Below are 115,343 nucleotides of genomic sequence, written 5' to 3' on the forward strand. Positions count from 1 at the left end.
CGAATGTTTCCTTTAGGGTCTTTCAATCCCCAAGGATTTTCGAAATCGTGGCGCAACATGATCACACCACCACGAGGACCGCGTAATGTTTTATGGGTAGTAGAAGTTACGATGTGGCAATGATCGAACGGATCGCTTAACAAACCAGCGGCAATTAAACCGGCCGGGTGTGCGATATCAGCCAATACCAAGGCGCCAATTTCATCGGCAACGGCACGGATGCGTTTGTAATCCCAATCGCGGCTATAAGCAGAAGCTCCGCAGATGATCATTTTTGGTTTTTCTTTTCTAGCTACTTCCTCGAGTTGCTCGTAGTTAACCAATCCGGTATCTTGGTGAACACCATAGAAAAGAGCGCGATACGTTTTACCACTGAAGTTGGCAGGGCTACCGTGTGTTAAGTGACCGCCCATGCTAAGATCCAATCCTAAGATGGCATCGCCGGGTTTCAAACAAGCGAGAAATACAGCTGTATTGGCTTGCGCTCCACTGTGGGGTTGCACATTAGCCCAAGTAGCATTGAAAACTTTTTTCAAACGTTCGATGGCCAGGGTTTCAATTTGATCCACAATTTCACATCCACCATAATAGCGTTTACCGGGATATCCTTCTGCATATTTATTGGTTGCAACGGTTCCCATAGCTTGCATCACTTGATAGGAAGTAAAGTTTTCAGAAGCAATGAGTTCAATACCATTGCGTTGACGGGTTAATTCTTGTTCAATGAGATCGAAAATCTGACTGTCTTTTTGCATTTGATTGAGTTTTTTGCCACAAAGGCCATTCGGGCGCAAAATTAAAGTCCATTCATGAAAACACCTTTTTTTGAAGCAGGTATTTAGTAACCATAAATTCACTATTTTCACTCGCGTTTTTGATGCAGCACGGAGTGATTAACTCCGGTAAGATTTGAGATTTAAGGTAAAAACAGCATTCATGAAGGCTATCATTCCCGTAGCAGGCGCAGGTACGAAATTACGCCCCCACACTTATACACAACCTAAGGCTTTGATTCCTTTGGCAGGAAAAACGGTTTTGAGCATCATAATCGACCAATTGGAAGAAGCCGGCATTACCGAATACATTTTCATCATCGGGTATCTAGGAGAAAAAATCCAAGATTATGTGCGTCAAAAATACCCGCATTTAACCTCTCATTTTGTACAACAGACTGAACGTCATGGCATTGGACACGCCATTCAGCTCACCCGTGAAATTGTAAACAACGACGAAATCTTCATTGTTTTGGGTGACACCATTTGTGAGTATGATGTAAAAGCTATGTTGGCTGTGCCTCAATCGGCATTGGCAGTTAAAAAAGTAGACGATCCTCGTAGTTTTGGGGTCGCCGAAATAGCCGACGATGGTTTAATAACCCGAGTAGTGGAAAAACCTCAGATTCCGAAGAGCAATATGGCTTTGGTAGGCATTTACAAAGTACGTGAAGCAGAAACGCTGTTTCAGTGTATTGAAGCGAATATTAAGAATCAGGTGAAGACCCTCGGAGAATTCAGCATTACCGATGCCTTGGAGTGCATGATTGAAAAAGGGGTTCGATTCCAGAGCTTTAAAGTTCAAAACTGGTTCGATTGCGGTAAAAAGGACACTTTATTGGAATCCAATGCCACTTTGTTAAAAAAGTTTGGCGGTACCATGGCCATCGATCACCATTTTGAGAACACCATTATTGTTCAACCCGTGAGCATTGCGCCGGGCTGTGAAATCAAGAATTCGATCATTGGTCCGAATGTAACAGTTGGTGAACAAACTTCTATTAGCTATTCAATTGTAAAAGATTCAATTATAGGCTCTTATGCCGATTTGCACGACATTGTACTAACCCACTCTTTGATTGGTAGTGATACAGAAGTGAAGGGTGAAACTCGCAGTTTAAACATTGGCGATAATACTGAGATCGACCTCGGTGAATCGTAAAAAATTATATATGTTAAAATTGATGAGCAGAGAATTTTGTGTTGTACCTTTCCATACTTAATGCAACATTTTGTTATACTTAGTTGTCATTAAATGGTTCCAACCAACCGTAGCTTTTCAGTGATCTTAAAAAACTTATTATTATGAGATTGCCAAAAAAAATGCTGCTCTTCGTTTTCTTCGCTGGAGCGTTCTCGGCTGCACATGCAACCGGGGGTAATGGCACTGGCGGTGACGACAAGAAAGGAGAACCTACTATCGCAGGCGTTGTCAATGATTCTGAATCGAAGAAACCTATATCAGGTGTAACCGTTTCCATCACAGGCAAAGGTCTAGATAAGAAGGAACTCGTTACCGATGCAACCGGAAACTTCAAAGCCTATCAACTGGCTTCAGGAGAAGTAACCATTGTATTGGAGAAAAAAGGATACCGTACCTATAAAAAGGAAAATGTAGCCGTGAAAGAAGGCGCTACACTAAAAATCACCCTAGAAATAGACGAGTATGAAGACGATGGATTTTTTCATCCATTGTTGAGAATGCTTGATTTCTAAAATAGAATGAAACAAGAAAAAAGGAGCGGTAACGCTCCTTTTTTTTGTGCCGGAAGGAAATTAATAATTAAGAAGTAATAATTAAACAGCGTGAGAACAGGAACGAGGATGAGAGAAAGGAGGCTGGTTTTGTGCAGCAAAAGCAGTCCCGCAGGCGAAGCCGTTGCGGGAAGCGAGAAAATACAGTGTGACAGCCAGCGCTGCGTTATCGCTGCGGCCGCTGCGTCGCTGCGGTGAAAATAAAGAAAATCACTTTGCGAATTCTTGGCATTCTTCGCGGTCTTTTGCGGTGAACAGTTGAAAATCAGAAAATAAAAAAGGGCGAACCGAATAATCACTCAGGTTCGCCCTTTTTATATCTAGGATTGATTATCCCTTCTTAAAAGCCCATTTCAACATTTCTTTCCAACTTGCTTTCTTTCCATACATCAAGATACCGGTACGGTAAATTTTTCCGGCTAACCAGGTAGTGAACATGAAACCCAGCACCAACAACAACATGGAGCTCGCCAGTTCATACCAAGGCACTCCTGATGGAAGTCGTCCCATCATAATAATGGGGGAAGAGAATGGAATCATACTTGCCCAGAACATCATAGGACTGTTCGTGTCTTGCAGACCTGAACTTAAAATAATGAATGAGAAGATGATCGGCATTGTAATAGGCAACATCAAGCTCTGCGCTTCTTGAGGATCTTCATTGATCACACTTCCTACTGCAGCAAACAAGGCTGAATAGAACAAGTAACCACCCAAGAAATAGAACAGAAAACAACCGATGATCAATGGCCAGTTCGTATCTCCTAAAATAGCATCCAATGCACCCGACTGTTGCGCCAGCGCTGCATTCTGTGCCATTCCCGGATTTTGAGCACTTACGTTTTGTACGTCTTGCATCGTATCGGGGGTTAAGAAGTTTGCAGCAGCTAGCCCAATACCGATGATAAGGATAATCCAAAGAATGAATTGTGTAAGTCCAACGCCTGCTATACCAATGATCTTACCAATCATTAATTGAAATGGTTTCACACTGGAGATAATCACTTCAGCAATACGGTTGGTTTTTTCTTCCATTACTCCTCTCATTACCATGGCACCAAAAATGAACATGGTGATATAAATGAGGATACCACTTCCAAATCCAATAGCATAGGCTTTTCCTGCATTGGCTGTTTTGGATTTGCCGTTTTCTTCGTTTACAATATTGGTGAGTTTGACTGCTTTTTCGGATACTTTTGAGATGGAATCCAAAACTGATTTCTGAATTCCTTTTTCCAATAGTAGATGGGCTTCAACAGCCTTGTTGAGCTTTCTTTCCAAATAGCCATTGGCTTCTAAACCAAGTTGTTTTTTGGAATGTACAATGAAGTTTGTTGAAGAATCAGCCGGAATATAAAGCACTCCATCGAATCCTTTTTTCTCATAGTTTAAACTATCAACCCCTTTTTCAAAACTCAATCGTACAGATTTAGAGCTATCGGTTTTGATGTTTTGTTGATAAAAACCGGGATCGTTCACTACTGCCAATTTCAATTCCTGACGTCCCTTAACGGTAAAATAAACGGAGCCTGCAATGAACACCACCATTACCACCGGTAATAGGAAGGTTGACAATAGAAATGTTTTATTGCGAACACGTGTGATGTATTCTCTTTTTATGATGAGCCATACTTTGTTCATAGCGAAGAAGTTTAAGCGTTAGTTTTTTCGAATTGACGAGATACCGGAGTTCCGTGTACCAGTTTGATGAAGATATCATTCAAACTAGGTAAGATCTCTTGAAATTGATTAACAGGAGCATCTTGGTTAATAAAGTGCTTTAAAACATCATTTGTTTTGAAACCTTCATTTACTTTTAAAATCAATCGCTGTTTTTCTTCTGCAATTTTCACAAAGCTGGACGCTTCTTTTTGCAGGTTATTCAATTCCGATTCGAAACCGATGCTGAATAAATTCTCTTTGAATTGTTGCTTCACTCCTGAAACAGTTCCGTCAAGAATTTTTTTACCCTTGTTCACTAGAACAATATGGTCGCATATTTCTTCTACCTGCTCCATACGGTGCGTACTAAAAATGATACTTGCTCCGCCTTTTGCTAGATTATAAATTTCATCTTTGATGAGATTTGAGTTCACCGGATCTAGACCGCTGAATGGTTCATCGAGAATGATCAATTTTGGTTTGTGTAATACAGTGGTTACGAATTGAAGCTTTTGTCCCATCCCTTTAGAAAGGTCTTCCATTTTCTTATTCCACCACGATTCCATGTTGAATTTGATGAACCATTCTTTTACACCAGCCACTGCCTGACTGTAGGTGAGTCCTTTTAATTGTGCGAGGTAAACCGCTTGTTCGCCAATTTTCATTTTTTTGTAGAGACCTCTTTCTTCGGGCATGTAGCCAATGAGTCCTACATCATTAAGGGGGTCAAATTTTTTTCCGTTGAAGAGAATTTGTCCTTCATCGGGGTAGAAAATTCCGGTGATCATTCGGATCAAGGTGGTTTTACCGGCACCGTTGGGTCCCAGCAATCCGAAGATGCTTCCTTCCGCCAATTCAAAGCTGATATCGTCTACCGCTTTCTGACTGGCATAGTACTTCTTCAGGTTTTTGATTTCCAGTACGTTCATGAATTCAGGTTTTGGTGCATCGTTTGGAGCGACACAGGTTGAATAAAGTTGGATAAACCGATTCTAAGCCTAAGGTACGTGAAACTGCCTAGGCAAGCAGGGACTTATTACTAATAAAGCCACTATATTGGTAGCCGAGCGGCCTAAATTGTTACAGTAGCTGTAATAAATTCGTTGAACGGCAGTTATAAATTATGCAAGCCTGTAAAAAATCTGCATTTTCGCACCTCAATATTTTGCTATGCGCACGTATCTATTTAGAGCCTTGGCCCTTGCTTGTTTGATCGGATTCTCCTCCTGGGGATTTTTAGTGCACAGAACCGTGAATCAGTTGGCGGTGTATGAATTACCCAACCGTATGCAGCCCTTCTTCTTTAAGAATATGGATTATATCGTGAAGCAGTCGGTACGGCCCGACCAACGTAGAAACGATGATCCAACGGAAGCAACCAAGCATTTCATCGATTTTGAAGCCTATGGCGATAGCGCTGCTTGGAAAATGCCGATGCATTGGCCGGATGCAATTCGCCAGTATCAATTGGATACATTATTGAAATATGGATATGTGCCCTATCAAGTGATGCACACCTATCGTCAATTGATCCATGCGTTTCGCATGCAAATGAAAGACAGCATCTTGTTTTATGCCGCCGACTTGGCGCATTATATTGGTGATGCGCATGTGCCTTTGCATACATCTATCAATTACGATGGACAACTCACCAATCAAAAAGGTTTGCATGCCCTGTGGGAAACTGTGGTGCCTGAAATTGAATTAGCGAACTACAATTTAAGTTCACGACACAGTGCACGTTATTTAAAACATCCGGAGCGCGAAATTTGGACGGCTTGCAGAAGTGCCTTTGTATTGTTGACCGATGTATTCCAGCAGGAATTGGAGGCAACAAAAGAATTCACAGAGGAAACAAAGTTTCGCATTCAAATCAGAAATGGAAAAGAAGTAAAATACTATACCTCTGAATTTGCAAAAGCCTATGCTCAGCGCTTGGGCACTACCATTAATGATCAATTGATAAAGTCTGCCGACTTAATCGCCGATTTTTGGTTCACTGCCTGGGTGAACGGCGGTCGCCCCGACTTAAACGGTTTATTACACACTCCTCTTACCATTGAACAGGCTCAGCAATTGGAAGACCAAGAAAGAGCCTTTCGGAAAAATGAGTTGTTGAAGAATGGGTGGTTGATGGCGAAAGAAGGGGGTAATTAAGAATTGGGGTGTTCACCGCAAAGATCGCGAAGCCCGCAAAGGAGTCGCAAAGTGATTTTCTTTATTTTCACCGCAGCGTCCTTCGACTGAACCTTCGGTTCGCTCAGGACAAGCTCGCAGCGGTAACGCAGCGTTGGAAGTTATTCTGTATTTCTTCGTTTCCCGCAACGGCTATCGCCTTCGGGACTGTTTTTGCTTCGCAAAACCAGCCTCCTTCCTCTATCCTCTATCTTCCCTCCTCCTTCCTGTATTCCGGCTGTTTAATTATTAATTCTTAATTATTAATTATTACTTATTAATTATTAATTACCCCCGGCTGTTTCATTATTAATTATTAATTATTAATTATTAATTGATTATTGCTTCCGCTACTCGCTCCCCATCCATCGCTGCACTTACAATTCCTCCTGCATATCCGGCGCCTTCGCCGCACGGGAAGAGATTGGGTATTTGCGGGTGTTGCAAGCTGTTAGGATCTCTTGGGATGCGAACAGGTGAGGAGGTGCGCGATTCGGTGGCTACCACAATTGCCTCATTGGTATAATAGCCACGCATTTTTCTTCCAAATGCCTTGAAACCTTCTCCTAATGCTTGGGCTACAAAAGGGGGCAATACTTCTTTTAAAGGAGCTGATTTAACCCCCGGGTGATAAGAACATTCCGGAAGGGTAGTAGAAAGTTTATTTTCACTGAAGTCGACCATGCGGAGTGCAGGTGCAACTAAATTTCCTCCGCCATATTGAAATGCTTTTTGCTCTACTTCTTTTTGAAATTGAAGGGCTGCAAGTGGACCGAATTTCTTTACCAAGTGTTCGTAATCGGGTGCGTTCACTGCGGCTACTATTCCGGAATTCGCGAAAGGATTGTTGCGCTTAGAGGGCGACCATCCATTTACTACAATTTCATTGGGGGCAGTGGCTGCCGCAGCAATAATTCCACCCGGGCACATACAAAAACTGAATACCCCTCTACCGTTTACTTGTTCTACTAAACTATACGATGCAGGAGGAAGGTATTCTCCTCTTGATAAGCAATGGTATTGTACCTGATCAATCAGTTCTTGTGGATGCTCGATGCGCACACCGAGTGCGAAGGGCTTTGCTTCTATTGCAATGTTTTGTTTTGCTAACAACTCGAATACATCTCGTGCTGAGTGTCCGGTAGCGAGAATCACAGCCTCTCCATCAATAGTGCCGTTATTGGTTTCGATGCCGGTGATCAATGAATTGGAAAGATGGAATTCCGTGAGTTTGGTGTTAAAATGAACTTCGCCACCGTGTTGAATAATGGCTTCACGAATGGCGGTAATGATGTGTGGGAGTTTGTTGGTCCCAATATGCGGATGTGCTTCGTATAAAATTCTAGGGTCGGCGCCGTATTGAACTAAAATCGATAGGATTCGGCTGATGTCTCCTCTTTTGCTGCTTCTGGTATAGAGTTTCCCATCGCTATAGGTACCTGCGCCCCCTTCTCCAAAGCAATAATTGCTATCGGGGTTTACGATTCCTTCTTTATTGAGTAGGGCGAGATCGCGGCGGCGTGCTCTTACTTCTTTCCCCCGTTCAATTACAATTGGTTTGATTCCTTTTTCTAAAAGCTTTAATGCCGCAAATAGCCCTGCGGGCCCTGCACCAACTACAATCACTCTTTTTGCCTGCGGGCTTAGTTTAGGGAACTCCAAGCTTTGAAGCGGACGTTCATGGAAAGGTTCGTTCACGAATACATTTACTGTGAGCAGGAACCAGATTTGTTTGCTTCTCGCGTCGAGCGATTGTCGTATTTTCTGAAATCCGGTTATCTGACTGGCGGGAACGCCCATTTCTGCGGCGGCCAGCTTAATGATGGCTGAGGAAGAAGCGGCTTCTTGCGGCTTCAGTTTAAGGCTGAGTTGTTTTTGCATGATGTCAGGGAGTTTGCCTGAAAATTCAGTGCAAAGATAGGAGGGGGGATAATTAATAAGTAAGAATTAAGAATTAATAATTAGACAGGAGAGTACTGGAGCGAGGATAAGAGGAAACGAGGAGCGAGGAAATACAGAAGAGTAACTGGCTTTGCGAAGTCTTTGCGTTCTTCGCGGGCTTTGCGGTGAACAATAATAAAAAGAAAGAACAAGAAGAGGAACAGGGGGAATTATTTAATAATAAATCAATTAATAATTAATAATGGAACAGCCGGAATACAGAAGGGAGGAGGGAAGATGGAGGAAATACAGAGAAACTTTCGGCGCTGCGAAAACGCTGCGAGCCTGTCCTGAGCCAACCGAAGGTTGATTCGAAGGGCGCTGCGCCGCTGCAGTGAAGGAAATGAAAATGCAAGAACAGAAAGTTGACAGCTGTTATAAACAAAAAAGCCCCTCAGCATTGCTAAAGGGCTTTTTTGAAAATATTCTTAAGTATTAGAAACGATAGCCTAGAGAGATGCTGAAAACATTGTTTCTGCTTCTGGTTCCATTGTCGTAAGTAGCTTTGAATACATTGGTAAGACCATTGTACATGCGAAAATCTACACTGAAACCTGATTTAGAAGGCAGGGTAGCTACGCCCCAAGCAGCACCGAAATCGGTTTGGTTGAAATCGCCATTTCGGGAGATGGCTTTTTGGCCATCTTTTTTATAAACACCTTTTTGAAGGAAACCCACTTGAGGGCCTGCATAAAACTTCACTTTGGCATTCTTTGGGGTGAATTGCGCCAAAACCGGAACCTGAAGGTAGGTAAGACGTAAATCGGAGCCGTAATAGTTTTCGCGAGAGGATTGGTAATTGTATACCAGCTCTGTTTGAAATCCAAAGGAAGCTGAAATAGGTAATTGATATGTTAAGCCTGCTTGAAATCCGGCTTTCACTAAAGAATAGTCACTTGTTTTGACATTTGAGGAGGGCGTTTGGGACAAATTGACACCTAACTTAAAACCCAAGGGTTTTTGAGCATGGGCGAAGTTAGCGGCCAATAGCAGTGCCACGGCAAACAATAGTTTTCTCATAATAGTAGTTTTGCAGTACAAAGAAAATTCTTGACCGTTAAAGTAGCAAAAATATTTTAAATGGATGAAACTGGGGTAAATGGGGAGTAGAAACACGTAAAAAAGTGGTAGTTAGGGGTTAACAAAATAAGACTTCCAAAACCTAATTTTCGTTAGTTGAAAACTTCAAAAACTAGGAGAAAAAAATATTTCAAAAAAGGTTCTTGAATCGATTTGTTTGTTACCTTGAGCGCGATGGTATATCAATCCGAAAATGTGGATGGTTCGAATAATGGATTGAGTTGTATAAGGAAAAATTCCGAAATACAATAGTTGAATATTTTTTTTGATGAAGATTTTTTTCGGATTCAATCTTTACCCCTATTCAAGGCTTCCTTTCTTTAGTAGCAAACCTGGTTAAATGCAGAGTGGTGGCGGTTTCTGTCGTGGAAAAATTTTATTTTTCGTGGAACAAGAAATCGAATTTGTTCAAAAAAAGGTCGAAAGACTGAATGAAACAAAGCGATTGATTTTTTCAAAAAAATGTTTTTCACAAACAGTCAAAATAAGGTGAATAAAAAATTTTTTTTTCGAATAAAAATTTTGATATTCGCCCCCCTGCAACATTTTTTTGCAATGTTTCAAGCAGTAGAAAATCCTTTGGAAAATCCGTAAATACACAACCTTAATAAAGAGCATTTTAAACTGCTTATAGAATAATGGCTAAGACACTAGAAAAAGTTTGGAGTAATTGTTTGGATGTTATTAAAGACATTGTGGAATGGCAGCATTTCAAGACATGGTTCGAACCAATTAAGCCGGTTGAATTAAAAAGTAATGTTTTAGTAATTCAGGTACCCAGTCAGTTCTTTTATGAGTACTTGGAAGAGCATTATGTAAATTTATTGGCAAAGACTTTGCGGAGAGTATTGGGTAAAGAGGCGCGTTTGGAATATCGGATCATGGTAGACAGTGGAAATCATCAGAACAAGCCTTTAACGATGGACGTACCTGCATATGGGTACAAAACTTTTGCAAATAACGAAATGGACTTTCCTTTAATAATAAATAATCCGGTTAAGAATCCGTTTGTGATTCCGGGCTTGAAAAAGATGCAGATCGATTCTCAGTTGAATCCGATCTACACTTTCGATCATTTTATTGAGGGAGATTGTAACCGCGTGGCTCGCAGAGCCGGAAAAACGGTAGCAGAGAAGCCGGGTGCCAGTTCATTCAATCCACTCGTGATATATGGTGGTGTTGGTTTGGGCAAAACCCACTTGGCGCAGGCCATTGGGAATGAAACCAAGCGTTTGCACCCGAATAAAGTGGTATTGTATGTGAGTTCTGAGAAATTCATCAATCAATTCCAAGATCATAGTAGAAACAATGCTATCAATGATTTTATTCATTTTTACCAGTTGGTAGATGTGTTGATCATTGACGATGTACAGTTCTTCAACAGAGCTGAAAAGTCGCAAGATGCATTGTTCGCTATCTTCAACCACTTGCATCAGAGTGGTAAGCAATTGATTTTGACTTCTGATAAAAGTCCAAAAGATTTAGAAGGTGTTCAGGAGCGTTTGCTCAGTCGTTTCCGTTGGGGTTTAAGTGCTGACTTGCAATTGCCCGATTACGAAACCAGAATTGAGATTTTGGAGCGTAAGATGAAAAACGACGGCTTGGACATGCCTAAGGAAGTAGTAAAATACCTGGCTTATAATATCAGTTCGAATGTACGCGAATTGGAAGGCGCATTGATCTCATTGTTGGCACAATCTTCGCTTAATAAGAGAGAAATAGACCTTGATTTGGCAAAACGCGTGCTTAGAAATTTTGTAAAAACCAGTAGTAAAGAGATCACCATCGAAACGATTCAAAAGATGGTGTGCGAGTACTTTGATGTACCGTACGACAAGTTATTGCAGAAGACCAGGAAGAGAGAGATTGTACAGGCGCGTCAGATTACAATGTATTTGGCAAAAGCGTTCACAAAGAATTCCTTGAAAACTATTGGCGAACACTTTGGCGGAAGAGACCATACTACGGTAATTCACTCTTGTCAAACGGTAAAAGATTTGATGGATACCGACAGTACGTTTAGAGAGAGTGTGATGGAATTGCAACAAAAAGTTCAATTGGCCGCTATGTAAGGCCTAAAGAAATAGAGGAATCCCGATCACAAAAGTGGATCGGGATTTTTTTTAAGAATAGTTCAAAAAAGGATTGGCGATTTGTAAGAGATGGCTTATTTTTGCCGTCCCTTAAACGGGGCTTGGTTGATTATCAACCATTTCAGCAAAAACACTCAGACGGTGAGGTGGATGAGTGGCTGAAATCAACGGTTTGCTAAACCGTCGTACGGCCTTAAAGCCGTACCGAGGGTTCGAATCCCTCCCTCACCGCCAGTTTTTGATTAGGTACGGGAAGTAGCGCAGGCCGGTAGCGCATCTGGTTTGGGACCAGGGGGTCGCAGGTTCGAATCCTGTCTTCCCGACAACGTACAGAGCGCCTCTTCGAAAGAAGAGGCGCTTTCTTATTGGCTAGGATTAGAAGGAGGAGGTTGATTAGGGCTAGGATTAGAAGGAAGAGGTTGATTAGGGATAGGATTACCATTGTGGGCTGGAATGGATTTATTTGAACAGAAGTCACTCTACTTTAAAATAGGGTATGATTGAATTTTAGGTCCGCCGTCGATTAATTGTCTAGGATTAGAAGGAGAGGAACTTGATTAGGGATAGGATTACGTTTGTGGATTGAAATGAGTTAATTGGAATATTAGCCACTCTCCGTTAATATAGGGAATGATTGAATTTTAGGTCCGCCGTCGATTTATTGGCTAGGATTAGAAGGAAGAGGTTGATTAGGGATAGGATTACCTGTGTGGGTTGGAATAAGAAAATTGGAATACTAGCAACTATCCTTAAAAATGAGGAATGATTGAATTTTAGGTCCGCCGTCGATTTATTGGCTAGGATTAGAAGGAGGAGGTTGATTAGGAATAGGATTACCATAGTGGGGTGGAATAAACTTATCGGGAATTGATCGCCTTATTCAATTTCTACATATAGAAGTATTGACCTTCAGGTCCACAGGAAAGGTTTGGAGAGAGGGGATTTGTAGAGGAGCACTTTGGTGGCGATTGTATACTGACTTTTGTATTCAAACAGATTTTGTTGGTGCACTGAAATTTAGTCAACACAATCAAGCATAATCAAGAGAATTCTTATTCATCCTAGAAGAAAAAAATTAATTTTAATGCATTAAGATGCATGAAGTCGTGTGCTTCCATGATCGATTTTTTTGATATGATAGCAGCGTTGAATACGATCATTCCAAAAGAAAGAATTCGAGATCGATATATTGATTTGGTGTCGTTTGCGGCGGATGCCGGATTTTATTACTTGCTTCCAAAGGCAGTGGTGCTGCCGGTTTCCGAAGAAGAAATCATACAGTTGTTTCAGTTCTCTTCTGAGAAAAATATTCCCATCGTGTTTCGTGCAGGAGGAACTTCGCTTTCAGGGCAGTGTATTACGGATGGTATTTTGGTTGACTTAAGTCAGTATTGGAAAAAATGTACCATTGAAAACCAATCTCAATTGGTTCGTGTGCAACCAGGTATCACCGGCGCAATGGTAAATGCCTATCTTAAAAAGTATCAACGAAAAATCGGTCCCGATCCGGCGAGTATCAATGCTGCTATGATGGGTGGCATTCTCTCCAACAATGCCAGCGGAATGTGCTGTGGTGTTGCTCAGAATTCGTATCATACCACACAATACATTCGCTTTGTTTTACCCGATGGTAAACGTTTCTCAACGGAACTAAAGGACGATTACACACGTTTTGAACAAGATTGTTCCGAGATCGCGCAAACACTGCTTGATATTAAAGCGCAGATTCATTCAAACACCGCCCTCTTCGATAAAATCAGAAAGAAATACCAAACCAAAACCACCGTTGGGTATTCATTGAATGCTTTTGTTGATTTTGAACATCCACTCGATATTCTTGCGCACTTGTTGATAGGAGCGGAAGGTACCCTTGCTTTCATTGCTGAAGCAGTGATGCAAACGGTTCCCGACTATCCCCATAAAGCTACTGCATTGTTTTACTTCCCCGATATCTACGAAGCATGTAAAGCAATTCTGCCTTTGAAAGATGCCGGAGCCATGACGGTTGAATTGATGGACCGAGCTTCACTTCGCTCAGTAGAAGCAATGGAAGGAATTCCTCCCATCATAAAAACACTTCCCGATACTGCTGCGGCTTTATTAGTAGAATTTCAAGAGTCCTCAAATCAAGTTTTGGAAGAGCGCGTATCGAACTGCCTGCAAGTAGCCTCGGCATTTCAATTAGTGCAAACTCCTGAATTCACAACAGATACTGCAATTCAACAATTCTATTGGAAAATTCGTAAGGGAATGTTTCCCGCAGTAGGTGCAGTTCGGGCGAAAGGAACCACCGTAGTATTGGAAGATGTGGCTTTTCCTGTTGAAAGCTTAGGCGCTGCCATTCACGATCTGCACCACTTATTCAAAACATACGAATACCATAATGCTATTATTTTCGGACATGCCAAAGATGGAAACATCCATTTTGTGGTAACCCAAAGTTTCAATACACCGGAGGAAATTGACCGATACGATCGATTTATTCAAGATGTTGTATCACTGGTAGTAAACAAACACAATGGTACTTTGAAAGCCGAACATGGTACCGGTAGAAACATGGCACCATTCGTTGAAACTGAATGGGGTGAAGAAGCTTACGAGATCATGAAGCGATTGAAACAAGTGATCGACCCCCGTAACTTATTGAACCCCGGCGTAATCATAAATGAAAGTAAAGATGCACATATACAGCATTTAAAAAAACTTCCCGTTGTAGAGGAAGAAGTAGATCGATGCATTGAGTGCGGGTTTTGTGAACATGTTTGTCCGAGTAGAGATTTAACAGCTACACCTAGACGAAGAATTGTGATCAGACGTGTGTTGGAAAATTTGCGCCAAGAAGGTAAAACAAGAGAGTACGAGACTTTGCTCCAGCAATATCAATACGATGGAACGGATACTTGTGCGGTAGATGGAATGTGCGCCACGGCTTGTCCGGTAGATATCAATACGGGCGATTTGGTAAAGCGCCTTCGCAGAGAGAATCATTCGGCTGCGGCCAATAAATGGGCGCTTCGAGTGGCCAAGCATTTTGGAAAGGTTGAATCAGTTGTAAGAATAGGTTTGAAATTGGGATCCGGTGTCAATGCCGTTTTTGGAAAAAAAGCCATGGTGAGTTTGACCAAGGGGATGAAGAAGATGGTTCCAGCAATGCCTTTATGGTCGGAGCAATTGCAAGCTCCTCCTTCGAAGTTGAGAACAGGAACAGTTGTAAAACATTTAGAGCGAAGAGGCAGTATTGTTTATTTCCCCGCCTGCATTTCTAGGGTGATGGGAAAGTATTCGGGTAAGGATAAAAACTTAATGGAGACTTTCTTGAGTATCTGTAAAAAAGTGGGAATTGACGTAGTGATACCCGAGAACATTCACGGTTCTTGCTGTGGTCAGATCTTTTCCTCTAAAGGATTTGGTGCTGCTTATCAATATACAGCTAATAAAACCGTTTCACAATTATGGGAGGTGAGCAAAGAGGGTGTTTTGCCAATTGTAATGGACGTGAGCTCCTGTACCTATACCTTAAAGCACTTGCGTTCTGTATTGAATGCGGAAGACCAAGAAAAGTTTGATAAGCTGACAATTTTAGACAGCGTTGAATTTTTAAACAACAGTGTATTGCCTATTACAGGTCCGAAACCTTTGAATCGCTCAGTAGTACTGCACCCGGTTTGTAGTTTGAAAAAGATGAAAACGGATGGAATGTTTTTGAATATCGCCCAACATTATGCAACACAGGTAACAGTTCCGCTGACTGCCGGTTGTTGTGGTATGGCGGGAGACCGAGGCTTTTTGATCCCCGAATTAACGGAAGCTGCTACCATGGCTGAATCAATGGAAGTGAAGCAGCGCAAGTATGATGGTTATTATTCCTCAACTAAAACTTGCGAAATCGCAATGTCGGAAGCGGTTCAACAGAATTACGAATCGATTTTGTTTTTGGTGGATGAAGCGATATAGTGAGTTGTAGGTTTTTAATTGGTAAGTTATAAGTTGGTCTCGCATTGCGAGACTTTTTTTTGAGTAAACGAGAAAAGATTTATTGTGGTGAGCGGTAGGTACCGCTGATATGCTGCTTTATTTTGGTTTGGAATATGCAGCACATTGCCAAGATGAAATGATTTCAATAGTGAATGAAAAAACTACATACATCTCAATTATCAATATTTGATTTTTTGATCATAAAATGGGAGAAATTAGACAAAAAAGTACAAGAACCAAGGCCAAAAATACAACACTACTCCTTCTGAATGCAGTTCAATGAACATTGAACATCCTATCAAATTCTTTTGAAATTATTGTTGGTATTGGATTTCAGCGTTATGTTTTAAAATTGGCGAACTCCTTTGATCGATTGTTCAACATGCGATTTGCATTTTTTTTCGCAAAAAATACAAATGTTAAAAAAGTATACAAAGTCATTTGATTATTGAATTTTTATAGAAAATGACATTGATAAATTTGAATCAGTAAGTGCTCTTGTTGTTTTTGTCAGACATAATCCGTGCTTCTAAATTGAAAGCAACACAACCCATTTAACAGCGGAGTGAATCTCTGTTAACCGTTTAAACAATCAAATACTAATGCTTATGGCTCAGAACAAGCAGGTCAGATTTCCGGTTACGAAACTGAACAGAAATCTACTCTTTTCCTGTTTTCTTTTCACCAGAAAATTGAGTTTGGGATTGCTCTTATTATTGAGCACAACACTTTTATTCCCAGTTCAAACTTTGATGGCCCAAAGTGGCAAGACCATTTCAGGTAAAGTTATTGACAAAACAACAGGACAAGGAATTGCCCGTGTTTCTGTTGTAGTAAAAGGTGAGAAGAAAGGAGTAACCTCCGGCGAAGACGGAAGTTTTTCAATCAGTGTAACTTCAAGCACTTCAACGCTCGTTATTACATCAGTTGGTTATGAAACCATAGAATGGAAATTGGACGGCACTAATGCAAACCTTACGATTTCATTGGTTCGTCAGAGCAAAGAGTTAGGAGAGGTGGTTGTTACGGCCTTGGGTATCCAGCGGACAGCTAAATCCCTTTCTTATTCTACCCAAAGAATAGCAGGTGATCAAATCAATGAAGTTCGTGATGCAAACTTCGCCAATACCTTAAGCGGCAAAGTGGCGGGATTGAACATTACTTCTAGTGCGAATGGCCCCGGTGGAGCTACCCGCATTGTTTTAAGAGGTAACAGATCAATTCAAGGAAACAACAATGCGTTAGTAGTGGTAGATGGTGTTGCTATTGATAACTCTACGCCTGCAGGTCAAGTTCGTGATGACGCGGGCAGTGGATTTGGCGGACAAAGCGGTACTGATGGTTTGTCGAGTATCAACCCCGACGATATTGAAAGTATCAACGTGTTGAAAGGTGCAGCAGGTGCTGCTTTGTATGGTAGTCGTGCAAACAACGGTGTAATCATAATTACTACTAAAAAAGGCAAGGCGGGCAAAATGTCGGTTAATGTGAATTCCGGTATTACGATGGAAACTCCAATGTCGCTACAGGAATTGCAGAACACTTATAGTCAAGGTGCCGGTGGAGTTTATTCTACTTTAACGAGCACGAGCTATGGCGCAAAGATTGCCGGGCAGCAGGTTACAGATTACCATGGTAATTCAGTTTCGTTGCAAGCCTATCCAAACAACGTAAAGGACTTCTTTAAGACAGGTATGAGTACAAATAACTCAGTGGGTGTAACTGCAGGAAATGAAAAGGTACAGTCTTATTTTTCTTATGCAAATAGTTTCATTAATGGACTAGTACCTGCCAATAGTTTGTCGCGCCATACTTTCAACGCGAGAATGAATTTCAATATCAGCGATCGTTTGAGCGCTGATGCGAAAGTGACCTATGTATTACAGAATATTTATAACAAACCCGGTGTGGGTGGAGATGGTTTGGTAGCGGCCAACCTTTACCGTATCCCACGCAGTGTTAATTTGAGCGAGTATCAAAATTATAAGACAGTTATTGGGGCTGTTGAAAAACCATACTATTGGACTAGTTCAGATCCGGTGTACACCAATCCTTATTGGACTGTTTACAATGGTCATCACAATGAAGAACGTAGTCGCGTAACAGGATTGGTAACTGTTAAATACAAATTAACCAATTGGTTGACGGCACAAGCTCGATTTAGTAATGATAGTTATAACGACTTTATTACTCAGTCGTACGCAAACAATACCCCCAACTATGCGAGAAAGGCCGGTGGTTACTTCTCTGAAGAGAATGACTTTGTTGCAGAACGTAATATGGATTTCTTGTTAAGTGGTAACAACGATATTACTAAGGATCTGAAAATTACGTATAACATTGGTGCATCCGACTTGGTTCGCAAATTCAGGGTTAGAAAGAGTATTGCCGACGGGTTGAACATTAACAATAAGTACGATCTTCGTTTTGCATCTGCATTAACATCCAATACTTCGAATGCAAACAGAGAGTTGCAGTCAGTATATGGAACTGCTCAATTGAATTTCAAAGACTATTTGTACTTAGATGTAACGGCTAGAAATGATTGGTCGAGTACATTGCCTTCTCCTTATTCTTTCTTTTATCCATCAGTTGGTATTACTTCGATCTTGAGTGATATGATGAAGATGCCAAGTTTTGTTGACATGGCTAAAGTGAGAGCTTCCTATGCCCAAGTAGGTAACGATGCGGATCCGTATTTGATCAATCAAACGTATAATTATGTAACCGGGAACTATGGAGGCTACATCACTAGCAGCTCTATCAAATCAATTTCAGATTTGAAACCGGAATTGACAACATCATTCGAGATTGGTACTGAGTGGAGATTGTTTAACAAGTTGGGTATTGACCTTACTTTTTATAAATCGAACTCTAAGAATCAATTGTTGAAAGTAGCGACACCTGCGTCTTCCGGATTTTCGAGCGCATACATCAATGCCGGTAACATTCAAAACACGGGTGTAGAAGTGATGTTAAACTACAAAGCTATTTCTACAAATAAGTTTACTTGGGATTTAGGGCTCAACTATGCGTATAACCAAAGTAAAGTGATTACACTTGATCCTTCAATTCGTTATATCTATTTGGGGTCTACTTCGAATGTTCGCACCGCTACACCTGTAATTAGAGAAGGCGGGGAATTTGGTGATTTGTATGGATATAAATGGAAGCGCCTGAACGGTTCTTATGTTGTGAATGATAATGGTGTTCCTGTACGAGAAGACACTGTTTCTAAATTAGGGAACTACAATCCTAAAGTGAGCATCGGGTTTACAAATACTTTTAAATATGGCAATTGGACTTTAGGTCTTTTAATTGATGGCAAGTTTGGTGGTGTTATTACTTCAGGAACGGCAGCACAGTTTGCTTATGCGGGTACTTCGAAAGTTACCGATCAATATAGAGATGCCAGTTCATGGACATTGCCTGCTGTAAAGGCAGACGGAAGTAAAAGCACTACTGCTATTAATGCAGAGAAATTCTGGCAAACTGTAGCGCAAGGCGATTATAGTTGGGGTGAGTTTTTCACATATGACGCTACCAATGTTCGTTTGCGTGAATTATCGTTGGGCTATGAATTTAAAAGCCTCCCCGCTTTTATTAAGTCAGCGCGATTGAGTTTGGTAGGAAGAAACTTGTTCTTTATTTATCGTGGAAGCTCGATTCTTGATATCCCTGGTATTGGTAAAAGGAAGATGGACTTCGATCCTGAGGTTAGTTTTGGTAACAGTAACTACCAGGGGATTGAATACTACAATCTTCCTTCTTCGAGAAGTCTTGGCTTGAATCTTAAATTATCATTCTAAAACAACTAGCATATGCTTCGTATAAAAAGTATAAAAATGAATCTATTGAATACCGGCATTGCGGTGATATTGGCCTCCTCTTTACTAGTGGGCTGTACAAAGAACTTCGACAAGGTAAATACTGATTCCAATTCTTTGAGTAGTGTTGGAAGCAATGAATTTCCTTATATGTTTTCTTATGCATTGCAAGCTCCAACTCTTAGTCCAGACAACTTTGAAATTGGAGAAGGGACAATTGCGTCAGTGTATTCACAATTCTTTTCACAAGCAGCACATTCTTTTCCTACCGACAGGTATGTGGTAGTTCAACCTTGGATGCCAGCTTGTTGGAATCCGGTTTACATTTCTGCAGCACCGCAGTTGAAAACAATTATGGCGAATACTGATGTGAATTCTGCGGAAAACGCATTGGCAAATGTATGGTGGGTATGGATGTTTCATAGGGTAACTGACTACTTCGGACCAATCCCCTATTTTGAAGCAGCTTCTGGTAAAACGTCAATTGCTTATACACCTCAAGATTCGGTTTACTATGATTTCTTCAAACGTTTGAGCAGTGCTGTAACAGTACTGAAATCGCATACAGGTGAGAAACCATTTGGAACCTATGATTTGGTGTATGGTAAAAAAAGTGATCCGGTTTCAGCGTGGATCAAGTTTGCCAACACACTCCGTTTGCGTTTAGCATTGAGAATTTCTAAGGTGAATCCTACATTGGCAAAATCAGAAGCAGAAGCCGCTGTTGCCGCAGGAACCATGGATACCAATGGAGATGATGCTTATATGCCTAAGAACAAAGTGTTTTACAATGAGTTCAATGGGCTAGCTGTAACTGCAGGTTGGGACGATATTCGCATGAGTGCTGCAATGGAGTCAATTTTAAAAGGCTATAATGACCCACGGTTGGCTATCTACTTTCAACCGGCAGTAGCCACAGGTGAATATGCAGGGGTAAGAAATGGCTTGTATACTTCTGAAAAAATCATCGATGCGAATTCCCGTTTGTTCAATTCGAATTTGGGTACTCGTTGGACTTATTGGGATCAAAATATCAGTGATTGGAAAACCAATTACGATGTTCCGTTTGATTTAATGCATCCGGCAGAAGCCTATTTCTTAAAAGCAGAAGGAGCGTTGAATGGGTGGAATATGGGCGGAACTGCGCAGGCATTTTATGAGCAAGGAATTCGAGTATCGATGGCCCAATGGGGAATAACAGATGGTACTGCAATCAGTAATTATGTTGCTAGCACTGCTACTCCGGTTGCTCCAAACGACTACTTCAATTCTCCTGCAGTAAACAATTATCCAATTAAGTGGAGCGCGGATGCTAATATGAACCGAAAACAAGTTGCACAACAAAAGTGGCTGGCCTTATTCCCTGATGGTATGGAAGGTTGGGCTGAAGTTCGCAGATCCGGTTTTCCTGAGTTGTATCACATTATTCATAGCGATAATACAGATATCACTCCCGATAAATTTATCAGAAGAATGCCTTTCCTTACCACTGAGGCACAAACCAATACTGCAGCTGTTCAAAAAGCAGTTAGTTTGTTGGGTGGACCTGATAATGTATTAACACCATTGTGGTGGGATAAAAATTAAGAGCACTATTCCAATGACCGAAATAGCCTTGCTTTGAATGGATACTTCGTTTTCTTTCTTATAATGGCTAATTACGGACTTAAAGGGCAAATAAAAAGACGTGACAATAAAAACAATGGTTGGTTAAAAATCAAAACAAGCGTCGATTTTTTGCAGGCTATGGTCTGGGATAGTATACATATGTAACTTGTATTTTTTAAGTGTTGTGAGCGGATGTTTCTTCAATGAGTACAGTCCGCTCATTTTTTTTGATCAGATTGCAAAAAAAGAAAGAGATTTGGAAGAACGGCAATCAGTTTCTAGCACTAATCTATTAGCTTCCATTATTCAATTCAGTTGTTTCAGTTATGAAGTATTTGATTTTAGTAACGCTGTTTTTATTGTGTGCTTCAGGTGTGATGGCTCAAGGGCATTCTCTGATATTTCCTACACCTCAAAAGCTGAGCTATAGAGAAGGGAAGCTGTTTTTGAAAAATATAACTATTTACACTAATCCCAAATGGAGTGCCGAAGAGAGATTTGCAGTAGAAGCCCTAAAAACGAACTTGGTCACTGCATCTGGCTTACCCTTGAAGAAGGCTCTGAATCCAACACAGTCAACGCTTTCAATACTTGTGAAAGCAGGTGGTGGTTTGCTTCCCACTCCGAACGAAAATGTAAAAGGGGATCGGGAGGGATATTCTCTTGAGATCACGGAAAAGGGAATTTCGATTACCGCAACTACGAGTACCGGTTTGTTTTATGCAGCACAAACCATTTCACAATTGGTGGAGGCGTGGGGGCAGGAGGCTTTTTTGCCCTTTGTTTCAATTCAAGATCAGCCTGTATTGCCTTATCGAGGGGTAATGATGGATATGGCACACGGTGGTTTGCCAACCGTTGATGAAATAAAAAAACAAATAGATTTTTTATCGAGGTGGAAAACCAACCAATATTATTTCTACAATGAGGTAAGTATTGAAATGAATGGGTTTGACGATCTAAACTATAAGCAGGGATATAGTCAGGCTCAAATGAAGGAGATTATCGAATATGGGAAGCTGCGCCATATGGACGTTGTGCCATTCGTAGCTTTTTATGGTCATTTGCATGATTTATTAAAAAAGGAGCGGTATTCAAAATTGGCTATCGGCAATTTTGGTCACGAACTAGATCCTAGGAACCCGGAAGTAGGGAGAATTTTAAAAAACTGGATCAAGCAATATGTTGAGTTGTTTCCGAGTGCATTCGTTCATATTGGATTTGACGAAACATGGGAGACAAACAGATTGCGAATTGAATCTGATTCCTCTATTCATTCAGAAGAACTTTGGTTGCAGCATTTGCGCGTTATAACTGATGAGTTTAAGAGTTATGGAAAAACTGTAATGGCATGGACCGATATGACCAGTTATTACCCTGAGCTCATGAATAAATTCCCGGAAGATGTAATTCCTGTTATTTGGGAGTATTCTCCCGATACAGCTGCCTTGCACCATTATTTAGATCCCATTTTGAAAGCAGGAAAGAAATTCATCATTCAACCGGCTGTTTCCGGATGGGGGCATATTTATCCGGCTGCAGCGTACACATATGATAATATTGATTTGTGTATTCAAGAAGGTATGAAGAATAAAACAAAAGGCTTCATTACTTCGGTGTGGACGGATGCAGTAGAGCCATTCGTCCGGCCATCTTGGAGCTTTATGGCTTATGGTTGTGCTACTGCGTGGAGCGGAAAAGAGGCCAATAGGAATCAGTTTGAATCTTGTTTTGGGAAGGTATTGGTGCCCAACGCCGGAGAGGCGTTGGTAAAAGCCAATGCTTTGATGGCAGAATCTGTTGATCTGTTGTATACCTGTTTAGGAAAAAATACCGGCAATATGCCCGGCGGAACCATTATTGAGAGTTGGTCGAATCCATTCAATGAATACTACCTTAGTATTACAAAAGAGAAGGAAGCTGTTTTTCGGTTGGTTCGTTCAAAAACCGAGGAGGCCAGTGATTTATTGATTGGTGCAATAAAAAAGAGTAATGGTTGGCAGCAATCTTACCTTGAAAGTATGCGTGTAACGGCAAATCTACTTCATTATGAAGCCAGCCGTTTTTTATGGGCCCATGTAATGTGTACTAGATGGGACAAGGCAATGTTAGAGACCAAGCGCAATAGTTTTGTATTCTATGATTTGGGGTACATCTGTCATGGACTTGTGCAAGACATGATGGATGAATTGGGAACCTTAAAAGAAGACTATAAGAATGCTTGGCTTTCTGAAAACATGAACTATCGCTTGAATACTATGATGGGTCGGTTTGACGTGGAAATGGGGCTTTGGCAAAAGTTATTATTGAAAATGATCGATCATAGAATTAAACATGCAGCAGATGAAGTAAGTACGAAACCGTTTGCGCAATTGTTTAATCCCGATTTTTAACAGTTTTAAGAAGTTTCATTTCAGTGAAACCCAATGAATGCGTAAATTAGATAAGATTCAAAACTACAACTACTTAGATTGATATGAAGCCGCAGTTACATAAGTTGGTAGCAGAACCTGACTCTTCCTTCGTTTATAAAAGATGGGAATGTAATTATTTTGACAAACCTTGGCATTTTCATAAAGAATACGAGCTGACTTTAATAAAAAGATCTGAGGGAACTCGGTTTGTTGGAGATCAAGTAAGTTTATTTCAACCCAATGATCTTGTGCTTATTGGCCCCAATATTCCACACTTATATAGAAACAACGAAGAGTACCATAAAGATCCTCAGTTGGTTGCAAAGTCGATCTTTATACATTTTACAGAGGAGTTTTTAGGAAAGAATTTCTTTGATTTACCTGAGTTTAAGTTAGTAAAGCGTTTGTTGAATCGCTCCAATTTGGGATTGGTGATTCAAGGAAGTACTGCAGATTATGTAGGCGATAAATTAGAAGAAATGCAGTACGATGAGCCGGTAAAAAGATTGATGAAATTGTTGGATATTTTGATCACAATGTCTACAAGTAAAAATTTAACCAATATTTTATCGCAAGAGTTTACCGTGAATAATAACAAAGATGCGGCGAGAATAGATGTAGTATTTCAATTTATTATGAAGAATTTTAGGAATGAAATTTACATAGAGGAGATTGCTTCAAAATTGAACATGAGCGTAGGCTCTTTCTCGCGTTATTTTAAACACCATACTCGTAAAACATTTTCCAATTTTGTTACAGAGATTCGGATCAGTCACGCATGTCAAATGTTGATCGAAGATCGGCACAGTGTTTCTGAAATCAGTTATCTAACCGGATTTGAAAACCAATCAAATTTTTATCGCCATTTTAAAAAGTACACTTCTATTACTCCGAAAGAGTACAAAGCTCGGTTCTTTGGTGAAGTATAGGAATGGAAGGGGTAGACAACAGAAACGTAGAGGAGATTGAAGTTTGGGAAAGATAAAGTAGTATAAAAAAGCGGCACTTCAATTTGGCCGCTTTCTTATTAAAGGAAAAGGATTAGATCATGGTGTTAACAGTAGACCCAATATTTTCGATGGATACTTCTACTACATCGTTTGGTTTTAACCAGGGTTGTCCTGTAATTCCCATAGCAACTCCTTCGGGTGTTCCGGTGAGTATCAAGTCACCGGGTTCTAATGTAAAATGCTTAGACAGATCTTCAATGATTTCGGCCACATTAAAAATCATGTCCGCAGTATTAGAATTTTGACGCAGCTCACCGTTCACTTTCGACTGTAAAGCCAGTTGTTGGGGATCCCCAACTTCATCTGATGTAACTACATATTTTCCCAAGGGTAGAAAGTGATCCAAAGATTTGCCCATCAGCCATTGACTGGTTCTGAACTGCAGGTCACGACATGACAGGTCATTTGACACGCAATACCCTAATACATATGACAGCGCTTCTTCTTTTGAAACATTTTTCGCCTTTTTCCCGATCACAACTCCGAGTTCTACCTCATAGTCGAATTGCACGCCAACTTTGCCAAGCTCTACATCCTTGCCATAATCGACCAAGGTATTATTATATTTGGTGAATACAACAGGAATGGTTGGAATGGCCATGCCGCTTTCAATTGCATGCTTTCTATAATTGAGTCCGATGCAAATAATTTTTTGCGGGTTCGGGGTGCAGGGACCAATGGCTAGAGAAAGTTCAGTTTTGTAGAATTGTATTGGTGCATTTTGCAGCGCATAGTTCAAGGCCTCCAAGTGATGAACTGTTATCGGATTTGTAGCAAATGGTTTAAAACCATTTGCTGTGCGGTACAAGTCAATATCAAGCACTCCTTTATCTGTGGCAATACCAAGCTTCAAGGCTCCATTTTCTCTGAAATATAAAATCTTCATGAATGAAAGTTAATTAATAAGTGGCTCTTCCTCCCGACAAGTCGAATGTGAAGCCTGTAGTAAAACTGTTTTCCGGAGAAACGATGTAGGTGGCGAGATTGGCTGCTTCATCTAAAGAACCGCATCGTTTCATTGGAATTTTATCGGTCATGTATTTTACTTGAGCATCGGGCATTTTATCTACCAAAGGAGTGCGAATAACGGCAGGGGCCATGGCATTTACCGTAATGCCGGTTTCTGCGTATTCTGACCCCTGTACTTTTGCCATGCAAATTACCGCAGCTTTAGAAGTAGAATAAGCCAACATACCTGCATTGCCTTCTTTACCAGCAATGGATGCAAGATGAAGTACTCGACCATATTTTTTATCGACCATTGATGGTAATACTGCTTTCGATGTAAAGAAGCAACTCATGAAGTTTACATCAAATACTGTTTTTAGGTTGCTATAGTCAACTTCATGACTTTTAATATTTGTAATACCGGTTATGCCTACACAGTTTACCAATATTTCGATACTCCCTTCAGCTTGAAGGATGTTAGCAACTGCTTTGTTCACTGCTTCTTGATCGGTCACATCTACTCGAATAGCGGTTGCATTTGATATTGATCCAAAAAGCCCTGTTAAGTTGTCGCCATCTAAATCGAAGGCATATAATTTAACGCCTTTTTCCAGCAATTTAAAAGCGATTGCTTTGCCGATACCGGAAGCAGCTCCGGTTACGATAGCGGTTTGGTTGTTGAAAGTAACAGACATATTTGTTATATTTCTTAAAGTCAAAAAGATTATAATTCCTTGGCAAGCGCCACCACTCGTTTGTTCAGTTCAGCGATGTAGCTTTTAGAAGATGGGTCGGGATTATAACTTGCTTTACGTGCAACACTGTTTTTGAGGATGCCTCGGGCCATTAATAATTCTTTTTCGGCATAGTGGAACAGTTCCATATTTTGCAAGGAGAAAAATATCTGTGGCATTACTCTTTCAAATAAAGTGAATGCCTTATCGTGTTCATTGTTTTTTCTTAATTCAAACACCCGTTGCAAAATATCTGCAACTCCCAAACCCGGCATTACACCTGCAATTCCGAGTGGTGTAAGTTCCAACATATACAAACCACCCCATCCTTCAAATAGGCCTATTTTGCCACCTGTGAGTTTGATGATTTCTTCAAATTTAGGCGCACACAATGGCTCTTCCAGTTTCAAGTATTTGAAGTTGGGATGTTTGTCCATTAGCTTCTTTATTAATGAAGGGCTTAGCGAAGCGCCGCCGGGATTAAAGTCTTGAATCAAAACAGGCGTTTCAGGAATGGAGGAGAAGAACCCCGATAGATATTCCATTATAGATTCTTCGGGTAAGCTGAATATTCTGGGAACAGCAAGAGAAATGATGTCGGCGCCATTTCGAACATTGGCCTGTGCTAATCGGATCGCTGATTTTAACGAGGGATGGTTCGATTGGGCAACAATTTTAATTCTTCCTTTTGCTTGGTCTACCGCTATTTTAACAACTTGCAATTTCTCTTCATCGGTAAGTTTATAGAATTCACTTGCATAGGCGGGAAGGCAGGCAGCTTGAATACCGCAAGTGCAGGCAAAATCAACCAATCGTCTTAAAGCTTCTTCATCTATTTCTTCATTTTCAGTGAAAGGAGTGGGGATAATGGGAATCACTCCTGTTAACAACTCGTCTTGTAAATTCATATTTCTTATTTTATTTTATTCAAATGCTATGCTGGTTTCTTTTTATTTTCTACAATGGTTAATAAAAGCATGCTTGCTAGAACCAATATACCTCCAATGATAGCTTGCGAGCCTAGTTTTTCATGTAGCCAGATAGCGGCAATAGGCAATCCAAAAAACGTTATGAGGTAATTAGATAGGGCAACTTCGGTAGCTTCTAAGTTTTTCAGTGCAATAAAGAAAAGTACCATCGACAAGAAATTCTGGAAAAGGGTGAGTGAGCCCATTCCAATCCAGGTTTCTGTGGTGAAGGATCCAATATTTTTAAGCGTATCGTTTTCATAATACGCTACAAAAGGTGTTAGCAGTATCACTACAAACAAATAAGTATAGAACACCATTTCCATTCCGGTAAACTTAACTGCAATTTTCTTGCAACCTACATTATAATAGGCGTTCCCAATTAGGGCAAGAATGATGATTAAATTTCCCAGTGCAAACTCTGAACCTAAGTTCATTTGTTTGATGTCATTAGTTGAACAGAGCACTACTCCTATGATTGAGATGCCAAAGCAGATCCAACGAATTTTAGTCATTTTTTCTTTCAAGAGTATGAAAGCCAATACAGCCGTTAAAACGGGTAAGATCAATACCAAGATCGCTGCATTACTAGCTAAGGACATTCGAGTACCGATGGTCATCAATACTTGTGAAGGGAAGGCACCTAAAGCTGCTAATGGGAGAAAGGCTAAGATATCTTTAAGAGTACGATTGTTTTGTTTAAAGTCTTTAACAACAAAAGGAGCCAACAAAAACAGTGATAACAACATAGGCCCCCAAACAGTCATGTATGGGCCTACTTGAGCTTGCGTTAATTTGATGCTTGTGAATTGCAATGCCCACATGAGATTGCAACTAAACAACATTATCCAGGCTAGTATTCTTTTATTCATAATGGCATTTAGCTGGTGATGATGGTTCCGGTTTTAAATTGTTCCAATGCCTGCGTATCAAGTGTTACACCCAAGCCGGGTAGTTGAGGAACCATGATAGCATCGTTAATAAATTCGAGCGGTTTAACTATTAAATCGTTTACACGTACCAGTTCTCCAAATAAATCTGATGGAATTGTACAATTGATGCTTGCGGCGGCAATATGAACGCCCATGGCTTCTGAAATTCCTAAATCTACTTCTGATCCTCTCCAACAAGATTTTCCTTCCAAATAAGCAATCTCTGCCAGTAGTACCGAATTGAAGGCCGATCCATTAAAATTGTACCCGTCTACCGCATCTTCTTTTACAAAGGCAATGATGTCTCGAATATCTTGCGTATATGGTAGTGAAATATGGCGAAACAAGGGTACGTTAAGAGTTGCTTTCAAGGTTTTAAATCCCCGAAGGTCTTCGTGTAGAATTGGATCTTCCAATCCGTACATTACTTCGGGGTCAACACCTTCCATTAACCTGAGAGTAGTTTCAACATCGGTCCAACGTTGGTTGGGGTCGAGTATGATGCGAATGCCGGTACCACATTTTTCTCGAATGGCTTTGGTCCATAGTCGAACCGGGTCTTCGTCAGAGCATTTGAATTTGAAAATCTTATGGCCCTTTAACATAGCTTCGTAAGCCTTTTGGGCCGCGTCTTCGGGGTTTCTTCTTCCCGTCCAGCCATTGCAGTCTACACGATCTCGATAGGCCCCACCCAATAATTGGTGAATAGGAACATTCAATAATTTTCCAACGATATCAAGGATTGCGGTTTCAAAGGATTCGTAAATGCGTTGGTCATCAATTGGTAATCTTCTCCAGTTGAGTTTTAAAATGTCTTTTCCCGATAATGTTTGAATGGCTTCTTTAATTGTTTCAGCACTGGCAGAGCGATAAGTTTCCCCAATTCCCTGAACACCGTTTTCTAGCGTGATTCTAATAATCCATTTAGGTTGATTTGCAAATTCCGTCCAACTTTCACCGGTTAAGAATTTCTTGGCGAATGCACTGTCTTTGTCATGCACATCACTTGAGTTCAAACTTCCCGGACGAGCAGGAACCACTACTTCAATGGCTTCAATATGTTTGATGTGAGTACTCATAGGTCTCCAATGTTTTGAGGGTATTTTTCTGCCAACTTTCGGATATCGAAACTGAATTGTACAAAGAGCTCTTCCCATTTTTGAGCGGATTCTTCAGAATAAGGGTAGAAACCTTTTGCATTGGCCACGCCTTTTGCACCGCTTTCTACTAAATTGCTCATCGTTTTTGGGATATCAGAGCTATTGCAGAGTTCCGGATTTAAGTCTTTCATTACAGCCATATAAGCCGGAATGCCTGTTAGGTCCATGAAGCGGAAAGGTCCTGCGAAAGTGATCCAATAGCCCAAGTCGTTGCGCAAGGATCGATCTACATCGGCCATTGTAGCATAGCCGTTTTCAACCAGGTAGAAGGCTTCTCTAAGCATTGCGTACATGATTCTATTGGTGATAAATCCTCTGATATCTTTTCTCAGAAGCGAAGGTTCTTTGCCCCATGTTTCAGCAAGTGCTACTATTTTTTCGGCCAACATCAGATTTGAACGCTCTCCACAAATAACTTCCATGAAACGGGTAATGTGCGCAGGTTCAGCCCAATGAATGCCAAACATTCTTTCGGGATGTTTCAATCCATCTTGTAAAAAGCTTACCGGAATGGCTGATGTATTACTTCCAATAATGGCATCGGGGCTTAATACAGTTTCCAGATCTTGGTATACTTTCTTCTTTTCTGTGATGTTTTCTATGATTGACTCAATAACGATTCCATGATCTTTTAGATCTGCTACTTTATCAGTAATGGTTAATCTACTCAATACAGTTACTACAGATTCTTTTAGAATTCCCTCTTCTAGCAACTGCTCTAAAAATTCCTCGATACGCTTTTTAGCTTCTGCGGCTTTCTCTATATGGTTGGTGAGGGCGGTAACTGGGTGACCGGCAGCTAATATACAAGTGGCAATACTGCATCCCATTAATCCAAGTCCAACTGTTCCTATTTTTTGTTTAGTACTCATTTGTTCTGATAGTTCTTATTTTTTCAAAACAGCAATCGCATCAATTTCTACTTTTATTCCATCGGCTAACACCGATTGAACGGTGGTTCTAGCTGGAAGTATTCCGTTAAAGAAAGATGCGTAAGCTTTGTCGTAACGGTCGAATAAATTGATGTCTTCAAGGTGAACAGTGCATTTTACAATATCGTCGATTGTGCCTCCGGCAGCCTCCACTATTTTTTTTACATGCGAAAGCGTAAGCAAGGTTTCTTCTTCTATGGTTCCGGTGATAACAGTTCCGGTTGCGAGGTCAATAGGCCCCTGCCCACTTATGAATAGCATGTTTCCGGCTAATACCCCGGCTGAGTACGAGCCTGTATGTGATCTTTTATCGGGATGTTTGATTTCTTTTTTCATGTTATTTGCTTAGTGGTTCGTTGAACGGCCAGTTTTTAAAGGAGGATAAAAATGCAATAGTGGCTTCAATTGCTTTGTCTATTAAAAACTGCCCTTTTTCGGCTGTTCCTAGCTGAGGTTCTCCACTGCTGCCATTGCTTGAAATGAAAGCAGTTTGCTTGAATAGGGTAACTCCTTTATAAGATATATCGTCCTCCCAAGGGATGTATCCGTTTTGTTCAGGTCTATCTGCTCTTTGTACTTCATTCATGAAAACGGAACCGGGTTGCACAAATAACATCATGCTGGTTTCGTATTCGCATGCGTGGCTCAACGCAGGGCTTTCCATCGGTGCCTCTCCTGCAAAAGCCTTCCCACCCAGTTCCCAATAGGTAACCAACGCAATGTTTGGACGATGACTGGTATCGTATTTCTTGCTTAACAATGCCAATGCTTGTTTCGCCGGTGTAATATTTCCACCATGACCGTTCAAAAGAACGATTCTTGTAAACCCTGAATCAACTAAAGAACTTACAAGGTTTACCAAGACCTGCGTGTATAGGTCTGCAGTAATACTTATTGTTCCTCCAAAAGAAAGGTGATGATCACTAGAGCCATAGGGGAGTGAAGGAGCAAGAACTATATGTTCAGATAAGACTTTTTCAACTGCCTTTGCGATATGCGTTACAATGATGGTGTCTGTACCTGTTGCAAGATGAGGGCCATGTTGTTCGGTGGCACCAATAGGAATTACCACAACTTTGTTGCGCGCTTCATTCAGTGCTTTATAAGTGTTGCCGTTAAACAGCATAGTTTTGATTCTTTTAGGTCACTACATAAGACTGCTTAGCTGAAAATACTTTCATCTAAAAATGCCGGTTTGTAATGATGATCTGTAGCCCATTTAACCGCTGTTTCAATTCTTTCGAAATAGTCGGGTTGATAAGCTGCATAATCAGGATAGAAATATTGTTCATGGATCAGGAAATCGGCATAAGGTGGCGGTGTTCCTGCTTCCCGGTATGCATCGAGAAAGGGGACAATTTCATGATTCTCTTTACGGTCTAATACAATACTGCTGCGAATGAAAATGATGTCTTCGGCTTCATCTTTCCAGATGAAGCGTTTCTTCATGTGTCGACGTTTTTCAACATCGAGGTAATATGAAACCGGAGGTAGGTCATCGTCTACATTGAAATAGCCCAATTGTCCTTTATATCCAGCTGCGCGAAGTGCTCTCGAACCTTCGATGGTAACCTCTCCCCAATGCACCGTAGTTACCGGTCCCATTAGTTGGTGGCCGGCAAAACGTTTGATTTCACCCATTACGAGATCACAATCATCTTTTACGGTTTGGAAAGAAGCGTTCTTGTAAGGGGCATCAGGAAATTCTTTGTAAGCATGGAAGCTCAAGCGCAACCAATTGGAATTACGTTGCCATTCCTCTTTGAACATATCCGGAAATGCTGATAAAGTGAAGGCTGCATCTACCGATTGGTAGAACAAGTTCAAATGCACTTTAGTTCCATATCGTTTGTGAATGTTTAAAAGCCCGTTTAAGAAAGGGTTTTCAAAAATGGAATTGTAAACATTGGCATTTTGTGCGATGTCTTGTAAGAAGCGTATATTATCATCGATGGATAATCGATAGCCGCCTGCAAATTTTTTCGACCAATATACATTGACAGTTGCTTCTTCACCGGTTCTATGGTTTTTTACTGTTACCGTATTATGATAGTTGGTAAGCAACAACGGCGCCGTGAAGATGCCATCTTTCTGATCCGCTGATTGTCCGTTTACAGTGATTTGGTCGCTTGGGTCTGCCGCTATTTTTGCAAACACTTGCAGCCCTTCATTTGTGATGGTACCATCGAGTACATGCAGTATATCACCGTTTATTGGGAAAAGAAGATTCATCGATTTATAGTTGTTTTAATACTAGCTTCAAAAATACCATCGAACAGTGTCTATGATATTTTCACTAGATAAAAATATTGAATGACCTAAATGGAATAGTGTAATAATCCTCTGAAAGTGTATACTTTTTTAACATGTGATTTTTTCGCCGATTTTACTGTAGTGAATAGCGGGAGAAATATCGATGATTAGATAATTTATTCAAAAGTCGCTTCATCATAGAACCCGCTCCCGTTAAGCTTTTATGAATTTTAAGGCGAACGATTGTTCTTGTTTTTAAATAAGAATGTTTGAACGAACATTGAGTATTCTTTCTCCATAAGATAGGCAATCTTCACCTTTATTCCATTTTAAATATGTTGGAATATTGGAGTAAATACAGTGTTGACTTCTATAATGAACAATGGAGGCAGCATATCTTCAAATCGATCTTTTCGTAGATAAAGTACAAACGGCTATTTTTTATGAAGTATGGCGGTTATGATTTTTTGATACGCTATTGCATAATGCATCATACCCAAATCATTTGGATGAATTTGATCAACAATGGAATCTTCGGTTAAATTGAGGCCTTTTTTTGTGAGTAAATAGAGGTGGGTAATTCCTTGTTGTTGTAGCATTTTAAACGTTTGATGCAATACTGAATTGATCCGTTTTTGAGTGATATGGTTTGCGGCATTTGAAGTTTCGTCTCCAAATCCTAAATGATCTACCAAAAGAATCGGAGTATGGGGTTTCTTGAGCTTCAGAAGCTTTACTGCTTTGAAGATTTTAGCTTTAAGTTCTTCGTTTTTGACTGCCGCTAAATTTGGCATGCAGTCTAAAATGTAGAGCGCAGCGTCTTTTTCCGCCATCAATTCAATGATCTCCGGTTCAAGTTTGCCATTTCCTGAAAAGCCAAGATTAATGATTTCTTTGCCCAATTTTCTGCCGAGTATGGCAGTCCATGCCATGCCTGCTCTGCTGGCACAGGCTCCTTGTGCAATGGATGTACCAAATACAACAATTGGATTGCTTGCTGTATTCATATGTGGTAACAACGAATATGACTTAGGAATTCCAATTTGCAACCATTGGATGCTATTGTAAAGTGGCAAATAAAGCTTGTACTTTTTTATTGCCTTGCCTTCATTTAGATTGGTAAAATTAAATTGAATCGTATCAGCAAAGCTGTATTTCGCTACAACCCTTGTCCATGCTCCGTTTAAGGCAATTTCATATAGATCTATTCCGCTCACACCCATCGCAGGCATATGAGGAAATTGTAATTGATCTTTTACGGTGTACTGTATTTTAATTGAAGGAGCATTGGTGCTGAAATTTAGAATGATTCCGGCATTTTGTTGCCCTAAAAAGTATACATCCGAATTAGTAATCGATTGCATGCGCTCCGGCAATCGAGCATAGAAGTTTTTACTTTCATTAGGCCAGGCCTGCCCCTCGGGTGTATAAGCAGGAGTTCTAGCCGGATTCCACCATTGGAGGCTGTCGGAAGACTGGGCCCAGGTGTTCATTTGAGGTAAAAAAAGCAGTAGTAAAATGGCAAACTTTGCTCGTTTCATTTTATTGAATTGGTGGTTGAATGGGTGGTGCAGCAATAATTTACTTGAATTGAAGTCAATACACAAATCTATTGTGATATTGATAAACGAAATGTGACTAAATTCTCCACTTTTATATTCTTTTTATACTTGCTCTAGCTTATGGTTTGTTCAGTAGAATGCATTTGTTTCTATGATTTGAACACAAGTTAGAAAACCTCTTTTTCATAAGTAAAGTACTGAGTGAATGAAACAGCTACTAACGCCAGGAAACTGTTGCCATCATTGAATTTCATGCGAGAAACTTTAATGATAATGGAAGTAGAACAGGTATCAACTTTGTTGCGAGCGATCTGATTGAATAGGTAGCGCTTCTTTCCTTTTTTAACCTTTATGGTTTAAGGCTTTTTCTATTATGTTAAAAAAGTACACAAATTCAGCGGATTTATGAAAAAACTGCATTTTATTGGTTGGTAGATTTGACCAATACCAACCAGATAACGTACGGCTATATGAAAAAACTGTTTCTTACCTCCGGAATAGTGTCATTGATTTTTTTGAGTGCTGTGATGCTATCGTGGAATACAGCCAGCAACAAACCAAAAGCACTATTTGATGGTAAGACCTTGAAAGGCTGGAAGCAAATAGTAGGCAGCGCTCAGTTTAAAGTGGAAGATGGAGCAATTGTGGGCACATCTGTTGTTGACACGGCCAATTCATTTCTTGTAACGGAAAAGGAATATGCAGATTTTATTTTAGAATTGGAGGTTAAGATAGAAAGCAATTTGAGCAATTCAGGAATTCAAACACGCAGCCATTTCGGCGGTGTGGCTCATGTGAATAAAGTATACGGGAGGCAATGTGAGATCGACCCTTCGGGGCGTTCGTGGACAGGGGGCATTTACGATGAAGATAGAAGGGAGTGGCTTTATTCTTTGGAACGGAATCCTGCCGCCAAAAAAGCATTCAAAGTGGGAGTTTACAATCATATTAAAATTGAGTGCATAGGTAATGAGACCAAAACATGGGTGAATAATGTACCGGTTGCAATTGTAATTGATAGTTTGGATCGTCAAGGCTTTATTGGCTTGCAAGTTCACGCTGTACATAAAAAAGAAGAAGCCGGTTTGAGGGTTTGGTTCAAGAACATTCAATTGTACACTACGGATTTGAAGAAGCAATCATTTCCTTCAAACATTCCTGTGGTGAATTTGATAAACGGGCATGGTAAGTAGTGAATAAAGCTGAAATTGAAAGCGTACTTAACGATTGAACACAATGATATGACTACTTCAAGAAGAAAATTTGTAAGAAATACAGCAATGACAGCCGCCGCAACTTGGGCTGGTGCATGGTCGCTTAACGCCTCAAGCTATCGTCGCATCCTTGGAGCGAATGATCGCGTTCGAGTTGGCGTAGTAGGCTATTCAGACCGGTTTAGGTATGCTCATTTACCGAGCTTCATGCAGCATTGTAAAGACTTAAATTTTGAGATAGTAGGAGTATCGGACCTTTGGAAGTTGCGGCGCGAGGAAGGGGTAGCGTTCTTGAAGTCAAAATTTAATACACCTATTACAGGCTATCGAAATAACGATGAGTTGTATTCTACTAAATTGGTAGATGCTGTATTTATTAGTACCCCCGATTTTCAGCATGCTCTTCATACAGTTGAAGCCGTTCATGCGGGCTGCGATGTGTATTGTGAAAAACCATTTGCAGAAACCATGGAAGACGCACGGCTGGCACTGAAAACAGTAAAAGCATCGGATCGAGTAATTCAAATTGGTTCGCAGCGAAGAAGCGGTAAAAATTATATTGCTGCAGAACGATACATAAAATCGGGAAAATTTGGCGCCATCAATATGGTGGAATTGAATTGGAATGTTAATCAGCCGGGCAGATGGCGACGACCTGCTTTAGTTGCCAAGTGTAAGCAGGAAGATTTAGACTGGAAACGTTTCTTGCTCAATCGTCCTTATGTAAATTTCGACCCACGTAAATATTTAGAGTATCGATTGTTCTGGCCCTATTCTTCCGGTCAGCCCGGTCAATGGATGAGTCATCAAATTGATACGGTACATTGGTACAGTGGATTCAATCATCCAAGATCTGTTATCGCAAATGGGGGAATTTATAATTGGAATGATGGAAGAACAAATTGGGATACTACAACCGCAGTATTCGATTACGGACCTTCTGATGGTAAAGGTGGATTTCAAGTAGTGTTCTCTTCACGTATGGGAAATGGAGATGAAATTACCACAGAAATTTACTATTCTCAAGGGGGGGAATTGAATTTAAACACCAATAAAATATCGCCGAGAGGTGGCCTTACAGCCGCTTTTGCAAAAGAAATGGATATGAAGCCTTTCTTACTACCTGAGGAAGATTTAGTAGACAGCTCTGCAAAAATAGAAGTGAGTGCAATGGCAGGTGGCGACGAATATACTTCTGCGCATGTAAGAAATTGGATGGAATGTATTAGAAGTAGAAGGCAAACCAATGCACCGGTAGAAGTTGGCTATTATCATTCTATCGCTAATATAATGGTGAATGCTTCAGTGCATACAGGCCAAAAAGCAACTTTCGATGAACGTACACAAGAAGTGATGGTTGGTGGAAAACCGTTTAAATATTAGTTCGAGTGACCGCTTAATAAAAGATGTATGAGTAATTCAAGAAGATCGTTTTTAAAAAAATCCGGACTCACTGGAATGGGATTAACTGCCGGAATGTTCGCTGCATTTGCCAGCGATGAGGATGCATTGGATCAAATAAAAGAACAAGCGCAAAGAAATCCTGCTCCAATTTTTAACATGAGTGGCTACGCAGCTCCAAAATTGGAAAAAGTACGGTTAGGTGTTGTAGGCGTGGGCAACCGAGGATTTGATGCCGTAGCGAGAATGAGTAAAATTGAAGGGGTCGAAATTAAAGCACTCTGTGACCTTCGTCCAGAACGATTAAAACTAGCCAAAGACCTGGTTACTCCATTGGGTCACAAACCCGATCTGTACCATACAGATCCGGAAGCCTGGAAGAAATTATGCGAACGTAAAGATCTAGACTTGATCTATATATTAACACCATGGGCCCTGCATACGCCTATCGCCGTTTTTTCAATGGAACACAATAAACACGTATGTGTAGAAGTACCTGCGGGTAAATCGCTGGAGGAGTTGTGGAGTTTAGTGCTCACTTCAGAGCGTACGCAAAAGCACTGCATGATGGTGGAGAACTGTTGTTATGATTTTTTTGAAATGACCACTTTGAACATGGCACGTCAAGGTTTTTTTGGTGATATCATTCATTGCGAGGGCTCTTATATACACAATCTAACAGAATACATGTTCTCAAAAGAGCATTTTTATCAAATGTGGGAGCTGAAAGAAGCCTTTCAACGAAAAGGCAATTTGTATCCAACGCACGGACTCGGCCCTTTATGCCAAGTGATGAATATCAATAGAGGCGATGCCATGGATTTTCTGGTTTCTGTATCCTCCAATGATTTTGTGTTAGGTCCAATGGCAAAGAGCTTGGCTTCAAAGGACTCGTTTTATAAGCCATTTGAAGGGAAATCCTACAATGGAAACATGAATACCAGTACAATTAAAACCAAAAAGGGAAAGACCTTAATGGTTCAATTTGATGTTTCTTCGCCACGTCCTTACACGCGTATTCAATTGGTAAGTGGTACAAAGGCTGTGGCATTGAAGTATCCCGAGCCTGGTCGTTATGCAACGTCACATGAATGGATGACCGAAAACGAAGTCAAAGAATTGGAAGAAAAATACAAGCCTGCAATTGTGAAGAAAATAGGTGAGGTAGCGAAACAAGTAGGAGGGCATGGCGGAATGGATTTCTTTATGGATTGGAGAACCATAGATTGTTTGCGAAATGGATTGCCGCTTGATCAAGATGTATACGATGCTGCACTTTGGTCTTCAATTTCACCATTGTCTGTTTGGTCGGTTGCCAATCAATCTACCTCTATTAAAGTCCCCGATTTTACCAGGGGACATTGGAAAAGCAATTCTCCGGTTGATATCTCACTTTCAAAAGGAGGCACTACAGGGGTGCTTGTGTAATCAAAAAAATAAATGGCATGAGTAGCTTTTATAATAGAAGAGGTTTTTTCAAAACTGCTGTAGCAGGTACTTCGGCATTGGGCATTTTGCAACATGCAAATGGAATGGTAGAGAAGAAGCCTGCTGCCCAGCATATGTTGGAGGGAATTCCCGCCGGAGGCCGAGTGGGTATCATTGGATTGGATACTTCTCACAGCACAGCATTTGTGGAAGAGTTAAATGCTGCTCAACCCGACCCAGCATATGGCGGTTACAGAATTGTAGCAGCTTTCCCGCAAGGAAGTAAAACCATCAAAAGTAGTTACGAACGCATTCCATCCTATATTGAAGAAGTAAAAAAATACGGAGTAGAAATAGTGGGTTCCATAGACGAGCTCCTTTCTAAAGTGGATGTAGTAATGCTTGAAACAAATGATGGGAAACCCCATTTGGAACAGGCATTGAAAGTATTCAAATCGGGTAAAAAAGTGTTCATCGATAAGCCGGTGGCGGCTTCTCTATCCGATGTACTGTCTGTTTACGAGGCGGCCCAGCATTATAAAGTACCTGTTTTTTCTTCGTCCTCATTGCGCTACAATGAATTTGTTCAGGAAACAGCTTCCGGCGAACGTGTGGGTAAAGTATTAGGAGCAGACACTTTTAGCCCAAGCACTCTTGAGCCCAGTCATCCCGATTTTTTTTGGTATGGCATTCATGGTATTGAAATGATGTTTTCCCTTTTAGGCAAAGGATGCGCTTCTGTTTCCAGAACCTATACCGAAAATACCGATTTAGTGGTTGGTGTTTGGAACGATGGAAGAATCGGTTCCTTTAGAGGAACAAGAAACGGAGCCAACGAATATGGTGCAATTGCATTTGGCGAAAAGGGTATACAAAAAATTGGTCCTTATTCAGGATATGAAGCTTTGCTTAAAAAAATAATTCAGTTTTTCCAAACCGGTATTGCTCCTGTAACAGCGGAGGAAACGATTGAGATTTACGCGTTCATGGAGGCCGCCCATGAAAGTAGAAGAAAGGGAGGAATAGCTGTTTCGCCGCGTACCGTGTTAGACAAAGCAAAAAAAACGATCAAAAGAAATTGGTAAGAATATATCTCTCATCCGAAAACAACGACTATGGATCAGGAACAAGCTTTCAATGCAAGAAGACATTTTATCAAACTGACCGGGCTTACTACCGCCGGAATATTATTGAGTCCCTCTAATACCTTTTCGATGAATATTGGGAGTGATGATGCTTTTAAACCGGCAATCTTGGGAGGTGCACCAATTCGAAGTAAGCCTTGGCCTGAATGGCCCATATGGAATGTTGAAACCGATGAGAAATTAGTTGTCGACAATCTTCGCAGCGGAGTTTGGTCGAGAGCTGCTTTAGTGAAGGAGTTTGAAGAGAAATGGGCGAAGGAAATTGGTACTAAAAGAAGTTTAAGTGTAGTAAATGGTACCAATGCGCTTATTGTTTCTTTAATGCAGTCAAATATTGGTGCCGGTGATGAGGTGATTATTCCTGTTTACACTTTTATTGCGACAGCGGCAGCTGTATTAGCCACCGGTGCAATCCCCATTTTTGTAGATGTGGATCCCGAAACTTTTCAGATTGATCCGAAAAAGATTGAGGCGAAAATCACTTCTAAAACAAAAGCCATCGTTCCGGTGCATATTTTAGGAATGCCTGCAGATATGGCAAGTATCATGAAAATTGCCAAGAAGCATCAATTATTGGTGATAGAAGACGCTTGTCAAGCGCATTTGGCAGAAATCAATCATCAAAGGGTTGGAAGTTTTGGAGATGCAGGGTGCTTTAGTTTTCAAAATTCCAAAAATTTAGCCATTGGTGAGGGCGGAGCCATTACAAGTAATAATGACGCTTTGATGGATCGTTGTTATTCTTACCACAACTATGGAAATCCTTATGGAGCCATGGTGGGAAATGTAAGCGCAGGTACGCTGATCCCAGGAAACAAACTTCGCTGGACGGAGTACCAAGCGGCTATTGGGTTAGTTCAATTAAAGCGCTTGCAAGCTCAAACGGATAAGCGTCATGAAAATGCCACTTATCTCCGCTCTAAAATTATGAGTATACCCGGAATTACACCCTATCGACTGTACGAGAATGTTACTAAAGCCGCTTTTCACTTGTTTGCGTTTCGATATAATAAAAACGAGTTTAAAGGGTTGTCGCGCCCCGATTTTGTGAAAGCTATGAAAGCTGAAGGAATTCCGGTAATGGAAGGCTATGCCCCACTTAACAAAATGCCTTATCTGGCGAATGCTTTCCAGTCGAAGAACTATCGTAAAATGTATACAGCTAAAGAACTGGATATAAATGTGTATAACAAGCGAAACGAATGTCCTGTTAATGATAAGCTATGCAACGAAGAAGCATTATGGATATTCCATTCCACTTTGTTAACAGAGAAAGAAGATATGAATGATATCTACAACGCTTTGGAGAAAGTTCATGCCAACGCTGAGGCAATTAAAAAATCAATTAAATAGAAATTTCTGAATAGATGAAAAAGACGATCGTATTAATGGCTCTTGGTCTGGTTCTAAGTGTAGGTAGTATGGCGCAAGGTAAATTGCCTGCAAAAACGTATAATTCCGGATTCTCTATCGCACACGATACTTACAATGCCATTTCAGTTGCCAGTGATGGGAATGTTTACTATGTACTGAGCTCTCAGTCGATCGATACAGGGGGTATTATGTACAGCTTTAATCCGAAGACCGGAAAAGTGAAGCTAGTAGGAGATTTAACGGAGGCTTGTGGTGAAAAAGGGCTTAAAACCATTTCGCAGGGCAAGAGCCATGTTAAGTTTGTAGAGTCGAAAGGTAAATTGTATTTCGGTACACACGTAGGATATTACAGTATGGTAGACGGGATGGAGAAAATGGGTATCCCTCCTGCAGGATACAAAGAATATCCCGGAGGTCATTTTCTTTCGTACGATCTAAAAACTGCAAAATTCGAAGATTTAGGCTTGGCTCCGAGGAAAGAAGGAATTCTTACCATGAGTATGGATACCGCTAGGGGTATGATGTATGCTATTACGTGGCCTACAGGTTATTTTATTACTTGCGACGTAAAGAGCAAAATAGTTCGTGAAATTGAGCCTGTTTCAGGTGAAGGGGAAGATGGGAGAGGCGCTGCATTCAGAACGCTCTGTAGAGCAATTGCCATTGATCCTACTACCGGTAATGCTTACATGACGAATTCGGAGGGTGCGATCTTAAAGTACACTCCGGGAGCATCACGTTTAGTAAGAATAGATGAAGACATGAAGAAAGATTACTTTGGCCTATACGATCCATCGTCACCGGGGCATATGGGTTACAATTGGCGCCAGATTGTTTGGAGCCCTGTAGCAAAAGCCTTTTTCGGAGTACACGGAAACTCCGGTTATTTGTTCAAGTTTGATCCCAAAGATGAACGCATCACCGTACTAGATCGAATCACTTCTCAGCCTTCCAAAGAAACGGGAATGTTCGACCAGTTCAGCTACGGATATCTGGGCTTTATTTTCGGACCCGATAATAAAACACTGCACTACCTAACCGGTGGGCCGGTAATTGTGAATGGTAAGCGTGTAAAAGGAAAAGACAAAACCGCCATGGGTGAAGCGAAAGGGCTGGAAGATTTACATTTGGTAACCTACAATGTGATGACCCATCATTACGTAGACAATGGAGCTATTTTTTATTCCAATGGAGATCGTCCCCTTTATGTTAACTCCATAGCGGTAGGGAAAGATGGTACAATTTATACTTTGGCAAGAATAACTGAAAATGGACATACTCGTACCGATTTGGTCAGCATCGCTTCTCCTTTAAAAAAATAAATCGACTGAAATGACTCAGTTTCGTAGACTATTTTGTGTTTTATTTTTTGCACTCTTGCTACAATCGGCAGTAGCAAATGCCGGATTGAAGGCAGGCGTTGCAAAAGTGGACATTACTCCGCAAGTGCCGGCATGGATCAATGGCTATGCCAGTCGTACATCACCGGCAACGGGCGTTTTACAGCCCATTTGGGCGAAAGCGCTGGTGATTGAAGAAAGTAACGATGCAAGAATCATTATTGTAACAGTTGATATTCTCGGATTGTCGAAAGAAATTGTTCAGGACGTATTCTCAGCGGCCCAGAAAAAATATGGAATTCGACGTTCACAGTTATTGCTTAATTCTTCGCATACGCATTCGGCACCCATTGTTTGGCCTTGTGTTGATGCTATTTATGATTTTGGGTTGGAAGACCAAGCCAAAATTGCATCGTATGATCAAGAGCTGACTCAGAAAATAGTGTCGGTAATTGATGCAGCCATGAAAGATCTAAGTGAAGTGCAGTTGTTTAGTGGACATGGTTCAGCTGATTTTGCTATTAATAGAAGAAAAGAATTCAACCCAAACGGCCCGGTAGATCATGATGTTCCGGTTTTAAAGGTGATGGATCGAAAAGGATTGATGAAAGCTGTACTTTTTGGGTATGCATGCCACAATACAACATTGGTAGACGATAATTTTCGGATAAACGGTGATTATGCAGGCTTTGCACAGGCAAAACTAGAAAAAGACAACCCCGGTACTACTGCTCTTTTTTTGATGGGTTGCGGGGGGGATCAAAATCCATCGCCACGCGGGAAAGTGGAATATGTGAATCAGCATGGTACTACACTAGCAACAGCAGTCCAAAAAGTGCTGACAACAACATTAAAGAAAGTAGAAGCTCCCATAAGGACTGATTTTAATCCCGTGTATCTCGCCTTTCAAAATTTTGATTTGGCTTCGTACCAGAAAGATATCAAAGGAAGCAATCCTTTTCTACAACGTCGTGCTAAGTTGATGTTAGAAGCATATAATAAGGGATGGTCAGTCGACAGATTGCAGTACTCTATTCAAGTGGTTCGATTCAATACAGACTTAACTATTATTGGACTTGCAGATGAAGTGGTTGTGGATTATTCCCTTTTATTTAAGAAAATGTTTCCCAAAGAAAATCTATATGTGGCAGGATACTGCAGTGAAGTTACTTGCTATATACCTTCTAAGCGTGTGTTAAAAGAAGGTGGATACGAAGGAGGGGAGAGTATGATATATTATGGTATGCCTGGGCCTTTCGCCGATGATGTTGAAGACCGCATCGTAAAAGCAGTAAGCATAGCGATGAAGAATGTGGGTGTAGTAGCTTCCCAGGTTACTACGAAGTCTGAGGCTAATATAGAGCAGGGTTTAAAAGGGACCCTTGCTACCTATGCTTTTCCGCCAAAAACAAAAACAGGTGCAGTAGACTATGTAACCTTGATTCAACAATTGAAAGACATCAAAGCAAACACCTATCATTGGTTGAGTTGGGGCTCCGGTTCCGATTTGAACGCTTTCAAAAAATTCCTGCCTCTTGCAAAAACAGCGAATATTAAAGTATGGATTACGCTTATTCCGCCTTCGGAGGCACCCCCATTTCAAAAGGATTTTTCTGAACCCTTTAAACTAGATTTTGAAAAATGGGGAACAACATTGGCTCAGCTTAGTAAGCAATACTCCAATTTTGTGGCTTGGAGTATCGACGACTTTGTTCACAATTTGAGCTTTTTTACACCATCCTATATGGAGAATGTTATTGCTAAAACGAAAGCTATCAATCCAAATTTCGCTTTTATACCTTGCGCCTATTATGATCAGGTAACGGCTCAGTTTGCGAATGATTATGGTAAATATTTGGATGGAATCTTGTTTCCCTATCGAAATGAATCGGTGGCGTATAATTTAGATAATGCGTCTTTTGTTGAGAAAGAAATTACTGAAATGCGCCAACTATTTCGTCCGGGCTTCCTAATATTCTTAGATGTATATGCAACCGGGCATAGCGGGATAGGAGAGTCAACACCCGCTTATGTAAAAGAAGTGATTGATCGGGGTAGAAGATCAGCGGATGGTGTATTGATTTACTGTCATCAAGATCCGGTTAAATTTCCTGAGAAATATTTAGTAGTGAAAGAAGCGTTTTCAGCTGCTAGAAAATAACAAACTTACCATATGTTGCAGGCGAGTGCCTTAAGTAAAAAAGATACGATTGTTTCGATGATCCTCATTGGGGTCTTATTTTTCGTTTTTGGTTTCGTAACATGGGTAAATGCAATTCTCATTCCTTATTTTAAAATTGCTTGTGAACTCAATAATCTTGAATCCTATTTTGTTGCCTTCGCTTTTTACATTTCTTATCTAGTACTTGCAATACCCGCTTCTTTTGTATTAAGAAAATACGGATTTAAAAAAGGCATGATGCTCGGCTTTTTCTTTATGGCAGCAGGCGCGTTTACTTTTATTGTTGCGGCAATAGACAGACAATATTCAGTTTTTTTAGCGGGGCTTTTTTTAATAGGAACCGGATTAACCATTTTGCAAACTGCTGCCAATCCTTATGTAACAGTGTTAGGCGCGAAGGAACGTGCTGCGCAACGAATCAGTATTGTTGGGATATGCAATAAAGGCGCAGGAATTATTGCACCATTACTATTTGCAGCAGTCATCCTGCGTTCTGATGATGCAAGTTTATTCGCCAGAATCCCACAAATGGGAGCGGAAGAACGTGAGATTGTTTTAGACGGCTTAATTCGAAGAGTGATGGTTCCGTATGCCTTGGTAGGAACCGTGTTGGTAATATTGGGCTTGATGGTTCGGTTTTCGCCATTGCCTGAAATAGATACGGAGAAAGAAGATGAAACCGAGGCTGCTGTGAATGCTGATAAAAAGAGTATTGTGGAATTTCCGCATTTGATTTTGGGTGCTATTGCAATTTTTTTGCATGTTGGAACTCAGGTAGTTGCGGTGGATACGGTGATCGGATATGCGGCCTCCATGAATATTCAATTAACTGAAGCTAAAGTTTTTCCTTCTTATATTTTAACTACTACCATAGTAGGATATATCACAGGTATCATTTGTATTCCGAGATTTTTTTCTCAAACGAGTGCCTTGAAAATATGTACAAGTTTGGGAACAGTATTAAGTGTTCTAATTGTATTGGCAGAAGGTACAGTTACTTGGTTGGGTCATACCAGTGATATTAGTTTGATTTTTTTGGTGCTATTAGGCTTGGCCAATTCATTGATTTGGGCAGGCATCTGGCCATTGGCCTTGAACGGATTAGGGCGATTTACAAAGGTAGGGGCCTCCTTATTAGTTATGGGGCTTTGTGGTAATGCCATGTTGCCTTTGGTTTATGGTTACTTCGCAGATCAGTCGAGTCACCGATTAGCTTATTGGGTTCTCCTACCTTGTTACTTGTATTTGCTTTTTTATGCATTCAAAGGACATAAGATTCGAACTTGGAAGCATCGCTCCCTTCCACTAGAATTAGTCAATAAATAATTTGAAATGATTGGAACAACGTTAGCGGGTATGATGAAAGTTAAAATATATGGAACTCGTAAAAAAATGGGTTATGCTGCTGCATCCATGGTTGCAGAACGTATTAGAAACTTACTGCAACAACAAGAAGTGGTGAACATCGTTTTTGCAGCCGCTCCTTCGCAATTGGAAATGCTAGAGGCTTTGAGGAAAGAAGTTGTTGACTGGGAACGAGTGAATGCATTTCACATGGATGAATACATTGGATTGCCTGCGGGTGCGGTTCAAAGTTTTGGATTTTTTTTGAAGAAGGAGCTTTTTTCTCAGCTGCCCTTTAGAAATGTTTTTTATATTAATGGCGCATGCAGTGATCCGCAATCAGAATGTGAACGATATTCGCAGTTGTTGGAAGCTTTTCCAACAGACATCGTATGCATGGGCATTGGAGAGAATGGACATTTGGCCTTTAATGATCCTCCCGTAGCGAATTTTAAGGACCCTGTTAGGGTGAAGATTGTTACATTAGACAATGAATGCCGCCAGCAACAAGTTAATGATGGTTGTTTTCCTAGTTTAGATACGGTACCCGAAAAAGCGATCACACTCACAATTCCGGCTTTAATGGCGGCTGCATATATTAGTTGTGTTGTACCGGGAGAGCGGAAAGCGCAAGCTGTTTACAATACGATGTACGAAAATATTGATACTAGATTTCCTTCAACTGTATTGAGGGAGCACGCCAAGGTAATTTTGTTTTTAGACGAGGCCTCTGCAGCTAAAACAACTTTTATTAAAACAGTTTAAAATTGATTTTAGGTGAAAAACTGGTTCGGAACTTTTAAATGGAGCTTTTGCTTACTAATTGGGGTCATTTCATTTTGTACGAATGCAATGTCCCAAGGTAAAACAAGAATTGTGAAATTGATTACGCTGGATCCAGCACATTTTCATGCGGCATTGATTCAAAAGTCGGCGTACCCAGGGGTAGACTCTACCGTTTATGTTTATGCGCCAGCCAATAGCCAGGCCTTGAAGAATCATCTTTCCCTAATTGAAGGATACAATAAACGTGACAATCGACCAACAAACTGGAATGAAATCGTATACACCGGAAGCGATTATTTTGAGCGAATGTTGAATGAGCGAAAAGGAAATGTAGTTGTGCTCGCGGGAAACAATAAGCTTAAAACCACATATATTTCAAAGGCGGTTGAGGCGAGGATTAATGTGTTTTCCGACAAACCGATGGCCATAAATTCAGCCGGTTTTGAATTGTTAAAAAAGACCTTTGTTCAAGCCGAGCAAAAATCAGTTCTGTTACTGGATATTATGACGGAACGCTACCAGGCCAGTAATGCTTTGCAAAAGGAATTAATGCAATTTCCGGAGTTGTTTGGCACCCTTCTGAAAGGGAGTATTGATCAACCGGCGGTTGAAATGGAAAGTGTTCATCACTTTTTCAAAACTGTTTCAGGGAAACCACTCCAGCGTCCGGAATGGTATTTTGATGTGGAACAGCAAGGAGAAGGGATCGTTGATGTAAGTACACATTTAGTTGATTTGGTTCAATGGCAATGCTTCTACAATCAGCCCCTGGAATACAAAAAAGATATTCAAATACTTAATGCAAAAAGATGGCCTACCGTAATCTCAAAGGAACAATTCACCAAAGTAACAGGAGAAAATTCCTTTCCTGATTATTTGCAAAAAGATATTAAAGCAGGGGCATTGAATGTTTATTCGAATGGTGAAATGATCTATAAAATTAAAGGAGTAGTGGTGAAACTCGCTGCTATCTGGAATTATGAGGCACCTACAGGAGCCGGGGATACTCACTACTCGATCATTAGAGGAACCAAAGCAAATTTAGTGATTCGACAAGGAGCCGAACAAAACTTCCAACCCGAGTTATTCATTGAACCAATAACGATAAGCGAAAGCTATAGAAAGAACTTGGAACTCGTGATAGAAAAATTGGCAAGCAAGTATCCGGGAATAGGATTGGAAAAAACAGACAAAGGATGGCGCATTTTAATTCCATCATCTTTGCAATTAGATCATGAAACCACTTTTTCGAAAGTTGTATTGAAGTATATAGATTATTTGAACAAGAATTCTGTTCCTAAGTGGGAAAAGCAAGCGCTGTTGGCTAAGTATTTTACTACCACTGAAGCGCTGAAATGGGCACTCAAATTGAATCCTTAGTCATGTCGAAAATCAACATCATCAATGGTACCGTAATTTCTGAGCACGGATTGATTCCTGGAGGTCAAGTAATTGTCGACAATGGTAAAATCAGCGCGGTAAACTCAATTGCAGAACCTGTTTTGGATGCGCAAACAATTGATGCAAGTGGATTGTACGTAAGTCCTGGGTTTATCGATATTCATGTTCACGGTGGCGCAGGATTCGATTTTATGGATGGAACCGAAGAGGCATTTTTAGCCATTGCAGAATTGCACGCTCAGTTTGGAACAACTGCGATGCTTCCTACCACATTGTCAGGGTCTAAAGAAGAGTTATTGGACACGCTCAACGCTTATCGGAATGCATCAAAAATGAACAAGAAAGGAGCTTCTTTTATCGGATTGCACTTGGAAGGCCCCTATTTTGCGATGAGTCAGCGCGGAGCACAAGATCCCCAATTCATACGTGATCCGAATCCGATCGAGTACAAAGAAATACTAGCGTTGGGGCCCTTTATTAAACGTTGGAGTGCAGCACCTGAATTGGAAGGCGCTTTAGAATTTGGCCGGTTTTTAGTGTCAAAAGGTGTTTTACCCTCTATGGCGCATACTGATGCCATATATGAAGAAGCAGTTGAAGCATTTAAGAATGGGTATTCGCTTGCTACACATTTTTATTCAGCCATGTCGGGTGTTACAAGAAGAAATGCATTTCGTTATGCAGGTGTAATTGAAGCCGGATATATGATTGATGAAATGGATGTAGAAATCATTGCCGATGGTGTTCATTTGCCGGAGCCATTACTCAGAATGGTTGTTAAATTCAAAGATCCATCGAGAATAATTTTGATTACCGATGCCATGCGAGCTGCAGGATTGAATACTACCGAATCTATTCTTGGTAGTATTAAAAATGGGATGCATGTATTAATAGAAGACGGTGTTGCCAAACTGCCAGATCGTTCAGCATTTGCAGGAAGTGTAGCTACTGCAGATCGATTGGTGCGAACCATGCTATCTAAAACAAGTCTTGATCTTGTGTCTGTTGTAAAGATGATAACAGAGAACCCTGCTCGTGTAATGAATGTTTTGCACTCCAAAGGCAGTTTAAAGGAAGGAAAAGATGCCGATATTGTACTTTTCGATGACACAATTTCGATAAAAGCTACCTTCGTTGAAGGGAGATTGATCTACTCCAAATAAGCTAATTAAATTGATTGAACATGTCTGAATTGTTTTCACTTAAGGGAAAACTTATTGTAGTGACCGGAGCTACCGGAATTTTGGGAAAAGAGTTTGTGAAATCCATTGCTGAGGCCGGTGGCATCGTTGGTGTTTTGGGTAGGAACAAGGAAGTGGCGGAGCAACGGGTTGCTGAAGTTAAATCCCGTGGGGGAGAAGCTTTTACACTTGTTGCTGATGTTCTAAAAGAAGAGCAACTGAAAGACGCAAGAGATTTTGTGATAGATAATTATGGCCGTATCGACGGACTCGTGAACGCTGCCGGTGGGAATCAACCCGCAGCAGTTGTTCAACCACAGCAAGATGTTTTTCAATTAAACATGGAAGCCTTGCAACAAGTAATGCAGTTGAATTTGTTTGGGACATTATTGCCTACTCAAATATTTGGAGAGTCCATCAAAAATTCGGGAGGAGGAAGTATAGTAAATATCTCTTCGGTATCTGCACATCAAGCCTTAACACGGGTATTGGGGTATAGTTTGTCGAAGGCAGCGATTGATTGTTATACCCGTTGGTTTGCAACTGAACTTGCGGCTCGATATGGAGATGCTATACGAATGAATGCCATCATGCCGGGTTTCTTTTTGACTGAACAAAATAAAACTCTTCTAACCAATACAGATGGAAGTTATACCGAACGAGCCAATAAGATCATTGCCAATACTCCTTTTAATAGATTAGGGAATCCAACAGAATTGGTTGGTGCGCTGATCTGGTTATTGAGTGATGCCTCAAAATTCGTAACTGGGACCGTAGTTGCGGTAGATGGAGGTTTTACTGCTTTTACAGGAGTATAAAAAAAAAGAGGGAAGAATCCCTCCTTTTACGTATAGAATATATATGAGAAAACTACTTGGGTTGCACAACTGCATAGATTTCCACTCCAGTTAAATCTACATTTAAGGTTGTTTTGTTCGCAGCATATTGGGCTACACGCACAGTTCTTTTCTCTGCTTTTAGCTCAGGGCTCATCGCGGTCATTTCCGGTATAGAAAAGCGACTCGTATTGATTTCGTATTGAAGCTGATTATTAGTTATTGGACTTTTCAGGTCTTTCATAAGCGGTATGTCCGACAAATCTTTTACATTGTCTGCAACAGCTTCCAGCGAAGTATTCATGAAATGCAGAACCGGTTTTTTATTGAAGAAACGCAGTTTTACTGACCATCTTGGATCACCTGACACCTGTTTTATAACCGGGTGAAAGATGCCGGCTTGAATCATTTTTTTCAAAGGCTCACCATTTATTGACGAGTCAATGATGCGAAGGTTTTTGTATTTTGCTCCGATCAATTCTTTTGACAGGGGAGATTTTCTAACGAATCCTTTTTCATCATGTGTTCCAAAAGGCAATGCCATCCAAGCTTTTCCACCTTTACTTAAATAGGATTTTAGTGCAATGAATTGTTGATCGGAAACACATCCCACTCCGTCCAATACCATGGGAGTATCAGATTGCTGCAGTTGATTGGCATCAGCCAATTCTTCGGATCTTACAAAGCGATAGCCAACATTGTTTCTAACAAGTTGTATGCTCCAGTTTTTGGAACGGTCCCAATGCTCATTCCCTTTTTCATCTCGCCAACCATTTTCTCTGCAGTAATAATTGTTTACGACTCTAATTTCAACTAAATCAGATCCTTCTCTAAAGTACCAATCGCTGTGCTTTTTTTCCCAATTGTTAGAAGCACTGATCGCATCTTCTGCTTCTAAGGCATTTTTAGGATCTTCCTCCAAACGTCCATTCAGGGTACTGCTCCAATTCGAAACTCCCCAAAATCTTCCTAAAGCCCAACCCATATACGCACCTTTTTCAAACAGTGCATAACTCAAGGCGATGGCAGGTGCATTGTTCCTTTTTTCCGCAATGTCCTTTTGATGCATAGCTTCCGCATCCATTTGCACCCAATCGGCATTAAGAATATTGGTTCCTACATTTTCCAACATGAAAATATCTAAATAGGGCGCCATTTTTTCTAGATCTAATGCTACAGCATTTAAGACGATTGGGCCTGTGTTCGAGCAACAAGTCATCAACGGCTTTTCTCCCAAAATTTCTTTGATCATTTTAATGTGATCGCGGACTGAATCGGATTTCATTCTCAGCCAATCGCGGTAGGCGGGATTGGCGTAGTTGCCCCATTCGAGATTGGTCTTATTAGTCATATCACCAAAGAAGGCTTTGTCCCCAAATGAAGGGATTTCGTGTCCATAATCCCTTTTAAATCGCTCTCTACAGTACTGACAACCACAAGTAGTGTTTCCCGGATACGAGCACATATCGTCTACTTCCACTCCATCGAATGGAACATCCGAAAAGAGTCTTCGCAAATATTTTGCGTGCATCTCAAGAAACTTGGGATTGTTATGACAGAAAGCTTCGTATTGGTATTGACTTGCATAACCTCTGCTGCCGTCTCTTAGATCAACTTCACAAATTTCTTGAAAATACACCCCTTCGTATTGTGCGAATTTTGCCGCTTTTTGATCGGGGAATAGCAATACAGCCAAACGCTCATATTTATGGATGAATTTGAAATCGGCTTCAGAACGTGGTCTTGAAACATGATTACACGAATAGTGATCCATAAACCGAACTCCATTTTTGTGTAGTTCTTCTATTACTGTTGAATAATACCCATGCAATTGAGAGAAATAGTTGGAAAAATCGAATCGGTTATGAAATCCAAAATTGATTGCAGTATCAATTCCTGCTTTTGCAAATGCTTCTGCTCTTCTTTTTATTTTATCGATTACCTGTTTTTGTGGCCATTGAATATCCTCCAATGCACACCACCAGCTCGCTGCTCTATTCGGTACAAAACCGGCAGTTGTGAATGCATTTGTATTTTGAATGGGCTGTGGATCTAATGGAGGGTAATACATTGCAGACAACGTATTTGATAGACTGAGTCCGGTGCCTGCCAGCGCGGTCAACTTTAAAAACTGTCTTCTGTTAGAAGCTTCACTCATAGCAAGTTTTTTGAATCGGTTTACCCAAATCTAACCGATCAAATCATGCATGTTCTCCAATATTAAGCTCAATGTGTATATTTTTTTAACCAATTTCGAAATTTGCTGTCGGTAATTTGGTGCTTAAAGTAGACTACCCAAGAATAAGCTCTGGGAGCTTGCTTAAATCAATCTCCAACAAACAACCAAACTCTCTCGCGAAATCTACCGATACACGTGCATGCACAGCTCCTTGCTTGTCGAGAAAGCGCTGTTTGCCTTTGATTGCAAAAACGCCTTCGTGCCAGATATTGGCATGAATGTAAAGTCCTTTATTGGCCGGTACTAGAAAACAGATGAAGTTTTCCGGTTGAATATCGTCGCCGGGTAATGCTACCGGTACTAAATAGGGTTGATCTTGAAGTGGAAAAAACAATTGTCCTCCATCGGGGTGGTAGTTCGCATGCCAAAGTAAAATGGATTGGGGTGTTTCAGAATGATCTTCTTTGCATGCTTCCGGTAACTTCGCATAGCCAAGTATGTAATGTCCGCCTACTGCTTCATTTTTTCCATACAATAAATCGCCTTTCCATTCACTACTGAAAATACCTTCTTTGGTGCCACCTTCATCCCCCGAATCTGTGTCCACCGGGCGCCAGCCTTGTGCCGGCCATCGAGTAATCTCAATTTTACAAGCATTTGCTTCTGAAATAAGTTGACCATAGCCTTTTACGCTTTCCTCAGTAGCTACAACTATTGGAATTTGAAACTTTTGTAGGTTGTGAGGCAAATTAGGTTGTAAGTAGTTTGGGTTGGCGTTCATTTTTAATGCAAACTACCAATTAGTGATAACCGCTAGATGATCAATTTATTAAGAAATTGTTTTCAAATTATTGGATTTAATGGTTGAGCATTGAAAATGTAGGGACAACTTTATTAAAAAATTTAAAAATGCCGCGGTTTACAAGGGATATATAAAGACCTTATTGATACAATCTTAACCTGTTATTGTCTTATTTGGACCTTTATATACTTACTAAGGGTAAATTCCTGTTTCTTGTAATTGCAATTATTAAACCAACGGAGTACTTTTCGGTCTCAAGAACGAACGGTACTTTTTAAACTGATCCCTTACCTATGAAACAAGTATTTACCTGCTTATTTCTTATTGTTTCCTCCTTCGTTTTCGGACAAACTTCGCCGAATAGTACCTGGTCTGTGAAATTTTCCAATGCCATGGTTGCTCGTTATCAGCCAAACATCAATAATTTAACCAGCAAAGGATGGGAGTATTCCAATACCATTATCACACATGGTATGGAGAAAGTGTACAATCAAGTCACCGATTCTACCAAGTATCTCAACTACATTCAAACATACGTAGATGCCTATGTGAATTCATCGGGTGTGATCAGTGCTACCGTCAATAGTTTAGACAGAACACATCCGGGTATTTCATTATTGTTTTTGTATGAGAAGACCGGTGCTACAAAATATAGAACAGCAGCGCAAACACTTCGCAATATGTATGTGGGCGCTTCTGCAACTTATCCCAAAACCGCTACCGGAGGTATTTTCTGGCATAAGAACAATGGTTCTTACAATAATATTATTTTGATCGATGGTATTTATATGTTGCATCCTTTTCTTGCCAAGTACGGCTCTCTGTTTAGTGATGCCGCCGCTATTGATACCGCCGTTAATCAAACACTTTATATCTACAATCAGCTCTACGATCCAACTACAAAACTGATCAAGCATGCGTGGAATTCTACCAAAACAGAAACTTGGGCGAACGCCACTACCGGAAATTCACCGAGCGTTTGGTCTAGAGGCATGGGATGGTTTTGCATGGCTTTGGTAGATATTATGAAGTATGTTCCTAGTGGTCACTCAAAGAGAGCACAATTAATTACTGCTATTTCGAACCTGGCACAAGGCATTCAAACCTATCAAGATGCAACAACCGGAATGTGGTACCAAGTTGTTGATAAGGGAAGTAGTTTGTCTGGCAACTATTTGGAAACCACCGGATCAGCCATGTTTGTGTACATGTTGAAAGTGGCATCCGATAGTGGCTGGATCAGCAATTCCTACAATACAGTAGCTACAAAGGCATGGAATTATATGAAGAACACCTCTAACGGAGTGATCGATGTTTATTCGGATACTTATCCGCGTATCAATGATTTTGCTCCTGCCATGAGTGTACAAAGTTCAGATGCCAATTATGTGCAAGCTTCATTACAAGGAGTTTCTACACCGGGTACAACGCATCCACATGGATATGCTGCTATTTTAATGGCGGCTTCTGTTATGGAGTTTCCATTGAGTTCATCCTTGCCCATCCATTTTGTAAGTTTTACTGCGCAACAAAAGTCAGGGTCTGTAAAACTGTCCTGGGAAAATGGCGATGATTCGCAAGTAGAATACTACGAAATACAACGTTCAAACAATGCTATTAAGTTTGAAACCATTGGAAGCCTTCCATCTAATAAAGGATCGATCTACCAATTTGCAGATCCGAATCCGCTTAAGGGTACCGTTTATTATCGAATTAGAACGGTTGGGTTGGTAGAAAAAGAGGTTTATAGTAAAACCATTAGTGTACGCGCAACTACAAGTGGTTCCGGAGCTTTGGCCGTGTATCCGAATCCAACACAAAATGGTCAATTGCAGTTTGTTTGGTCGCCCGAAACAGAAGGAACCTATCAAATTGTATTGGTAAATGCACTTGGACTAGCAGTGAAGCAAGAATGGGTTTCCGGAGCAGAAGGAGTGAAGTCGGAATTGTGGGATGTATCGCGTTTGGCAAAAGGTGCTTATTTTTTAACCGTAAGAAAGAATCATTCAACTATAGATCGTAAGACCGTAATTATTTCAAGATGATGAAGTGAAGAAAGGAATCGTTACACTTCTAATCAACAACCCTATGAAGTCGATTATTAAAAAAGTCGTTTATGTGATTGCTCTAGTGGCGGTCCAGAAAGCGCAAGCTCAAATTTGTACGAACAATACAGATACCCTGTATAGTTTGAATTCCATTTCGGGTAGTGGATCCGGACAAATTATAGCGATCAATAAAAACAACGCAGGCACAGCTACTATAGGTTCTCCGGCGTCGTCTTCTGCCAATGCTAATGGCTTGGGCTATAGTACCTTGGACGGGAAGTTTTATTTCTTCAATCAAACCGGGTCTGGTACAACCGAGTTTATTTCCTACAACCCGATATCAGGAACAAAAGTAAGTTTAGCAATACCTAGCTCGCCTGCTATTCCTACCGGTCAAAAAATACGGTCCGGAGCGGTAAGTAATAATGGCTTGGGATACTATACTATTTATCCGGGAGCCACCACTGCGCAAGGATATCCTACTACCAATCCGGCTTTTTATTACTATAGTATTGGTGGGAACACGTGGACTTTATTAACGCAATCCTTTAAGGACGCATCCGGCAATACTGTTGCCGAGATCAAAAATCTCAACTCGGGGGATATGGCATTTGATGGAAGCGGAAATTTGTGGATGCTGGTTTCGAACTCCGCAAACTATGCACTCTACAGAATTAAAGCTCCTTTGCCTACTACTGCTGTTGCCAGTGTTACTGTTGATACAATTCTGTCATCAAGAGCAACACCGGGCGGTGTAAGTTTTACAGGAATTGCCTTTAACTCTGTTGGAGATTTGTTTCTTTCAACCGGTTCCTATACAGTAGCACCGGGCGTGGCCGGTAATAACCAATTGTATCGAATGGTAACGCCCTCTACCCCGTTAACAACTATAGGTACCCTTCCAAACGGCTACGGCGATGATCTCACTTCCTGCGCTTTACCACTGGGTGTATTAAGCGGAAACTATATTCAATTGAAACTACAAGCAAGTTCCGATGCCATCAATGTGCAATGGAATGTGGGTGACGAAAGCTTGATAAGCCGCTATGAACTTGAATACAGTAATGATGGGATCAACTGGAATAAAATATACAGCACATCAAAAGCAGAAGGATACTATACTTATAAACATGTTGGATTCAAATCGGGATACGATTTCTACCGCGTGAAAGAAGTGCTGGTTTCGGGTAATGCAGTTTATTCTGAAATACAAAAAGTGTATTTGCCATTGGTGAAGTCTATTACTGTTGGACCCAACCCTGTTCATGATCTTTTGCAAGTAAATACTGAAGGCTATTCGGATATTCGATCTTATAAAATTCTCAATCAAACCGGACAAACGATTAAGTCTGGAAGATTGCAAGAAGGCAGCACTCAGATCAATTGCTCGTCTTTAACGAAAGGTATGTATTTTGTTCAAATTATTAATACTGATGGACTGTCTATAGGTTCATATAAAATTGTGAAACTATAGATAGGATACAGAAAGTCTTCGATGGGTAGTCTGGAGTATAAGTTTTAGTTTTGAAGCACTAAATACCAGACTCACTCACTTGAAGAAATTTGATGCACTTACGGGAATCAGAGCCATAGCAGCCTGCATGGTTTTCTTGTATCACAATCGAAAGTATTGGCGCGATCAGTTGCATCCGGAACTGTTGCGTTTGATCAACGAAATGAATACTGGGGTAAGCTTATTTTTTGTATTGAGCGGTTTTTTAATTGCTTATACCTATCAATCGAAACCGGCAGCATCTCTCAAAGACTACTCTCGCTATTTACTTCAACGCGTTGCTCGAATTTACCTCATTTATGTTTTGATCTTGATTGCCTACTATTGTGATCCTGGCTTTGGAAAGGGAGAAGCCACTTGGCTTACGTTTAGTTTGGTGCACGGACTTTCGAGTCAGTATAATTTGTATGGATTAGGACAGGCCTGGTCGTTGACTGTTGAAATGTGTTTTTATATAATGGCTCCATTTATGGTGCTATGGTTGCAAAAGAGCCGTTGGCTTTTTGTTCTTGGAATTGTATTGATTGTGCTAACCATGGCAGGAATAGGGTATTCATTGGATCATACCAGCTTACGAAAAGATCATTTTCTATGGCCGCTCGATTTTCTAGCCAATGGAACCTTAGCCGGATATATAGCTGAGTTCTCTATCGGGATTCTATTGGCTGCTTATTTGAGAAGCGTTGAAACTCCAAAGCCATTGAAGTTGAAAAACAGTTCTATTCTACTTTTTCTTGCTTTGTTTGCTTGGCTCTATTTTATTGGGTTGTTTCAATCCAATGTGTATGATCATGGCACAGCACATTGGCCAGGTAAATTGATGTTGAGTATTGGCTTTAGTTCAACTGCGGCCTTACTGTTCTACAGTTTGATTACAACCGATTCGTGGTTTTCTCGTTTTCTTTCAAGTAAACCGATGATTCTATTGGGAAATGCTTCGTTTGTATTTTATCTGGTTCATATCAGCTATGTCAACCTAAAGATCAGATCATGGTTCTTGCTTCCTGATCGAAACTTTGTAGTACTCTGGCTGCTTTCGATCGTATTGTATCTTTTTATTGAAAAGCCGTTTTATGGTTTTGTGCGGAAGCGGATTAAGAATGAAACAGCCGGGAGTAATTAATAATTAACAATTAATAATTAATAATTAATAATGAAACAGCCGGCAGTCAGGTTGATTGGAAATCGGGTTTTAATCTGTGGCAATCTGTTATAATCTGCGGGATTTGTGGTCAAGAAAGGAAGGTTGCTACAGCCTCTCTTTGTGTACCTTTTCTCTCTTCTCTAACCTTTGCGAATTCCAAGCAGCGCAGCTGCACAAAACTTAAAAACTTAAAAACTCAAAAACTCAAAACTTGATCTAAAGGTTATCTGTGGTTTCAAAAACCCTTCGCGACATCTCCGCACGCTTTGCGGTGAACTTCGAAACTTAAACACGAAGCAATGATAATACATCGATATCAAAAATCATTCTTCATAACGAACTACAATCACTTCCCCATAACCAACCGAATACAAACTAAAAGCCTCCGCCAATGCAGTACCATTCACTGCCGTCAGTATCGAACGAATGACACCGGCATGTGTGAATACCGCAATTTTATTGGCTGACTCAGGCAAATCATCCAGAAACGACAAAGCCCTTACATGCAGGTCCATATTGCTTTCCCCATTCGGAGTTCGCTTGTTCACAAAATCTTCCATCCAAGGTTGTAAGTCGGCTTGATTGATCTCATTCCAGGCTATCAATTCCCAATCTCCAAAATGCAATTCTTTCAGTCGTTGCTCAAGTCGCACTTGCAACAACGGGTATTGCAAACTTTGGATATGATCGGCTAAGTGGCGACAACGTTTTAAGGGGCTACTGTAAATAATGTCAATATCATCCGGTAATTGATCAATGATACCGGATACGCTCATTCGAAATTCTTCCGGTTTAATATCGATATCGGCTTGCCCATAGCAAATTCCTTTTTCTATTGCAGGTTCTGTATGTCGTACTAAATAAATTTCCATAGCATAAAGGCATTGAGGTAAAAGCAAAGCTCTGCCACTTGTTGAATGGCGCCTAGGCAATCGCCGGTGTATCCACCGATCCATTTAATAAAGTATCGACGCAAATACAAGGTTGATAAAATTGGTAGGAGTACAGATAGCAGTAAAGCAGGACGATTAAACAAAGCCAAAGGTAGCACCCCAAAAATCACTGCTTTCCAAATCTCACTCTTCGTAATACTCTTTGCTAAGGGTTTTGCCTTTGCAACTTCATTTTCTCGAACATATTGCGAAGTACTGACCATAATAATGGGGCATAGCCTTGAGAACACATGACCGGTGAAAATTAGGATCAGTATCGAAGGATAATTAACCGAATTGAGAACAGAAAATTTTAAGAGAAACAAACAGATCAGTCCAATAGTGCCATAAGCCCCCATTCTACTGTCTTTCATGATGTCCAGTATCTTCTCTTTGGTCCAACCTCCACCAAAACCATCACACATATCTGCAAAACCGTCTTCATGGAAAGCGCCTGTTGTTAAAATAGAAGCGATGAAACTAATGGCGACTGCAATGCTGTGATTGAACAAATTATTTGCAATATAGAAACTGAGGACTGCAATTCCCCCTACAATCCAGCCTACAAAAGGAAAATAGCCGGTGGCCTTGTTAAGTAGCTCGGGGTTGTGATCGATGTTTTTCGGCACCGGTATTCGGGTGTAAAACATCAAAGCAGTGAAGAAAATTTGCAACTCTCTTTTAAGCATGGTATTGATTTTATAGAGCCAAACTATTGGTTTATGCTCCCAAAGCCATCACATCTTCTAAGCTCGCCATTTCATTTAACATGATTACTGCAGACTTAATCAACGGCATAGCAAGAGCGGCCCCGGTTCCTTCACCCAAACGCATTCCCAAGTTCAGTAAAGCTTGTTGATCTAAATAATTCAACATCTTTCCATGCCCTTTTTCTCCGCTGCAATGGGCGAATATACAGGATTCAAGAATAGCCGGATTGATAGCATGTGCCAATAATAAGGCTGCGGTGCTGATGAACCCATCAACAACAATGGTGGCTTTTCGATCGTAAGCTTCGAGATAGGCGCCTGTCATCATGGCTATTTCAAAACCACCCACTGCCGACAGTATTTGATATGCGTCTTTAGACTGCAATGCCTCTCGATGCATTGCAGCTACTTGTGTTAAAATAGTTTTCTTAATAGCCAACTGTTCCTCGCTGCTCCCTGTTCCTTTACCAATACATTCGTCTAATGGTATTTCGGTAACGGCGTTCATGATCAATGCAGCACTCGAGCTATTTGAAATCCCCATTTCTCCAAAACCTATCAAATTGCATCCGCTCTTAATGATGGATGCGGTTATTTGCTGACCTGTTTTGATGGCTTGATTTACTTCCAATAGGCTCATAGCCGGGGCCTCTAGATAACAAGCTGTACCGAAGCCAATTTTAGCATCGATAAAGAGAGAAGAAGATTTTAAGTTGCTTAGATCTGCATTTACACCGGCATCTACCACAACCAAAGTGATTTGATTGCTTTTGCAGAAACTGTTGATAGCGGCACCTCCTTGACTAAAATTGCGCACCATAAGAGCCGTGATTGACTGTGGATAGGGATTGACCAATCCTTTGGTGGCAATGCCATGATCTCCTGCAAACACTACAATCGTAGGATTCTGAATTACCGGATGCTCAGTACCTTGTACCATCGCTACTTTATGTGCGATGGATTCCAGCATTCCAAGAGAACCCGGCGGTTTGGCTTTGTTGTCTATTTTTCTTTGAACGCGATTCAATAATGTTGACATGCTCATTTCTTTTTTTCAATTTCGATAAACCAAAACCCCTTGGTACCTATATCGGGAATAGGAGTAGGGTGATCATTGGCGCGAAGTTCCAATGCCTTATAGGTTTTCTCTTTTGATTCAATAGGGATTAGCTGACTAAAAATCGGGCCTTTAAAACAGAAGCTATGAAATTCGCCATTTTCGCCACAGGGATCTACGTTTTCGGGAAGGTCTTCTATGAATTGGTGATCGATTGTTCTTCCAACCCACGATTCATTCAAATACCCGTCGTTGATACAACAGATCATTGTTTCGAATCCTGAACTTAGAAAATCTTGCACCAATTGATGCGTATCTTTTTTCCACAAAGGGAAAAGACAACTCATGCCAATGCTTGCCATTTTTTCTTCCCTATAACTGCGAAGGTCTTCCAAAAAAATATCTCCAAAGGCGATGGTGTTAATTCCTCTTGCTTTCAGCAACAAGAGTGCTTCGTTCATAGCTTTTTCATAGGATTGATTGTCGGCTTCGTATACATACACTTTTATCAATGGAAGTCCAATGGCAGCAGCCTGTGCTTCAATCAATTCTTCTTTTACGCCGTGCATCGACAAGCGTTTGAAATTGCCATTGATAGTGCTTAATAAATAGGCAACTTCGTATTGTTCGCTTTGTTGCAATTGATACAAGGCATAGGAGCTGTCCTTCCCTCCACTCCAAGCTAATGCGATTTTTTCTTTTTGAAGGTTGGTTGAAGCTATGGTCATGTTTACTATAGATTTCACTAGTAGATTATAAAATGTTGTTCACTGCAGAGTGCGCCAAGACCGCTGAGAAGTCGCGAAGCCCTCATCTTCACCTATCCTTTAATCTTTTAATCCTGATCCTTTTTTTACCGCAGCGTCCTTCGACAAGCTCAGGAACCAGCGCAGCGATCGCAGCGAAAACGCAGCGAAAAACTCAAACCTCTGTGCCTCCTTGGTTTTTATTCCACTGCGGTGTGGCTTTTCGTCCATAAGTAAACAACTTTTCGGAAATCGATCCCTTTCAAAAAAGAAGCACAGTTGATCACTGTGCTCTTTCTTAGAATTTATTGTGCTAATGCGTTTGCTTGCTTTGTTTCACGTTTGCTGTACCATTCGAAGATGCCGAACATAATACCGCTACAGGCCAATGTGCCCATCAAGAAGTTCTTCATAAAGGGAAATCCTTGCACATAGGTTTGAAGCAAACCGGCCCAATCTCTCGATAATGGTTGCATGGTACGTAAGTCGATACCACCGCCTAACCATACACTAAAATCTGCGATGGCCCAATGCGTAAGGCTGGCAACAATTGCTGCTGAGAGAACGCGGGTTATTGTTACTTTAGTGATCATCCATTTGCCAATAAAGCTGATGAGTAAAAATCCCGCGTAGATATAATACCATCCGCCATACAGAATTCCGTATTTGCCATGAAACACAAAATACTGAATCAACAGATCACTGATTAGCAGCGTAAGCAAAGGAAAAAGCATAGCTTTCCACGATTTACTGAAATAAGCGCCACCAAACAATCCCATAGCTCCAATAGGGGTGAAATTGCTGATCGGAGTCATTTGAGCTGAATTCGGAATTCTAATTGCAGCTACGGCCAACATAATTATGACTAGCACTACGAGTTTTGGGTTTATTTTTTGAATCGACATACACGAACGTTTTATATTAGAAATTTACTTGAATACCGGTCATGAAATTACGGGCACGGGTATTATATCCTACCACATCAAAATAGGTTTGATTGGTAAGGTTCTTCAGGTCTACAAATAGCTGTCCGTATTTGAAGATTTTATAGGATGCGTATAGGTCTACTGTGTAGTAAGCGGGCATGGTATTGGGTCCTAGATCGTATGGACCTTTTAAGCGAGTGCCTACAAAACGAACACTAGCCATGGTAGTTAGGTTCTTTATTGGCATCACTGTAACTTGCGAATTCAAACTTAAATTAGGACGACGGTAGAGATTCTTTGTTTTGGTTCCTTCGCTTACACCTTCACCATCTACATAGGTGATATTGGTGGTCCAAAATCCTTTCTTTCCAAAACTGATGGTGCTTTCTACTTCTACTCCATAATCGTGCTGTTTGTCGCGATTGATATAATAGCTAGCATAGGTATTTGGATCTGTATAGAAAATGATCAAGTTCTTAATGTCTCTAACGAAACCGATCATTCGGAAACTTGCTTTTCTATTGGCTTCTCTGTATTGAAAACCAAATTCATAGTTGTTACTGGTTTCCGGCTTCAAATTTTTATTGCCGTATTCGCTGTAAAGTTGGTAGAGCGAAGGGGTTTTGAATCCGGAGCTGATGTTCACCAAAGCCGTTACTTCATCGGTTAATTTGAAAGAAGGGTTGATGCTAAAAGTGGTATTGTTTCCATAGATAGAATGATTGTTAAAACGGAGCCCGGCTTCTAAGTTGAAACCTGTTTTGGTGTTCCAGATTGCTGAAGCATACACTGCGGTATTGCTCATTTTCGTAGAATCTTTTCCTAGAGGCACACTGTTATACGGACCGAAGCTACTGATGCTTTTGTAGTATTGGTCGGTATTTTGGGCGAGGTATTGGACACCGGAAACCAAGGTAAGACTTGGAGCCAATTTCAGTGAACCAAACAAGTCGGTGATGCTGCTATGGCTCTTGTACGATTGTTCTGCCCATTTCGCAAAGCCGCCAATGTTTGCACTATCATCGAGCATAAAGCGCGAAGTATAGTTGAAGCTTTGTTGAAATTGCAAAGAACCTTTTTTACCGGTGTATTGAGAGGAAAGGGTATTCAACCAGTTGGTAGCAGTTAGATTGTAATCTTTGTCGTCTTTGAAGGCCCCTGCGTCTAGTCCAGCTTTGTATTTACTGTAGTTGCTGGTATACTTGATGCTCCAGTTGGGATTGATTTGATAGCCAACGGAGGCGATGAGGTTGTGTTGATCGAATCCATCTTTATCAAAGTTCTTAGTGCCTGTGCTGTCGTAAGCAGAGGAAAAGCCTTTGCTATTGGTGAAGCTGTATTGTGCACTGTACAAGAATTTATTGGCAGCGCCTTGAACACCGACATTAGCACGGAAGGTATTGTAGGAGCCGTATTGGAGTCCGGCGTTACCTCCCAATTTTTTGCCTCCTGCTTTTTTAGTAATGATATTGATCACTCCGGCAACGGCATCGCTTCCCCATAAAGTGGATTGGGCTCCTTTAAGAATTTCTATGCGTTCAATTTGATAGGCATTCAAGGAGTTGATGTCGAAACTATTGTTTATGAGAGAAGCATCACCTACAGGTACACCATCGATAAGGAATAAAACATTCCCGGTAGAAGAGCCTCTGAAATAGAGATCCTGATTGGTTCCCATGGCATTGTTGGCTCCAACGATGAAGATACCTGTTTGTTGATTGAGAATTTCGCCAACGGTTTTGTCGGCATTGCGTTCCAAAGTAGCGCGATCGATAACGGAGATCACTTTTCCGGTTTGCGATTGTTTTTGTTCGATGCGAGCGGCGGTAACTACTACTTCATCGAGGCTTTTGGTTCGGCTACTGTCTTGTGCCGAGAGGTGACTGCAATACAAGAGCGCAGCCACTAAAAACGCATTTTTTTTCATGTAGAAAAAGATGTTTTGAGTGACTGCTTCCGAGAAATAAAAAGATAGAAATATAATGCGAGACGGAGCCATTACACTTCCTGCCTTTCACCCGAAAGCAATGAAAATTGTTAACTGAGTTTGGCAGGTCTTCTGGCTTGCCGCCTTTTAAACGTCCTTCCCATTCTATTCAGAACAGTGGATGCAGTGTTTAAAAGTGTGTACGAAGTACAGCGGTTTTACAGCTACGGGGATAGCGCCGGATTTACACCGGACTTCCCTTTTAATTCCGGACATGAGATCCGGAAACCAAATTCGGTACAAAACTATACGAATTGTTCGATGAATGGCGCAGGAGTTTTCAACAGCTTCCTGTATGTTTGTTGAAAGCGGCTGAAAATCAAGCCAATTCAAGGTATGGAGTTTACAAATTTTTGGAATAATTATTCATTTGCAGTTGATTATTATGTAGGGGCACCCCTTACGCAAGCCATGGTAGATCAGGTTGAATCTGAAACGGGATACAAACTACCGGCATCGTATATCAATTTATTGCAATCTCAAAATGGAGGTGCTCCGTTTAAATGTAATATTCGAACAAAGGAGCCCAATTCTTGGTCGCACAATCGAGTGAGCATCGTAGGTATCTTAGGTATTGATCCCGAGCAATCGAACTCAGTAATTGGACAAACAGGTACTGCGTTCATGGTAGAGGAGTGGGGCTATCCGGAAATTGGTTTGTATATCTGCGACACGCCAACGGCGGGCCATCACATTGTAATGTTGGATTACAGAGAATGCGGAAAGCAAGGCGAACCTAAAGTTGTTTTTGTAGATCAAGAAATCGATTATAAAGTAACCGTAATTGCAAATGACTTTGCAAGTTTTCTCGCTGCATTGGAGCCGGATGAAGCATTTGAAGAAGGCGATAAAGTAATTGACGAGGCATTGGCAAAATTGGAAACATTGAGCTATGCTGTTCCTTGGAAGAACTTGTTATCGGCGGCTCAATTTGAATTTGCGGGAGTATTGTTTAAGAAGATCATTGCATCCTCGATAGTAGCGAATGATGGAAAAGTGATAGTAGAGGGTGGTTCATTTGTTTTATTTGATTTTTGTGCACAGGTTGTTTTCGATTCTCACAAAGTAAAATCTTCCGAAGAACTCATCTCCCTTTTAAGAGCCGCTGCCATTGAAGATTGGACCGGCCCTGAATTTTTCGAAGCCATTCTCAACTGGTGGAATCAAATGATAACCGAGAAGAAGATCATAAAGGGATTTTGGGGTGGGTATAGGTTTAGTGAGCTTGCAATTTCCGAACTTAAAAAACAACTTCATTATTACTAATGCTATTTCTTATGAATACTAGACTCATTTTTTTTAGTTTTCTTTTTCTTGTCTCTATAGCTACAAGAGCACAGTCTTCTCAATCCAAACCCCTCACCATCGGTTCTACTGAAACTTTCAACTCCTCTTTCCTCAAAGAACCTCGCTCCATCAACGTCTATGTACCCGTTGGATACAACCCAAAGGATACCGTTACTTATCCGGTTGTATACGTTTTAGACGGCGGACTCGATGAAGATTTCCTGCACATCGCAGGCATCTATCAGTTCAATAGTTTTGAATGGATCAATTTGGTGCCGAAATCAATTGTTGTGGGGATTGTGAATACCGCCCGTCGCCGCGATATGACTTTTCCCGTTTCAAATAAAGAAGCCTACAAACGCTTTGAACCCCTCGGTGGCTCCGAGGCCTTCATGAACTATATCGAGAAAGAAGTGATCCCTTTTGTAGGGTCTCACTATAAGACCAATAGCTACAAAACAATCGTTGGGCAATCATTGGCCGGACTCTTTGCGACAGAAGTATTGCTAAAACGACCCACTCTTTTTAATGAATACATCATTGTGAGTCCCAGCATTTGGTGGAATGATGGTTCTTTGTTGAATGAGTCGATAGAAGCTTTTTCAAAAGCCAATCAATTAAAGATCTATATCGGAGTAGGGAAAGAAGGACTGGCTCCCATCAAAGAACCGCATGTGATGGAAGTGGATGCCAATCTCTTAGTAGAGAAATTAAAAGCTGCAAAAAATTCAACACATAAAATTGTATTCGATTACCTGCCGAATGAAACTCATGCTACTGTTACGCATCAGGCGGTTTTTAATGCATTGCGATTATTACATTGATTACGTAAATTGATCTTACTTTAACTTAAATCTAGTTGTATGCGATTTACTGTTTTATTCGCGCTAATATTAATCAACGTTTCATCTGTTGCTCAACCAAGTTCTTTCCCTGAAAGATGTATCGGTCTGTGGAAGGGTGCCATAGATATTTATTCAAAGGGAGTATTAAAGCAACAAATTCCGGTGACTTTTACTGTGGCATATATCAATGATTCGTTAGGATATACTTGGAAAATGGAGTACCAAACAGGGGAGAAGCCTATGGCCAAAGACTACCGATTGGTGTATGAAAAATCATCCAATCGATTTGTGGTGGATGAAGGTGATGGCATCAAGCTTTATGAATATCCGGTTCAAAATAAAATGTATTCGATGTTTGAAGTGTCGGGATCAGTGCTTACTGCGTCATATGAATTGGTTGGAGAGCAGTTGATCTTTGAAGTTACTTCGGGGAAGAAATTTGAAACGGTGAACGGAGTATCGAATTACTCGGTAGATGGGGTGCAGCGGGTGGTACTGAAGAGAGTTAAGTAGGTTCATCGCGGAGGGAAATGAGGGCTGAAGTTCTTGAAGTCGTCATTTTTTTGATGTTGCTGCTTATTCGAGTTTTTACTCTACCGCAAAGTAAAGAAGAACGCAACGGCGCGCAACGGTTTATAAAGGCTATTACGTTATGCATCTTTGCGAACTTTGTTTCGTTGCGGTAGCGTAAACTTTCACACCTTAAGACTTTTGATAAAAACAAAACAATCAATCTTTCAAAAGTCACAACCAATAACACTCTCCGCGTCTCTCATTCACTCCTTCCCTCCGCGATGATCTGTCCCTCCAATAAAAACTGCTATTCATTTCTTTGCGTACCGTTGCGCTCTTCGTTACTTTGCGGTAGCGTAAACTGTTCGATTATCAGCGTAATCAAAATCTACAAGTACTCTCCGAATTAAAAGTTCCAATATTCTCCGCGTTTCTCATTCTCTCCTTCCCTCCGCGATGAACCTTCCCTCCTCGATGATCAACTTTTATAATTTTTTATTAATAAATTCTTTCCACCAGATGCCCTAACTTTCCGCTTCAATTCTACATCATGAAGCGTTTATTGATTGCATTGGCAAGTACATTCATTGCATTTTATGGAAACTCTCAATCCGGTATTTCCATCATTCCGCAACCCAATACCCTTACTCCGGGCACCGGAACCTTTGTATCAAATGCATCCACTACCATTTACTTCGATCCCGCTTTCGAAACCGAAGCGCAACTGCTCAAGCAATGGTTTCCGAAATCAAAATTGGTTCAGTCTTCCAAGTCCGATGATGCCACCAACGCCATCGTTCTTAAATTGATTTATACTATCAGAGCCGATAATGGCTATTCCCTCCTCATCAACCCCAAACAAATAAAGATCACTGCAAGCTCTTCAGAAGGAGTATTCTATGCCCTTCAATCGCTTCGACAACTACTGCCTTCCACCATCGAAAACAAACCCGGCGGCAGCTATAAAATACCTGCAGTTTCTATACAAGACGCCCCTCAATACAATTGGCGCGGATTACATCTCGACGTATCACGACATTTCTTCACCATGGACTACCTCTACAAATTGGTAGACCGCATGAGCCTCTATAAATTCAATAAACTTCATTTGCACCTGACCGACGATCAAGGTTGGAGAATCGAAATCAAAAAATATCCATTACTCACCTCTCAAGGTGCATGGCGCAGCCTCAATAACCAAGATTCCGGTTGTATGAAACTCGCCAAAGACAATCCTGATTTTACGATCGACCCACGCTTCATTCATACAAAAGAGGGTAAAACCACCTACGGTGGATTCTATACACAGGCAGAAATGAAAGCCTTTGTTGCCTATGCTGCAAAGAAGCATATTGATATCATCCCTGAAATTGACATGCCCGGTCACATGATGGCCGCCATTCATGCGTATCCTTATCTGAGTTGTTCAGGTGGAAGCACCTGGGGCGAGCTCTTCAGTACCCCTATTTGTCCGGGTAAAGAATCGACCTACCAATTCGCGCAAGATGTGTTTTCCGAGATCATGGATATTTTTCCTTCAGAATACATTCACTTAGGTGCCGATGAAGTAGATCGGAAAGCGTGGGCCAATTCACCCGATTGCCAAGAATTAATGAAACGCGAAGGCATCAAAACCCTTCCTGAATTGCAGAGTTATTTTGTAAGAAGAATGGAGCAGTTCTTTATTAGCAATGGAAGAAAGTTGATAGGATGGGATGAAATTTTAGAAGGCGGTGTTACCCCCACTGCAAACGTTATGTACTGGCGCTCCTGGGTACCTGATGCTCCCATTCATGCAGCTAAGCTGGGTAATAAAGTGATCATGAGTCCGGGCAATCCTTTGTATTTCGACAATGCCCCCGATCCGCAATCACTTTACAATATCTATCATTTCGATGTAGTACCAAAAGCGCTTACCGCCGAAGAAGGCAAAGCTATCATTGGCGCACAAGCGAACTTGTGGAGTGAATACGTGCCTTCGGAAGCCCGAGCCGATTACTTGTATTTCCCTAGAATGATTTCCTTGTCGGAAAGACTCTGGTCTGCCAATAGAGACTATGCTTCGTTTCAGCAACGTTTGGCTACTCAGTTTGGCCGACTCGATAATATGGGCGTAAAATACCGATTGCCGGATGTGTTGATTCCAGCAGAATCATTGGTATTTGTAGACAGTGCCAAGCTTCAAATAAAAACACCGGCTCCCGGACTCACCATTCGCTTTACTACCGATGGCAGTATTCCCAATAAGACGTCTAAACTGTTACCGGCAACTTATGTGGTGAAGAAAGAACAAGTCGTGAAATTAGCAGCCTTTAATGCCAATGGAAGAAAAGGTGATGTATACACATTAACATACAAAAAGCAATCTTTGGCCACTTCAATTGAAGCTTCAGCGAAAAAAGGATTGAAAGTAGATTATTTCAAAAAGTTCTATAAAACGGTTACCGTATTGCCCAACGAAAAGCCTGATAGTAGTTTTGTAGTAGCAGGCATTACAGTACCTTCTTATGTAAATGCTCCTTCTTTCGGTCTTGTTTATCAAGGCACCATCACTGTTCCTGAATCGGGTATTTATACTTTTTACTTCACTTGCGATGATGGGGGGATTCTTACTATTGCCAATCGATTGGTAGTAGACAATGATGGCTTGCATGCTCCTAAAGAAAAGTCCGGTCAAATTGCCCTCGCCAAAGGCGCTCACCCATTCAATTTAGCATTCATTGAAGGCGGCGGCGGTTATACATTGAAGTTAAAGTATAGTTTCAATGGGGGAGAAGCGAAGGAGGTGCCGGAATCGTGGTTCGGGAAAAATTAATAATTAAGAATGAAGAATTAAGAATTGGGGCAGCTTGATTAATTTGAGAGTTTGAATACTTGACCACGGATAGCTCAGATAATAAATACAAGATTTACACAGATTAGACCCTGAGTAAACGAAAGACTGATAGTAGTTTCAGTCTCTAATCTGTGTAAATCTATTCTAATCTGAGCTATCTGTGGTCGAAGAAAACTAGCTCTCTATTTTATTTCAGTCAACAAGATTCTTCAATCAGTCTACTCTACCGCAACGTAACAAAGAGCGCAAAGGTGCGCAACGAGGGTTGCAGCGCAGCTGCGCAAAACTTAACTACTAAATAACTACAAACTAAAGAACTTCTATTTTACTTCTAGTACGTACGCTACTTCCTCCATTGCATCCACTGGCCAAATAACCTCCAACCCCGCATTCGTTTGCTTCCACTTCAAAGATTTATTATATCCCAATAATCGCACCGATTTAATGACAGTTGGTTTGGTTCCTGCTTTTGTTCCCAACATTGTCAATACTGCCTTCTCTTCAGGCTTTCCCAAGATAAACGCATAGGTAGTGGCACCTTTCTTTGTATAACGAATGTCTTTATTTGTGAACTTCACATCGTTTTCATTGAACATTCCCTCTTTAATAACAGTGGGGCCTTCGCCAAAAACTTTCCATGGTCTTGTTCCGAAAATAGCAGTACCATTCACTTGCATCCATTTTGCCAGATCTTCCAAAAATGCCAATTCCAATTCATCGATACTGCCATCACCTCTTACAGGAATACTCAGTAAAAGGTTTCCATTCTTACTAACGATATCGATCAACTGATGTACTACTTGTTTTACTGATTTGTACCCCTTTCTATTATATACATCTCTATTATAGTGCCAATCGCCAATGCAGGTGCAGGTTTGCCAAGGAAAGGGTTTGATGGATTCGGTGTATCCTCTTTCGAAATCTTCTACCACACCTTTGTTTTGATTGCCTTGCAAATATTTGGCTGTTACCACTACATTTGTTTTGCCGGCATGATTTTTCAAGTCTTGATTGTAGATATCGGCTACGACGTCAACACCTGTTTGACCCAAGGGCAAACCGAAATTATCGAAGTACACCAAGTCGGGTTTGTATTGTTGCACCAAATCTTGACAACGCAGGTACCAGTTGTTTACAAATTTCAAATTGGTAGGAGGAGCAAATTCATTCCAAGGACGGGTATTCGCTTCGTGCCATTTTTGCAAGGAATCAATGGTAGTAATGCCGTCGGGCATTTTAATGGTAGGACCGGTATACAAATCTTGAGGATCCAAACCTTCCCACCATTTGCCTTTTCCATCAGCTTTGGTAAGCACTGCTGCGTCGTACCGAACGCCGGCTTTGGGTCCTTCTGCATCGTATCCATAAGCCGATTGCAACCAATGCCATGCATGCGCCGAGTGATTGCTTACGCCAAAATAAAGACCGTTTTTACGTGCAAGTTTCTCCCAGATACCAACAATGTCTTTTTTCGGACCCACATTCACTGAGTTCCAAGGATGGTATTTGGAATTGTACGCATCGAAATTATCGTGGTGATTGGCGAGTGCTACAAAATACTTGGCACCTGCCTTTTTATAAAGGGCCATCAGTTTTTCCGGATCCCAATTTTCCGCTTTCCACAAATTGTCGAATTCCATAAAACCAAATTCAGATGGGTGTCCGTAATTCTTAACATGAAACTTGTTCTGGCCATAGCCTTGAATGTACATATGACGGGCATACCAATCGCCTGCTTCGGGAACACATTGTGCCGACCAGTGTGCCCAGATTCCAAATTTCGCATCTTGGAACCATTCCGGACATTGGTACTGCGCTATAAAGGATTCCCAAATGGCTTTGTATTTTCCGGGTGTAATTTTGTAGGTGAGGCTGTCTTGAGCAAGACTGAATTTTCCCAAAAAAAGGAGTATAACAAAAAGAATGCGTTTCATGATTTTAAGGACTTATATTCCTCGAATATACTACAATAACGCATTCTTTTTTTTAGAAGTGTATAAATGACACTTTAATTACTTATAAAGACATAGAGGAACAAACCGGTGCACCAGATCCAAAAACCTGTAAATACGATGTGGATGATTGTTTCAAATGACTTGCCCTTCCACAAATAGGGGCTGTACCAGAACAATTGGATGAGGAGTCGAAGGAACCAGAAGATGCTAAGTGCCGCTGCAATTGATTTTCCAAGTGAAGTGGAATGAAGCTCGGAAGGAAAGAATAAACACAATAGTCCCATTAGCAATACAGTAAGTGCAATGAAAAATGTGTGCACTTCCATCATTTGTTTATTGATCAAACTTAGTTTCGACAAGTCTTTTTTCCAATTAAAATACTTGGGGAAAATTACATGCATTAGAGCCAATAGCACGAAAGTAGATCCGGTTAGTTGAAGGGCTGTGTTCATTTGTTCAAAATAAAGCAATGTACAAATGGGGTGATGTTTTGAATACGTTCGATTTTCAATCCCGCTTCCGCAAAATTCTGCTTCCATGTTTGAAGAGAGTGAAAATGGAAAAATCCTATGGTATAAGCCAAGAAGTTCCAGGGATCTCGTAGATGTTCAATGATATAAATTCGGCCTTCACTTTTGAGTACTCTGCTGCATTCGTTTAGAAAAACACTGCGTTCCTCATGGTTGCGTATTTCATGAGCAGCAAACATGAGATGCACGATTTCGGTGGAAGCATCCGCTAAAGGAATATGACGGTAACTTATTGAAATGGTGTTTGGTGAAGGAGGATATTTTTGTCGCGCTTTTTTAATGGAAGGTTCGGTTTGATTTTTTTCATTAAAGAAATCAAATTCAACAATGGTCGCATTAGGAAAAAGTTGCTTTAGTTGCGGGGTACATTCATCAAAGCCGGCATGAATTTGGGCCAATTGGAACCTCTTTTCTGAAGATTCCAACCAAGGAAGTTGATAGAGGTTACTTCGATCGTAGATCAAATGAGTGATGATCAAAGAAACGACGGTCGGCACCAAACTGCTGCCACAGGCGATCCATGCAACGATTCGAAGCAATGGATCTGCAGAAAACACTGCCAATAACGCTAGAGCAGTACAGGTGATCAATGCTAAGAGGTAGAAACGCAGGTTGAACTGCACCACATTCACTACACCTTGGAAAGGGGAACGCGTTACCATTTTTCAACCCTCCCTTTTTCCCAACGATAGGGGATGTTTTGAATGGTAAAGGCATTAGCTAAAATGGCTCCTTCAAAAGGCGGCGACTTTAGAAGATCTATGGAGCAATGATGAATCTCGATGGATTGCGGATGCCAGTCTTCTCTATTCCCCTGAACGATCAAGAGTTCTTTTCGCTCCGGAAATACCGAGAAGGTAAAGGGTAGGGGGCCTGCAAAGCGACGCGCTTCAGTCCAATTATTAAAAGGTGATCCCTTCGGTAACGGTACGGTTGCTGCATCTTTTGTATAGGAAATATCAATACCAATTTCTTTTGATTGAATAGTACAATGATTCTCTCGTTTGGAGAAATTGATATCAATGGTTTGGTATTTATAAGAAGTAAAAATAGAACCCAGAATCTCCATTTTTTTCCGATCGGTGTAGGAGCGAATGATGTAGAGTCCTCTCTTTCTTTTTTGTTCAAGACTTACATGATCCACAAAAATTCGAAAACCTATTAAGTTGAAATTGTTTCCGAGAAAGGAAGGAAACAGTGCCGGTCGTAGTTTTGAGGTTTTAACAAATGCAAGGGTGATGAATCCCCATGCATCTTTCCAGGTTTCCAAAACAAGCGGTTCCGGTACCAATGGGGTTAGTTTTTCTTTTGGCAGGGCAAAGCTCAGTACCACTGTTTCTTCTAATACTGCTTCTACTGCAAAAGGATGATATGATAATCGAATGGACAATTATTAATACTTTTTAAACCGATGTACAAAATAGTACCATAGGAAAATACAAAATATAAATGCAAAAACAATGTTTCCGTAGCCCCATAGTAAAAGGTCGGGGGCTAAAACTGTTTCGAGAATGTTCATCGTTAAGATCAACAGCATCTGAAACAGAGCTGTTTGCTTAGGATACTTATTAAGAACTATCCAAATACCGATTGCCACTTCACCGATACCTATTAGTTGAGTTAGCGTGTGAGCATAATTGTTACCAAGTATGCGAGCAACGATGGCCTCATGTCGGGGTACTTGGGCGCTTATTTTGCACCAAGCACCATTAATGATCCATACGGAAGCGACCAACAATCGAACTGCAAAATCAATGCGTAATTTGTACATATTAATTAAAATTTCCCCCAACTGCCGTTGTTGATTTAATATGATTGACAATAGTATGACAAAAACTTAAAATGATTTTCTAACTAAATAAAAATATTACGAAGATGGTGTAATAAATAAAAAAGTGAAACATGCTTTTTGTTAGTTTTTTGCGCAGTTTTTTTCCAATATTATCCATTTGTGTGAATATTTTAACCATACGCAGCAGGTAATACCTTTAAGTGTCTATTTTACATTTATATTAAGGATTTGTTAAGAAGAATATATTAGAATATTCATATGTGTTAGAAAGAACTGGAATCCGAGATGTAGAAAAATACGATGTGCTTGTCTTCCTTATCTTGCTTCACTGTTGCCTTAGAGAATAAGACCGCACTTCGATTAGAGAGAAATCAAATAATTACACTAACAAACTAAAATATTTAATAAGTTTTGATATAATTAAATAAGTGTAAAAATTACATTTATTTATAATATCTGAGAACTAAAGCTAAAAGTTTGCTTATGACAATGGGACTGGTTTCAAAGAAGACTGACTTGTACCGAAAGGAGATTTTCAAAACGCTCTATTTTGAAAAGGCAGCTTCTTGTGCTGATATTAGTGCAAAGATTGGCAAGAGCATTCCCTTGATCACAAAGGTGTTGAATGATCTTATTAAAGAAGGGGTGGTTATTGAAACGGGTTATGCATCCTCTACGGGTGGTCGTCGTGCCTTGCTCTATTCTTTGAAAGAAGACACCATCAACATTGTGGCAGTGGCGGTAGAGCAGTATGTTACGCGCATCGCCATTATGAACTTCAAAAATGAACTGGTGGGTTCAGTTTACGAAATGGATCTCCACCTTCAAAAAAACGACGACTCTCTCAATATTATTACTGCTAAAATTGAAGAAATCATTACGGCATCGGGTATCGACAAAACGAAGATTGCGGGAATAGGAATTGGGATGCCCGGATTCATCAATGTGAACGACGGAATTAACTACAGTTATTTACAAACCGGTACAAAAGAAAACATTCCAACCTACATGTCGAATAAGTTGGGATTGCCGGTATACATCGATAACGACTCTACCCTCATGGGACTGGCCGAACTGAAGTTTGGTTCTTTGTATGGAAAGAAGAATGCCATGGTAATCAACATTGGCTGGGGAATTGGGCTGGGCGTTATTTTAAACGGACAAGTATATAGGGGGATGAATGGTTTTGCGGGAGAGTTTAGTCATATTCCATTGTTCGCCAGTGATCGTTTGTGCACTTGTGGCAAGAGCGGTTGTTTGGATACCGAAGCACCCTTGGCGGTGATTTTGGAAAGAGCATTGGAAGGATTGAAAGACGGTCAATTAAGTAAGCTAAAAGAAAAGGAATTAAAAGGTCGTCCGGAAGATGCGGTAGATGCATTAATAGAAGCAGCGAAAACGGGTGATATGTTCACGGTGAAGTTGTTTTCTGAATCAGCCTACAGCATTGGGAGAGGGATTGCGGTATTGATTCACCTTTTGAATCCTGAAATATTCATTCTAACGGGGAGAGGTGCTGCGTTGGGAAAGATCTGGTTAGCGCCCATGTATCATTCTTTGAACGAGCATTGCATTCCAAGCCTGTCTGTGAATACTCAACTGAAGATTTCTTCTTTGGGTATAGATGCTGAGTTGATTGGTGCGGCAGCTTTGGTGATGGAGAATTATGCAGAAGATCATTTATTAAAATCACACACAAACTAATTGCGTGAGGCGAAGCGGTCTCATGTAATACTAATCAACCATTATTTAACCCAAAAAAGCTGCTATGTTCAGAATTATCTCGGCTTGTATGTTGCTGCTCTGCAGTTTCGTAGCAACAGCGCAAACGCGACAGCTGTCAGGTGTCGTGTCCGATGACGCAGGCGGTGCTGCAATCGCATCCGCAACAGTAAAAGTAAAAGGGAAGTCCATCGCAACTACCACAAATGCGAATGGTCAATTCTCTTTAGCAGTTCCCACAGGGAACATTGTTCTCGAAATTTCTTCTGTAGGTTACACTGCATTGGAAGTTTCTGTAAAAGAAGGTGAAAACAACATCACCGTTTCTCTCTCTAAAAATGCCGCTACACTTGATCAAGTGGTAGTTACAGCCTTGGGTATCACGAAAGAACAAAAGAAACTTGGTTATTCTGTTACTACCGTTGGTGGTGAGCAGTTGAACAAGGCTCGTGAAACCAACGTTGCATTATCATTGGCCGGTAGAGTAGCCGGTTTGAACGTTAAAGGATCTAGTGGTGGTCCTGGTTCAACAGCACGCGTTTTATTGCGTGGTATGCCTAGTATGAACTCTGGTGGTTCTCCTTTGTATGTTATTAATGGTATTCCCATCGATAACACTCAAAGAGGTTCTTCAGGCGAGTGGGGCGGTTCTGATAACGGCGACGGTATCGGAAACATCAACCCAGATGATATCGAGAGCATGACCGTTCTGAAAGGTCAGTCAGCTTCTGCATTGTACGGTGCTCGTGCATCAAACGGTGTTATCTTGATTACTACTAAAAGTGGTAAAAAAGGCGACTTGAACGTTGAGTACAATGTTAACTATGTTGCCGACAAATCTTGGAACATCACTGATTTCCAATATCAGTATGGTCAAGGAGTAGGTGGTTTGAAACCAACTACTGCCAACGAAGCTTTGCAAACGGCTCGTATGAGCTGGGGTGCAAAACTCGACGGTTCTCAAGTAATTCAGTTCGACGGTAAGCAATATGCATACTCTGCAGTTAAAGACAATTTGGATCGTTTCTACAGAACAGGTGCTTCTTTAACCAACACCGTTTCGGTGTCTAAAGGTAGCGACCAAGGTTCTTTCCGTTTATCTCTTTCAAACCTCGACAACAACTCTGTTGTTCGTAATAGCGGTTTGGATAGAAAAACAGTGAACTTGAACATCGAGCAAAAAGTTACCGATAAGTTGAAGATCAACATCATGGCTAACTACGTGAACGAAGAATCTAAAAATCGTTCTCAGTTGAGTGATGGTCCAATGAACCCTAACAACGGATTGTTCTTGGCTACCAACATCGACCAAGCTATTTTGGCTCCGGGTTACAACCCAACAACCGGTGTTGAAACTCGTTGGAGCGATGATGAGTACGTAACTAACCCATGGTTTGTAGTAAATCAATACAAAAACGACTTAAGCAGAAAACGTTTCATTACGTCTGTTTCTGCTCGTTATAACTTCACTAGCTGATTGTATGCACAAGGTCGTGTTGGTTATGACTTATTGAACGACCGCGTATTCAAAGTCACTCCTTGGGGTACTGCTTATTCAAACAGCTTCAAAGGTGGTTTGGATGAGTTGAGCAACCGTCAAACCTACGAATTGAACGTAGAAGGTTTTGTAGGTGCTACTCATAAGTTAACAAAAGATATCGGATTGGATGCGGTAGTTGGTGCGAACCTTCGCAAAAACCAAAGTGAATACATCAGTGTAAATGGTGGTCCTTTCGTTCTTCCTTATTTGTATACTCCTTCTAACGTAGTAAACTACGGAAGAGGTTACAGCTTCTGGAAAACTGAAGTACAGTCTGCTTACTACACTTTGGATTTCAGCTACAAGAACTTCTTAACACTCGGTACTACCGGTCGTTACGATAAATACTCTACTTTACCTGAAAGCAACAACAGTGTATTCACTCCATCTTTCAACGCAGCATTTATTTTCTCTGAGTTAGTGGATGTTCCACAATTGAGCTTCGGTAAATTAAGAGCGTCTTATGCAATTACCAGCGGTGAGCCTGCAAATGCTTATCAAACAGCGGTTTACTACTCTCCCGGTAATGCAATCAACGGTACTCCTACCGGAAACTTCAGCAACAGCTTACCTAACTTGTTCCTCAAGCCATTTACTTTGAGTGAGGTGGAAGTTGGTACTGAGTTGAAATTCTTCGGTAACCGTTTAGGTTTCGATATCGCTTATTTCAGCAGAAAAACCAAAAACGAAATCATGCCTGCTAGCTACAGCGTAGCAACTGGTTATACCAGTGGTGTGATTGGTACTGGTGCTACTGAAAACAAGGGTATTGAAATTTTGGTTACAGGTACTCCGGTTCAAACGAAGAACTTCACTTGGAATGTTAGCTTCAATGCAACTAGCGTTAACAACAAAATCGTTAACACTGATGCGAACAACAATCCAATTGGTCTTGGTGTAAACCGTGCTACTTTGGGTAACGCTCAAACTTTCTTCATCCCTGGTATGAGTGGTCCTCAAATTAAAGCATACGACTATAAGTATGATTCTAAAGGTCAAATCGTAGTGGATGCCTCTGGTTATCCTTTGCGTGGCGACTTCAAAACATACGGTAGCGTATTGCCTACTTTCTATGGTGGTTTGAACAACGAATTCACTTATAAAGGAGTTACTTTATCTTTCTTGATTGACTACAACTATGGTAACAAAATCATGTCTGCAACTAAATACTATTCATTGTTCAGAGGTTTAGACAAAGAAACCCTCAATGGACGTGATGGTATTACAACTGGTGTAACTGAATCTGGTGCTACCAATACAGTGAAAGCAGATGCACAAGGTTACTATCGTTCATTGGCTCAACGTGTAACTGGTGTTACTGTATTGAGCGGTGATTTCATCAAGTTCAGACAGTTAACAATTGGCTATACATTAGGAGAAAAAGTATTTGCTAAAGTTCCGGCTATTCGTTCTATCAACCTTTCGTTGGTGGGAAGAAACCTCTTCATCATTATGAAGAAGAGCGACAACATCGATCCAGAAAGCAACTTCCGTGCGGATGTTCGCTATGCAGGTATCGAAGGAACCAGCTTACCTCCTGTTAGAAGCTTTGGTTTAAATGCCAACATTAAATTCAAAAAATAAGCTTTATGAAAAGAATCCTTTATATATTCACCGCTTGCACCGCTTTAATGGTGGGATGTACAAAAGACATCAGCAAGGTGAACATCGACCCGTCTCAAGCGAGTGCGGAGAACTTCGATGCAAACCTGTTGTTGCCCTCTTTGCAATACAACTATTGCACAGGTATCAGTGGATACAATGGTCCTGTTCTCTTCCAAAGTATGTGGGCTCAGGTATTGGCATCTACAACCACAGGCGCTGCTAACTATTATTCAAACGCTGATAAATACGTTCAAAGTGGTAACACTTTCGACTACGCTCAGCGTACTTGGAGCATCAACTACGGTGCTGCTAGTTATGCATACGAAATTCAACAATTGGTGGCAAGCAAGCCTGAACTTTCTAACTTGGCTGCCGCTGCGCAGATCATGAAAGTTTTAAGCTTGTCTGCTGTTACCGATATCTATGGTGATATCCCTTACACAGAAGCTTTGAAAGCTAAATCTGACGGAATCACTACTCCTAAGTATGACAAACAATTAGATGTTTACAAATCAATGCTCAGCGAATTAGATGCTGCAGTTAGCGCTTTGTCTACTTCTAAAGCAGGTCCTACAAACGATGCCTTTACTTACAAGGGCGACGTTGCAAAATGGAAAAAATTCGGTTATTCTTTAATGTTGAAATTGGCGATGCGTTTGGCTAAAGGTGATGCTGCTACAGCTAAAACCTATGCTGAAAAAGCTGCTGCTGGTGGTACTTTTGCTAGCAATGCAGACAATGCATTGTTGTATGCTCAAAATGCTACCGGTTTCGGAAGCAATACCGCTCAGCCTTTCAACGTTCCTGCCGATTTCTATCAAGTTCGTTGGAGCAAAACCTTCATCGATTTACTGAAAGCTACTAACGACCCTCGTTTGGCCGTTATCGCTGAAGTACCTCCTGCTGGTTTAACTGCTAACCAAGACCTGACATTGACCGGTGACAATACCATCGCAAATCAACGTGGTTTACCCAATGGTTATGATATGAATGGTGGACCCACTGATATTACTACATCTGCCGGTTACCCCGGTGGTACTGGTTCAGGCTCTGATTTAACTCCAATTGGTAAGTACTCTCGTCCAACTGCTATGTACAGAAACAGAGATAATCCTTATTTCGTTCTTACATATGCTGAAACAGAGTTCTTATTGGCTGAAGCTGCTGTTAGAGGTTTCAATGTTGGCGGAACTGCATCTGCACACTATGCAAATGGTTTGACTGGTGCGTTAACAATGTTCTCTGCTTACACAACTGCCGCAACTAGCGTTAGCAGTGGTACTGCTACTACTTTTGCTGCAGCTAACCCTCTTAACACTTCTTCTACTGCTGCTTCATTGAAACAAATCAATGAACAACTCTGGGCTGCTACAGGTAGCGTAATGAACTTCCTTGAAAGCTGGAATAACTGGAAACGCTCTGGTTACCCTTCTTTAACGGCTGTTAATTACTCTGGTAACTTCTCGAATGGTCAAATTCCAAGAAGACAACCATACCCAAGCTCAGAATCAAGCCTCAACTCTGCTAACTATGCAACAGGTGTTGCTAGCTTAAGCGGTGGTGACAACTGGACTTCTAAAGTTTGGTGGGATCAATAAATATGGCTAATTATTAAATGAAAAAAGGACTGTCTTTTTTAAGACGGTCCTTTTTTAATTAATAATTATAAAATTAATAATTAATAATTGGGCCTCCGGTTTTACCGCAACGTTGCTTCCTCTCTTCTCGTTCTTCGTTTCCCCTCATCCTCGCTCCTCATCTCCTCCCATCCTGTATTCCGGCTGTTTCATTATTAATTGTTAATTATTAATTATTAATTAAATCGTATTTTGTGAAACAATTTATTTGCTATGATACAGAGGTGTTTTTCTGCTCTGGTGCTGAGTTTCGCAATGCTTGCTAGTTTCAAAACATTTGCGCAAAACCCACTCTTTAAATTGCTCCCTTCTGCTAAAACGGGTATCAGTTTTCGCAATGATATTAATGAAACGGAGAACCTAAATGTTCTTGCATATGAATACTTCTATAATGGAGGTGGTGTAGCCGTAGGCGATATCAACAACGATGGATGGGAAGACCTCTTCTTCACCGCAAACATGGGTGAAAACAAACTCTATTTGAATTTGGGAAACATGCAGTTCAAAGACATTACAAAAGCTGCTCATCCCTTACTTGCCGGTAAGCCCGGCTCGTGGAAAACAGGCGTTACCATGGCAGATGTAAACGGCGATGGTCTTCTCGATATCTATATCTGTTACTCCGGTAAACTTTCCGATGACTTAAGAAGAAATCAACTTTTCATCAATAAAGGAAATCTTCAGTTCGAAGAGAAAGCCGCCGAATACGGATTGGATGCTATCAACTACAGTACGCAAGCCAGCTTCTTCGATTATGATAATGATGGTGATTTGGATATGTTCTTACTGAATCACAGTACGAAGAAGATCGACAATATGGAATTGGCCAAATACAGAACAGAAGCCGATACTTTGGCCGGCGATAGACTTTACCGTAACAACAATAACAAATTTGAAGATGTATCTGCCAAAGCAGGAATCAATCAATTTCCCAGCACATTCGGGTTAGGTATTGCAATATCTGATATCAATTTAGATGGCTGGCAAGATATTTATGTAACCAACGATTACAACGAACAAGATTATATCTACATCAATAACAAAAACGGCACATTCACTGAGAAATCAAAAGACTATCTGCGTCATCTCTCTCATTTTTCTATGGGAGTAGACATTGCCGATTTTAACAACGATGGCTACCCTGATATCTACACGCTTGATATGTTGCCGGAAGACAATCGTCGTCAAAAACTTTTACAACTCCAAGAAAACTACGAAGCCTTCTCGTTAATGCAGTCGCAAGACCTGCACAAACAATACATGCGCAACATGCTTCATTTGAACAACGGAGATGGCAGCTTCAGCGAAATTGCACAGCTTGCCGGAGTTTCCAATACCGATTGGAGTTGGTGTCCTCTTTTCGCCGATTTTGATGATGATGGCTACAAAGATCTTTTTATCACAAACGGTTATTTCCGTGATTATACGAATAAAGATTTTTTACGCTACTGGGGCGATTTTAAAATAAAAAAGGCCATGGATCGTCAACCGGTACTGCTCATGGATTTGATCAAGGCCATGCCGGTTACGTATTTGTCTAATTATATCTATAAAAACAACGGGGACCTCAGTTTCACCAATAAGAAAACCGATTGGGGCATTACACAAATGGGGCATTCCAATGGAGCCGTGTACGCTGATTTAGATAAAGACGGTGACCTCGATTTAGTGGCCAATAATTTAAATGGTGAAGCCCTCATATACGAAAACACGAGAACCAATGCCAACGCCATTACATTTTCCGTAAAATATACGGGTAAAAATAGTTTCGGTGTTGGAACAAAATTATATGTATATACGAAGAAGGGATTGCAATACCAGGAAGTAAATCCTAACAGAGGTTATTTATCTGCAACCTCTTTGAATCTGCATTTTGGGTTGGGGGCAAACGATAAAATTGATTCCGTTGTGGTGATCTGGCCCAACAATCAAAAAAGAACGTTGAAAGATTTCGAACCCAACAAACCTTATCTTATTGAATACAATCCGAATCTTACAACTACTTCTACTACTGCAGCGCTTAAACCGGGAATTTTTGAAAAGAAGAACCCTCTGATTTTGTATCCGCATGAAGATTTTATTGAGAATGACTTCAAGCGACAAGCGCTCATGCTCTTTATGTATTCAAAAGTAGGGCCGGTGCTTGCAAAAGGAGATGTAAACAAAGATGGATTGGAAGATTTGTTCATTAGCGGCGATAAGAATAGAGTTGGAACCATTTACCAACAGACACCGGGTGGCGGGTTTAGAATGCGCGACGACTTAAATCTTGGCGATGAGAATGTTTCAATTACCAGCGCTGCTGCTTTTGCAGATGTAAACGGCGATGGTTTTCAAGATATATATATCGCCAAAGGCGGTTACTCGGTGGTAGAACCCGGAACACCGAACCTGCAAGATGAATTGTATATCAACGATGGGAAAGGTGGATTCACACTCGGTAAGTTACCCATTATGCAAGAAAGTAGTAAGTCTTGCGTAGTACCCGGCGATTATGATGGTGATGGTGATATTGATTTTTTTGTAGGCGGTCGCGTTATTCCTGGTCAGTATCCACGCGTACCTCGTTCCTATTTGTTGAACAATGATGGAAAAGGGAATTTCACCATTGTAGATGCGGCGTTTAATAATATTGGAATGATCACTAATGCCAAATGGTTCGATTTCAATAAAGATGGAAAATTAGATCTTGTTTTATCGGGTGAATACTTGCCTATTACCGTATTCATAAATACCGGTAAAGGCTTTGATAACAAAACACAAGACTATTTTAAAGATCAACCAAAAGGATTCTGGTTCAATTTTGAAATAGCAGATCTGGATAAAGATGGGGAGGTAGAGATTATTGCAGGAAACCTTGGTAACAACTCGCAAATTAAAGCAAGCGATAAAGAACCGGCGGAAATGTATTATGGTGATTTTGACAACAACGGCTCTGTAGATCCAATTCTGAATTTCTACATTCAAGGGGTGAGTTATCCTTATGTGAGTAGAGATGAATTGAATGATCAGATCTTTCCCATGAGAAGAAAATTCTCAAGTTATAAGAACTATGCCGATGCTACCATTCATTCGATGTTTACCGATGCTGAGCTAAAAGCTGCTAATAAATGGGAAATCACTTCTACTCAATCAACTCTGTTTAAAAAGATTGAAGGTAAGTACACTGCAGTACCCCTGCCCATGCAGGCTCAATTTTCCATTATTACGGAAATAGTGGTGGATGATTTTGATAAAGATGGTAATAAGGATATCTTGCTTTTGGGGAATAAAACAGACAATCGACTTAAGATTGGAGCCATTGATGCCAATTATGGTTGTTTGTTGAAAGGAGATGGTAAAAGCGGATTCAGCTATGTGCCCCAAATAGTTTCCGGCTTGTCGATTAGAGGAGATGTGAAATCCGTTATTCAGATAAATGTAAAAGGAAATCAATATTGGGTGGTGGCAGTAGCAGACCATCCAATTCAATTCTATCAAGTGAAATAAGTATGAGAGTTTTAGTAATCATAGCCTTGCTTTCAATGGGTGTTTCAGCAGAAGCTCAAAAGAAAGGAAATCCGTTGACAGTTCAACAAGCTACTTTAGCGATCTCTAAAGTAATGATGCACGATGTGGTGAATCCTCCTGCCGCGAGTCGCTTTTATTCGTATAGTTTGATGGGTGCCTATCATTTGGTAACAGTTAAAAATAAGTCTTATAAACCCCTAGAGCAACTATTAACGAATCGGCCAACACTTTCTGTATTAGCAACCAAACAGAAATACGACTACGAAGTTGCTGCTGTTTATTGCATCTTGGAATCAGGCCGTTTGTTATTGCCTTCCGGATTTAGTTTGGAAGAAGACATTGCCGCATATGAACAGGCTTTGAAGAAATCGGGATTGAACCAAGAAACAGTAAAAACTTCGATAGAAGTAGCGAAAGATTTGGCAAAACAAGTTGTGGTTTGGTCGCGGGGCGACGGCTACTTCAAACTAAGTACACTTAGAAGATATACACCTGTAAAAGGCGATCAATACTGGTATCCAACTCCGCCCGCCTATATGGAAGCCGTGGAACCCAATTGGAGAACCATACGCACCTTGTTCTTAGACTCGGCTCAACAATACAAGCCGGTTCCTCCAACGCCTTTCAGTAAAGACACAACTAGTAAATTCTTTGAAATGGCGAAAGAAGTATACCAACTCACCAAGCCGATGACTGAAGAACATGCTGCTATTGCTGCTTTTTGGGATTGCAATCCTTTTGCCATTGCAACGTCGGGACATATGATGTTGGGATTCAAGAAATTTAGTCCCGGTACCCATTGGATCAATATAACCGGTATTGCATGTAATAAGGTAAAAGCAAATTTCGATAAAACAGTGTTTGCGCATTTCATGGTAGCTGCTACCTTGCGTGATGCTTTTATTAGCTGTTGGGATGAGAAGTACCGTTCGAATCGTGTTCGTCCTGAAACCTTTATCATCAAAAACATTGACCCCAAATGGGAGCCATTATTGCAAACACCTCCATTCCCTGAATATACAAGTGGGCACAGTGTGATCTCCTCTGCTTCAGCGGAAGTGTTGACTTATATCTTTGGTGATAATTTCTCTTTTACAGATGATTCAGAAATGATGTTTGAATTACCTGCACGCAATTTCAAGTCATTTCGCGCAGCTGCCCAAGAAGCATCCGTATCTCGCATTTATGGCGGCATCCACTACCGTGATGCGGTAGATGCAGGAGTGGAGCAAGGGAAGAAGATTGGGGAGTATGTGGTGAGGAGAATTAGTAATTAAGAAGTAGTAATTAATAATGGAACAGCAGCGAAGCAGGAACGAGGATAAGAGGAGACGAGGAAAGGCAGCGACACTGCCAGCGCTGCGAAAACGCTGCGTTCGCTGCGCCGCCGCGGTGAAAAGAAAAAACAACTAAATGTTTATCAGCCGGCAGTCAGGCTGATTTGAATTCGGAGGCTAATCTGTGGGAATCTGTTGTAATTTGTGTGTTCTGTGGTCGAAAAAACTTTATAAGGACAAACGCTTTGCGCTTCTTTTTAAACTTTTTCTCCTTTGCGACTTCTCTGCGGTCTTCGCGATCGTTGCGGTGAATATATCAGGCAGCACAGCTGCGCAGAAACTGATTCCTATCTCGAAAACAAAAACCGTATCTCTTCCTCACTCAAATTCTTCACAAACCCATTCTCTTCTCCAATCAAGTCTTCCGATAGTTTTTGTTTCTTTCCTTGCAACTGTAGAATTTTCTCTTCAATACTATCTTTACAAATCATTTTGTACGCAAATACTTTTTTCGTTTGTCCGATACGATGCGTTCGGTCAATAGCTTGTTGTTCCACGGCCGTGTTCCACCAGGGGTCGAATAAGAATACATATTCGGCGGCTGTTAGGTTCAATCCAGCATTACCGGCCTTCAAACTAATCAATAATATACCGGTGGCATCGTCTTCAGCCTGAAACTGATTTACGATTTCTTGTCGTTTAGCACCACTCACTGTTCCATCTATGCGATAAAATTTCAATTCAGCCTTTTCGAGTGCGGGTTCTAATAGATCAAGCATGCTGGTGTACTGAGAGAACACGAGCGATTTACTTTTTCCTTTCAATTGAGTTAGTTCTTCTATCAGCAAGTCTGTTTTGATAGAATCAGAAACCGAATTTTCTTCGTCTTTTAGAAGGGCAGGAGAGTTGCAGATTTGTCGCAGTTTTGTTAAGCCGGCGAGAATACTCATCTTCGCTTGATTCATACCCTTCGTTTTGATATCACTCCAAATATCCGCTTCTACGGAAGATCGGATTTCTTCATAAACAATACGTTGGGCCGATTCCATTTCACACCAAATTACCGATTCGGTTTTATCGGGTAGATCTTTAGCCACTTGCTCTTTCGTTCTTCTCAAGATGAAGGGTGCAGTGAGTAGTTTTAAGGCTTGTATTTTTTCGGTATCCTGCCAACGGTCGATGGGATCTGCATATTCACGCTTAAAGAATTCTCTATTACCAAAAAGACCCGGCAATAAAAATTCAAGTTGAGAATACAAATCGAAGGTGTTGTTCAAGATGGGAGTACCGCTCAACGCAATTCTGAATTTACAAGGAACCTGCATGAGTGCGCGTGTAACCAAAGCCGTTGGGTTTTTAACCTGGTGACTTTCATCCACCACCACTGTGTGAAATCCGACGGAAGCCAACTGTTGAGCATCGGTTCTTAAGGTGCCATAGCTGGTAATAAATATCGAAGCTTCCGATTGCTCAAGCGCAGTGGCCGAGCGATTGGAGCCATAGTATAAGTCAAAGGCAATTTCAGGTGCAAACTTTTTCAGTTCCTGCATCCAGTTGTACATTAGTCCCATGGGGGCAATGATCAAATGCTTGCTGCCCGGATTGCGGTGAATGATATGGCACAGTGCTGAAATGGTTTGCAAGGTTTTACCCAAACCCATATCATCGGCCAAGCAAGCGCCGGCCCCTGCTTCTTCTAATAATAGCATCCAATCCGATCCTTTTTGCTGGTAGGGTCTTAACGTAGCATTCAAGAGTGGATTGATATTGAAAAGCGATTCGTTACTTGTTTGCCACTGCTTCCACTTTTGCCACCAATCTTGATTGAAGCTCAAACTTAAATTGATACCTTCTTTGTTATCAGGTTGGTGGGCGATACCCATCCATCTCGCTATGGTCAATTCATCTTTTTGTACTTTACCGTGTTTGATGATAGGGCCATAATAAGCCAACCATTCAATAGGCAATGCACCAAAACTTCCATTGTTTAGGACCACTGCATGTTGACCTGCCCATAGCATTTTTTGCAATGCTGCCAATCCAACCGTTTCTTTTCCAAAACGTATCGACATTTTATAGGTCAAGCTGCCCGCATCTTCCCGAACCAGATCCATTTGAGTTACGGGTAATTCAGAAGCATAACGGAAATGTTTGAGCAGATCCATTCCCACAATTTCAATTTGCTGCTCCAGTAAGAAGGTCCAAGTTTTGAGGAACCAACCTTTTTTCTGTGCATCAGCGAAAGAGAGGTAGTACCTGCCATTCATCTGTTTCGCGAAATTAGGATGTAGTCCTTCAATTAATTCTATGAATGCTTGTTCCAATTCTTTGTTGCGTTTGATTTGAACAGGTTGCCCTCGATCGAGGAATTCCACCGGATCAGGACTGTCGCGTTCTACTACAAATCCATCGTACAACCATTGTGGAGTAAGTAGTAAGAAAGAATTACTTATTTCTTGCAACATCATACGATTGACCGGCAATAGTATTTCCTTCTGGGTAGCTTCAATGCCTGTTTTTCGAATGGTATAATGTTCTTGAAGTTCTTGGAGTAGTTCATCTTCCCAGGAAACGATGGCTCCTGCCTTGCTCAATTTTTGCAAGTACAAAGCATCTTTCAGAGTGAGAATGTAGTAGGTTTTGTCTTTGCAGAGAAAGAACTCTTGCACTGAAAAATCGGACAAGGGTGCTGTAACACCATTCAGTGAAACGAGGGTATGCAGGCTAGGGCCTTCTTGTTTCAGTTCCCATTCAAATTGAAGTTCCGGACGGGCATCGCTCAGGGTGCAGGCTTGAAGCACGGCATTTTTCTGTGCGGTCCAGATATAGTGATACCAGTTAAAGCTCGTAAAATACGGTTTAAGTTTTAGGAAGAACTCGTGCCAGGCTTTAAGGATCTGTTGTTTTTTATAGCTGTCGAAATCTTGTTTACCGGAGCCAATTTTATAGCTCATTTTGATGGCATCGTTTCGGCGGTTCAGTTGTTTTTGGGTTGCTTGTTTCAGCAGTTTACGAAGCTCATCGGGCAATTTGGGAAAACTATGATCGATGATAGGTTCAGAGAGGTGATCTTTTTCAAAACTGGGAATGTTTCCTTTTTTTGAGATGAACAGCAGCTCAAAAATGGTCTGATCTTCTGACAATTTATTGGGGTGAAAAACAAGTGCCGTTTTCTTCTGAATCGCTTCGCTCATAGGCGGGCAAAGATAAGCGAAAAGCAATTTAACAGGAAAGGTAATAGAGATCGTTGAACTTGTAATTCCGATCCTTTCTGCTATTATGCTAAGTGCTTATGTTTTTGGTTTAGGATAGTTGCTTGGGAGTTCACCGCAGAGAGCGCTGAGTCCTTCGGCAGATCCTTCGGTTCGCTCAGGAACTGCGCAAAGAAGTCGCAAAGTAGTTTTTGCTATTTTTTGACCGTATGCAGCCTTGTATATTAACGCTTGAGTCAAGTAAGCGCAATCTAGCGGTTAATCTCTGATAATTTGTATTAAAAATCTGTGCTTTCTGTGGTCAAAAAAGAACTTTAGCGGGACAATCCCTTTGCGCTACTTTTTTAACTTCTTCCCCTTTGTGAATTCCAAGCAGCGCAGCTGCACAAAACTTAGAAACAAAAAACTCAATAACTCAAAACTTGATCTATTGGGAATTTACACTAAATAGAAGCTTTGTCAATCAATCAAAGCTCCCTCCCCCCGACAGCCCATGACAGCCTTCCCCCTTTTTTCCGTAACTTTCCTGTATAGTTTTCTATTCAAAATGTTTGTCATATGAAACGTCTCTCTCTTTTCACACTGTTTCTTTCTTTTGCCTTTGCCTCCTTCGCGCAGCTTTCAGCGGTTAATTTAAAAATTGAAAACCTTACCAATCCACTCGGCATTGATGTTCAAAAGCCCCAATTGAGTTGGCAGCTGAGTTCTAAACAGAACAATAGTGCCCAATCGGCCTATGAAATCAAAGTGATGAAAGGAAAAGAAACCGTTTGGGCAACGGGAAAAGTAAATTCCGATCAGTCCATTCTTATTCCTTATAATGGTACAGCACTGCAATCTGCAGCTTCCTATACTTGGCAAGTACGCGTATGGGATCAATCCGGTAAACCGGGCGCGTTCTCTAAGCCGGCCAGCTTTCAAATGGCCTTGCTCTCTGCATCCGATTGGAAAGCCTCTTGGATCGAAGCACCCTTTCTCGATTCCACTAAAAGAGCGCCTCAATATTTTAGAAAGAACTTCTCACTCAATAAACCGGTAAAAAAGGCAACCGCCTTCATCACCGCTCACGGTATCTATGAAGCCTTTATCAATGGTAAAAGAGTAGGAGATGCTTACCTAACTCCGGGTTGGACTTCCTACAACAAACGCCTTCAATACCAACAATACGATGTTACTTCTTTGCTTCAAACCGGTGGCAATGCTATTGGCGCCATGATTGGCAACGGTTGGTATCGCTCTTATTTGGCTTGGGAAAACAATAGAGATGTTTATGGTAAGAAAGTAGGACTGATCTGCCAAATACAAGTAGAATATGTGGACGGAAGTGTAGATTATATTCTTTCAGATAACTCTTGGAAATTATCATCCGGAGCGGTTATCATGGGTGAAATTTATCACGGTGAAACCATCGACGCTCGATTGGAACAAACCGGCTGGGCCACTGCTTCTTTCAATGATCAGTCTTGGACCCCAGTTACTACAGCTTCTTACAAAGACCCCTTAATTGCAACCTATAATGAGCCCATCAGAAAGCACGAACAGTTTCAACCCATTAAATCCTTTACCACTCCGAAAGGAGAACGAGTAATGGATTTTGGTCAGAACCTGGTAGGCTGGGTGCGCATTGTTGTAAAAGGAAAAGCCGGCGACACCGTTCGCATCAAACACGCCGAAGTATTGGACAAAGAGGGAAATTTTTATACGGAAAATTTAAGAGCTGCGAAAGCAACAGCTACCTATATCCTAAAAGGTGATGGAGAAGAGATTTTTGAACCACATTTCACCTTCTTTGGTTTCCGTTACATTCAAGTGGAAGGCCCTATGCCTACAACTACAACTGCAATTGCTTTGTATTCCGATATGGCGCGTACCGGCACTTTCAGCACCAGCAATAAATTACTCAATCAACTACAACACAATATTCAATGGGGACAAAGAGGGAACTTCCTTGATGTACCTACCGATTGTCCGCAACGCGATGAACGTTTAGGTTGGACCGGCGATGCGCAGGCCTTCTCTCGCACTGCTATGTTCAATTTCGACGTGAAGAATTTCTTCTCGAAATGGTTGAAAGATGTAGCAGCCGATCAACTTCCTAATGGTTCCGTACCTTTTGTTGTTCCCAATGTATTAGGACCTGGCGCCAGTGGAAGTACCGGTTGGGCTGATGTAGCTACCATCATTCCTTGGAATCAATACCTCGCTTTCGGCGATGTGCGTATTCTCGAAGATCAATATGCCAGCATGAAAGCTTGGGTGAGTTTTATGGAGAAGAACAGCAAGAACGATTTGTGGAATGTTGGTTTCCATTTTGGCGATTGGTTGTTTTATCGTCCCTTCGATGATAACGACGGTTCCTCTGCAGTTACCGATAAATACCTGATCGCACAGTGTTTCTATGCTCATTCAACACAATTGATGATCAATGCAGCAAAAGTTTTAGGCAAAGCGGGTGATCTAAACTATTATACCAATTTGCTCGGTAGAATCAAGGCTGCATTCATGAAGGAATATGTTACTCCCAATGGACGCTTGGTTTCTTCTACCCAAACAGCCTATGTTCTGGCCTTGAATTTTGATATGTTGCCGGAATCAATGCGTGCCGAGGCAGCGGATCGCTTAGAACAGAATGTGAAAAGATATGGCGATCATTTAACCACAGGATTCTTAGGAACACCTTATCTCTGTCATGTGTTGAGTCGTTTCGGAAAAACTGAAACAGCCTTTAAGCTATTATTACAAGAATCCTATCCCTCATGGTTGTATCCGGTGAAAATGGGTGCTACTACTATTTGGGAACGTTGGAATGGCATACGTACCGATGGTACGTTCGAACCCGCTTCCATGAACTCCTTCAATCACTATGCTTACGGCGCAATTGGCGATTGGATGTACCGTGTAGTAGCCGGTTTAGATACCGATCCTTCTGCGCCTGGTTATAAGAAAATAATCGTTAAACCATTGATCGGTGGAGGGCTTACTCAAGTGGCGGCGAATTTGGAGACACCCTATGGCAAAGCTTCCAGTGAATGGACCGTTAGCGGTAAACAAGTGACCCTCAATGTATCTATTCCGGTAAATACCACTGCAACCATTTACATCCCCGCTTCAGCCGCTACTGATGTTCTACAGAACGGTGCACCTTTGAAAGATTTAAATGGTCTTTCAGTTTTAGGAATGGAAGGAAAATATTTGAAAGTTTCCATAGGATCAGGTAACTATGTATTCAATTCAATTTTGCCATAATGAACACAAATCATTCATTTTTCAAAATACAATCAAATAATAAAAGCGCAGTACTGATTACTGCGCTTTTGATGTTTTTAGGTCTGACCGTTGTTGCGCAACCCGTAAAAGGAACCGGGGGAATGGTGCAAGGGGTAAAGCAAAACGGAATAACAGTGTACAAAGGGATTCCATTTGCAGCACCTCCTGTAGGGGATCTGCGCTGGAAAGCCCCTCAGCCCGTGAAACCTTGGAAAGGTGTGCTCAAAGCAACTAAGTTTTCTGCGAGTCCTTATCAATCGAAGCCTATTCCCTTTGCCTGCTGGACTGAAGAATTCATTGCACCACCCGAACCCTTAAGCGAAGATTGTTTGTATTTGAATATTTGGACCGGTGCGAAATCACCCAAAGAAAAAAGACCGGTATTGGTTTGGATCTACGGCGGCGGTTTTGTATCAGGTTCTGCAGCTTGTTCTGTGTACGATGGGATGGAAATGGCGAAAAGAGGAATTGTAGTAGTGAGCATCAATTATAGAGTTGGCATTTTCGGATTCATGGCGCATCCTGAGTTGAGCAAAGAATCACCGAATGGTGTTTCCGGAAATTACGGCATCATGGATCAAATTGCTGCCTTGAAATGGGTGCGTGCGAATATTGCAAAGTTTGGTGGCGATATCAATAACGTAGCCATTGCAGGCCAATCTGCAGGCTCTATGAGTGTAAGTGCTTTGGTTGCTTCTCCCTTAACAAAAACATTGTTCCAAAAAGCCATCGCGCAAAGTGGTGGATTGTTGGGAAGTCGCTTTATTGCCGATTTAAAGACAGCCGAAAAAGAAGGCACTCAAATTCAAGAAAAAGCAAAATTAACTTCTATAGCCGATTTGCGAAAATTGAGTTCAGACGAAGTATTGAAATTAACCGGACGATTCTCGCCCAACTTAGATGGTTATGTACTTCCGAAAAATATTAAAGAAGCATTCGAAAAGCATGAACACCAAGATGTTCCTGTACTAACAGGATGGGTTACCGGAGATGGGGCGCTTTTTGGAAATCAATTGGTGAAAGCAAGTGATTTTAAGAAGAATGTAGAAACGCAATTCGGCGACAAAGCAGCCGAGTTCTTGCAACTCTTCCCTGCTGAAACGGATTCACAAGCTACCGCCTCTCAACAAAAATGGACCTTAATGGGATTTGCCGGTGCTCCATCTATTAATTGGGCGAAGTATAATCGCGCGCCCGTGTATGTGTATGAATACACCCATGTGCCTGCACCTTTGGAAAATTTCCCCGACTACGGAGCTTTCCACACCTCTGAAGTGCCTTTCGCCTTTCACAATCTTCATCTTTGGAAACGGAAATGGAGAGAGGTAGACTACAAAGTGCAGGAAGTGGTGAATCAAAGCTGGGTTAATTTTTTAACGAGCTACAATCCCAATGGCTTGCTTGTTAAAGGATGGTATCCTTATAATAGCAACACCGCCATTGTATACATTCTCAACGAAAACCCGCATCCGGAAAATGGGTTGTATAAGAAGGAAGTAGAAATGGTGAGTGGAATTAATAATTAAGAATGAATAATTAATAATTGAACAGCCCGGAGCACAGGAGCGAGGAAAACAGGAGACGAGGAACGAGGAAATACAAAAAAGAAGAGGGAGGAGGGAAGAGGGAAGAGGGAAGAGGCAGACTATCCATCCTGTAAATCCTGATCGCAGTGAGGTAAATTGAAATTCGGAGGCTAATCTGTGAGAATCTGTTTTAATCTGATGAATCTGTGGTGAAAATATTGGTGATGAATAAAAGCCGCTTTGCGAGATCTCTGCGGTCTTGGCGGTCTTCGCGGTGAATACAGTTCTCAGCGAAGCCGCATAAAACTTAAAAACTCAACAACTAAAAACTTATAACTTCTAACTACTCCCTCACCTCATTCGCCCTCACAACCCAATCTGCTGTTTGCTTCACTTTCTTCATCAATAAATCCGGAACATCAGGATGCGGCTTGCTAAAATAGTCCTTTAAAAGTTTCACTGTTTCGTCATCTTGATAATTGTCAAGCAAAGCACTCAACCAAGTAGGCGCGAAGAACAAGTCATTCGTTGTTAGTATATCTGGCAAAACCTTTAGTGCCTCCGGAATATACTTTCTGCTTTCTTCTTGTCGTAAAGGATGCGTTAAGAACCGCAGGGCAGTAGCCACATCTGATTCATTTTTTCGTCCCTCGGGTTTTAAGAAACTATTGAATAAACTATCTCTGGTTGCTTGATTTTCCGATAAAGCAATCATCGCCATTGCAAAGGTTTTGCGAATATTCGGATTGGTGATACTGTCTAACTGTTGTTTCAATATTTCAGGTCCTTTATAGTTTCTCAAAGCCAACTCTTGTGCAACCCAGTTCCAATCGTCAGCACTCATAGTTACTTCTGCCGGAACGGTTCTAGTTTGCCAATAGTGATACATGCTATCAATAGCAGCAGCGCTGCTTGCCATTCTCAAGTAAGATTTGAATATCGCAGTTCTATTTATTTTACTGTGTTCTTTCATCGCTTCTAACAATGAATTTTCGAGCGATGCAGCAACAGTTGATCTGGTCTCTTTTTTCAAAAGCCTCCAGTAAATGCCTTCCATTATTCTCAACTCACGATCTAATAGTTGTTGGTCTTTTTCATCTCTGATCAACACACTTAACTGCTTGAGGAATTGCAAAGGCCCCATTCCGTTTTGATACTTAATTGCTGGAGTTTTCAACAGTGCTTGTTCGTAGGCATTGATCACCAATAACGCTCTCGTTTCAACCGGCAGTTTCTTGAACAATGGATCTTGTATACTATTTGCTGAATTCGGGAACACACCATAACCCTCGCCACTCGAATTGTATACAATGAATTCAGGAGCTGTTCTTCCTTTCAATTCACTTAGTTCCATTTGATAGTCCTTTATACGAACCGGGATCTTCGAAATACTGTCTTTGTATACCAATAGTACTTCAAAATATTGTGTCCATTTCAGTGTAGGATTGAATTCTCCTTTCTGTGTAAGAACCAATTTTGATATTTTGCCTTGATGCGTTTCCAATTGGGCATCAATGATAGGGCGGCCCGGATTACGCAACCATATCGTACTCCACTCTTTCAAATTCGCCTTGGTATACTTTTGAAATTCATTCAGTAAGTCGAATACATCTGCATTGCCACCCTGATATTTTTTGATGTAATCCTGAACCCCTTTTTGAAATGCTTCTTCCCCAATCAACAATTCCAATTGATGCATCATGATGGGGGCTTTGTTGTATGTAAGTGGACCGTATACCAATCCGGCTTGATTCAAATTCGGTAGGGTTCTGTAAATAGGCTCCGAACTGGGAAAGCGATCAACTGAGTAAGCGCCTGCAAAATTGGCCAACAGGAATTTCTTATTGAAATCGGTTACAGGCGTTAAACTAGATGCAAACTTATCGCCAATATAACTGGCAAACACTTCTTTCAACCACACTTCATTGAACCATTTCATGGTCACCCAATCGCCGAACCACATATGACTCACTTCATGTCCAATCAGCGCATTCCTAGAATAAATTCGGGTATCATTGGTTTGATCCATGAACAAAGAATTGCCATTATAGAAAACCGCCCCTGGATGTTCCATTCCTCCAATGCTAAATCGTGGGATTTCTACAAAATCGAATTTTTCATAAGGGTAGTAACTGTTCAGGTATTTCGCATCGAATGCCAATGCCTTGAAATTGATATCGACAGCAGCGGTTAAGCTGGTGTCTAATTTCTTCTTATTGTTTTCAACATAATAGAAGTTGATCGTCTTTCCTTCTCTTGTTTCGGAATATCGATTCATCTTCCCCGCCGCGAACGAAAACTGATAGGTACTCAAAGGAGCCGTTTTTTTGAACGACCAAGTAAGCCAATCTCCATTTACAGTAGAGTCGATTATGCTTCCATTGCTTACCGCTTTCCATTCTTTTGAAACCGTTAACTTCAATGTTACCGATGCTTTTAAATTGGGCTGGTCGAAACAAGGAAATACATCACGTGCTTTTGCCGGCACAAACAAACAATACACAAACTCCGTGGCTTCCCGTTTCAATGAATTCCCTGCTGCTATAAATTCAATCCCTATTTCATTGCCTTTTGTTTTGAAAGAAGGAGCGCTTACGATGATGTGTTCGTTCTTGAATTGGTAGTTGGCTTTTTGTCCGTTGAGGGTTACCGATTTTAAATTTGCGGCAACCGTATTGAAATCAATGACGATTTCTTTTACCGGCTTTTTCAAATCAAATGAAATGACTTCCGTTGCATGTATTGGTTCAGAAGTAATTGGTGGAATGGTAAAATGTAAAGTGTAGTGTGGATTTGCAATGCTCGAAACTCTTTCTGTTGCAAGTTGATAAGAGACGCCTTTTTCTTGTGCAGTTATTTTCGATGCAAATAGTAAAGTGGAAACGAGAATTATGTAAAATTTTCTCATGATGTATTTTTTGCGGAAGGATGAAGGAATTATAAGAGGTAATCTTTAAATCAAATGTTGTGTTATTGAGTTTTATGCAGCTTTGTTGATTGATAATTCACCGCGGAGATCGCAAAGCCCGCAGAGCTGTCGCAAAGGCCTCTTCTGTATAACCATAGTATGCACAGATTCAAATACAAATTATTCTTTAGATTAGAGTGTTCTTGAATCGTCAATCTATTCGAATAACAAGAGCAAATCTGTGATAATCTGCAGCTTTAATCTGGGCTATCTGTGGTCAAAAAAAGCCTAATGCCTAACACCTAAAGCCTAATGACTAAAGCCTAACACCTAACACCTATTCCCCCACTTTCTCCAAATACTTCCTCCTAATAACCCCCTGTACCGGCTCTCCATTGATCTTGCTTTCTAACCACGATATAATATCCAAATACACAAATGCCCTAGTTTCAAATTGATTCCGTTCCTGCTTCTTCAATTTCTCCAATAATTTTTGGAATTCGGGTTGCAGTGATCTTGGCGACAAACTGAACGATCTCCTCAAGAATTTAAAGATCTCTTCTTCCACTATACTCAAACTGTCCATCTTCGCCATGAAACGATAGACCGATTTAAACAAGAATTCCAATAATTCAAAATTCCCCAATTCATAATGCGCGATCAAATGCAGAAGTCTTGAATAACACTGCAAATCAGTCCGCAGGTCCATCTTCCAGTTGATGATCTTGTTCAAATAGTCAATGGTAGTTCCGTAGTCTCCACTTCCAAAGTATAGAGAAGCAAATTTATAATAGAACACCAAAATACGGTGACGATCCAAATACAGTTCGTATTCTGTTAATTGCTCTTCAATTTGGGGTACTAATTGAATGCCTTCACTAAAAGTTCCTTCATTGAAATGCTTGTTAATTCTTGCCAAACTCAAGTACACAAATAGCAACATTCGATTGTTATCATTGCATTGCACTGTTTTGCTTTCTTCAAAGGCTTCAAACTGTTGTAACACCTCGTTGAACTTGGCGTAGTTCTGTAAGTCGAAATGCGCGCCCAGCAAGTTGTGCATGCCTTTGATGTAGTGACCTGTTTCAATATCAATCATATCAGGATATTGCTGAAATAGGTCCACCCATTTCTGTGTATGTCTATAATACTGCTTAAAATCTTGTTTGATAAAAGCAAGCCAACAATAGCTTTGGTACAAGTACAATTGCTCGTAAAAACCGCTTACTTGACGCGCTTTATCAGGAAAATGTTTTTCAAAAAAAGCATTCACAATGGCCACGTCTTTTTCATTGCGGGCATGACCATTCAAAATATACCAACTATACAATTCGAGTGCGAGGTTCGATAATTGAGAGATCAATGTCACCTTCTGCGATACTTCCTCCGATTCTTTGCTTAATTGCAAAGCCCGGTCTTGCATACTTCGAGTAATAAAAAGTGTTTCTATTTTCTTTTCGAAGAAGATGGCCTGTTGCAAATAGGTGAATTGAGAATGTTCTTTTGCCATTTCTTTCAACTTGTCGAGCACTTTCAAACTCTGCAAATAGAGCCCTTTGTTGTAAAGAATCCTGGCAAAGTCCATTTGTTCATGTAACTGAAGGTCAATATTCGTGTCGTTTTTGATGAGTCGGAGGCTGGTGAGCAACTGACGGTACAAATGGGCCTTCAAATTAGAAAGTTGTTGCTTACGAATGGCCGTATGTTTTGAGAGCAAGATTTCTTCATCGTACTCCTCCATTTTGTCCAGAGCATCAAAGAGTTGTACCATTTTCAGGTCTTCCCCTCCCGAATGGCGCTTGATATAGAGCTTGAAATTGCGCTTTTCGGCCTTTTCGAGGGATTTTATCAGTAAAAATAGCGGGTCTGTTGATCTATTGGGCATCGTAATCAAATATCGGTAAAATCCTTGTCAGTCGTGCATTTTAACAATTGAATCACTTGTTAAACTCTGTAAAGTAAAGGCATTTTTGATTTCGCAGCGCCGCCATTTGAAAATATCTTCGAAGAAGCAGGTTGTTTTTTGGTTTTATAGCAAGCAACAAAAAAAGCAGCCTGCTTTTTTTGTATCATTTTCAGTTCAAAATTGCTTTATGTCAGCTAACAAAATCTTCATTTTCGACACAACCCTCCGCGATGGGGAACAGGTCCCGGGTTGTAAACTCAATACCAAAGAAAAAATCGAATTGGCCCTTCAACTGGAACATCTGGGAGTTGATATCCTAGAGGCCGGTTTTCCTATTTCTAGCCCCGGCGACTTCGAAAGCGTTCGAAAAATTGCCGAAACCATCAAAAACGCTACTGTTTGCGGACTTAGCCGTGCAGTGCAGAAAGATATTGAAGCTGCCGGCGAAGCCTTGAAACCTGCCGCCCGCAAGCGTATTCATACAGGAATCGGCACTTCCGATTTCCATATTAAGTCTAAATTTAATTCAACCCGTGAAGAGATCTTAGAACGCGCCAAGCAATGCGTTACCTGGGCTCGTAACTACACCGATGACGTAGAATTCTACGCTGAAGACGCGGGAAGAACCGATAACGAATACCTCGCTCGCGTGGTAGAGGCGGTTATCGCTGCCGGTGCTACAACAGTGAACATCCCCGACACTACAGGATATTGTTTGCCTCACCAATACGGAGAGAAGATCGCATATCTGAGAAATAATGTTTCCAATATCGATAAAGCAGTATTGAGCTGCCATTGTCATAACGACTTGGGCTTGGCTACGGCTAACTCAATCGCCGGTATTATTGCAGGTGCCCGCCAAATTGAGTGTACCATAAATGGATTGGGTGAGCGTGCCGGTAATACTTCACTCGAAGAAGTAGTGATGATCATCAAACAACACAAACAACTGAATTTCTATACCAACATAAAAGCAGAAATGCTGAATCCAATGAGTCGCCTAGTAAGCGATACGATGCGCATGCCTGTTCAGCCAAACAAAGCTATTGTTGGGGCCAATGCTTTCTCGCATTCATCAGGTATTCACCAAGATGGATTCTTGAAAGATGCATCTACTTATGAAATCATCAACCCAGATGAAGTAGGAGCCGAAGGTTCCAAAATTGTCCTTACCGCACGTTCAGGAAGAAGTGCCCTCGCGCACCGCTTCCAGAAACTGGGCTATCAATTCAATAGAAATGATATTGATGTGCTCTATGAAACATTTTTAAAAGTAGCCGATTCCAAGAAAGAAGTGCAGGATGCCGATTTGACGGAGATGGCTACTCAATACAAGCCGGAAGCACTATTAGCTTCATAAAGAGAACGTTTCTCATAAGCGTAGTTTTTGTTTGGCGTGGTGATTCTTCACCACGCATTTTAACCTAAAGAGAGTCACTCAACATAAATAACACATGGAAAAACTGATTACAGTAATTGAGGGAGATGGGATTGGTCCGGAAGTGACCAAACAGGCGATTCGTGTGTTGAATGCCGTTGCCCAACAATTCAATCATCATTTCGAATACAAGTATCATTTGATGGGGGCTATTGCCATCGACCAAACCGGCACCCCTTTGCCCGATGAAACCATCGAAGCTTGCTTAAACAGCGACGCAGTTTTATTCGGCGCCATTGGTGATCCCAAATACGACAACGACCCCACTGCGAAAGTTCGACCAGAACAAGGATTGCTGAAACTTCGCAAAAGCTTGCAACTCTTCGCTAACATTCGCCCTATTTCAACCTATGCTGCCTTGCAACATTTGTGTCCGTTGAAAGCAGAAAGAATTCAAAATGTAGACTTCATCATCTTCCGTGAATTAACCGGAGGTATTTACTTTGGAAAAAAAGAAACCAGTGAGGATGGAAACTCCGCGGTTGATGAATGTACTTACAACCGTGAAGAGATTGAACGCGTTGCAAAGCTGGCCTTCCAATACGCTCAAAAACGAAAGAAGAAGCTTACACTAGTAGATAAAGCCAATGTACTCGAAACGTCTCGCCTCTGGCGTAAAGTGGTAAAAGAAATGGCACCACAGTTTCCCGATGTAACATTGGACTTTTTATTTGTAGACAATGCCGCCATGCAAATCATCATCAATCCACAACAGTTTGATGTGGTACTTACTGAGAATATGTTTGGCGATATTATCAGCGATGAAGCAAGTGTGCTGAGCGGATCTTTAGGCATGCTGCCTTCCGCTTCTGTTGGCAAAGGCGCTGTGTTATTCGAGCCTATTCACGGTTCTTATCCACAAGCAGCCGGAAAAGACATTGCCAATCCTATTGGTTCCATTCTTTCAGCAGCCCTTATGCTCGATCATTTTGGTTTGCATGAAGAAGCAGCGCTCGTGAGAGAAGGAGTAGAGTGGACGCTGAAATACGGATTTGTATCGAAAGACATTGATCCCACTAACTTTTATTTTACCTCTACCATCGGTGAATTGATCAGCGATTTTGTGTCAGGTAAAATTCCAAGTGAGATCCATAAAGACAATATCGAATTGAGAAAATCGACCATTATTTAAGTCGATTCGAAAAATTTTTGCTCTTTGTATAGTTGAAGGATGTATATTTGTCTCAACACATCCTTCAAGAATGAACAAATTGATCAATAAAAATCTCCTCAACACACTCGTAGTAGTGGTGGTGATTATTATTGTCATTCCGTTCATCAATGGAGGTGGTATCAACTAGTATTAACACAACTAAAATATAGAACCCGCCTCCAACTGAGGCGGGTTTTTTGTTTTTAACCTTACTAAAAACTACGGCAATATGGCAAACTATTACAACGAACAAACCATTCTATTCCTCGACGGGGAATATGTTGCAGCGAAAGATGCAAAGGTTGACTTATACAGTCAAAGCTTGCATTACGGCTATTCTGTTTTCGAAGGCATTCGCTCCTATAAAACTGCAGCAGGTACCACCAAAATATTCAAAGAAGTGGAGCACTTCGAGCGTTTGAAGCATTCCGCTCAAAGCTTGAACATGCCTTTCCCATGGAAAGTAGAAGCTTTGATCAAAGCAACCTACGAAGTGTTAAGTAGAAATGGCATTCATGACGCTTATATTAGACCGTTAGTATATGCACCCGCTAATATGAGCTTCGCTAAAAACGAAGTTTCTCATATCACCATTCAAGCTTGGGAAATGGCTCCGTTCTTGGGTGATAAGTTGCTTCGTATCATGACCTCTTCTTTTCAACGTCCCAATCCAAAAGGATTTAAGATCACCGCAAAAGCAAGTGGTCACTATGTGAATTCTATCATGGCCAGTCAAGAAGCCAAATCAAAAGGCTTTGACGAAGCATTGTTAACCGATATGAACGGATTTGTAGCAGAAGGTCCTGGTGCCAATTTATTCTTCGAAAAGGACGGAAAATTATTTACTCCCTCCACCGGAAATATTTTACCCGGTATCACACGTGCTACCGTTCTCGAATTGTGCAAAGAAATGGATGTGGAGGTAGAAGAAAAGCAATGCACCATGGAAGAGCTAAAGTCTGCCGATGCCGCATTTTTCTGCGGAACTGCTGCTGAAATTGTGGGCTTTGAAAGCATTGATAGTTATAAGTTCCCGAAACCATGGAACAGAACCATTAGTAAAGTTATTCAAACGAATTATAAAAATCTGGTAACAGAAAAACAAGGAGCTCTGGTTTAAGAGATTGATATTATGAGCGTGGAATTAAACAAATACAGTAAGACGATTACACAAGACCCTACGCAACCCGCTGCACAAGCGATGTTGTACGGAATTGGTTTAACTGACGAAGACCTTAAGAAAGCACAAGTTGGTGTAGCCAGTATGGGTTACGATGGAAATACGTGTAACATGCACTTGAACGACCTTGCCAAAATTGTGAAGTCGAGTGTATGGCAGAATGATTTGGTAGGATTGATCTTCAACACCATTGGCGTAAGCGATGGTATCAGCAATGGTACCGATGGGATGCGCTATTCTTTGGTGAGCCGCGATATTATTGCCGATAGTATTGAAGCAGTATGTGGCGCTCAGTATTATGATGCATTGATTGCATTGCCCGGTTGCGATAAGAACATGCCCGGATCTGTAATTGCGATGGGACGATTGAATCGCCCTGCAATAATGGTGTACGGCGGAACCATTGCTCCCGGTCACTATAAAGGACAAGACCTGAACATCGTTTCAGCGTTTGAAGCACTCGGTCAAAAAATTGCAGGTCAACTCGATGAAGGCGATTTCAAAGGAATCGTAATGAACAGTTGTCCCGGCGCCGGTGCTTGCGGCGGTATGTACACTGCCAATACAATGGCCTCAGCGATCGAAGCCTTAGGCATGAGCTTGCCCTATTCTTCCTCTAACCCTGCGCTCAGCGATGAAAAAAAGAAAGAATGTGACGAAGCCGGGAAAGCCATTCGTCTCTTGTTGGAAAAAGATATCAAACCAAAAGATATCATGACACGCAAGGCTTTCGAAAACGCGATCACTGTGATCATGACCTTGGGTGGTAGTACCAATGCGGTTTTACACCTCATTGCCATGGCGAAAAGTGTGGATGTTCCTTTAACACAGGATGATATCCAGGCTATCAGTGATCGCATTCCGGTGTTGGCCGATTTCAAACCAAGTGGTAAATACCTCATGCAAGATCTACATGAACACGGTGGTGTTCCTTCTGTAATGAAGTACTTGTTGCAAAAAGGTTTGCTGCATGGCGATTGCTTAACTGTTACCGGAAAAACATTGGCAGAGAACTTAGCAACCGTTCCGGATTTGGATTTTGAATCTCAAAAGATCATCTACCCACTCGAAAATCCAATCAAAGCTACCGGCCACTTGCAGATTCTCTATGGTAATTTGGCTTTAGGCGGCAGCGTTGCAAAAATCAGTGGTAAAGAAGGAGAGAAGTTTACAGGACCTGCGCGCGTATTTGACGGTGAAAAAGAATTGATAGCAGGTATTGAAAATAAAAGAGTACAACCCGGCGACGTAGTGGTGATTCGTTACGTTGGACCGAAAGGCGCTCCGGGAATGCCCGAAATGTTGAAACCAACATCAGCCATCATTGGAGCAGGATTGGGCAAATCAGTTGCATTAATTACGGATGGTCGATTTAGTGGTGGAACCCATGGATTCGTCGTCGGTCACATCACTCCCGAAGCACACGAAGGTGGTTTAATTGGAATTGTAGAAGACAACGATATTATTGAACTCGATGCAACGAAAAATACCATCAACTTGAAAGTTGCGCCGGAAGTGATAGAACAGCGCAAGCAACAATGGAAACAACCCAATTTAAAAGTAACAAAAGGAATCCTTTATAAATATGCTAAGCACGTTAAATCAGCCGCAGAAGGCTGCGTTACAGACGAAGACTGAGGAACTCAGCGGCTCTGAAATCGTTCTTCGCGCGTTGATCGCCGAAGGCGTTGAAACCATCTTTGGTTATCCGGGTGGTGCCATCATGCCCATTTATGATGCACTGTACGATTATAATGATCAATTGAAGCACATCCTCGTTCGTCACGAACAAGGTGCTATTCATGCTGCACAAGGCTTTGCGCGCATCAGCGGCAAATGCGGTGTGGTATTCGCAACCAGCGGACCCGGCGCTACCAATTTGGTGACCGGTTTGGCCGATGCTCAAATTGACAGTACACCGGTAGTATGTATCACCGGACAAGTATTCGCTCACTTGTTGGGTACCGATGCCTTCCAAGAAACCGATGTGATCAATATCACAACACCTATTACTAAATGGAACTATCAAGTAACCGATGCCAGCGAAATTGCAGAGGTATTGGCGAAAGCATTCTATATCGCAAAAAGCGGTCGTCCCGGACCGGTAGTAATTGATATCACCAAAAATGCACAAATTCAAAAAGTGCCTTTTAGTGGATACCAACCTTGCAACCACATCCGTAGCTATCGCCCCAAACCAATTGTTCGTAAAGAATACATTCAGGAAGCTGCGAAGTTGATCAACGAAGCTGAACGTCCTTTTGTAATTTTTGGACAAGGGGTTATTCTTGGACAAGCAGAAAATGAATTCTTGAAATTTATTGAGAAAGGGGGATTGCCCGCTGCTTGGACCATCATGGGAATGAGTGCCATTCCAACCGATCACCCGCTAGGAGTAGGTATGTTGGGCATGCATGGTAACTATGGTCCGAATTTACTCACCAATGAATGCGATGTATTGATTGCTGTTGGTATGCGTTTCGACGACCGTGTAACCGGCCGCCTCGATAAATATGCAAAACAAGCGAAAGTAATTCACCTCGATATTGATCCGGCAGAAATTGATAAAAACGTTAAAGCAACCGTTCCTGTATGGGGCGATTGTAAAGAAACGCTGCCCCTTCTTACAGAATTGATCGAGCAAAAAACCTATTCTACATGGTTGCAGAAATTCGAAGACTGTAAGCTAAAAGAACAACAGAAAGTAGTGGTACCTGAATTGAATCCAACATCGGACATTATGACGATGGGAGAAGTGATCAGAGTATTGAATGAACTCACAGAAGGGAATGCAGCTATTGTAACGGACGTAGGTCAGCACCAAATGGTAGCTTGTAGATACGCCAACATGAACCAATCGAAGAGCAATATTACTTCGGGCGGTTTGGGTACCATGGGCTTTGCTTTACCGGCAGCTATCGGTGCAAAATTTGGTGCACCAGACAGAACCGTAGTAGCTGTAATTGGTGATGGCGGATTTCAAATGACTTTGCAAGAATTGGGAACCATCATGCAATTCAAGCCTGCAGTGAAAATTTTGATTTTAAACAACTGCTTTTTAGGTATGGTGCGTCAATGGCAGCAATTGTTCCATGAACGTCGTTATTCATTTGTAGACATTACCAGCCCCGACTTTGTTCAAGTAGCGAAAGGCTATTATATCGAAGGTGCTCGTATTTCAAAGCGTGAAGAGCTGAAAGATGCGGTGAAGAAGATGCTCGACCACGACGGTAGTTATTTATTGGAAGTGATGGTAGGAAAAGAAAACAACGTATTCCCAATGGTGCCTCAAGGTAGAGGTGTAGCGGAAATCGTTTTAGGAGCAGATGAAGTTTAATCACCTTTCAAACAACAAACAATGAGCAAACAGGAATATACCATAACCGTTTATACCGAGAACCAAATTGGCTTGCTCGCACGCATTGCCATCATGTTCTCAAGAAGAAAAATCAACATCGAAAGTTTAAACACTTCATCGAGTGAAGTAGAAAGCGTTCACCGTTTTACAATTGTGATTCACGAAACAGAAGAAGTAGTTCGCAAACTCTGCCGTCAAATTGAAAAACAAGTAGAAGTTTTGAAAGCCTACTATAATACCGACGATGAAATTGTATGGCAAGAAGTGGCTTTGTACAAAGTGCCTACCGATGAAATTGCAGAGAAGGTAAAAGTAGAACGCTTACTTCGTGAGAATGGAGCAAGAGCGGTGTTGATTCGTAAGGATTATACCATTTTTGAAACCAGTGGCCATCGCGACGAAACAGACAAACTGATCACAGTATTGGAGCCCTATGGTTTGATAGAATTTGTAAGAAGCGCTCGCGTAGCCATTATTAAAAACAGCGAAGGATTCCATAAGAAATTGAGAGATTTCGAATTAAGAGAACCTGGAGAAGAGGTGGTCGAGAACGAATATCTCGGTGATCAAGAGCATGTATTTTCTATGTAAACAACAATATACTTAACCAAAGCAATCACAGAGCTGAGTATTCAGCATCAACGATTCAGCAAACACTTTAAACAATTCAGCAATGGCAAAATTAAATTTCGGCGGGGTGGAAGAAAATGTAGTAACCCGCGACGAGTTCCCTTTAGCAAAAGCACAAGAAGTATTAAAGAACGAAACTGTAGCAGTAATCGGTTATGGTGTTCAAGGACCTGGTCAGGCTTTGAACCAACGCGATAATGGTATCAACGTAATCGTTGGTCAACGTAAGAATTCTAAAACTTGGGATAAAGCAATCGCAGATGGTTTTGTTCCCGGTGAAACTTTATTCGAAATCGAAGAAGCCTTGGAAAGAGGTACCATCATTTGTTATTTATTAAGTGATGCGGCTCAAATCGCTTTGTGGCCTACCGTTAAAAAGCATTTGACAACCGGTAAAGCACTTTATTTCTCACATGGTTTCGGTATCACTTTCAACGAACAAACAGGGATCGTTCCTCCTGCAGATGTAGACGTATTCCTCGTTGCTCCGAAAGGGTCAGGTACTTCTCTTCGTCGTATGTTCTTGCAAGGACGTGGATTGAATAGCTCTTACGCTATTTTCCAAGATGCTACCGGTAAAGCAAAAGAGCGCGTTATTGCCCTCGGTATTGCAGTAGGTAGTGGTTATTTGTTTGAAACAGATTTCCGTAAAGAAGTATACAGCGATTTAACCGGTGAACGCGGTACCTTGATGGGTGCTATTCAAGGGATCTTCGCTGCTCAATACCAAGTATTGCGCGATAAAGGACATACTCCTTCTGAAGCATTCAACGAAACAGTGGAAGAATTGACACAATCATTGATGCCATTGGTAGCTGAAAACGGTATGGACTGGATGTATGCCAACTGTTCTACAACCGCTCAACGTGGTGCCTTGGATTGGTGGAAAAAATTCCGTGATGCAACAGCTCCTGTATTCCGTGAGTTGTATGAAAGCGTAGCTACCGGTAAGGAAAGTCAACGTTCTATTGACTCTAACTCTCAACCTGATTACCGTGAGAAATTAGAGCAAGAATTGAAAGAATTACGTGAAAGCGAGATGTGGCAAGCGGGTAAAACAGTACGTTCTTTGCGTCCTGAAAACCAGCCTGCGAAGTCTGAAGCTATTGTATAATGGATCTTCTCTAAGGGGCTCCTGGGGTACCCTACCTCAGGAGCCCCTTTTTTTAATTAATAATTGATAATTAATAATTAATAATGGGGGAACCCACCAACTTTCATATTTGTTGCTCTTAACGATGAATTTTGCAGTAGTAAGTGCAAAGAATGTTGTTCAACCTATTTACTAGAATTATCAATATCAGACTATTTCAACGCGTGTATTTCAATTCTTAATTATTAATTACTCCCATGGCATCTTCTCACTTCGACTTCCTCGCTGCCGCTGCGCGTTTAGCGCCCATCGTATACAAAACACCACTTCAACTCAACTTGAATCTATCTAAGAAGTACAACTGTAATGTGTACTTAAAAAGAGAAGACTTGCAGGTTGTTCGTAGTTATAAATTGCGTGGTGCTTATAATATGATGAGTACTATGGATGCGGCTGTGCTGTCGAAAGGTGTAGTATGTGCTTCGGCAGGAAACCATGCCCAAGGCTTTGCGTATAGTTGCAAGCGATTGCAAGTGAAGGGTGTCATCTTCATGCCCGTGATAACACCAAATCAGAAAATTACTCAAACCAAGATGCATGGCGAGGGTTGGGTTGAAGTGATTTTAAAGGGTGACACGTTTGATGATTGCGCTCATGCAGCCAAAGAATATACTGAGGCGCACGATCTAACCTTTATTCCCCCATTCGATGATCTAAAGATCATTGAAGGGCAAGGAACAGTAGGAGTGGAGATATTGGAAGAATTGCCTTCTTTTGATTTTCTATTTGTACCGGTTGGTGGAGGCGGATTATCGGCAGGCGTTGGAACCTATTTGAAATCACAGGATCCATCAATTTTCATTGTAGGTGTTGAACCGGAAGGAGCACCTAGTATGAAAACGGCGCTTGAAAAAGGAGAACCAACTACGCTAGAGTCTATCGATCGTTTTGTTGATGGTGCGGCTGTAAAACGCGTAGGAACCTTGAATTTTCCCTTGTGTAAAGAAGTTCTCGACGATATGCTTTTGATTCCAGAGGGAAAAGTATGCACTACTATATTGAAGCTTTACAGTGAAGATGCCATTGTAGCAGAACCGGCAGGTGCGCTGAGTATTGCGGCACTCGATTACTATTCCGATCGTATCATTGGAAAGAATGTAGTGTGTGTAGTAAGCGGTAGCAACAACGATATCGATAGAATGCAAGAGATCAAAGAACGCAGCTTGCAATATGAAGGGCTGAAGCATTATTTCCTCATTCGATTTGCGCAACGCCCCGGCGCTTTGAAAGAATTTGTTAACCATGTACTAGGCCCCGGTGATGATATCATTCGATTCGAATACATGCAAAAGCATAGTAAAGAAACCGGGCCTGCATTGGTAGGTATAGAGCTTAAAAACCCGGATGACTATCAGGTTCTTCTCTCAAATATGAAGAAATTTCAAGTAAACTATACGGAGATCAATAAGGACGCTGATTTGTTCAGTTATTTGATTTAACGGAATGCTCGCACCGTATTTTGGCTCCTTTCTTTTCACATAAATAATGTAGGAGAAAATTAGATAGGTATTACTGAAATCAGTAGAACCTGTTCTTGCATTTGATTACTCAAGTAATCGATTACACCGATCACTTCCATTCTATAAATATTGAAGATGAAATGCGGCACTATGGTGTAAGTGCAAAGCAAGCTAATCGGGCGTTTAAAGTCGATCGTTTAGGTACTCTTTCTTAAAATGTTGTTAGTGAATTATCAAATTTGGAAGTTGTATTGTACCTCAGTTTGAATTGCTTTTGCTGACATTTGATTTCAACTACAGCAATTCTAGTTTCCGAGTTTTAGGCTCGTTATTTTGAATATAGTTTCCGAAACTGATTCAAAAATGCACTGAACTCTTTTGGGAGTGGCGCAATGATTTCAATGGTTTCGCCCGACAATAGTGGTAGTTTTAATTCTGAGGCATGCAGTGCCAGTCTACCCATAATGGGGCGCTCATTTTCGAGATCCTTCGAGAGTTTAAATTTTTTCTTGTAAGTAGAGAGTAGGATAGGAGCACCATCGCCATACAAAGGATCTACCAGAATGGGATGTCCTTCATTGGCCATATGAACGCGTATCTGATGCGTTCTTCCCGTATGTAATTGAAATTTTACCAACGTGAATTTCTTGAGACGTTCTACCACTTCATAGTCTGTAAGCGAGGCCTTACCACGCTGGTGCACCATCATCTGTCCTTTCTTGGCCGGATGTTCCATAATAGGACCATCCATGGTTTTTTGATCCTCTGCCGGTTCGCCCATCACAATACCAATATAGTATTTCTCCACTGTTCTGTTCTCAAAAGCTTCCGATAGAAATTTATGTGCTGCTTCGTTTTTAGCGAACACAATTGCTCCACTAGTGTCTTTATCTAAACGGTGAACCGTAAAAATTTGACCAAAAGCTTCTTGGAGCATTACTTTAAGAGAAATTTCTTTCCCTTCTCTATCGGGTATGCTTAACAAACCACTCGGTTTGTTTAAAACAATCATGTCGTCATTCTCAAACAAAACTACCGGCTTCATGTCCTTATTTTTTTACCCGAGTGATAAAACTCAAATTAGATCCCACTTTCAAAGTACGGTTCATGAATCTGGAGAACCATGACTTAGTGGAACTCGGATCTTTTCTACTATAAGTGAAGTATTCTAAAATTTCCAACCCATTTTTCTCAATCACATATTTCATAGCAGGAATCACCGGTTCAAACAAATGATCGGGTGTTCTGCTAGGATCATTCCAATCGCTTGCAAATTGCTTTTTCAATCCTAACTTGTACCATAAGTGCTGTGCTACAAAACTGAGGGAACGCTTATTGGGTACATTAACTACTAATATGCCGTCCTCTTCTAAATGTGTAGCTGCTTTTTGCAACCAACCATTGGGGTCGGGGATGTGTTCAATAACGTGACTCATGTGTATCAACGAGAATTTCCTCGGATATTCAAAATGCTCAAACTGTTGAACGATCACATTTACCCCTAATTGCTCTTTTACAAAAGCAGCCATTTTTTCACTCACATCCAATCCAACTGCTTCTTTATAATAAGGTTTTGCGGCATACAGAAAAGTTCCCATACCGGAGCCGATATCCAACACCGCCGTTCTCTTTTGATCGTACTTCATTAAATGGTCCATTTCTTCCTGGAACATTTTTACTCCCGATTCTTTTACTGCCGCAAAGTCGTTGATGGTAAGTGAATCGGAATACTGATAATAATCTGCGTATGCTGCATCAATAAAATGTTGATTGTAAACCGGACGAGGCGATTGATAGATCAATTTGCAGTTTCCGCAAGTAACATAGCTGTATTGCATTTCGCTACCGAATTTTTCATACAAGGTGCGATCTGCTGATCCGCAAAAGGGGCAATCAACCGTTTCCCATGCTTGAGGAATATAGGCTGGTTTCAATGACTGACTCATGGTATTTATTGCTTGGGCTTTTTCTTATAAGAAGCATTCAGGAATTTCAATAAGCGCACTTCTTTTTCCGATAAGAATCTCCACTTTCCGCGCTCTACGTTCTTTTTGGTGAGGTTCGCATACATCACTCTGTCCAATCCTTTTACATCGTATCCTAAATGCTCAAATATGCGACGCACAATTCGATTCTTACCACTGTGAATTTCTACACCAATAATGTGTTTGTTTTTAGCGTCGGGATAGGCGAGTACATCGGGTTGAATAAACCCATCTTCTAATGTAACACCCGATAGAATGGCATCAAAGTCTTTTTTCGTCAACTGCTTATCCAAGGTTACTTCGTAAATCTTTCTTACTTCATAACTTGGATGTGAGAGTTTTTGCGCCAACTCTCCGTCATTGGTGAGCAACAGCACTCCTGTTGTATTTCTATCCAATCGTCCAATTGGATATACGCGCTCGGAAGTAGCTGATTTTATTAAGTCCAATACTGTTTTTCTTCCCTGTGGATCTTCGGTAGTAGTGATGTAATCCTTTGGTTTATTGAGTAAGATGTAAACCAGATTTCTTCTTGCAGTGATCTTTTTGCCTTGAACTTTTACCTCATCTTTTTGTCCGATCTTAAATCCCGGTTCAGTGATCACTTTTCCATTCACCGTAACTTTTCCGGTCTTTACAACATCAGCCGCATCTCTTCTTGAACAAATTCCCGCGTGTGCAATGAATTTATTCAAAGGCATCATACCCACCATGGTCGATTCCTTCAAATTCTCTACTTCTTCTTTCTTACCCGCTTTTTCAATTCGAAGCGCAGGCTTCACCGGCCCCCTCGTTCCTCTTTCTTCTCTCTTCGTTCCTCGCTCATCGCTCCTCTTTCCTCCTCTTTCCTCGTTCCTCGTTCCGCGCTCCTCACTCCTGTTTCCTCCTCTCTCCTCGTTCCTCCTTCCTCGTTCCTCGTTCCTATTTATCCCTCCTTGCGCTCTCAATTCTCTCGCAGCTGCTTTCTTCTGCTCAAAATATTCTTTGGTCTCCTGACGGAGTTTTTTCTTTTCCTGACGAATGCGTTCTTTCTTTTTCGCACCGTTTTCTTTCTTTTCAATAAATTTTTTGAAACCTTCTGCCATTGTAGTGAATTTGCTGTTTTACAACAGTAATGAATAAAATATAGATTGTATTATAGAGCGCCTTCTTTATTGGCCAATTGACCACAGGCTGCATCGATGTCTTTTCCTCTGCTTCTTCTCAAACGAACATTCACGCGATTCTTCTCCAAAAAGTTCATGAACTGCTGAACCGTTTTTTCATCGGGTTTCTGGAAATCAGCGTTGTCGATTGGGTTGTATTCAATGATGTTGATCAAGTCGGCAGGAACTTGGCGGTAAATCTTCATCAACTCTTCCGCATCTTTGATGCTGTCATTGAAGTTTTTAAACAGGATGTATTCAAACGTGATTTCGTTTCCTGTTTGTTTGTAGAAATAGTTCAACGCATCGATCAACGTTTTAATATTGTTGGTATCATTGATCGGCATGATCTCATTTCTTTTGGCATCGTTGGCCGCATGTAAACTTAGTGCCAATTTGAATTTCACTTGATCATCACCCAGTTGACGAATTTGCTTCGCTACTCCGGCTGTTGATACAGTGATTCTTCTCGGGCTCATTCCTAATCCATCGGGCGATGTAATGCGCTCAATGGCCCTCATCACGTTTTTATAATTCAGCAAGGGTTCACCCATGCCCATAAATACAATATTGCTCAGTTTCTTCTCGTAAACGCGTTCACTTTGCTGGTTGATCAACACTACTTCATCGTAGATCTCATCAAAATTCAAATTGCGCTTACGGTCCATATAGCCGGTTGCGCAAAACTTGCAACTTAAACTGCAACCAATTTGAGAAGAAACACAGGCTGTTTTGCGATCGTCGGTAGGAATCAATACTCCTTCAACTGCATGACCATCATATGTTTTGAAACGCGATTTAACGGTGCCATCGGCACTGTATTGAGTGGCATCCACCGTTAATGCGGGTAAACTGAATTGTTCTCCTAATTTTTGGCGAAGGTCTTTGCTTAAGTTGGTCATATCGGCAAAACTCAACGCATGTTTCTGCCATAGCCATTCGTATACCTGTTGGGCGCGGAATTTCTTCTCACCCATGGTATCGAATAAATGAATCAATTCATCCTTGGATAACTCCCTGATATTCTTTCCTTTAGCTATAGACATCGTGCAAAGATACGAAATCCCCGTCGTCCCCCTAATTTTGCTCCTTTTCCATTGATTATGAATTCGTTTTGAATTCGGTAGACTTTATAGATATTTGACCCGGAAAAATCCCTTGCATATGAAAGAAGTATTTGTGATAGACGCTGTTAGAACTCCTATTGGTAAATACGGTGGTGCTTTGAGTACCATTCGCCCCGACGATTTGCTGGCTACTTGTATCAAATCATTGTTGTTCAGAAACCCCGGAGTAGACCCCGCTGCTATTGAAGATGTAATTGCCGGTGCTACCAATCAAGCTGGTGAAGACAACCGTGACATAGCTCGAATGGCAGTTCTTTTGGCAGGGTTGCCTGTTACCGTTCCCGGTAACACCGTGAATCGTTTGTGTGCATCGGGTTTGCAGGCCATTATGGATGCTGCTCGTGCTATTCAATGTGGTGATGGCGATTTGATGATTGCCTGTGGCGTAGAGAGTATGACAAGAGCTCCATTCGTAATGGCGAAATCATCTTCTCCTTGGAACCGCACACCGGAAGTATTCGATACAACCATTGGTTGGAGGTTCACAAATAAAAGATTGGCTGAGATGTACTATCCTTATAGTATGGGTGAAACAGCTGAGAATGTTGCCAAACAATGGAATATAAGCCGACATGCGCAAGATGAATTTGCATTGGAAAGTCAGAATAAATACTTCGCAGCTTATGAGAAGCAAAAATTCTTGGATGAAATTGTGAAGATCGAAGTATTGGGTGGGAAAGATGAAAAAATATTCTTTGAGGCCGACGAGCAACCCCGTAAAACATCAATGGATAAGTTGGCAACACTGCGTCCGGCTTTTGTAAAGGATGGAACTGTGACTGCTGGAAATTCTTCTTCTATTAATGACGGTGCGGCAGCCATGCTTTTGGCATCTGCTGAGGCGGTTGAAAAATACAACCTACGCCCCATCTCGAAAATAAAATCAATGGCGGTTGCAGGCGTAGATCCTTCTATTATGGGAATTGGACCGGTACCTGCCACTCGTAAAGCCTTGCAAAGAGCTTCACTAAGCGTTGATGATCTCGACTTGATTGAATTGAACGAAGCCTTTGCTTCTCAATCGATCGCTTGTATTCACGACCTAGGGCTCGACTTAGAAAAGATCAATGTAAACGGTGGATCGATCGCTATTGGGCATCCTCTCGGATGCAGTGGTGTTCGAATTGCAACCACTTTATTGCATGAGTTCCAACGCCGAGATCTTCGTTACGGACTCACTACCATGTGTGTTGGAGTAGGACAGGGAGCGGCGATTGTGTGGGAAAAAACAAAATAATTAATAATTGAGAATTAATAATTAATAATGGGGTTCACCGCAGAGCCCGCGAAGAGCGCAGAGAAGTCGCTAAGGATTTCGTTGCGCGCCTTTGCGAGGTCCCTGAGCAGGCCGTAGGCCTAGTCGAAGGGCTTTGTTACGTTGCGGTTGAGTCATCTGATTGAAAAATGTTTAAGACTGAATTGAATAAGAGAGCTAGTTTTTTGACCACTGATAACACAAATTAGAACAGATTGACACTGATTAGGGGTTGAGTATTCGATCAGACTAATTGAACTTTAGCCTCTAATCTGAGCAAATCCGCTGTTTCAAATCTGTGGTCAAAAAAGATTTTCCCAGATTAACCTCCGATACTCAATCAACCTGACTGCCGGCCGTTCTAATTATTAATTATTACTTATTAATTATTAATTACCACGGCTGTTCAATTATTAATTCTTACTTCTTAATTCTTAATTGGTTCTCAAATTTCCTCATTCATCCGATACATCAACTTCCTCACCATTCTAAAATTGGTGACCAAAGCGAGGAGTAATAACGCGCCTGCAACGCCAATTACAATAGGATGTAAAAGAATTGATAAGCTCGATTTTGAAGTGAGCATGTGACTATAGAAATAGTATTGAATTCCCTCTGTACCTAGCAGTGCAAAGAGAATAACAATTATATAAACAGGTAAAAACTGCAGCGTCACTTTTCTACTCAACCAATCGGGTGCATATCCCAAAGTCAATAATAATTGCAGGTTGTTTTTACTGTTAGCAATTAGTAAACGCAAATAGAATGAGAACAATAACAATGCAAGCAATACCACCAGCAAACCAAATAAACCCAGCCCGCTGAAGATCGCTTGTAAAATGGCTTTCACCCTACCGAATTTGGTTTTGTCTTTATTTACTTCATAGTGCTTTTCATTCAAGTATTGAAGAAAAGCCGGATTGTTGGCATCCTTTGTTTTAATATATACTCTCGAAGCGCGCGTTTCATTTTTTGTGGAAGAGAATTGGGTATTGGCCCAATTTAAGAATTCAGTTGGTACCAATATTGAATTGATTCGATCACTTAGCGCAACGATCCGACCACGGTAGGTGTGTCTACTACCATCAGGACCATAACAAATCACCAATACTCGAAGAGAGGTTACTGTTTCTTCCGATAATTGCGGCAAACCATAACCTGGTGCAAACACGTTGAAAATTTCCAGAAAATCGGAAGCAACAATCAATGGAATTTCTTCTTGGCCTTCCTGCCAACTGAAATCGGGAGGAACCGTATCTATGAAATTTTTATCCAATGCTTCAATGAAAAAATCACTCATGAAAGGAATCATGTCTCCGCCACTAATTTGAATGCGGAAGTTATTGGCGAGTAGGGGAGCAGCGTCGGCAACAAATGACTGCTTTTTTATTTCTTGCAGGTCGGCTTCCGAAAATAAGTTCTTCTCCAAATTACCCATGGTTTCATTGGTAATGTCTTTGCGCACCGCTATATAGTCGAATCCATTTTTCTGAACACTTTCTTCTCCTAACAAGAACTGTACGTTCAAATACATTTGAACCGATGTTAAGAGTAACAACACGCCAATGCCCAAACCAATATAGGAAAACCAGCGACTCACAGGCGAGGAGCCGGTATGTAATAATTTCTTGATGGGTTTAAATGATACAGCCACAGTCTACTTTTAAAGATGATACAATGCTTGGTACGGAAAAATCGGTAGCTCTTCAAGATCTGCGAGCAAAACGCCGGCGCCTCTTTTATCCGCTTCTTCTAAAATTAAATCGAGCGCTTTTTGGGAGTTCTCTTTGTCGAGATGACTAAAAGGCTCATCCAGTAAAATAAAATCAAAAGGTTGCATCAATGACCTTATGATGGCTACTCGTTGTTGTTCTCCATAAGAGCAAGTGCTGCACAATTGATGTAGCTTGTGAGTAATGCCCAAACGTTCAACCATTACCGGAATCATGTCTTCGGAATGATAGGGATTGAGTTGGCGTTTGATATTAATATTCTCATATACACTGAGGGTAGGGAACAGCCGTAGGTCCTGAAATACCACGCTCAGTTGCTTTTCTCGTATGACTGCTTTTTGAGCCGGCTTCATACCCGTGATATTGAATTCATTCAACTG

The 115,343-nt window shown here is 41.1% G+C and carries 83 protein-coding genes, 2 tRNA genes and 1 riboswitch (2 of these 86 only partly in view); of the genes, 47 read left to right on the forward strand and 38 right to left on the reverse strand.

Going from position 1 to position 115,343, the window contains the following annotated elements:
* Window positions 1–755 carry the 5' portion of a serine hydroxymethyltransferase gene (locus ACQ2HE_RS10830; RefSeq protein ID WP_430899605.1) on the reverse strand. The gene continues 526 nt to the left of window position 1, outside the view, so the window shows 755 of its 1,281 coding nt (coding positions 1–755); it begins with the start codon at window positions 753–755; its stop codon lies beyond the left edge, outside the window.
* A gap of 181 nt (window positions 756–936) precedes the next feature.
* Here ACQ2HE_RS10830 and ACQ2HE_RS10835 point away from each other — a divergent pair, with 181 nt between their 5' ends.
* Both ACQ2HE_RS10835 and ACQ2HE_RS10840 read left to right on the forward strand, forming a co-directional pair.
* Complete coding sequence (locus ACQ2HE_RS10835; RefSeq protein ID WP_430899603.1) at window positions 937–1,935, forward strand: sugar phosphate nucleotidyltransferase; 999 nt, start codon at window positions 937–939, stop codon at window positions 1,933–1,935.
* 143 nt (window positions 1,936–2,078) lie between these two features.
* Window positions 2,079–2,489 (forward strand): carboxypeptidase-like regulatory domain-containing protein, encoded by a 411-nt coding sequence (locus ACQ2HE_RS10840; RefSeq protein ID WP_430899601.1) that lies wholly within the window; start codon window positions 2,079–2,081, stop codon window positions 2,487–2,489.
* A 369-nt stretch (window positions 2,490–2,858) separates the two neighbouring features.
* Here the strand turns inward: ACQ2HE_RS10840 and ACQ2HE_RS10845 are convergent, their stop codons facing one another.
* Window positions 2,859–4,169, reverse strand: a complete 1,311-nt coding sequence (locus ACQ2HE_RS10845; RefSeq protein ID WP_430899599.1) for an ABC transporter permease — start codon at window positions 4,167–4,169, stop codon at window positions 2,859–2,861.
* Between the two features lie 11 nt (window positions 4,170–4,180).
* Window positions 4,181–5,119, reverse strand: coding sequence for an ABC transporter ATP-binding protein (locus ACQ2HE_RS10850; RefSeq protein WP_430899597.1), 939 nt, complete (start codon window positions 5,117–5,119; stop codon window positions 4,181–4,183).
* A 241-nt stretch (window positions 5,120–5,360) separates the two neighbouring features.
* On the opposite strand from ACQ2HE_RS10850, the gene ACQ2HE_RS10855 reads away from it, so the two are divergent.
* Window positions 5,361–6,347 carry a zinc dependent phospholipase C family protein gene (locus ACQ2HE_RS10855; RefSeq protein WP_430899595.1) on the forward strand — a complete coding sequence of 329 codons (987 nt, stop codon included), beginning with the start codon at window positions 5,361–5,363 and terminating at the stop codon, window positions 6,345–6,347.
* Window positions 6,348–6,695: 348 nt separating this feature from the next.
* Here the strand turns inward: ACQ2HE_RS10855 and ACQ2HE_RS10860 are convergent, their stop codons facing one another.
* Together ACQ2HE_RS10860 and ACQ2HE_RS10865 are read right to left on the reverse strand one after the other, a co-directional pair.
* Window positions 6,696–8,246, reverse strand: coding sequence for an NAD(P)/FAD-dependent oxidoreductase (locus ACQ2HE_RS10860; protein WP_430899593.1), 1,551 nt, complete (start codon window positions 8,244–8,246; stop codon window positions 6,696–6,698).
* 495 nt (window positions 8,247–8,741) lie between these two features.
* Complete coding sequence (locus tag ACQ2HE_RS10865; protein WP_430899591.1) at window positions 8,742–9,326, reverse strand: porin family protein; 585 nt, start codon at window positions 9,324–9,326, stop codon at window positions 8,742–8,744.
* A gap of 698 nt (window positions 9,327–10,024) precedes the next feature.
* On the opposite strand from ACQ2HE_RS10865, the gene dnaA reads away from it, so the two are divergent.
* From dnaA to ACQ2HE_RS10905, 8 genes are all read left to right on the forward strand, one after another.
* On the forward strand, window positions 10,025–11,458 hold the full coding sequence (dnaA, locus tag ACQ2HE_RS10870) for a chromosomal replication initiator protein DnaA (RefSeq protein ID WP_430899589.1): 1,434 nt from the start codon (window positions 10,025–10,027) through the stop codon (window positions 11,456–11,458).
* 161 nt (window positions 11,459–11,619) lie between these two features.
* Window positions 11,620–11,713, forward strand: a tRNA-Ser gene (locus ACQ2HE_RS10875).
* Between the two features lie 15 nt (window positions 11,714–11,728).
* Window positions 11,729–11,802 (forward strand) — tRNA-Pro (locus ACQ2HE_RS10880).
* A 793-nt stretch (window positions 11,803–12,595) separates the two neighbouring features.
* Complete coding sequence (locus tag ACQ2HE_RS10885; protein WP_430899587.1) at window positions 12,596–15,433, forward strand: FAD-binding and (Fe-S)-binding domain-containing protein; 2,838 nt, start codon at window positions 12,596–12,598, stop codon at window positions 15,431–15,433.
* 629 nt (window positions 15,434–16,062) lie between these two features.
* On the forward strand, window positions 16,063–19,263 hold the full coding sequence (locus tag ACQ2HE_RS10890; RefSeq protein WP_430899585.1) for a SusC/RagA family TonB-linked outer membrane protein: 3,201 nt from the start codon (window positions 16,063–16,065) through the stop codon (window positions 19,261–19,263).
* Window positions 19,264–19,275: 12 nt separating this feature from the next.
* Window positions 19,276–20,868 carry a SusD/RagB family nutrient-binding outer membrane lipoprotein gene (locus ACQ2HE_RS10895; RefSeq protein ID WP_430899583.1) on the forward strand — a complete coding sequence of 531 codons (1,593 nt, stop codon included), beginning with the start codon at window positions 19,276–19,278 and terminating at the stop codon, window positions 20,866–20,868.
* A 347-nt stretch (window positions 20,869–21,215) separates the two neighbouring features.
* Window positions 21,216–23,282, forward strand: a complete 2,067-nt coding sequence (locus tag ACQ2HE_RS10900; protein ID WP_430899581.1) for a beta-N-acetylhexosaminidase — start codon at window positions 21,216–21,218, stop codon at window positions 23,280–23,282.
* An 83-nt stretch (window positions 23,283–23,365) separates the two neighbouring features.
* On the forward strand, window positions 23,366–24,232 hold the full coding sequence (locus ACQ2HE_RS10905; protein ID WP_430899579.1) for an AraC family transcriptional regulator: 867 nt from the start codon (window positions 23,366–23,368) through the stop codon (window positions 24,230–24,232).
* Between the two features lie 112 nt (window positions 24,233–24,344).
* Here ACQ2HE_RS10905 and ACQ2HE_RS10910 read toward each other — a convergent pair whose 3' ends face one another.
* The 10 genes from ACQ2HE_RS10910 to ACQ2HE_RS10955 all read right to left on the reverse strand — a co-directional run bounded on the left by ACQ2HE_RS10910 (window position 24,345) and on the right by ACQ2HE_RS10955 (window position 33,781).
* Window positions 24,345–25,199 (reverse strand): fumarylacetoacetate hydrolase family protein, encoded by an 855-nt coding sequence (locus tag ACQ2HE_RS10910; protein WP_430899577.1) that lies wholly within the window; start codon window positions 25,197–25,199, stop codon window positions 24,345–24,347.
* A gap of 13 nt (window positions 25,200–25,212) precedes the next feature.
* Window positions 25,213–25,956 (reverse strand): SDR family NAD(P)-dependent oxidoreductase, encoded by a 744-nt coding sequence (locus ACQ2HE_RS10915; protein WP_430899575.1) that lies wholly within the window; start codon window positions 25,954–25,956, stop codon window positions 25,213–25,215.
* A gap of 29 nt (window positions 25,957–25,985) precedes the next feature.
* Window positions 25,986–26,903, reverse strand: coding sequence for a dihydrodipicolinate synthase family protein (locus ACQ2HE_RS10920; protein WP_430899573.1), 918 nt, complete (start codon window positions 26,901–26,903; stop codon window positions 25,986–25,988).
* 26 nt (window positions 26,904–26,929) lie between these two features.
* The gene (locus tag ACQ2HE_RS10925; RefSeq protein ID WP_430899571.1) at window positions 26,930–27,835 is read right to left on the reverse strand and encodes a DMT family transporter; all 906 of its coding nucleotides are present in this window, start codon (window positions 27,833–27,835) and stop codon (window positions 26,930–26,932) included.
* Between the two features lie 8 nt (window positions 27,836–27,843).
* On the reverse strand, window positions 27,844–28,974 hold the full coding sequence (locus ACQ2HE_RS10930) for a mandelate racemase/muconate lactonizing enzyme family protein (protein ID WP_430899569.1): 1,131 nt from the start codon (window positions 28,972–28,974) through the stop codon (window positions 27,844–27,846).
* Window positions 28,971–29,927, reverse strand: coding sequence for a 3-hydroxyacyl-CoA dehydrogenase family protein (locus tag ACQ2HE_RS10935; RefSeq protein WP_430899567.1), 957 nt, complete (start codon window positions 29,925–29,927; stop codon window positions 28,971–28,973). Before ACQ2HE_RS10935 ends, ACQ2HE_RS10930 begins: the two co-directional genes overlap by 4 nt.
* A 15-nt stretch (window positions 29,928–29,942) precedes the next feature.
* Window positions 29,943–30,323, reverse strand: coding sequence for a RidA family protein (locus ACQ2HE_RS10940; protein WP_430899565.1), 381 nt, complete (start codon window positions 30,321–30,323; stop codon window positions 29,943–29,945).
* A gap of 1 nt (window position 30,324) precedes the next feature.
* Window positions 30,325–31,113, reverse strand: coding sequence for a creatininase family protein (locus tag ACQ2HE_RS10945; protein ID WP_430899563.1), 789 nt, complete (start codon window positions 31,111–31,113; stop codon window positions 30,325–30,327).
* Window positions 31,114–31,148: 35 nt separating this feature from the next.
* Window positions 31,149–32,219: a hypothetical protein gene (locus ACQ2HE_RS10950; RefSeq protein WP_430899561.1), complete on the reverse strand. Its 1,071-nt coding sequence runs from the start codon at window positions 32,217–32,219 to the stop codon at window positions 31,149–31,151.
* Between the two features lie 455 nt (window positions 32,220–32,674).
* Window positions 32,675–33,781, reverse strand: coding sequence for an SGNH/GDSL hydrolase family protein (locus ACQ2HE_RS10955; protein ID WP_430899559.1), 1,107 nt, complete (start codon window positions 33,779–33,781; stop codon window positions 32,675–32,677).
* 491 nt (window positions 33,782–34,272) lie between these two features.
* On the opposite strand from ACQ2HE_RS10955, the gene ACQ2HE_RS10960 reads away from it, so the two are divergent.
* The 12 genes from ACQ2HE_RS10960 to ACQ2HE_RS11015 all read left to right on the forward strand — a co-directional run bounded on the left by ACQ2HE_RS10960 (window position 34,273) and on the right by ACQ2HE_RS11015 (window position 49,416).
* Window positions 34,273–34,995 carry a 3-keto-disaccharide hydrolase gene (locus ACQ2HE_RS10960; protein WP_430899557.1) on the forward strand — a complete coding sequence of 241 codons (723 nt, stop codon included), beginning with the start codon at window positions 34,273–34,275 and terminating at the stop codon, window positions 34,993–34,995.
* Between the two features lie 48 nt (window positions 34,996–35,043).
* Complete coding sequence (locus ACQ2HE_RS10965; RefSeq protein ID WP_430899555.1) at window positions 35,044–36,399, forward strand: Gfo/Idh/MocA family protein; 1,356 nt, start codon at window positions 35,044–35,046, stop codon at window positions 36,397–36,399.
* A 27-nt stretch (window positions 36,400–36,426) separates the two neighbouring features.
* Complete coding sequence (locus ACQ2HE_RS10970) at window positions 36,427–37,845, forward strand: Gfo/Idh/MocA family protein (RefSeq protein WP_430899553.1); 1,419 nt, start codon at window positions 36,427–36,429, stop codon at window positions 37,843–37,845.
* Window positions 37,846–37,862: 17 nt separating this feature from the next.
* A complete protein-coding gene (locus ACQ2HE_RS10975; protein ID WP_430899551.1) occupies window positions 37,863–38,930 on the forward strand; it encodes a Gfo/Idh/MocA family protein in 1,068 nt (355 codons plus the stop codon).
* Window positions 38,931–38,960: 30 nt separating this feature from the next.
* On the forward strand, window positions 38,961–40,343 hold the full coding sequence (locus ACQ2HE_RS10980; RefSeq protein WP_430899549.1) for a DegT/DnrJ/EryC1/StrS family aminotransferase: 1,383 nt from the start codon (window positions 38,961–38,963) through the stop codon (window positions 40,341–40,343).
* A gap of 14 nt (window positions 40,344–40,357) precedes the next feature.
* The gene (locus ACQ2HE_RS10985) at window positions 40,358–41,686 is read left to right on the forward strand and encodes an NHL repeat-containing protein (protein ID WP_430899547.1); all 1,329 of its coding nucleotides are present in this window, start codon (window positions 40,358–40,360) and stop codon (window positions 41,684–41,686) included.
* Between the two features lie 10 nt (window positions 41,687–41,696).
* The gene (locus tag ACQ2HE_RS10990; protein ID WP_430899545.1) at window positions 41,697–43,865 is read left to right on the forward strand and encodes a neutral/alkaline non-lysosomal ceramidase N-terminal domain-containing protein; all 2,169 of its coding nucleotides are present in this window, start codon (window positions 41,697–41,699) and stop codon (window positions 43,863–43,865) included.
* Between the two features lie 12 nt (window positions 43,866–43,877).
* Window positions 43,878–45,212: a sugar MFS transporter gene (locus ACQ2HE_RS10995; protein WP_430899543.1), complete on the forward strand. Its 1,335-nt coding sequence runs from the start codon at window positions 43,878–43,880 to the stop codon at window positions 45,210–45,212.
* 6 nt (window positions 45,213–45,218) lie between these two features.
* Window positions 45,219–45,995 (forward strand): glucosamine-6-phosphate deaminase, encoded by a 777-nt coding sequence (locus tag ACQ2HE_RS11000; protein WP_430899541.1) that lies wholly within the window; start codon window positions 45,219–45,221, stop codon window positions 45,993–45,995.
* A gap of 111 nt (window positions 45,996–46,106) precedes the next feature.
* Entirely contained in the window at window positions 46,107–47,396 is a 1,290-nt protein-coding gene (locus ACQ2HE_RS11005; RefSeq protein WP_430899539.1) for a putative oxidoreductase C-terminal domain-containing protein, read from the forward strand.
* 2 nt (window positions 47,397–47,398) lie between these two features.
* Window positions 47,399–48,580, forward strand: coding sequence for an N-acetylglucosamine-6-phosphate deacetylase (nagA, locus tag ACQ2HE_RS11010; RefSeq protein ID WP_430899537.1), 1,182 nt, complete (start codon window positions 47,399–47,401; stop codon window positions 48,578–48,580).
* Between the two features lie 20 nt (window positions 48,581–48,600).
* On the forward strand, window positions 48,601–49,416 hold the full coding sequence (locus ACQ2HE_RS11015; RefSeq protein WP_430899535.1) for an SDR family oxidoreductase: 816 nt from the start codon (window positions 48,601–48,603) through the stop codon (window positions 49,414–49,416).
* A 52-nt stretch (window positions 49,417–49,468) separates the two neighbouring features.
* Here ACQ2HE_RS11015 and ACQ2HE_RS11020 read toward each other — a convergent pair whose 3' ends face one another.
* The gene (locus tag ACQ2HE_RS11020) at window positions 49,469–51,592 is read right to left on the reverse strand and encodes an alpha-amylase family protein (RefSeq protein ID WP_430899533.1); all 2,124 of its coding nucleotides are present in this window, start codon (window positions 51,590–51,592) and stop codon (window positions 49,469–49,471) included.
* 133 nt (window positions 51,593–51,725) lie between these two features.
* A complete protein-coding gene (locus ACQ2HE_RS11025; RefSeq protein WP_430899531.1) occupies window positions 51,726–52,394 on the reverse strand; it encodes an ureidoglycolate lyase in 669 nt (222 codons plus the stop codon).
* Window positions 52,395–52,708: 314 nt separating this feature from the next.
* On the opposite strand from ACQ2HE_RS11025, the gene ACQ2HE_RS11030 reads away from it, so the two are divergent.
* The 3 genes from ACQ2HE_RS11030 to ACQ2HE_RS11040 all read left to right on the forward strand — a co-directional run bounded on the left by ACQ2HE_RS11030 (window position 52,709) and on the right by ACQ2HE_RS11040 (window position 57,099).
* Window positions 52,709–54,460: a glycoside hydrolase family 88 protein gene (locus tag ACQ2HE_RS11030; RefSeq protein ID WP_430899529.1), complete on the forward strand. Its 1,752-nt coding sequence runs from the start codon at window positions 52,709–52,711 to the stop codon at window positions 54,458–54,460.
* Between the two features lie 43 nt (window positions 54,461–54,503).
* Entirely contained in the window at window positions 54,504–55,937 is a 1,434-nt protein-coding gene (locus tag ACQ2HE_RS11035; RefSeq protein WP_430899527.1) for a T9SS type A sorting domain-containing protein, read from the forward strand.
* A 79-nt stretch (window positions 55,938–56,016) separates the two neighbouring features.
* A complete protein-coding gene (locus ACQ2HE_RS11040; protein ID WP_430899525.1) occupies window positions 56,017–57,099 on the forward strand; it encodes an acyltransferase family protein in 1,083 nt (360 codons plus the stop codon).
* 344 nt (window positions 57,100–57,443) lie between these two features.
* On the opposite strand, the gene ACQ2HE_RS11045 is transcribed toward ACQ2HE_RS11040, so the two are convergent.
* The 7 genes from ACQ2HE_RS11045 to ACQ2HE_RS11075 form a co-directional block, all read right to left on the reverse strand.
* On the reverse strand, window positions 57,444–57,992 hold the full coding sequence (locus tag ACQ2HE_RS11045; protein ID WP_430899523.1) for a histidine phosphatase family protein: 549 nt from the start codon (window positions 57,990–57,992) through the stop codon (window positions 57,444–57,446).
* Window positions 57,977–58,741 carry an adenosylcobinamide-GDP ribazoletransferase gene (locus ACQ2HE_RS11050; protein ID WP_430899521.1) on the reverse strand — a complete coding sequence of 255 codons (765 nt, stop codon included), beginning with the start codon at window positions 58,739–58,741 and terminating at the stop codon, window positions 57,977–57,979. Before ACQ2HE_RS11050 ends, ACQ2HE_RS11045 begins: the two co-directional genes overlap by 16 nt.
* A gap of 31 nt (window positions 58,742–58,772) precedes the next feature.
* Window positions 58,773–59,801 carry a nicotinate-nucleotide--dimethylbenzimidazole phosphoribosyltransferase gene (cobT, locus tag ACQ2HE_RS11055; RefSeq protein WP_430899519.1) on the reverse strand — a complete coding sequence of 343 codons (1,029 nt, stop codon included), beginning with the start codon at window positions 59,799–59,801 and terminating at the stop codon, window positions 58,773–58,775.
* 2 nt (window positions 59,802–59,803) lie between these two features.
* Window positions 59,804–60,547, reverse strand: a complete 744-nt coding sequence (locus ACQ2HE_RS11060; protein WP_430899517.1) for a Dph6-related ATP pyrophosphatase — start codon at window positions 60,545–60,547, stop codon at window positions 59,804–59,806.
* Window positions 60,548–60,646: 99 nt separating this feature from the next.
* Window positions 60,647–60,796: a hypothetical protein gene (locus tag ACQ2HE_RS11065; protein ID WP_430899515.1), complete on the reverse strand. Its 150-nt coding sequence runs from the start codon at window positions 60,794–60,796 to the stop codon at window positions 60,647–60,649.
* A 74-nt stretch (window positions 60,797–60,870) separates the two neighbouring features.
* A complete protein-coding gene (locus ACQ2HE_RS11070; protein WP_430899513.1) occupies window positions 60,871–61,470 on the reverse strand; it encodes a DUF6580 family putative transport protein in 600 nt (199 codons plus the stop codon).
* Window positions 61,471–61,486: 16 nt separating this feature from the next.
* A complete protein-coding gene (locus ACQ2HE_RS11075; RefSeq protein ID WP_430899511.1) occupies window positions 61,487–63,418 on the reverse strand; it encodes a TonB-dependent receptor plug domain-containing protein in 1,932 nt (643 codons plus the stop codon).
* A gap of 105 nt (window positions 63,419–63,523) precedes the next feature.
* A riboswitch (cobalamin riboswitch) is annotated at window positions 63,524–63,726 on the reverse strand.
* 88 nt (window positions 63,727–63,814) lie between these two features.
* Between ACQ2HE_RS11075 and ACQ2HE_RS11080 the strand changes: the two genes are divergently transcribed.
* The 4 genes from ACQ2HE_RS11080 to ACQ2HE_RS11095 all read left to right on the forward strand — a co-directional run bounded on the left by ACQ2HE_RS11080 (window position 63,815) and on the right by ACQ2HE_RS11095 (window position 68,938).
* The gene (locus ACQ2HE_RS11080; protein ID WP_430899509.1) at window positions 63,815–64,744 is read left to right on the forward strand and encodes an SMI1/KNR4 family protein; all 930 of its coding nucleotides are present in this window, start codon (window positions 63,815–63,817) and stop codon (window positions 64,742–64,744) included.
* An 11-nt stretch (window positions 64,745–64,755) separates the two neighbouring features.
* Window positions 64,756–65,589, forward strand: coding sequence for an alpha/beta hydrolase (locus tag ACQ2HE_RS11085; protein WP_430899507.1), 834 nt, complete (start codon window positions 64,756–64,758; stop codon window positions 65,587–65,589).
* A 39-nt stretch (window positions 65,590–65,628) separates the two neighbouring features.
* Window positions 65,629–66,123 carry a hypothetical protein gene (locus ACQ2HE_RS11090; protein WP_430899505.1) on the forward strand — a complete coding sequence of 165 codons (495 nt, stop codon included), beginning with the start codon at window positions 65,629–65,631 and terminating at the stop codon, window positions 66,121–66,123.
* Between the two features lie 550 nt (window positions 66,124–66,673).
* Window positions 66,674–68,938: a family 20 glycosylhydrolase gene (locus ACQ2HE_RS11095; protein ID WP_430899503.1), complete on the forward strand. Its 2,265-nt coding sequence runs from the start codon at window positions 66,674–66,676 to the stop codon at window positions 68,936–68,938.
* Window positions 68,939–69,279: 341 nt separating this feature from the next.
* On the opposite strand, the gene ACQ2HE_RS11100 is transcribed toward ACQ2HE_RS11095, so the two are convergent.
* The 5 genes from ACQ2HE_RS11100 to ACQ2HE_RS11120 all read right to left on the reverse strand — a co-directional run bounded on the left by ACQ2HE_RS11100 (window position 69,280) and on the right by ACQ2HE_RS11120 (window position 73,215).
* Complete coding sequence (locus tag ACQ2HE_RS11100; RefSeq protein WP_430899501.1) at window positions 69,280–70,893, reverse strand: alpha-L-fucosidase; 1,614 nt, start codon at window positions 70,891–70,893, stop codon at window positions 69,280–69,282.
* 74 nt (window positions 70,894–70,967) lie between these two features.
* Window positions 70,968–71,366 carry a hypothetical protein gene (locus tag ACQ2HE_RS11105; RefSeq protein WP_430899499.1) on the reverse strand — a complete coding sequence of 133 codons (399 nt, stop codon included), beginning with the start codon at window positions 71,364–71,366 and terminating at the stop codon, window positions 70,968–70,970.
* Window positions 71,363–72,106, reverse strand: coding sequence for a class I SAM-dependent methyltransferase (locus ACQ2HE_RS11110; RefSeq protein ID WP_430899497.1), 744 nt, complete (start codon window positions 72,104–72,106; stop codon window positions 71,363–71,365). Before ACQ2HE_RS11110 ends, ACQ2HE_RS11105 begins: the two co-directional genes overlap by 4 nt.
* Window positions 72,100–72,834, reverse strand: coding sequence for a DUF2071 domain-containing protein (locus tag ACQ2HE_RS11115; protein ID WP_430899495.1), 735 nt, complete (start codon window positions 72,832–72,834; stop codon window positions 72,100–72,102). The genes ACQ2HE_RS11110 and ACQ2HE_RS11115 overlap by 7 nt, the downstream gene beginning before the upstream one ends.
* A 3-nt stretch (window positions 72,835–72,837) precedes the next feature.
* Window positions 72,838–73,215, reverse strand: coding sequence for a DoxX-like family protein (locus tag ACQ2HE_RS11120; RefSeq protein ID WP_430899493.1), 378 nt, complete (start codon window positions 73,213–73,215; stop codon window positions 72,838–72,840).
* Window positions 73,216–73,719: 504 nt separating this feature from the next.
* Here ACQ2HE_RS11120 and ACQ2HE_RS11125 point away from each other — a divergent pair.
* From ACQ2HE_RS11125 to ACQ2HE_RS11150, 6 genes are all read left to right on the forward strand, one after another.
* On the forward strand, window positions 73,720–74,940 hold the full coding sequence (locus tag ACQ2HE_RS11125) for an ROK family protein (protein ID WP_430899491.1): 1,221 nt from the start codon (window positions 73,720–73,722) through the stop codon (window positions 74,938–74,940).
* 64 nt (window positions 74,941–75,004) lie between these two features.
* Entirely contained in the window at window positions 75,005–76,435 is a 1,431-nt protein-coding gene (locus ACQ2HE_RS11130; protein ID WP_430899489.1) for a TonB-dependent receptor plug domain-containing protein, read from the forward strand.
* On the forward strand, window positions 76,436–78,082 hold the full coding sequence (locus ACQ2HE_RS11135) for a SusC/RagA family TonB-linked outer membrane protein (RefSeq protein WP_430899487.1): 1,647 nt from the start codon (window positions 76,436–76,438) through the stop codon (window positions 78,080–78,082).
* A gap of 5 nt (window positions 78,083–78,087) precedes the next feature.
* Complete coding sequence (locus ACQ2HE_RS11140; RefSeq protein ID WP_430899485.1) at window positions 78,088–79,701, forward strand: SusD/RagB family nutrient-binding outer membrane lipoprotein; 1,614 nt, start codon at window positions 78,088–78,090, stop codon at window positions 79,699–79,701.
* A gap of 252 nt (window positions 79,702–79,953) precedes the next feature.
* Window positions 79,954–83,229: a VCBS repeat-containing protein gene (locus tag ACQ2HE_RS11145; protein ID WP_430899483.1), complete on the forward strand. Its 3,276-nt coding sequence runs from the start codon at window positions 79,954–79,956 to the stop codon at window positions 83,227–83,229.
* A gap of 2 nt (window positions 83,230–83,231) precedes the next feature.
* A complete protein-coding gene (locus tag ACQ2HE_RS11150; RefSeq protein WP_430899481.1) occupies window positions 83,232–84,527 on the forward strand; it encodes a vanadium-dependent haloperoxidase in 1,296 nt (431 codons plus the stop codon).
* A gap of 347 nt (window positions 84,528–84,874) precedes the next feature.
* Here ACQ2HE_RS11150 and ACQ2HE_RS11155 read toward each other — a convergent pair whose 3' ends face one another.
* Window positions 84,875–87,721, reverse strand: a complete 2,847-nt coding sequence (locus tag ACQ2HE_RS11155; RefSeq protein WP_430899479.1) for a DEAD/DEAH box helicase — start codon at window positions 87,719–87,721, stop codon at window positions 84,875–84,877.
* A 576-nt stretch (window positions 87,722–88,297) separates the two neighbouring features.
* Here ACQ2HE_RS11155 and ACQ2HE_RS11160 point away from each other — a divergent pair.
* The gene (locus ACQ2HE_RS11160) at window positions 88,298–90,985 is read left to right on the forward strand and encodes a family 78 glycoside hydrolase catalytic domain (protein ID WP_430899477.1); all 2,688 of its coding nucleotides are present in this window, start codon (window positions 88,298–88,300) and stop codon (window positions 90,983–90,985) included.
* Window positions 90,985–92,532: a carboxylesterase/lipase family protein gene (locus ACQ2HE_RS11165; RefSeq protein WP_430899475.1), complete on the forward strand. Its 1,548-nt coding sequence runs from the start codon at window positions 90,985–90,987 to the stop codon at window positions 92,530–92,532. Before ACQ2HE_RS11160 ends, ACQ2HE_RS11165 begins: the two co-directional genes overlap by 1 nt.
* Before the next feature lie 343 nt (window positions 92,533–92,875).
* Here the strand turns inward: ACQ2HE_RS11165 and ACQ2HE_RS11170 are convergent, their stop codons facing one another.
* Complete coding sequence (locus ACQ2HE_RS11170; RefSeq protein WP_430899473.1) at window positions 92,876–95,440, reverse strand: M1 family aminopeptidase; 2,565 nt, start codon at window positions 95,438–95,440, stop codon at window positions 92,876–92,878.
* Between the two features lie 337 nt (window positions 95,441–95,777).
* Window positions 95,778–97,325, reverse strand: a complete 1,548-nt coding sequence (locus ACQ2HE_RS11175; protein WP_430899471.1) for a hypothetical protein — start codon at window positions 97,323–97,325, stop codon at window positions 95,778–95,780.
* A gap of 208 nt (window positions 97,326–97,533) precedes the next feature.
* Between ACQ2HE_RS11175 and ACQ2HE_RS11180 the strand changes: the two genes are divergently transcribed.
* From ACQ2HE_RS11180 to ilvA, 8 genes are all read left to right on the forward strand, one after another.
* On the forward strand, window positions 97,534–98,706 hold the full coding sequence (locus tag ACQ2HE_RS11180; RefSeq protein WP_430899468.1) for a 2-isopropylmalate synthase: 1,173 nt from the start codon (window positions 97,534–97,536) through the stop codon (window positions 98,704–98,706).
* A gap of 94 nt (window positions 98,707–98,800) precedes the next feature.
* Entirely contained in the window at window positions 98,801–99,916 is a 1,116-nt protein-coding gene (leuB, locus tag ACQ2HE_RS11185) for a 3-isopropylmalate dehydrogenase (protein WP_430899466.1), read from the forward strand.
* Between the two features lie 250 nt (window positions 99,917–100,166).
* Window positions 100,167–101,057 carry a branched-chain amino acid transaminase gene (locus ACQ2HE_RS11190; protein ID WP_430899464.1) on the forward strand — a complete coding sequence of 297 codons (891 nt, stop codon included), beginning with the start codon at window positions 100,167–100,169 and terminating at the stop codon, window positions 101,055–101,057.
* Between the two features lie 12 nt (window positions 101,058–101,069).
* On the forward strand, window positions 101,070–102,755 hold the full coding sequence (gene ilvD, locus ACQ2HE_RS11195) for a dihydroxy-acid dehydratase (protein ID WP_430899462.1): 1,686 nt from the start codon (window positions 101,070–101,072) through the stop codon (window positions 102,753–102,755).
* Window positions 102,703–104,454 (forward strand): biosynthetic-type acetolactate synthase large subunit, encoded by a 1,752-nt coding sequence (ilvB, locus tag ACQ2HE_RS11200; RefSeq protein WP_430899460.1) that lies wholly within the window; start codon window positions 102,703–102,705, stop codon window positions 104,452–104,454. The genes ilvD and ilvB overlap by 53 nt, the downstream gene beginning before the upstream one ends.
* A gap of 21 nt (window positions 104,455–104,475) precedes the next feature.
* On the forward strand, window positions 104,476–105,066 hold the full coding sequence (gene ilvN, locus ACQ2HE_RS11205) for an acetolactate synthase small subunit (protein WP_430899458.1): 591 nt from the start codon (window positions 104,476–104,478) through the stop codon (window positions 105,064–105,066).
* Window positions 105,067–105,148: 82 nt separating this feature from the next.
* A complete protein-coding gene (gene ilvC, locus ACQ2HE_RS11210; protein ID WP_430899456.1) occupies window positions 105,149–106,219 on the forward strand; it encodes a ketol-acid reductoisomerase in 1,071 nt (356 codons plus the stop codon).
* A 236-nt stretch (window positions 106,220–106,455) separates the two neighbouring features.
* Window positions 106,456–107,697 carry a threonine ammonia-lyase gene (ilvA, locus tag ACQ2HE_RS11215; RefSeq protein ID WP_430899454.1) on the forward strand — a complete coding sequence of 414 codons (1,242 nt, stop codon included), beginning with the start codon at window positions 106,456–106,458 and terminating at the stop codon, window positions 107,695–107,697.
* Between the two features lie 349 nt (window positions 107,698–108,046).
* Here the strand turns inward: ilvA and ACQ2HE_RS11220 are convergent, their stop codons facing one another.
* From ACQ2HE_RS11220 to rlmN, 4 genes are read right to left on the reverse strand one after another with little or no spacing between them, the layout of a single operon-like run.
* Window positions 108,047–108,763, reverse strand: a complete 717-nt coding sequence (locus ACQ2HE_RS11220; RefSeq protein WP_430899452.1) for an RluA family pseudouridine synthase — start codon at window positions 108,761–108,763, stop codon at window positions 108,047–108,049.
* A 4-nt stretch (window positions 108,764–108,767) separates the two neighbouring features.
* Window positions 108,768–109,664: a methyltransferase domain-containing protein gene (locus tag ACQ2HE_RS11225; protein WP_430899450.1), complete on the reverse strand. Its 897-nt coding sequence runs from the start codon at window positions 109,662–109,664 to the stop codon at window positions 108,768–108,770.
* A gap of 5 nt (window positions 109,665–109,669) precedes the next feature.
* On the reverse strand, window positions 109,670–110,788 hold the full coding sequence (locus ACQ2HE_RS11230; protein WP_430899448.1) for a pseudouridine synthase: 1,119 nt from the start codon (window positions 110,786–110,788) through the stop codon (window positions 109,670–109,672).
* Between the two features lie 50 nt (window positions 110,789–110,838).
* On the reverse strand, window positions 110,839–111,894 hold the full coding sequence (rlmN, locus tag ACQ2HE_RS11235) for a dual-specificity RNA methyltransferase RlmN (protein WP_430899446.1): 1,056 nt from the start codon (window positions 111,892–111,894) through the stop codon (window positions 110,839–110,841).
* Window positions 111,895–112,012: 118 nt separating this feature from the next.
* Between rlmN and ACQ2HE_RS11240 the strand changes: the two genes are divergently transcribed.
* The gene (locus tag ACQ2HE_RS11240) at window positions 112,013–113,212 is read left to right on the forward strand and encodes a thiolase family protein (protein WP_430899444.1); all 1,200 of its coding nucleotides are present in this window, start codon (window positions 112,013–112,015) and stop codon (window positions 113,210–113,212) included.
* 463 nt (window positions 113,213–113,675) lie between these two features.
* Here ACQ2HE_RS11240 and ACQ2HE_RS11245 read toward each other — a convergent pair whose 3' ends face one another.
* Window positions 113,676–114,884, reverse strand: coding sequence for an FtsX-like permease family protein (locus tag ACQ2HE_RS11245; protein ID WP_430899442.1), 1,209 nt, complete (start codon window positions 114,882–114,884; stop codon window positions 113,676–113,678).
* Between the two features lie 9 nt (window positions 114,885–114,893).
* Window positions 114,894–115,343, reverse strand: the 3' portion of a protein-coding gene (locus ACQ2HE_RS11250) for an ATP-binding cassette domain-containing protein (RefSeq protein WP_430899440.1). It continues 192 nt past the right edge of the window; only the last 450 of its 642 coding nucleotides appear in the window; its start codon lies off the right edge, out of view; its stop codon occupies window positions 114,894–114,896.

The organism is Endoryza foliicola, assembly GCF_050589245.1.
Classification (GTDB): domain Bacteria; phylum Bacteroidota; class Bacteroidia; order Chitinophagales; family Chitinophagaceae; genus Endoryza; species Endoryza foliicola.

Excerpts from the sequence above, each read along its gene's own strand:
- ACQ2HE_RS11070 (WP_430899513.1), bottom strand. The coding sequence starts at position 61,470 with ATGTCGATTCAAAAAATAAACCCAAAACTCGTAGTGCTAGTCATAATT.
- ACQ2HE_RS10835 (WP_430899603.1), top strand. The coding sequence starts at position 937 with ATGAAGGCTATCATTCCCGTAGCAGGCGCAGGTACGAAATTACGCCCC.
- ACQ2HE_RS11075 (WP_430899511.1), bottom strand. The coding sequence starts at position 63,418 with ATGAAAAAAAATGCGTTTTTAGTGGCTGCGCTCTTGTATTGCAGTCAC.
- ACQ2HE_RS10915 (WP_430899575.1), bottom strand. The coding sequence starts at position 25,956 with ATGTCTGTTACTTTCAACAACCAAACCGCTATCGTAACCGGAGCTGCT.
- ACQ2HE_RS10840 (WP_430899601.1), top strand. The coding sequence starts at position 2,079 with ATGAGATTGCCAAAAAAAATGCTGCTCTTCGTTTTCTTCGCTGGAGCG.
- ACQ2HE_RS11230 (WP_430899448.1), bottom strand. The coding sequence starts at position 110,788 with ATGGCAGAAGGTTTCAAAAAATTTATTGAAAAGAAAGAAAACGGTGCG.
- ACQ2HE_RS10995 (WP_430899543.1), top strand. The coding sequence starts at position 43,878 with ATGTTGCAGGCGAGTGCCTTAAGTAAAAAAGATACGATTGTTTCGATG.
- ACQ2HE_RS11190 (WP_430899464.1), top strand. The coding sequence starts at position 100,167 with ATGGCAAACTATTACAACGAACAAACCATTCTATTCCTCGACGGGGAA.
- ACQ2HE_RS11240 (WP_430899444.1), top strand. The coding sequence starts at position 112,013 with ATGAAAGAAGTATTTGTGATAGACGCTGTTAGAACTCCTATTGGTAAA.
- ACQ2HE_RS11225 (WP_430899450.1), bottom strand. The coding sequence starts at position 109,664 with ATGAGTCAGTCATTGAAACCAGCCTATATTCCTCAAGCATGGGAAACG.
- ACQ2HE_RS10935 (WP_430899567.1), bottom strand. The coding sequence starts at position 29,927 with ATGAGTACTAAACAAAAAATAGGAACAGTTGGACTTGGATTAATGGGA.
- ACQ2HE_RS11160 (WP_430899477.1), top strand. The coding sequence starts at position 88,298 with ATGAAACGTCTCTCTCTTTTCACACTGTTTCTTTCTTTTGCCTTTGCC.
- ACQ2HE_RS11170 (WP_430899473.1), bottom strand. The coding sequence starts at position 95,440 with ATGAGAAAATTTTACATAATTCTCGTTTCCACTTTACTATTTGCATCG.
- ACQ2HE_RS11155 (WP_430899479.1), bottom strand. The coding sequence starts at position 87,721 with ATGAGCGAAGCGATTCAGAAGAAAACGGCACTTGTTTTTCACCCCAAT.
- ACQ2HE_RS11015 (WP_430899535.1), top strand. The coding sequence starts at position 48,601 with ATGTCTGAATTGTTTTCACTTAAGGGAAAACTTATTGTAGTGACCGGA.
- ACQ2HE_RS10985 (WP_430899547.1), top strand. The coding sequence starts at position 40,358 with ATGAAAAAGACGATCGTATTAATGGCTCTTGGTCTGGTTCTAAGTGTA.
- ACQ2HE_RS10920 (WP_430899573.1), bottom strand. The coding sequence starts at position 26,903 with ATGAATTTACAAGACGAGTTGTTAACAGGAGTGATTCCCATTATCCCC.
- ACQ2HE_RS10980 (WP_430899549.1), top strand. The coding sequence starts at position 38,961 with ATGGATCAGGAACAAGCTTTCAATGCAAGAAGACATTTTATCAAACTG.
- ilvN (WP_430899458.1), top strand. The coding sequence starts at position 104,476 with ATGAGCAAACAGGAATATACCATAACCGTTTATACCGAGAACCAAATT.
- ACQ2HE_RS10890 (WP_430899585.1), top strand. The coding sequence starts at position 16,063 with ATGGCTCAGAACAAGCAGGTCAGATTTCCGGTTACGAAACTGAACAGA.
- ACQ2HE_RS10900 (WP_430899581.1), top strand. The coding sequence starts at position 21,216 with ATGAAGTATTTGATTTTAGTAACGCTGTTTTTATTGTGTGCTTCAGGT.
- ACQ2HE_RS10930 (WP_430899569.1), bottom strand. The coding sequence starts at position 28,974 with ATGAGTACTCACATCAAACATATTGAAGCCATTGAAGTAGTGGTTCCT.
- ACQ2HE_RS10960 (WP_430899557.1), top strand. The coding sequence starts at position 34,273 with ATGAAAAAACTGTTTCTTACCTCCGGAATAGTGTCATTGATTTTTTTG.
- ACQ2HE_RS11140 (WP_430899485.1), top strand. The coding sequence starts at position 78,088 with ATGAAAAGAATCCTTTATATATTCACCGCTTGCACCGCTTTAATGGTG.
- ACQ2HE_RS11030 (WP_430899529.1), top strand. The coding sequence starts at position 52,709 with ATGAAACAAGTATTTACCTGCTTATTTCTTATTGTTTCCTCCTTCGTT.
- ACQ2HE_RS10860 (WP_430899593.1), bottom strand. The coding sequence starts at position 8,246 with ATGCAAAAACAACTCAGCCTTAAACTGAAGCCGCAAGAAGCCGCTTCT.
- ACQ2HE_RS11120 (WP_430899493.1), bottom strand. The coding sequence starts at position 73,215 with ATGTACAAATTACGCATTGATTTTGCAGTTCGATTGTTGGTCGCTTCC.
- ACQ2HE_RS10975 (WP_430899551.1), top strand. The coding sequence starts at position 37,863 with ATGAGTAGCTTTTATAATAGAAGAGGTTTTTTCAAAACTGCTGTAGCA.
- rlmN (WP_430899446.1), bottom strand. The coding sequence starts at position 111,894 with ATGTCTATAGCTAAAGGAAAGAATATCAGGGAGTTATCCAAGGATGAA.
- ACQ2HE_RS10965 (WP_430899555.1), top strand. The coding sequence starts at position 35,044 with ATGACTACTTCAAGAAGAAAATTTGTAAGAAATACAGCAATGACAGCC.
- ACQ2HE_RS11220 (WP_430899452.1), bottom strand. The coding sequence starts at position 108,763 with ATGAAGCCGGTAGTTTTGTTTGAGAATGACGACATGATTGTTTTAAAC.
- ilvD (WP_430899462.1), top strand. The coding sequence starts at position 101,070 with ATGAGCGTGGAATTAAACAAATACAGTAAGACGATTACACAAGACCCT.
- nagA (WP_430899537.1), top strand. The coding sequence starts at position 47,399 with ATGTCGAAAATCAACATCATCAATGGTACCGTAATTTCTGAGCACGGA.
- ACQ2HE_RS11045 (WP_430899523.1), bottom strand. The coding sequence starts at position 57,992 with ATGGAAATTTATTTAGTACGACATACAGAACCTGCAATAGAAAAAGGA.
- leuB (WP_430899466.1), top strand. The coding sequence starts at position 98,801 with ATGGAAAAACTGATTACAGTAATTGAGGGAGATGGGATTGGTCCGGAA.
- ACQ2HE_RS10990 (WP_430899545.1), top strand. The coding sequence starts at position 41,697 with ATGACTCAGTTTCGTAGACTATTTTGTGTTTTATTTTTTGCACTCTTG.
- ACQ2HE_RS10855 (WP_430899595.1), top strand. The coding sequence starts at position 5,361 with ATGCGCACGTATCTATTTAGAGCCTTGGCCCTTGCTTGTTTGATCGGA.
- ACQ2HE_RS10945 (WP_430899563.1), bottom strand. The coding sequence starts at position 31,113 with ATGCTGTTTAACGGCAACACTTATAAAGCACTGAATGAAGCGCGCAAC.
- ACQ2HE_RS11050 (WP_430899521.1), bottom strand. The coding sequence starts at position 58,741 with ATGCTTAAAAGAGAGTTGCAAATTTTCTTCACTGCTTTGATGTTTTAC.
- cobT (WP_430899519.1), bottom strand. The coding sequence starts at position 59,801 with ATGTCAACATTATTGAATCGCGTTCAAAGAAAAATAGACAACAAAGCC.
- ACQ2HE_RS11085 (WP_430899507.1), top strand. The coding sequence starts at position 64,756 with ATGAATACTAGACTCATTTTTTTTAGTTTTCTTTTTCTTGTCTCTATA.
- ACQ2HE_RS11060 (WP_430899517.1), bottom strand. The coding sequence starts at position 60,547 with ATGACCATAGCTTCAACCAACCTTCAAAAAGAAAAAATCGCATTAGCT.
- ACQ2HE_RS11025 (WP_430899531.1), bottom strand. The coding sequence starts at position 52,394 with ATGAACGCCAACCCAAACTACTTACAACCTAATTTGCCTCACAACCTA.
- ACQ2HE_RS11090 (WP_430899505.1), top strand. The coding sequence starts at position 65,629 with ATGCGATTTACTGTTTTATTCGCGCTAATATTAATCAACGTTTCATCT.
- ilvA (WP_430899454.1), top strand. The coding sequence starts at position 106,456 with ATGGCATCTTCTCACTTCGACTTCCTCGCTGCCGCTGCGCGTTTAGCG.
- ACQ2HE_RS11150 (WP_430899481.1), top strand. The coding sequence starts at position 83,232 with ATGAGAGTTTTAGTAATCATAGCCTTGCTTTCAATGGGTGTTTCAGCA.
- ACQ2HE_RS11065 (WP_430899515.1), bottom strand. The coding sequence starts at position 60,796 with ATGGACGAAAAGCCACACCGCAGTGGAATAAAAACCAAGGAGGCACAG.
- ACQ2HE_RS10970 (WP_430899553.1), top strand. The coding sequence starts at position 36,427 with ATGAGTAATTCAAGAAGATCGTTTTTAAAAAAATCCGGACTCACTGGA.
- ACQ2HE_RS10850 (WP_430899597.1), bottom strand. The coding sequence starts at position 5,119 with ATGAACGTACTGGAAATCAAAAACCTGAAGAAGTACTATGCCAGTCAG.
- ACQ2HE_RS11165 (WP_430899475.1), top strand. The coding sequence starts at position 90,985 with ATGAACACAAATCATTCATTTTTCAAAATACAATCAAATAATAAAAGC.
- ACQ2HE_RS11180 (WP_430899468.1), top strand. The coding sequence starts at position 97,534 with ATGTCAGCTAACAAAATCTTCATTTTCGACACAACCCTCCGCGATGGG.
- ACQ2HE_RS10905 (WP_430899579.1), top strand. The coding sequence starts at position 23,366 with ATGAAGCCGCAGTTACATAAGTTGGTAGCAGAACCTGACTCTTCCTTC.
- ACQ2HE_RS10955 (WP_430899559.1), bottom strand. The coding sequence starts at position 33,781 with ATGAAACGAGCAAAGTTTGCCATTTTACTACTGCTTTTTTTACCTCAA.
- ACQ2HE_RS11105 (WP_430899499.1), bottom strand. The coding sequence starts at position 71,366 with ATGAACACAGCCCTTCAACTAACCGGATCTACTTTCGTGCTATTGGCT.
- ilvB (WP_430899460.1), top strand. The coding sequence starts at position 102,703 with ATGCTAAGCACGTTAAATCAGCCGCAGAAGGCTGCGTTACAGACGAAG.
- ACQ2HE_RS11035 (WP_430899527.1), top strand. The coding sequence starts at position 54,504 with ATGAAGTCGATTATTAAAAAAGTCGTTTATGTGATTGCTCTAGTGGCG.
- ACQ2HE_RS10950 (WP_430899561.1), bottom strand. The coding sequence starts at position 32,219 with ATGAATCTTCTTTTCCCAATAAACGGTGATATACTGCATGTACTCGAT.
- ACQ2HE_RS11110 (WP_430899497.1), bottom strand. The coding sequence starts at position 72,106 with ATGGTAACGCGTTCCCCTTTCCAAGGTGTAGTGAATGTGGTGCAGTTC.
- ACQ2HE_RS11145 (WP_430899483.1), top strand. The coding sequence starts at position 79,954 with ATGATACAGAGGTGTTTTTCTGCTCTGGTGCTGAGTTTCGCAATGCTT.
- ACQ2HE_RS11125 (WP_430899491.1), top strand. The coding sequence starts at position 73,720 with ATGACAATGGGACTGGTTTCAAAGAAGACTGACTTGTACCGAAAGGAG.
- ACQ2HE_RS11095 (WP_430899503.1), top strand. The coding sequence starts at position 66,674 with ATGAAGCGTTTATTGATTGCATTGGCAAGTACATTCATTGCATTTTAT.
- ACQ2HE_RS10910 (WP_430899577.1), bottom strand. The coding sequence starts at position 25,199 with ATGAAGATTTTATATTTCAGAGAAAATGGAGCCTTGAAGCTTGGTATT.
- ACQ2HE_RS10925 (WP_430899571.1), bottom strand. The coding sequence starts at position 27,835 with ATGAATAAAAGAATACTAGCCTGGATAATGTTGTTTAGTTGCAATCTC.
- ACQ2HE_RS10865 (WP_430899591.1), bottom strand. The coding sequence starts at position 9,326 with ATGAGAAAACTATTGTTTGCCGTGGCACTGCTATTGGCCGCTAACTTC.
- ACQ2HE_RS11130 (WP_430899489.1), top strand. The coding sequence starts at position 75,005 with ATGTTCAGAATTATCTCGGCTTGTATGTTGCTGCTCTGCAGTTTCGTA.
- ACQ2HE_RS10845 (WP_430899599.1), bottom strand. The coding sequence starts at position 4,169 with ATGAACAAAGTATGGCTCATCATAAAAAGAGAATACATCACACGTGTT.
- ACQ2HE_RS10940 (WP_430899565.1), bottom strand. The coding sequence starts at position 30,323 with ATGAAAAAAGAAATCAAACATCCCGATAAAAGATCACATACAGGCTCG.
- ACQ2HE_RS10885 (WP_430899587.1), top strand. The coding sequence starts at position 12,596 with ATGATCGATTTTTTTGATATGATAGCAGCGTTGAATACGATCATTCCA.
- ACQ2HE_RS11175 (WP_430899471.1), bottom strand. The coding sequence starts at position 97,325 with ATGCCCAATAGATCAACAGACCCGCTATTTTTACTGATAAAATCCCTC.
- ACQ2HE_RS11000 (WP_430899541.1), top strand. The coding sequence starts at position 45,219 with ATGATTGGAACAACGTTAGCGGGTATGATGAAAGTTAAAATATATGGA.
- ilvC (WP_430899456.1), top strand. The coding sequence starts at position 105,149 with ATGGCAAAATTAAATTTCGGCGGGGTGGAAGAAAATGTAGTAACCCGC.
- ACQ2HE_RS11100 (WP_430899501.1), bottom strand. The coding sequence starts at position 70,893 with ATGAAACGCATTCTTTTTGTTATACTCCTTTTTTTGGGAAAATTCAGT.
- ACQ2HE_RS11080 (WP_430899509.1), top strand. The coding sequence starts at position 63,815 with ATGGAGTTTACAAATTTTTGGAATAATTATTCATTTGCAGTTGATTAT.
- dnaA (WP_430899589.1), top strand. The coding sequence starts at position 10,025 with ATGGCTAAGACACTAGAAAAAGTTTGGAGTAATTGTTTGGATGTTATT.
- ACQ2HE_RS11020 (WP_430899533.1), bottom strand. The coding sequence starts at position 51,592 with ATGAGTGAAGCTTCTAACAGAAGACAGTTTTTAAAGTTGACCGCGCTG.
- ACQ2HE_RS10895 (WP_430899583.1), top strand. The coding sequence starts at position 19,276 with ATGCTTCGTATAAAAAGTATAAAAATGAATCTATTGAATACCGGCATT.